The organism is Collinsella aerofaciens, from assembly GCF_041537385.1.
In the GTDB taxonomy this organism is placed as follows: domain Bacteria; phylum Actinomycetota; class Coriobacteriia; order Coriobacteriales; family Coriobacteriaceae; genus Collinsella; species Collinsella aerofaciens_BV.
Genome location: NZ_JBGORS010000004.1, coordinates 1 through 115,343 on the forward strand (window position 1 = coordinate 1; position 115,343 = coordinate 115,343).

The 115,343-nt window shown below is 60.4% G+C and carries 98 protein-coding genes, 1 tRNA gene and 1 riboswitch (1 of these 100 running past the window's edge); of the genes, 44 read left to right on the forward strand and 55 right to left on the reverse strand.

Annotation, left to right across the window (positions count from 1 at the left end):
- Positions 1–253: 253 nt before the first annotated feature.
- The 9 genes from rplT to recJ form a co-directional block, all read right to left on the reverse strand.
- Complete coding sequence (rplT, locus tag ACEG18_RS06525) at positions 254–613, reverse strand: 50S ribosomal protein L20 (RefSeq protein ID WP_006234421.1); 360 nt, start codon at positions 611–613, stop codon at positions 254–256.
- A gap of 45 nt (positions 614–658) precedes the next feature.
- Entirely contained in the window at positions 659–850 is a 192-nt protein-coding gene (rpmI, locus tag ACEG18_RS06530; protein ID WP_006234422.1) for a 50S ribosomal protein L35, read from the reverse strand.
- A gap of 32 nt (positions 851–882) precedes the next feature.
- The gene (gene infC, locus ACEG18_RS06535; RefSeq protein WP_089573296.1) at positions 883–1,452 is read right to left on the reverse strand and encodes a translation initiation factor IF-3; all 570 of its coding nucleotides are present in this window, start codon (positions 1,450–1,452) and stop codon (positions 883–885) included.
- 431 nt (positions 1,453–1,883) lie between these two features.
- Positions 1,884–1,970 (reverse strand) — tRNA-Leu (locus tag ACEG18_RS06540).
- Positions 1,971–2,009: 39 nt separating this feature from the next.
- Positions 2,010–3,443: a transglutaminase-like domain-containing protein gene (locus tag ACEG18_RS06545; RefSeq protein ID WP_372541848.1), complete on the reverse strand. Its 1,434-nt coding sequence runs from the start codon at positions 3,441–3,443 to the stop codon at positions 2,010–2,012.
- Between the two features lie 251 nt (positions 3,444–3,694).
- Entirely contained in the window at positions 3,695–4,561 is an 867-nt protein-coding gene (gene fba / locus ACEG18_RS06550; RefSeq protein ID WP_035137086.1) for a class II fructose-1,6-bisphosphate aldolase, read from the reverse strand.
- A 194-nt stretch (positions 4,562–4,755) separates the two neighbouring features.
- Positions 4,756–5,439, reverse strand: coding sequence for an MBL fold metallo-hydrolase (locus ACEG18_RS06555; RefSeq protein WP_372541850.1), 684 nt, complete (start codon positions 5,437–5,439; stop codon positions 4,756–4,758).
- Between the two features lie 84 nt (positions 5,440–5,523).
- Entirely contained in the window at positions 5,524–7,884 is a 2,361-nt protein-coding gene (locus ACEG18_RS06560) for a RelA/SpoT family protein (RefSeq protein ID WP_089573299.1), read from the reverse strand.
- A 15-nt stretch (positions 7,885–7,899) separates the two neighbouring features.
- On the reverse strand, positions 7,900–11,187 hold the full coding sequence (recJ, locus tag ACEG18_RS06565) for a single-stranded-DNA-specific exonuclease RecJ (protein ID WP_372541852.1): 3,288 nt from the start codon (positions 11,185–11,187) through the stop codon (positions 7,900–7,902).
- 276 nt (positions 11,188–11,463) lie between these two features.
- Here recJ and ACEG18_RS06570 point away from each other — a divergent pair, with 276 nt between their 5' ends.
- Positions 11,464–12,462, forward strand: coding sequence for a bile acid:sodium symporter family protein (locus tag ACEG18_RS06570; protein WP_089573301.1), 999 nt, complete (start codon positions 11,464–11,466; stop codon positions 12,460–12,462).
- Positions 12,463–12,492: 30 nt separating this feature from the next.
- Here ACEG18_RS06570 and ACEG18_RS06575 read toward each other — a convergent pair whose 3' ends face one another.
- Together ACEG18_RS06575 and ACEG18_RS06580 are read right to left on the reverse strand one after the other, a co-directional pair.
- Positions 12,493–13,290, reverse strand: a complete 798-nt coding sequence (locus ACEG18_RS06575) for a DUF4931 domain-containing protein (protein WP_089573302.1) — start codon at positions 13,288–13,290, stop codon at positions 12,493–12,495.
- 3 nt (positions 13,291–13,293) lie between these two features.
- The gene (locus ACEG18_RS06580; protein WP_089573303.1) at positions 13,294–13,971 is read right to left on the reverse strand and encodes a copper homeostasis protein CutC; all 678 of its coding nucleotides are present in this window, start codon (positions 13,969–13,971) and stop codon (positions 13,294–13,296) included.
- A 284-nt stretch (positions 13,972–14,255) separates the two neighbouring features.
- Here ACEG18_RS06580 and ACEG18_RS06585 point away from each other — a divergent pair, with 284 nt between their 5' ends.
- The 3 genes from ACEG18_RS06585 to ACEG18_RS06595 are packed head-to-tail and all read left to right on the forward strand — an operon-like array spanning position 14,256 to position 15,473.
- Complete coding sequence (locus tag ACEG18_RS06585; protein ID WP_187362357.1) at positions 14,256–14,576, forward strand: PadR family transcriptional regulator; 321 nt, start codon at positions 14,256–14,258, stop codon at positions 14,574–14,576.
- Entirely contained in the window at positions 14,563–15,195 is a 633-nt protein-coding gene (locus tag ACEG18_RS06590; protein WP_117655177.1) for a DUF1700 domain-containing protein, read from the forward strand. The genes ACEG18_RS06585 and ACEG18_RS06590 overlap by 14 nt, the downstream gene beginning before the upstream one ends.
- A 14-nt stretch (positions 15,196–15,209) precedes the next feature.
- Positions 15,210–15,473 (forward strand): hypothetical protein, encoded by a 264-nt coding sequence (locus ACEG18_RS06595; RefSeq protein ID WP_089573305.1) that lies wholly within the window; start codon positions 15,210–15,212, stop codon positions 15,471–15,473.
- A gap of 511 nt (positions 15,474–15,984) precedes the next feature.
- Here the strand turns inward: ACEG18_RS06595 and ACEG18_RS06600 are convergent.
- The 6 genes from ACEG18_RS06600 to ACEG18_RS06625 form a co-directional block, all read right to left on the reverse strand.
- On the reverse strand, positions 15,985–16,698 hold the full coding sequence (locus ACEG18_RS06600) for an ABC transporter ATP-binding protein (protein ID WP_006234438.1): 714 nt from the start codon (positions 16,696–16,698) through the stop codon (positions 15,985–15,987).
- Positions 16,699–17,559, reverse strand: coding sequence for an ABC transporter ATP-binding protein (locus ACEG18_RS06605; RefSeq protein WP_372541855.1), 861 nt, complete (start codon positions 17,557–17,559; stop codon positions 16,699–16,701). It lies immediately after the preceding gene.
- Positions 17,549–18,628, reverse strand: a complete 1,080-nt coding sequence (locus tag ACEG18_RS06610) for a branched-chain amino acid ABC transporter permease (protein WP_372541856.1) — start codon at positions 18,626–18,628, stop codon at positions 17,549–17,551. The genes ACEG18_RS06605 and ACEG18_RS06610 overlap by 11 nt, the downstream gene beginning before the upstream one ends.
- 9 nt (positions 18,629–18,637) lie before the next feature.
- Positions 18,638–19,519: a branched-chain amino acid ABC transporter permease gene (locus tag ACEG18_RS06615; protein WP_372541858.1), complete on the reverse strand. Its 882-nt coding sequence runs from the start codon at positions 19,517–19,519 to the stop codon at positions 18,638–18,640.
- Between the two features lie 139 nt (positions 19,520–19,658).
- Positions 19,659–20,846 carry an ABC transporter substrate-binding protein gene (locus tag ACEG18_RS06620; protein WP_372541860.1) on the reverse strand — a complete coding sequence of 396 codons (1,188 nt, stop codon included), beginning with the start codon at positions 20,844–20,846 and terminating at the stop codon, positions 19,659–19,661.
- 271 nt (positions 20,847–21,117) lie between these two features.
- A complete protein-coding gene (locus ACEG18_RS06625; RefSeq protein WP_372541862.1) occupies positions 21,118–22,284 on the reverse strand; it encodes an ABC transporter substrate-binding protein in 1,167 nt (388 codons plus the stop codon).
- Positions 22,285–22,534: 250 nt separating this feature from the next.
- On the opposite strand from ACEG18_RS06625, the gene ACEG18_RS06630 reads away from it, so the two are divergent.
- On the forward strand, positions 22,535–23,878 hold the full coding sequence (locus ACEG18_RS06630) for a homoserine dehydrogenase (protein ID WP_195644399.1): 1,344 nt from the start codon (positions 22,535–22,537) through the stop codon (positions 23,876–23,878).
- A 211-nt stretch (positions 23,879–24,089) separates the two neighbouring features.
- On the opposite strand, the gene ACEG18_RS06635 is transcribed toward ACEG18_RS06630, so the two are convergent.
- Together ACEG18_RS06635 and ACEG18_RS06640 are read right to left on the reverse strand one after the other, a co-directional pair.
- Positions 24,090–25,349: a cation:proton antiporter domain-containing protein gene (locus ACEG18_RS06635; RefSeq protein ID WP_372541864.1), complete on the reverse strand. Its 1,260-nt coding sequence runs from the start codon at positions 25,347–25,349 to the stop codon at positions 24,090–24,092.
- The gene (locus tag ACEG18_RS06640; RefSeq protein WP_372541866.1) at positions 25,298–25,651 is read right to left on the reverse strand and encodes a cation:proton antiporter domain-containing protein; all 354 of its coding nucleotides are present in this window, start codon (positions 25,649–25,651) and stop codon (positions 25,298–25,300) included. The genes ACEG18_RS06635 and ACEG18_RS06640 overlap by 52 nt, the downstream gene beginning before the upstream one ends.
- 184 nt (positions 25,652–25,835) lie before the next feature.
- Here ACEG18_RS06640 and ACEG18_RS06645 point away from each other — a divergent pair, with 184 nt between their 5' ends.
- Together ACEG18_RS06645 and ACEG18_RS06650 are read left to right on the forward strand one after the other, a co-directional pair.
- A complete protein-coding gene (locus ACEG18_RS06645; protein ID WP_372541868.1) occupies positions 25,836–29,582 on the forward strand; it encodes a phosphoribosylformylglycinamidine synthase in 3,747 nt (1,248 codons plus the stop codon).
- Positions 29,583–29,681: 99 nt separating this feature from the next.
- Entirely contained in the window at positions 29,682–30,617 is a 936-nt protein-coding gene (locus ACEG18_RS06650) for a DMT family transporter (RefSeq protein ID WP_372541870.1), read from the forward strand.
- Between the two features lie 99 nt (positions 30,618–30,716).
- On the opposite strand, the gene ACEG18_RS06655 is transcribed toward ACEG18_RS06650, so the two are convergent.
- From ACEG18_RS06655 to ACEG18_RS06670, 4 genes are all read right to left on the reverse strand, one after another.
- Positions 30,717–31,859: a GGDEF domain-containing protein gene (locus ACEG18_RS06655; protein ID WP_372541872.1), complete on the reverse strand. Its 1,143-nt coding sequence runs from the start codon at positions 31,857–31,859 to the stop codon at positions 30,717–30,719.
- Between the two features lie 190 nt (positions 31,860–32,049).
- Positions 32,050–33,072, reverse strand: a complete 1,023-nt coding sequence (locus ACEG18_RS06660) for a 2-keto-3-deoxygluconate permease (protein ID WP_117645720.1) — start codon at positions 33,070–33,072, stop codon at positions 32,050–32,052.
- Between the two features lie 150 nt (positions 33,073–33,222).
- Positions 33,223–33,546 carry an AzlD domain-containing protein gene (locus tag ACEG18_RS06665; RefSeq protein ID WP_372541874.1) on the reverse strand — a complete coding sequence of 108 codons (324 nt, stop codon included), beginning with the start codon at positions 33,544–33,546 and terminating at the stop codon, positions 33,223–33,225.
- Positions 33,536–34,453, reverse strand: a complete 918-nt coding sequence (locus ACEG18_RS06670; protein WP_372541875.1) for an AzlC family ABC transporter permease — start codon at positions 34,451–34,453, stop codon at positions 33,536–33,538. Before ACEG18_RS06670 ends, ACEG18_RS06665 begins: the two co-directional genes overlap by 11 nt.
- On the opposite strand from ACEG18_RS06670, the gene ACEG18_RS06675 reads away from it, so the two are divergent.
- Positions 34,355–35,167, forward strand: coding sequence for an HD domain-containing protein (locus ACEG18_RS06675; protein WP_372541877.1), 813 nt, complete (start codon positions 34,355–34,357; stop codon positions 35,165–35,167). The genes ACEG18_RS06670 and ACEG18_RS06675 overlap by 99 nt on opposite strands.
- Here the strand turns inward: ACEG18_RS06675 and ACEG18_RS06680 are convergent.
- The 3 genes from ACEG18_RS06680 to ACEG18_RS06690 are packed head-to-tail and all read right to left on the reverse strand — an operon-like array spanning position 35,164 to position 38,789.
- Entirely contained in the window at positions 35,164–36,369 is a 1,206-nt protein-coding gene (locus ACEG18_RS06680; protein WP_372541879.1) for an FAD-binding protein, read from the reverse strand. The two genes, ACEG18_RS06675 and ACEG18_RS06680, sit on opposite strands and share 4 nt — an antisense overlap.
- Positions 36,370–37,185, reverse strand: a complete 816-nt coding sequence (locus tag ACEG18_RS06685) for an electron transfer flavoprotein subunit beta/FixA family protein (protein WP_099432744.1) — start codon at positions 37,183–37,185, stop codon at positions 36,370–36,372. It lies immediately after the preceding gene.
- Positions 37,186–37,187: 2 nt separating this feature from the next.
- Positions 37,188–38,789, reverse strand: a complete 1,602-nt coding sequence (locus ACEG18_RS06690; protein WP_372541880.1) for an FAD-binding oxidoreductase — start codon at positions 38,787–38,789, stop codon at positions 37,188–37,190.
- 346 nt (positions 38,790–39,135) lie between these two features.
- Between ACEG18_RS06690 and ACEG18_RS06695 the strand changes: the two genes are divergently transcribed.
- The 9 genes from ACEG18_RS06695 (at position 39,136) to ACEG18_RS06735 (ending at position 48,883) form a co-directional block, all read left to right on the forward strand.
- Complete coding sequence (locus tag ACEG18_RS06695) at positions 39,136–39,432, forward strand: hypothetical protein (protein WP_372541882.1); 297 nt, start codon at positions 39,136–39,138, stop codon at positions 39,430–39,432.
- Positions 39,429–39,938, forward strand: a complete 510-nt coding sequence (locus ACEG18_RS06700; protein ID WP_117582898.1) for a cell division protein FtsQ/DivIB — start codon at positions 39,429–39,431, stop codon at positions 39,936–39,938. Before ACEG18_RS06695 ends, ACEG18_RS06700 begins: the two co-directional genes overlap by 4 nt.
- Before the next feature lie 90 nt (positions 39,939–40,028).
- Positions 40,029–40,628 carry a hypothetical protein gene (locus tag ACEG18_RS06705; RefSeq protein WP_343001316.1) on the forward strand — a complete coding sequence of 200 codons (600 nt, stop codon included), beginning with the start codon at positions 40,029–40,031 and terminating at the stop codon, positions 40,626–40,628.
- Positions 40,629–40,677: 49 nt separating this feature from the next.
- Positions 40,678–40,893 carry a hypothetical protein gene (locus tag ACEG18_RS06710; RefSeq protein WP_372541884.1) on the forward strand — a complete coding sequence of 72 codons (216 nt, stop codon included), beginning with the start codon at positions 40,678–40,680 and terminating at the stop codon, positions 40,891–40,893.
- An 18-nt stretch (positions 40,894–40,911) separates the two neighbouring features.
- Positions 40,912–42,342, forward strand: coding sequence for a hypothetical protein (locus ACEG18_RS06715; protein WP_372541886.1), 1,431 nt, complete (start codon positions 40,912–40,914; stop codon positions 42,340–42,342).
- A 118-nt stretch (positions 42,343–42,460) separates the two neighbouring features.
- Entirely contained in the window at positions 42,461–43,177 is a 717-nt protein-coding gene (locus ACEG18_RS06720; RefSeq protein WP_172622415.1) for a DUF554 domain-containing protein, read from the forward strand.
- An 87-nt stretch (positions 43,178–43,264) separates the two neighbouring features.
- A complete protein-coding gene (locus ACEG18_RS06725) occupies positions 43,265–45,025 on the forward strand; it encodes a TerB N-terminal domain-containing protein (protein ID WP_372541888.1) in 1,761 nt (586 codons plus the stop codon).
- Positions 45,018–46,322, forward strand: a complete 1,305-nt coding sequence (locus tag ACEG18_RS06730; protein WP_372541890.1) for an ATP-binding protein — start codon at positions 45,018–45,020, stop codon at positions 46,320–46,322. The genes ACEG18_RS06725 and ACEG18_RS06730 overlap by 8 nt, the downstream gene beginning before the upstream one ends.
- Positions 46,323–46,438: 116 nt before the next feature.
- Positions 46,439–48,883 (forward strand): DEAD/DEAH box helicase, encoded by a 2,445-nt coding sequence (locus ACEG18_RS06735; protein ID WP_372541891.1) that lies wholly within the window; start codon positions 46,439–46,441, stop codon positions 48,881–48,883.
- Positions 48,884–48,910: 27 nt separating this feature from the next.
- On the opposite strand, the gene ACEG18_RS06740 is transcribed toward ACEG18_RS06735, so the two are convergent.
- The 4 genes from ACEG18_RS06740 to ACEG18_RS06755 all read right to left on the reverse strand — a co-directional run bounded on the left by ACEG18_RS06740 (position 48,911) and on the right by ACEG18_RS06755 (position 53,413).
- Positions 48,911–49,789, reverse strand: coding sequence for a spermidine synthase (locus ACEG18_RS06740; protein ID WP_372541892.1), 879 nt, complete (start codon positions 49,787–49,789; stop codon positions 48,911–48,913).
- The gene (locus ACEG18_RS06745) at positions 49,790–51,697 is read right to left on the reverse strand and encodes an elongator complex protein 3 (RefSeq protein ID WP_372541894.1); all 1,908 of its coding nucleotides are present in this window, start codon (positions 51,695–51,697) and stop codon (positions 49,790–49,792) included.
- Between the two features lie 97 nt (positions 51,698–51,794).
- On the reverse strand, positions 51,795–52,694 hold the full coding sequence (locus tag ACEG18_RS06750) for a DUF4097 family beta strand repeat-containing protein (protein WP_372541896.1): 900 nt from the start codon (positions 52,692–52,694) through the stop codon (positions 51,795–51,797).
- Positions 52,691–53,413 carry a helix-turn-helix domain-containing protein gene (locus tag ACEG18_RS06755; RefSeq protein WP_099431392.1) on the reverse strand — a complete coding sequence of 241 codons (723 nt, stop codon included), beginning with the start codon at positions 53,411–53,413 and terminating at the stop codon, positions 52,691–52,693. The genes ACEG18_RS06750 and ACEG18_RS06755 overlap by 4 nt, the downstream gene beginning before the upstream one ends.
- Before the next feature lie 267 nt (positions 53,414–53,680).
- On the opposite strand from ACEG18_RS06755, the gene ACEG18_RS06760 reads away from it, so the two are divergent.
- The 3 genes from ACEG18_RS06760 (at position 53,681) to ACEG18_RS06770 (ending at position 58,290) form a co-directional block, all read left to right on the forward strand.
- A complete protein-coding gene (locus ACEG18_RS06760; RefSeq protein WP_099431391.1) occupies positions 53,681–54,553 on the forward strand; it encodes a class I SAM-dependent methyltransferase in 873 nt (290 codons plus the stop codon).
- A gap of 116 nt (positions 54,554–54,669) precedes the next feature.
- On the forward strand, positions 54,670–55,509 hold the full coding sequence (trmB, locus tag ACEG18_RS06765; protein ID WP_372541898.1) for a tRNA (guanine(46)-N(7))-methyltransferase TrmB: 840 nt from the start codon (positions 54,670–54,672) through the stop codon (positions 55,507–55,509).
- Positions 55,510–55,608: 99 nt separating this feature from the next.
- On the forward strand, positions 55,609–58,290 hold the full coding sequence (locus ACEG18_RS06770; RefSeq protein WP_372541900.1) for a DEAD/DEAH box helicase: 2,682 nt from the start codon (positions 55,609–55,611) through the stop codon (positions 58,288–58,290).
- A gap of 78 nt (positions 58,291–58,368) precedes the next feature.
- On the opposite strand, the gene ACEG18_RS06775 is transcribed toward ACEG18_RS06770, so the two are convergent.
- The 6 genes from ACEG18_RS06775 to ACEG18_RS06800 all read right to left on the reverse strand — a co-directional run bounded on the left by ACEG18_RS06775 (position 58,369) and on the right by ACEG18_RS06800 (position 64,759).
- Positions 58,369–60,126 (reverse strand): DUF2130 domain-containing protein, encoded by a 1,758-nt coding sequence (locus tag ACEG18_RS06775; RefSeq protein ID WP_372541902.1) that lies wholly within the window; start codon positions 60,124–60,126, stop codon positions 58,369–58,371.
- A gap of 139 nt (positions 60,127–60,265) precedes the next feature.
- Positions 60,266–61,030 (reverse strand): ChbG/HpnK family deacetylase, encoded by a 765-nt coding sequence (locus ACEG18_RS06780; RefSeq protein ID WP_372541904.1) that lies wholly within the window; start codon positions 61,028–61,030, stop codon positions 60,266–60,268.
- A 64-nt stretch (positions 61,031–61,094) separates the two neighbouring features.
- Entirely contained in the window at positions 61,095–61,640 is a 546-nt protein-coding gene (locus ACEG18_RS06785; RefSeq protein ID WP_372541906.1) for a metallophosphoesterase, read from the reverse strand.
- A 66-nt stretch (positions 61,641–61,706) separates the two neighbouring features.
- On the reverse strand, positions 61,707–61,886 hold the full coding sequence (locus ACEG18_RS06790; RefSeq protein ID WP_161194591.1) for a hypothetical protein: 180 nt from the start codon (positions 61,884–61,886) through the stop codon (positions 61,707–61,709).
- 264 nt (positions 61,887–62,150) lie between these two features.
- Complete coding sequence (locus ACEG18_RS06795; RefSeq protein WP_372541908.1) at positions 62,151–63,530, reverse strand: aldehyde dehydrogenase; 1,380 nt, start codon at positions 63,528–63,530, stop codon at positions 62,151–62,153.
- Positions 63,531–63,538: 8 nt separating this feature from the next.
- Positions 63,539–64,759 (reverse strand): iron-containing alcohol dehydrogenase, encoded by a 1,221-nt coding sequence (locus tag ACEG18_RS06800; protein WP_372541910.1) that lies wholly within the window; start codon positions 64,757–64,759, stop codon positions 63,539–63,541.
- A 256-nt stretch (positions 64,760–65,015) separates the two neighbouring features.
- Between ACEG18_RS06800 and ACEG18_RS06805 the strand changes: the two genes are divergently transcribed.
- Positions 65,016–65,576 carry a ferritin family protein gene (locus tag ACEG18_RS06805; RefSeq protein ID WP_022094328.1) on the forward strand — a complete coding sequence of 187 codons (561 nt, stop codon included), beginning with the start codon at positions 65,016–65,018 and terminating at the stop codon, positions 65,574–65,576.
- 72 nt (positions 65,577–65,648) lie between these two features.
- Here the strand turns inward: ACEG18_RS06805 and pdxR are convergent, their stop codons facing one another.
- Positions 65,649–67,064 carry a MocR-like pyridoxine biosynthesis transcription factor PdxR gene (gene pdxR / locus ACEG18_RS06810; protein WP_372541912.1) on the reverse strand — a complete coding sequence of 472 codons (1,416 nt, stop codon included), beginning with the start codon at positions 67,062–67,064 and terminating at the stop codon, positions 65,649–65,651.
- 145 nt (positions 67,065–67,209) lie between these two features.
- Between pdxR and pdxS the strand changes: the two genes are divergently transcribed.
- Both pdxS and pdxT read left to right on the forward strand, forming a co-directional pair.
- A complete protein-coding gene (gene pdxS, locus ACEG18_RS06815; protein ID WP_372541914.1) occupies positions 67,210–68,100 on the forward strand; it encodes a pyridoxal 5'-phosphate synthase lyase subunit PdxS in 891 nt (296 codons plus the stop codon).
- 20 nt (positions 68,101–68,120) lie between these two features.
- On the forward strand, positions 68,121–68,708 hold the full coding sequence (gene pdxT / locus ACEG18_RS06820; protein WP_372541916.1) for a pyridoxal 5'-phosphate synthase glutaminase subunit PdxT: 588 nt from the start codon (positions 68,121–68,123) through the stop codon (positions 68,706–68,708).
- Between the two features lie 393 nt (positions 68,709–69,101).
- Here the strand turns inward: pdxT and ACEG18_RS06825 are convergent, their stop codons facing one another.
- Positions 69,102–70,010 carry a hypothetical protein gene (locus tag ACEG18_RS06825; protein WP_117736459.1) on the reverse strand — a complete coding sequence of 303 codons (909 nt, stop codon included), beginning with the start codon at positions 70,008–70,010 and terminating at the stop codon, positions 69,102–69,104.
- Positions 70,011–70,162: 152 nt separating this feature from the next.
- A complete protein-coding gene (locus ACEG18_RS06830; protein WP_372541918.1) occupies positions 70,163–71,578 on the reverse strand; it encodes an MFS transporter in 1,416 nt (471 codons plus the stop codon).
- A gap of 204 nt (positions 71,579–71,782) precedes the next feature.
- Here ACEG18_RS06830 and ACEG18_RS06835 point away from each other — a divergent pair, with 204 nt between their 5' ends.
- On the forward strand, positions 71,783–72,193 hold the full coding sequence (locus ACEG18_RS06835; protein ID WP_372541919.1) for a peptide deformylase: 411 nt from the start codon (positions 71,783–71,785) through the stop codon (positions 72,191–72,193).
- 75 nt (positions 72,194–72,268) lie between these two features.
- Here ACEG18_RS06835 and ACEG18_RS06840 read toward each other — a convergent pair whose 3' ends face one another.
- Complete coding sequence (locus ACEG18_RS06840) at positions 72,269–73,750, reverse strand: aminotransferase class I/II-fold pyridoxal phosphate-dependent enzyme (protein WP_117757320.1); 1,482 nt, start codon at positions 73,748–73,750, stop codon at positions 72,269–72,271.
- Between the two features lie 202 nt (positions 73,751–73,952).
- Positions 73,953–74,810: a LysR family transcriptional regulator gene (locus ACEG18_RS06845; protein WP_372541921.1), complete on the reverse strand. Its 858-nt coding sequence runs from the start codon at positions 74,808–74,810 to the stop codon at positions 73,953–73,955.
- A gap of 118 nt (positions 74,811–74,928) precedes the next feature.
- On the opposite strand from ACEG18_RS06845, the gene ACEG18_RS06850 reads away from it, so the two are divergent.
- Complete coding sequence (locus ACEG18_RS06850; RefSeq protein WP_161155183.1) at positions 74,929–75,840, forward strand: DMT family transporter; 912 nt, start codon at positions 74,929–74,931, stop codon at positions 75,838–75,840.
- Positions 75,841–75,979: 139 nt separating this feature from the next.
- Positions 75,980–78,226: a KUP/HAK/KT family potassium transporter gene (locus ACEG18_RS06855; RefSeq protein ID WP_118448785.1), complete on the forward strand. Its 2,247-nt coding sequence runs from the start codon at positions 75,980–75,982 to the stop codon at positions 78,224–78,226.
- Between the two features lie 81 nt (positions 78,227–78,307).
- Here the strand turns inward: ACEG18_RS06855 and bsh are convergent, their stop codons facing one another.
- Both bsh and ACEG18_RS06865 read right to left on the reverse strand, forming a co-directional pair.
- On the reverse strand, positions 78,308–79,273 hold the full coding sequence (gene bsh, locus ACEG18_RS06860; protein WP_055250720.1) for a choloylglycine hydrolase: 966 nt from the start codon (positions 79,271–79,273) through the stop codon (positions 78,308–78,310).
- A 131-nt stretch (positions 79,274–79,404) separates the two neighbouring features.
- Positions 79,405–79,824 (reverse strand): peptide deformylase, encoded by a 420-nt coding sequence (locus ACEG18_RS06865; protein ID WP_372541924.1) that lies wholly within the window; start codon positions 79,822–79,824, stop codon positions 79,405–79,407.
- Between the two features lie 193 nt (positions 79,825–80,017).
- Between ACEG18_RS06865 and ACEG18_RS06870 the strand changes: the two genes are divergently transcribed.
- From ACEG18_RS06870 to ACEG18_RS06885, 4 genes are all read left to right on the forward strand, one after another.
- Positions 80,018–81,331 (forward strand): NCS2 family permease, encoded by a 1,314-nt coding sequence (locus tag ACEG18_RS06870; RefSeq protein ID WP_195192972.1) that lies wholly within the window; start codon positions 80,018–80,020, stop codon positions 81,329–81,331.
- A 207-nt stretch (positions 81,332–81,538) separates the two neighbouring features.
- Complete coding sequence (locus ACEG18_RS06875) at positions 81,539–83,311, forward strand: hypothetical protein (protein WP_372541926.1); 1,773 nt, start codon at positions 81,539–81,541, stop codon at positions 83,309–83,311.
- A gap of 271 nt (positions 83,312–83,582) precedes the next feature.
- Positions 83,583–85,373, forward strand: a complete 1,791-nt coding sequence (locus ACEG18_RS06880; protein ID WP_372541927.1) for a hypothetical protein — start codon at positions 83,583–83,585, stop codon at positions 85,371–85,373.
- Between the two features lie 207 nt (positions 85,374–85,580).
- Positions 85,581–86,246 (forward strand): alpha/beta hydrolase, encoded by a 666-nt coding sequence (locus tag ACEG18_RS06885; protein ID WP_372541929.1) that lies wholly within the window; start codon positions 85,581–85,583, stop codon positions 86,244–86,246.
- A gap of 60 nt (positions 86,247–86,306) precedes the next feature.
- Here ACEG18_RS06885 and ACEG18_RS06890 read toward each other — a convergent pair whose 3' ends face one another.
- The 4 genes from ACEG18_RS06890 to ACEG18_RS06905 all read right to left on the reverse strand — a co-directional run bounded on the left by ACEG18_RS06890 (position 86,307) and on the right by ACEG18_RS06905 (position 90,869).
- A complete protein-coding gene (locus ACEG18_RS06890; protein ID WP_372541931.1) occupies positions 86,307–87,641 on the reverse strand; it encodes a uracil-xanthine permease family protein in 1,335 nt (444 codons plus the stop codon).
- Between the two features lie 123 nt (positions 87,642–87,764).
- Positions 87,765–88,898, reverse strand: coding sequence for a 5-methyltetrahydropteroyltriglutamate--homocysteine S-methyltransferase (locus ACEG18_RS06895; protein WP_372541933.1), 1,134 nt, complete (start codon positions 88,896–88,898; stop codon positions 87,765–87,767).
- Between the two features lie 155 nt (positions 88,899–89,053).
- Positions 89,054–89,950, reverse strand: coding sequence for a LysR family transcriptional regulator (locus tag ACEG18_RS06900; protein ID WP_372541934.1), 897 nt, complete (start codon positions 89,948–89,950; stop codon positions 89,054–89,056).
- 10 nt (positions 89,951–89,960) lie between these two features.
- Positions 89,961–90,869 carry an HAD-IIB family hydrolase gene (locus tag ACEG18_RS06905; protein WP_372541935.1) on the reverse strand — a complete coding sequence of 303 codons (909 nt, stop codon included), beginning with the start codon at positions 90,867–90,869 and terminating at the stop codon, positions 89,961–89,963.
- Between the two features lie 159 nt (positions 90,870–91,028).
- Positions 91,029–91,139: riboswitch (TPP riboswitch) on the forward strand.
- Positions 91,140–91,190: 51 nt separating this feature from the next.
- Between ACEG18_RS06905 and thiM the strand changes: the two genes are divergently transcribed.
- The 3 genes from thiM to ACEG18_RS06920 are packed head-to-tail and all read left to right on the forward strand — an operon-like array spanning position 91,191 to position 93,073.
- Positions 91,191–92,030: a hydroxyethylthiazole kinase gene (gene thiM / locus ACEG18_RS06910; protein ID WP_372541937.1), complete on the forward strand. Its 840-nt coding sequence runs from the start codon at positions 91,191–91,193 to the stop codon at positions 92,028–92,030.
- Positions 92,031–92,033: 3 nt separating this feature from the next.
- Complete coding sequence (locus ACEG18_RS06915; RefSeq protein ID WP_372541939.1) at positions 92,034–92,375, forward strand: thiamine-binding protein; 342 nt, start codon at positions 92,034–92,036, stop codon at positions 92,373–92,375.
- Positions 92,372–93,073 (forward strand): thiamine phosphate synthase, encoded by a 702-nt coding sequence (locus ACEG18_RS06920; RefSeq protein ID WP_372541940.1) that lies wholly within the window; start codon positions 92,372–92,374, stop codon positions 93,071–93,073. Before ACEG18_RS06915 ends, ACEG18_RS06920 begins: the two co-directional genes overlap by 4 nt.
- A 94-nt stretch (positions 93,074–93,167) precedes the next feature.
- On the opposite strand, the gene ACEG18_RS06925 is transcribed toward ACEG18_RS06920, so the two are convergent.
- Entirely contained in the window at positions 93,168–94,037 is an 870-nt protein-coding gene (locus ACEG18_RS06925) for a patatin-like phospholipase family protein (RefSeq protein WP_372541942.1), read from the reverse strand.
- 324 nt (positions 94,038–94,361) lie between these two features.
- Here ACEG18_RS06925 and ACEG18_RS06930 point away from each other — a divergent pair, with 324 nt between their 5' ends.
- The 6 genes from ACEG18_RS06930 to ACEG18_RS06955 all read left to right on the forward strand — a co-directional run bounded on the left by ACEG18_RS06930 (position 94,362) and on the right by ACEG18_RS06955 (position 101,741).
- The gene (locus ACEG18_RS06930) at positions 94,362–97,079 is read left to right on the forward strand and encodes a bifunctional diguanylate cyclase/phosphodiesterase (protein WP_372541943.1); all 2,718 of its coding nucleotides are present in this window, start codon (positions 94,362–94,364) and stop codon (positions 97,077–97,079) included.
- Positions 97,080–97,206: 127 nt separating this feature from the next.
- Positions 97,207–98,736, forward strand: a complete 1,530-nt coding sequence (locus ACEG18_RS06935) for a diguanylate cyclase domain-containing protein (protein WP_372541945.1) — start codon at positions 97,207–97,209, stop codon at positions 98,734–98,736.
- A gap of 111 nt (positions 98,737–98,847) precedes the next feature.
- Complete coding sequence (locus tag ACEG18_RS06940; RefSeq protein ID WP_372541947.1) at positions 98,848–99,471, forward strand: flavodoxin family protein; 624 nt, start codon at positions 98,848–98,850, stop codon at positions 99,469–99,471.
- An 11-nt stretch (positions 99,472–99,482) separates the two neighbouring features.
- Positions 99,483–99,824: an arsenate reductase family protein gene (locus ACEG18_RS06945; protein ID WP_372541948.1), complete on the forward strand. Its 342-nt coding sequence runs from the start codon at positions 99,483–99,485 to the stop codon at positions 99,822–99,824.
- Between the two features lie 86 nt (positions 99,825–99,910).
- On the forward strand, positions 99,911–101,041 hold the full coding sequence (locus ACEG18_RS06950; protein WP_372541949.1) for a CobW family GTP-binding protein: 1,131 nt from the start codon (positions 99,911–99,913) through the stop codon (positions 101,039–101,041).
- Between the two features lie 100 nt (positions 101,042–101,141).
- The gene (locus tag ACEG18_RS06955; protein ID WP_372541950.1) at positions 101,142–101,741 is read left to right on the forward strand and encodes a tRNA (cytidine(34)-2'-O)-methyltransferase; all 600 of its coding nucleotides are present in this window, start codon (positions 101,142–101,144) and stop codon (positions 101,739–101,741) included.
- 29 nt (positions 101,742–101,770) lie between these two features.
- Here ACEG18_RS06955 and ACEG18_RS06960 read toward each other — a convergent pair whose 3' ends face one another.
- The 4 genes from ACEG18_RS06960 to ACEG18_RS06975 all read right to left on the reverse strand — a co-directional run bounded on the left by ACEG18_RS06960 (position 101,771) and on the right by ACEG18_RS06975 (position 108,285).
- On the reverse strand, positions 101,771–104,284 hold the full coding sequence (locus ACEG18_RS06960) for an excinuclease ABC subunit UvrA (protein WP_443803740.1): 2,514 nt from the start codon (positions 104,282–104,284) through the stop codon (positions 101,771–101,773).
- Positions 104,277–105,395 carry a DUF8462 domain-containing protein gene (locus ACEG18_RS06965; protein WP_089572898.1) on the reverse strand — a complete coding sequence of 373 codons (1,119 nt, stop codon included), beginning with the start codon at positions 105,393–105,395 and terminating at the stop codon, positions 104,277–104,279. The genes ACEG18_RS06960 and ACEG18_RS06965 overlap by 8 nt, the downstream gene beginning before the upstream one ends.
- A 93-nt stretch (positions 105,396–105,488) precedes the next feature.
- Positions 105,489–107,492 (reverse strand): GTP-binding protein, encoded by a 2,004-nt coding sequence (locus ACEG18_RS06970; RefSeq protein ID WP_372541954.1) that lies wholly within the window; start codon positions 107,490–107,492, stop codon positions 105,489–105,491.
- A gap of 304 nt (positions 107,493–107,796) precedes the next feature.
- Positions 107,797–108,285 (reverse strand): GNAT family N-acetyltransferase, encoded by a 489-nt coding sequence (locus tag ACEG18_RS06975; RefSeq protein ID WP_372541955.1) that lies wholly within the window; start codon positions 108,283–108,285, stop codon positions 107,797–107,799.
- Positions 108,286–108,362: 77 nt separating this feature from the next.
- Here ACEG18_RS06975 and ACEG18_RS06980 point away from each other — a divergent pair, with 77 nt between their 5' ends.
- On the forward strand, positions 108,363–108,659 hold the full coding sequence (locus ACEG18_RS06980) for a hypothetical protein (RefSeq protein ID WP_055310006.1): 297 nt from the start codon (positions 108,363–108,365) through the stop codon (positions 108,657–108,659).
- Between the two features lie 48 nt (positions 108,660–108,707).
- On the opposite strand, the gene ACEG18_RS06985 is transcribed toward ACEG18_RS06980, so the two are convergent.
- A complete protein-coding gene (locus ACEG18_RS06985; RefSeq protein ID WP_372541957.1) occupies positions 108,708–109,412 on the reverse strand; it encodes a class I SAM-dependent methyltransferase in 705 nt (234 codons plus the stop codon).
- A gap of 434 nt (positions 109,413–109,846) precedes the next feature.
- Here ACEG18_RS06985 and ACEG18_RS06990 point away from each other — a divergent pair, with 434 nt between their 5' ends.
- Positions 109,847–110,248, forward strand: a complete 402-nt coding sequence (locus ACEG18_RS06990; protein WP_372541959.1) for a hypothetical protein — start codon at positions 109,847–109,849, stop codon at positions 110,246–110,248.
- A gap of 129 nt (positions 110,249–110,377) precedes the next feature.
- Here the strand turns inward: ACEG18_RS06990 and ACEG18_RS06995 are convergent, their stop codons facing one another.
- Entirely contained in the window at positions 110,378–111,193 is an 816-nt protein-coding gene (locus ACEG18_RS06995; RefSeq protein ID WP_372541960.1) for a putative RNA methyltransferase, read from the reverse strand.
- Between the two features lie 191 nt (positions 111,194–111,384).
- Between ACEG18_RS06995 and ACEG18_RS07000 the strand changes: the two genes are divergently transcribed.
- The gene (locus tag ACEG18_RS07000) at positions 111,385–112,767 is read left to right on the forward strand and encodes an MATE family efflux transporter (RefSeq protein ID WP_372541962.1); all 1,383 of its coding nucleotides are present in this window, start codon (positions 111,385–111,387) and stop codon (positions 112,765–112,767) included.
- Between the two features lie 27 nt (positions 112,768–112,794).
- Here the strand turns inward: ACEG18_RS07000 and ACEG18_RS07005 are convergent, their stop codons facing one another.
- Complete coding sequence (locus tag ACEG18_RS07005; RefSeq protein ID WP_372541963.1) at positions 112,795–113,661, reverse strand: LysR family transcriptional regulator; 867 nt, start codon at positions 113,659–113,661, stop codon at positions 112,795–112,797.
- A 158-nt stretch (positions 113,662–113,819) separates the two neighbouring features.
- On the opposite strand from ACEG18_RS07005, the gene ACEG18_RS07010 reads away from it, so the two are divergent.
- The gene (locus tag ACEG18_RS07010) at positions 113,820–114,722 is read left to right on the forward strand and encodes a DMT family transporter (RefSeq protein ID WP_372541965.1); all 903 of its coding nucleotides are present in this window, start codon (positions 113,820–113,822) and stop codon (positions 114,720–114,722) included.
- 87 nt (positions 114,723–114,809) lie between these two features.
- Positions 114,810–115,343 carry the 5' portion of a uracil-DNA glycosylase gene (locus ACEG18_RS07015; RefSeq protein ID WP_372541967.1) on the forward strand. 192 nt of this gene lie beyond the right edge of the window, so 534 of the gene's 726 nt are visible here — the first part of the coding sequence; the start codon lies at positions 114,810–114,812; its stop codon lies off the right edge, out of view.

Genomic DNA, 115,343 nt, shown 5'->3' on the forward strand with positions numbered 1-115,343 from the left:
CGAAGCCTTGTGGGACGTCAATTCCACTCTTCACAAGTCCTACACAACATATCGCTTTCTATAGCTAATAGAAAGACTGGTGCGGATCTTCCGCACGTATCAGATGATGACCCTTTGGTTCAGGAATATATAGAGATCGGTCACCTGTAAGTGTCTATCTACCCGCGCTTTTAGCAATGTAAACCGCGCTTCAGATAAAAAGAGGGAGCGCCGCGCACAACGCGACACTCCCCTAGCGATTCAAGAGAATCTATTAGGCTTCGAGAGCCTTCTTGGCGATGGTAGCCAGCTCGTTGAAGGACTCGATGTCCTCGTAAGCCATCTGAGCCAGGACCTTGCGGTCGAGCTCGATGCCGGCAACCTTCAGGCCGTGCATGAACTGAGAGTAAGAAATATCGTTCAGGCGAGCAGCAGCGTTGATACGAGTGATCCAGAGAGAACGAATCTCGCGCTTCTTGTTGCGGCGATCACGATACTGATACTGCAGGGAGTGCTGGACCTGCTCTTTAGCATGCTTGTAAGTACGCGAAGCGGCACCGTAGTAACCCTTCGCACGGTGCATAACGGTACGGCGCTTCTTCTTGGCGGCAACAGCGCGCTTAATACGTGCCATGTTCTATCAACTCCTAGATGGTAAAACGAAAACGGGAACGCGAACTTAGGCGAGACGCGACTTGATGACCTTGCGGTCGGCAGCGGCGATCTCGGTCTCCTGACGGAAGCCACGCTTACGCTTGGTGGACTTCTTGCTCAGGATGTGGCTCTTGAAAGCCTTGGCGCGCATAAGCTTGCCGGTACCAGTCTTGCGGAAACGCTTCTTGGTGCCGCTGTGGGACTTCATCTTAGGCATGAAATACTCCTTAATCGGTTACAGAACACTAGTTACTTGCTATCGCTTGCCGCTTTATCCTCATCGAAGGCGCCCTTAATCGGGGCGAGCAGCATAAGCATGTTACGGCCTTCCATCTTAGGCTTGGACTCGACCGTAGCGTAAGGCTTGAGATCCTCGGCGAGACGCTCGAGAACGTTAAGGCCCTGCTCCGGGTGAGCCATCTCACGGCCGCGGAACATGATGGTGATCTTAACGCGTGCGCCCTTCTTGAGGAAGCGCAGAACGTGACCCTTCTTGGTCTCGTAGTCGCCAACGTCGATCTTGGGTCGGAACTTCATTTCCTTGACCTCGACCTTGGACTGGTTCTTACGAGCAGCCTTGGCCTTCATGGCCTGCTGGTACTTGAACTTACCGTAGTCCATGACCTTGCAGACCGGCGGCTCCGCGTTGGGAGCGATCTCGACTAGGTCGAGACCCTGATCGTCGGCGACGCGCTGGGCATCGCGGATGGCGAACAGGCCGAGCTGAGAGCCATCGACGCCAATCAAACGACACGAAGATGCAGTGATCTCGTCGTTGATGCGGGTGTCATCAGACTTAGCTATTTTCCCTACCTCCATTCATAAAAAAATAACCCGGCGCTTCTCAGCAACCAGGTCGTACACATAGACTTCCTCGATTTGAGGAAGGGAATCTAAGTTGTATGACCAGTCAGCTGCTCATTGGCGCCAAAAGGTGGGAACCCTCAGGTTCCTCTTTAGGGCATTGCGGGAACAACGCCTTGCGAATAATAACACGTACAGCACGTTATCACATTACGTACACGAAAAAGGGGCCGCAACCCCCTTGAACGCTCGCTTGCATGAATGGTGCCCGAGGCGAGACTCGAAGGGCCTTCGCTTCGCGAAGTCCCGGGCTTCGGGCGCGTGGCGCCCTCGCCACGCTCCGCTACAAACAGGCCACAGGCCTGTTTGCTTAACGCTCCGCGCGCTCACGCGAGTTCGGCACGAAAAAGGGGGCCTTGACCCCCTTGAACGCTCACTTGCATGTATGGTGCCCGAGGCGAGACTCGAACTCGCACGTTGTTGCCAACGGTGGATTTTGAGTCCACTGCGTCTGCCAATTCCGCCACTCGGGCACGCAATGCGTGAGTTAGTTTATCACAGCTTTCTACCGATTAGTCCGAAAATGGAACTTCGAGCATTTCGATGAGTTCGACCGTGCGGAGCATCTCGCGCCGACGGCATCCGCGACCGTCAACCGAAGCCTCACCCATCTGGTTATCGTAAGGGTCCTCGCGCATGCCGTCGAAAGAGGGCTCAAACTCTGCCTGGAATCGATTGTTGGCCACCATACGCCACGGGTCGAGATTGCCAAAGTAGTGACGGCGGCGCCACTCCTCCCCCATCCTGCGAGCAGAAGATCCAAATGACACGTCGGCGTTGAGCCAACCGGTCTGCGGCGTATAGAACTCTGCCCAGTCGTGCGACCCCACCGAATCGGGCGCAACATACAGGCCGCTCTGCCAACGGGCAGGCACGCCCGCGATACGGCACATGGTGATAAACGTGAGCGCCATAACGCCGCAATCGCCGCGGAGCGAATGCGCGCAGTCATCGGCAATAGATCCCAAAAGCAAGTACGGCGGCTGATAGCGATAGTCGATATGCTGCGTCAGGTAATCATAGATAGCACGGGCGCGATCGAGTGGATCCTCGAGCCCGTCAATGACACAGGCTGTCAGCTGCTGTAGATACGGCGTGAATGCAATGTGCGGACGGTCCTCGGACATATCCTCGGGCAGAGGCGCGTCCATACGCGGGTGAACCGGAAGTGTGCCACCGTAGACATCACAATAAGCAGCATCGATGTGATAACGATAGGTCACCGAAAATAAGTGCTCGCTCGAGGAAGACCACGAGGCGGTACGCGCCGAAGCATTCGCGGGGGCAACAGCACCCTCCGGCGTCATATCGAGAACCTCGATATGAGACTGTTGACGACAGGCGGCGGCAACGGGTAGCCACGCGCGAACAGTCTCTCCATCTAGAGCGCCGGGGACAGACACGGACGCTTTAAGCGTAATGACGCGAGCCAATCCGTTTTGTGACTCCATCTCCTTGAGCATCTCGTTGCGCAGTGCTATTCCGTCCGTAGAATCGGGCCGCATGCCGGGAACCTCTTTGGGATATACGCGAAGCGAATCGAGGAAGTTGTCGAGAACGAACAGTTCGCCATCGATAAAGCGCCAGTCAATACGCTTACGATTAATCAGGTCATCAAACTGCTCTTCGGTAAACTCTGGCCACTCCACGCGAATCATCGCAATAGCCTGGTCGCGCGACACCGAAAAATGAAGCGGCGTCTCGAGCATGCGATACCGCTCGGCACGAACACAAGCAGCCAGCGAAGGCTCGGGGTTCCGCTCCAAAAGGCGATCGCAGGCAGCAACAGCCTGCGTCAAATACCCCGCATCCTTAAGACGAAGAATCTCGGGCGGCAGTCCAACATCGAGATGACGAAAGTCATCACAGCAAACATCAACAGAGCAACCAACAGGACCCTCGTCAATAACCTTCCCATCCGAAGGCAGCACATTAATAACAGCCATACCAAAACTCCAAGTCACTAGAACGCTTGAAGCCCATTGTAGCGAGATAAAAAGAAAGCCCCAACAAGGGAGCCATCAACACCGCTGAACGGTAGTCAAATAAATAATTCAGCCTCGTAACCCTGCGGCGTTAAACGAAGGAAGCCCCGTCCCCCGGAGCTGTTTTCTTGGCGCGACTTCTGGCAAAGCCAGGTGAGCGCAAAGGAAACAGTGTAGGGGGACGGGGCTTCCGGCGGGAAGTTTAGCGACGCTTACGCCTTGTTGACGGAGCCAAACTCCTCCATGAGCTCCTTGGTGCGGGCGACGATGTTGTCGCGACCAGGCTTGAGGAGCTTGCGGGGGTCAAAGCCCTTGCCCTGCTGATCCTTGCCAGCCTCGATGTACTCGCGGACGCCCTTGGCGAAGACGAGCTGCAGGTCGGTGTTGACGTTGATCTTGGAGATGCCCAGGGAGATGGCCTTCTTGATCTGATCCTCGGGGATGCCGGTGCCACCGTGCAGGACGAGGGGCAGGTCGCCGGTCTGGGCCTTGATCTCGCCCAGGCGCTCGAAGGAAAGGCCAGCCCAGTCGGCGGGGTACACGCCATGGATGTTGCCGATGCCGCAGGCGAGGAAGTCGACGCCCAGGTCAGCGATCTGCTTGCACTCAGCAGGATCAGCGAGCTCGCCGCTGGAGGTCACGCCGTCCTCGGTGCCGCCGATGCCGCCGACCTCGGCCTCGATGGACATGCCCTTGGAGTGGGCAAGCTCAACGAGCTCCTTGGTGCGGTCGAGGTTAAGCTGGAAGGTCTCCTCGTGAGAGCCGTCATACATGATGGACGTGAAGCCGGCCTCGATGCACTTAAAGCAGTCCTCGTAAGAACCGTGATCGAGGTGAAGGGCGACGGGAACGGTAACGCCCGTGGCCTCGACGGCAGCCTTGACCATGTCGGCGCAGACCTTGAAACCGCCCATCCACTTAGCGGCACCAGCGGTGCACTGAAGGATCAGCGGAGACTTGGCCTCCTCGGCGGCCTGGAGAATAGCCAGGGTCCACTCGAGGTTGTTGGTGTTGAAGGCACCAAGACCGTACTTGCCGGCCTCGGCCTTCTTGAGCATGTCTGCTGCGTTGACGAGCATAAAAGAAACCTCCTGTAAGGTTGCTCCGATAACGCCTGAGATTTTACCACGGCGCACCCGAGCATAAACGTTCGTTTGTTCACGAATATCGTCCAAACAGACTTTTTTGACCGTTTGCCCTACGGAATCGACCCGTTAGGGAAAAATAGCTTGACGTTTGGGCACTTCTCGTGCTTCAAAAGCCGACTATTAAGCTAAATCTGCATGAAAGGGTTCTGCATGAGCTCGCGTGCCATGGTGGTCGAATCGCCATGGCCGGTTAGGCAAACGGTATCGGGCGGGAGAAGCCGTGCGAGTTTGGAGAGCGAGCGCAGAATTGCCGCCTCGTCTCCTCCAGAAAGATCGGTGCGGCCGTGCCCACCCGGAAACAGGGTGTCGCCCACAAAGGCAATGTTCCCCTGCTCGGTGGCAGCAAACAAGACGATCCCGCCCGGCGTATGCCCTGGCGCCTCGATCACCTGCAGGTAGATATCGCCCACCTCGATAGCATCTCCCTCGGCGAGCAGGCGAGTCGGCTCCCCGGGGTCAGGCGTCTCAATGCCCCACATAGCTCGCTGTTCCTCGATGTTCGCATGCGGCACCGCCACATCCTTAGCACACAGCTCATACTGGCAGCCCTCGCCAACGGTGGTTCGCACGCCTGCAACACCACCAACATGATCGGCATGGCCATGAGTGCATACGGCGCCAAACACGCGTACGCCGGGATGCTCGGCTCGGATATGCTCCATCAAGCGCTCTCCTTCCCATGCGGGGTCGATAATCACGCACTCATTGTCCGAAATAACAGCATAGCTATTGGTCTGAATGGGACCGTTTACGAGCGTCTCGATCTCGACCGATCCCTTGGGAGTTAAATCCAAGGACACAGCACTCATGTCCCTCTCCTCTCTATAGAACTCGAGGCATCAAACGATGCCTCGAGTGTAGCGAATATCGATAATGTGGCACGTTCGTCGTGACTAAACGCGGCGCTTAAGCTGGGCTCCACCCTCACCGGGCATCAGGCGGCGCGCGTCGTAGACCGAGTCAACGCTGCTGATGGAGGCCAGCAGCGGATCCAGACCACTCGCGTCCGAGATCTCGACCATAAAGCGCAGGGTTGCAATACCCTCGCGGTTGGTCGACGTGGCGGCAGAAAGGATATTGCCGCCCGCATCGCCAATGGCAATGGTGACATCCTTGAGAAGGCCCATGCGGTCCAGGCACTCGACCACGATCTCGACCTGGAAGAGGGTGTCGGCAGCGCCGTCCCACTCCACTTCGATCATGCGCTCGGGATGCTCCATAAGACCCTTGACGTTGGGACAGTTGGCGCGATGCACCGAAACGCCACGACCGCGCGTGATGAAGCCGACGATGTCGTCGCCCGTCACGGGGTTGCAGCAATGAGCCAGACGGACCAGTAGGCCGCTGTTGCTCTCGCCCTTGACGATAATGCCGTTACTGGCGCTCTTGCCGCGCTTTTGCGGCTTGCGGTTGGAGCCGCGAGCAGGCTGCTTCACGACCTCGGCGATAGCCTCGGCCTTGGTGAGCTGTTCCTCGGGCTTGGGGTCCAAGATTTGCTCGACCTTATTGCCCACAGCGCGCGGGGCAACCTTGCCGGCGCCGACGGCGGCAAACAGGTCCTCGAGCTGCTTGAAGTTAAACTGCTCCGCCACGGCGTTGAGCGCACGCGTCGAACGCGGCGTAGAAATGCCATAGCCACGCTTACGCAGGTCCTTGGCCAGCATATCGCGACCAGCAGCAGCGTCGTCGTCCTTGGTCGCAGCGGCAAAATAGCGGCGGATCTTTGACTTGGCGGAAGGTGTCTTAACGATCTTGAGCCAATCACGCGACGGCTTGGAACTCTTGTTAGTCAGAATCTCGACACGGTCACCCGTCTTAATCTCGTGCGTGAGCGGAGCCACCGCACCGTTGATTTTGGCGCCGACGCAATGGTTTCCCACCTCGGTGTGAACGGCGTAGGCAAAGTCGAGCGGCGTGGAGCCGGCACGAAGCGCCATGACCTCGCCCTTGGGCGTAAAGACAAAGATCTCCTGATCGAAGAGGTCGACCTTCAGCGAATGCAGGTATTCCTTGGCGTCGGTAATCTCATCAGACGCAGCCCAATCGAGCGAATGTTTGAGCCAGTTAATCTGGTCGTCCAGACGCTGCGCATCGTTGGTCTTGGAGGCAGACGATCCGCCCGACTTCTTATATAGCCAGTGGGCGGCAATGCCGTACTCGGCCTGCTCATGCATCTCGTAGGTTCGAATCTGAATCTCGAGCGGGCGAGCCGTGGGGCCGATGACCGTCGTGTGGAGCGACTGGTAGTTATTGACCTTGGGCATGGCGATATAGTCTTTAAAGCGGCCGGGCATGGGGTGCCACAGCGTGTGCACCGCGCCGAGCGTGGAGTAGCAATCGCGCACCGAATGCGTGATGACGCGCAGTGCCACCAGGTCGTAGATCTCGGAGAATTCCTTGCCCTTGCGCTTCATCTTTTGGTAGATGGACCAATAGTGCTTGGAACGGCCGTTGATCTGGAAGTCTTCCAGGCCAATACGGTTGAGCTCGTCGGTGAGCGTCTTGATGGTCTCGGCCAGATAGCGCTCACGGACCTCGCGCGACTCCGCCACCATGCGTGCGATGCGCTGGTAGGCATCGGGCTCCAGGTAGAAGAAGGACAGGTCCTCGAGCTCCCATTTAATGGAGCTCATGCCCAGACGGTCGGCCAGGGGCGCGTACACGTCCATGGTCTCGCGAGCCTTAAACAGGCGACGGTCCTCACGCAGAGCGGCAAGGGTGCGCATGTTGTGCAGACGATCGGCAAGCTTAACGATAATGACGCGGATGTCCTTGGACATGGCGAGGAACATCTTGCGCAGCGTGAGGGCCTGCTTCTCGTCCATGCTGTCGACTTCGATGTTGGTGAGCTTGGTCACGCCATCGACGAGCTCGGCCACCGTATCGCCAAACAGGCCGGAAACATCGGCAAGCGAGGTCTCGGTATCCTCGACGGTATCGTGCAGCAGCGCGGCGCACACCACGTCACAGTCCATCTTGAGATCGGCCAAAATGATGGCCACCTCGACGGGATGGTTGATGTACATCTCACCCGAGCGGCGCTTTTGGTTGCAGTGCTTCTCGGCAGCAAAGCAATAGGCCTGCTCCACCTTAGAAAAGTCGTCCTCATTCATATATTTGAGGCACAGGCGCTCCAGTTTGTCGTAGCTGTCCGCCATAATCTCGGGCGGCAGCTCATCGGCATGCTTATAGTGCTCCATCTCCGAGAACGGCTGGAGGGTGGAATCATGGGCGGTACGGGCTGCGGCATCCATCGAGGTCCCCTTCCCCTAGGCCCGCGGTACGATCGGGCGGTTAACTTTGGCTAGCATATCAGAAGCGCACGAATCGAGCGCCCAACTCCGGAAAGCCGAGAACTCCATGCGCGAGCGCAAGCCCTCCAAATAGCGAATTGACCTGCTCAATTGCACACGGCCGGGGTTTTCGGCCATCGCGATGCGACGGGTGTCGTCAAACCCCGAAACGCGACAGAAACCAAGCTCTTCGAAGATTCCCAGGCCACTTTCCACCGAGCGCTCGTCGACCGGCGTGCGAGCATCGATGGCAAGGCACATCTGCGCGATGTCGATATCGCTTGCGCAGAATGAATCATCCCCGGTCTTACCGCGGTTGGAGCGCCACATGGTCTGCAACGCACGATAGAGTGTGACGAGTTCGTCGCGCTCGGGTGCGTAGCAGTCGAGCAGGCGCTCGTTGATGCGGGCGTCGCGCGACGAATAGAGCAGGTGGATCACGGCGGGCTGTCCGTCACGACCGGCACGCCCGCTCATCTGGTTGAACTCAATGGCGCCAAACGGCATGTGGTACAGCACGACATGGCGGATATCGGGCAGATTGACACCCTCGCCAAAGGCAGAGGTCGAGACGATGCAGCTGAGGCTTCCGTCTCGGAATGCTTCCTCCACGCGGCGGCGATCGGAGCGCGCAAGCCCCGCGTTATAGAACGCGATATGGGTTGCGCAATCGGGCACACGCTTGCGCAACGTCTTGGCGAGCGCCACGGACTGGTCGCGCGAATTGACGTAAATGACGGTCTTCTCCCCCGTCGCCACGATCGACACCAAACGGTTCTCGCGGCTCGCAAGGTCGCGGTCGTCCTCGAGCTGCAGGTTCTCGCGCACCGTCTCGTCGACCACCGTGCGAGTAATCGGCAGCATGCGGGCAAGCTCGGCCACGACCGGAGCCGTCGCGGTGGCCGTCGCAGCCATAACAACCGGGTCGCCCAGGGCTTTGAGGATATCGGGCATGTCGAGATAGGCGCTGCGGTCGCCGCCCTTGGCAAGGCCGGCGTGGTGCGCCTCATCGATAACGACAAAGCCGATGCGGCCCGAACGCGCGAAGCGGTCACGGTGGATAGATAGGAACTCGGGCGTCGTGAGCACGATACCGGTGCGGCCCGAAGCTAGGCCGGCGAACACATCATCGCGTGCGGCCTCCACGGTCTCGCCGGTCAGCACGCCAACGCCAATGCCAAGCGCTGCCATCGTCGACGAGAGGTGATAGGCCTGGTCGGCAACAAGCGCGCGCAGCGGATAGACAAAGATGCTCGCACGTCCGCGAAGGACAGCCTCGCGCGCAGCATGTACATGGAAGATGAGAGACTTGCCGCGGCCCGTTCCCATAACGGCCAAGACGCTCTGGTGGTCGGCCAAGGCATCGAGCGCCTCAACCTGCGCGCGGTGCGGCTGGTTCGATCCGATAAAGCTATGGATAAGCGAGCGCGTGAGCTCGGTATAGGAAAGCTGGGCGAGCGTCTCGCGCTTACGCGACTCCAGGCGCAGGCCGGAATCCGCCGGCTGCACGCCACGACGAAGCTCGCATGCCGGATCATCGACGCTGGGCAGCGTGGTATCGCGAACCAGAACATCCTTGATCATGAGCTTGGGCTTCACACGCCCCTGCCAATGCTCGGCAACGGCCTCGAACACCAAGTCGACAGCGCTATCGCAGTTGATGAGCTTATCGATTTGCGGCACGCGGAACATAATGGCCGGCACACTCGCGGCGCCATCGGTCGCCACAAAGCGCATGTGCTCGCCGGTTTTGCCCACCACGGCGCGGTCGCACATCGTCACGCCCTCGGCAGCCAGCAGCGGCACCTTGTTGCCCTGGCCAAACGGCTCAAGACGGGAGATCTGCTCGATGGTCTCGATATTCAGCTCGGAAAGGTCGACGGTGGCGGCGACCTCGTCGGTGTCTTCAAAGTCCTCGGCGGAAAGCTCCGATAGCACGGCGGAAAGGCGGCGGCGGAACTCATCGAGCTTGGATGCCTCGATGGTCACACCCACCGCACCGGCATGTCCGCCGCGACGAATCAGCAGGTCGGAACAACGCTCGACGGCGTCAAACAGGTTAACTTTGCCCACCGAGCGACCAGAGCCGCGCGCGATACCGTCCTCGATCGAGAACAGCAGCGCCGGCACGTGATAGCGATTGGTCAAGCGGCTCGCCACGATGCCTTTGACGCCCTCGTGCCAGCCCTCGCCGCCCACGACGATTGCGCGCCCGCCGTCATAAGTCTCCTCGACCTTCGCCATGGCATCGCGCGTGAGCTCCGCCTCGATCTCACGGCGTTGGCGATTGATTTCCTCGAGCTCGGCTGCCAGTGCACTTGCTTCGATAGGATCACGGGCAAGCAGCAGGTCGAGCGCCAGCTTGGGATCAGCCATGCGGCCGGCAGCATTCAGACGAGGGATGAGCGAAAACGACAGGCCGTCGGCCGTAATGGTAGAAAGGTCGGCCTTGGCAAGTGCGGCAAGCGCGATATAGCCGGGACGGGCCGTCACGCGCATCTGCTGGATGCCCTCGGCGACCAGTGCGCGATTCTCGGGCGTGAGCGGCATCATGTCGGACACGGTGCCCAGCGCCGCGACCTCGATCAGCGAACGCCAATACGACGGCTTGCCCAAACGCTCGCCCAGGACCTGCACCAGCTTGAGTGCCACGCCGGCACCGGCAAGCTCGCGCGAGGGGCCCTCGTCCTCGAGCTTGGGGTCGGTCAGGGGCACGCCCTGCGGCACCTGGTCGGAGGGCTCGTGATGGTCCGTGACCACCAAATCGATCCCCAGGCTCTCCAGATAGGAGACTTCTTCCTTGGCGGCAATACCGTTATCGACGGTCACGATCAGCTGAGGGCGAGCGAGCTCGTTAACGCGGTCGAGCGCCGCGCGCGAAAGACCGTAGCCCTCGTCAAAGCGATGCGGAATAAACGGCGTGACATCGGCGCCAAACGTGCGCAGTGCCTCGGTCAACAGGCAGGTCGACGTAATACCGTCAACGTCAAAATCGCCAAAGACCGCAATGTGCTCGTGGTTGCAAATAGCACGCTCGACGCGGTCGGCAACGACCGACATGCCCGGGATAATGAGTGGGTCGGCCCAGTCGCGATCGAGCGAAGGCGTCAAAAACAGCTGACCTTCTTCGATGGATGTAATGCCGTGCGCGACCATAATACGCGCCACCAGCCCGGGAATGCCCAGGCCAGCCGAAAGCTCCTTTTCGAGCTCGGGGTTTTGCTGAGCGACCGCCCAGCGATGCGTCGTCTTAAGCGATGACATAGGCGCCCACCCCCGATAGGGGCAGGTCGCCGCGATACCTCTCACGGTTCATAGCGATGAGTCCTCTGTGTATGCCCGCTTCGGCAGGCAGATCTGTTGAACGGATTTATTATACCGTGCAGAGCAGACGCAAATCGCCGCAGCACGCCGCGGTTTCGGTAAACGATGACGGTAATAGCCTCGAAATATTCGAGCGTTTCTGACGCACGGACGCATGCGAGCGTCTAGCATATCCATTCAAAACGGGTTCACGGGCAAAGGGAGTCACAAGCGCATATGAAGCAATGGGTTGGACTGGGCAAGTTTCTCGCGGGGCACATGCAGGTCATCGTTCCGATTTGCGTGGCACTCGGCGTGCTCTTTCCCCAACAGATTGGCGTACTCAAGCCCATCGTTCCCACCTTGTTTGCCTTTATGACGTTTCAGGGTGCGCTCAGCAACACCTTTCACCAGGTAACCGAGGTGTTCCGCCGTCCGTTGCACCTAGTCTTGGCGCTGCTCGTCTCGGCGGTGCTTATTCCCATCGCGGCGTATGCCATGGGGTCACTCTTCTTTGGCTCCAACCCCAACCTTGTCTGCGGCATTGTGCTCGAATACAGCGTGCCCGTGGCCGTCACCGCTTTTATGTGGATCAGCATGTTCGGCGGCAACGGCCCGCTCGCGCTCACCATCATCCTGACGTCCTCGGTCATCTCACCTGTGACGATTCCGCTTACGCTCAAGCTCCTGCTGGGCGCCACCGTCTCGATCGACGTGCCGAGCATGATGCAGAACATGGCCTTTATGATCGCCATCCCCGCTGTGCTCGGTATTGCCATCAATGAACTCACGCGCGGCTGGGGCCACGAGAAACTCTCTCCCGTGCTCTCGCCCGCCTGCAAGTTCATGATGATGGGCGTCATCGCGTCCAACTCCACCGCTATGAGCGAGTACGTGCTGCACATAAACGCGGTGCGCCTGGAAGTCGCCCTCTTTATTTTGGTCTTCGCCATCAGCGGCTTTGTCGTCGGTTTTCTGGTCGCACGTGCGCTGCATCTGCCATATAGCGAGACGACTACCATGTGCTTTACCTGCGGCATGCGCAACATCTCTTCGGGTGCCGTCATCGCCACGCAGTACTTTCCGGGCGAGGTCGTGTTCCCCGTCATGTGCGGCACGCTGTTTCAGCAGGTGCTGGCCTCGATTATCGGGCATCTCTTTGAGTGCCTAACCTGCGAGGAGCGCACCAAACAGCGCAAGCGGGTCGAAGCCGGCCGCGACGCCATGGCGCGCTAGGCTGTCCGCATTACGCGGGTGTTAGTCTTGCTATACGAGCGTTTCCAGATGCGCACGCAGACGCTCAGCATCGATATCGAGCGTCGTCTCGGCATTGACTTGGGCCAAACGATAGCCGACAAAGTAGGGCGAAACCACCCAACGCGGCAGCGCCTTGGCAATGGTCCGACCGCCCAGGTGATAGAAGAACAAGTTGTACGACTCTGCGCGACCACCGTGGTGCTCGTTTAGGATATAGCGCAGAGCTACCTGGATCGCATCGGCAAAGAGATCCGCCTCGGCTTGGTCTCGTGCGTCATCGCTGGCGGCGATTCCCTGCGGGGCTGAAACGTTGATCTCAAAGAACCCCATGATCGGTTCGGTTGAGATATTGACCGAGATTCTCCCCTGTTGCCAGACATTGATGCCTTCGAAATTGGCAGAAGTCAGCGAAGTGTAGCCGTCTTCCTGCTCCAAACCCACAATCTGCATGTGCGGATGAACGAGACTACCGCCCGAGAGCGGACCCTTGTTCTTGTACATGAGAACGCTGCGATACTGCTGTGAATCGATCATCTGCTGCCAGCAACCCAGGGCAAACCGCATCACATGGTGGAGTTCATCCGGCTCATAGATCACCAGGTCGGCATCGTGATCGGCCGACTCGATCAGCACGGTTTGACGGGTGGCGCGCAGGGTCTTGAACTTATTCTCGAGCCAGATGCAGTCACCATCGCGCCGGATGATATCGGCAAGTTCCTCGGTATCGCAAAAGGGACACGCGGTGCCAGGGCGCCGGTTGTCGTCGGGCTTACCGTTCGCCTGCTGAACGTCAAATACCAGCGCCACGGGTTACGCCTCCAGCGGCACGATCTTGGTGCCATGGAGCTCGGAGACGCTCAATGCCGCCGCCACGGTATCGCGGTTGGCCGTAGAAATGCCGCCGCCGGGAAGGATGGTCAGGCGGTCGCCCGCATACTCGACAAGACGCGACAGGTGCTCCAGGTTGTCCTCGATCGGCGTTCCGGCAGCACCACCATGCGTCAGGATGCGCGTGATGCCGCAGTCGGCGAGTGTGTCAATGGCGTCCAGCTGAGCCTCGGGCGAGAGCTGGTCAAAGGCCATGTGGAAGGTGATATCGATGGCCCCGCGCTTGCACTCCTCGGTCGCGCAGCCCGTAGCCATCACGAGGGCGCCGAGGGTGAGCTCGTCGAGCGCCCAGCCGCCGGCACAGGGCTTGCAGCAGCCAAAGACCAGGCCGTCAACGCCGGCGCTCACGGCAAGACCCAAGTCCATCTCCATCATGCGCAGCTCGTCCTGGTTGTAGTGAAAGTCACCGCCACGCGGGCGAATCATGCACATCACTCGCGCGTCATGCTCGTGAGCATAGCTGACCGTAGTGCTGATAACGCCGGCCGAGGGCGTGGTACCACCGACGGCAAGGTTGTCGCACAACTCGATGCGCTTAGCACCGGCATCGATAGCCGCCGGCACACGCTCAAAGTTCTCGGCACAAAACTCGTACAGCATAGATAGCCCCCAGGAGACATTTCGATTTCCACACGGCATTGTCGCACGTTAAATAGCAACCCGCACGATGGAACAAAACCTTGACAAGGAGTGTCCCAAAGTGCCGGCACATAAGGAACGTCCCCAGGTGCCACCTTGAGCGATGGGTACTCATTTAAGTACGTCCCCAATGAGTACCCGCAGGGGACAGACAGACCGGACTCCCTATACGACAACTGTTGACATCATATACTATGTGTCATATAGTAGGTGTTACACAGTATACTACGAAAGGAGGTGTGCGGATGGAGGCACAGATGAAGCGCGGCTTCCTCGAGGCCTGCGTGCTCGCGGCCGTCTCGGGCGAGGAATCCTACGGCTATCAGATCGTGAAGGACGTGCCCGCGAGTATGGGGCTCACGGAATCCACGCTCTATCCGTTGCTCAAGCGCCTGGAGAAGGCGGGCTGCATCACCGCGCGCTCCGCCGAGCACAACGGGCGGCTGCGGAGGTACTACCGCATCACGGACGCCGGGCGCGAGCGTATCGCCGAGTTCCTCGCCGAATGGCCATCCGTGCAGGAGATCTACCGTTACGTGGAGGGGGCGCACCATGACGCGCGATGAGTTCTTGAACCGGCTGGGCGAGCTTCTGGCCTGCCTGCCGGCAGATCAGGTAAAGGAAACGCAGGAGTTCTACGCGGAGGCCATCGCCGACCGTATGGAGGACGGCATGACGGAGGCCGAGGCTGTGGCCGCCATGGGCACGCCCGGTGAGGTCGCCGAGGCAACGCTCGACGAACTGCCCGCCGTGCCGCGCGCGATCGCGAGGACCAAGCGCAAGAGCACGGCACTTCTATGGGCGCTCGCCATCGTGGGCTCTCCGGTATGGATTCCGCTGCTGCTCGCGTTCGTCGCCGTTGCCGCTGCAGTCTACATCTGTATTTGGGTTCTTGCGCTCTGCGTGTGGATCGTGGCCGCGGCATTCGGGGGCGCGGGCCTGGTAGGGCTCCTGTTCGCCGTGGACGGCATCATTATCGGGCATGTTCCGTACGTTTTGGCCTCGATGGGAATGGGATTCGCTTCCATCGGTGTGGCGCTCCTCACGGGAGCCGGCGCCTGGACGGCGTCCAAGCAGATCGCGCGCCTCTCTGCCCTTTGGGCGAAGAAAGCCGTTTCGCCCTTCTGGAAAGATCGAGGCAATAAGAGCCGCATGGGCGCCGAAGCGGCGCCGCTCACGGCATAGGAAGGAGTGCAAACATGTCCAGCGTAAAAAGGATTTACCTTGCCGTAGCGGGTGGGCTTGTTGCCACGGGGCTCGTCCTGGCTGCTATCGGATTTGTGGCCTCCGGCTTTAACCTCGCTGTGCTCAACACGCAGATCGACCTGCGCGATGACACCATCATTCTGGGTGGTGTTGAAATAGACGACCCGACAGGGCTTCCACTCATCGAGCAGCTTGCCGAGGTCGGCGAGATCCATATTGGATCTGCAACGACTGGTTCGTCTTCTCCTCGCAAATGATCGAGCTCGTAGCAGCCGTCCCCCCCCTTCGGGCGCACCACGACGGGCATGAGCACGCCGCGCTCGGAGCCTTTTTGCGAGACCTTCCGTCACGCTCTTCCTGCGTGGTGAACCGGTCATCGACCGACGAGAGGCTGATGGGAATCTCTCGACTTCGGGCCAATCCCGCTCACCGATCTGGTCTTCCTTCGTGATGCGCACATAAGCGAGCAGACACCGCGCAGTGCTTCAGCGCGGCCGCACTTCCACGTCTATGACGGAGGTGCTCGGCGGCGTCTTGGCAATCCCCTTGTTTGCAGGCGTTAGCGCGTGGGGATCGCCCACTCGGGGGTCGAGGCCGCCGAGGACGGCGGCGAACCTCGCGGTGTCATTCGACATCGCGAGGTTCCCGGACCATGACCACCTGGCCTCGTACCGCGGCATAGCCCCAAGGGTGAGGAGCTTCGGCACGTCGATCAGGGCGCCCGCGCAGCGTCGGCCGGTCCGCCGTTCGGCAGAACGGCGGAAGTCCCTAGCCGCCCAGGTAAGCCTTGCGGACGTTGTCGTCGTGCAGGAGCTCTTGGCCGGTGCCGGTCATGGTAATCTTGCCGGTCTCGAGCACGTAGCCGCGTGTGGCGATGGAAAGAGCCATCTGTGCGTTTTGCTCGACCAGAAGCACCGTGGTGCCGGCCTTATGCAGATCCTCGACAATCTGGAAGATCTGCTCAATCAGAATCGGCGCCAGGCCCATGGAAGGCTCGTCGAGCATGAGCAGCTTGGGGTTACTCATAAGGGCGCGGCCCATAACGAGCATCTGCTGCTCGCCGCCCGAAAGGGTGCCGGCGACCTGGCGACGGCGCTCCTTCAGGCGCGGGAACTGCTCGTAGACGCGCTCAAGGCCCGGAGCCACCGTGGACTTGGGCTGCGTATAGGCGCCCATCTCCAGGTTCTCCTCAACCGTCATCTGCAAAAAGGCGCGACGTCCCTCGGGAACCTGAGCCAGTCCCTTACCAACCAGCTTATCAGCGGGCGTATGGGTAATGTCCTCGCCCATGAACTTGATGGAGCCGGTCTTGGAGCGCAGCAGGCCCGAGACGGTCTTGAGCGTTGTGGACTTGCCAGCGCCGTTCGCGCCGATCAGAGCCACGATCTCGCCCTCGTTAACGTTAAAGGAGATGTCCTTGATGGCGTGGATGGCGCCGTACCAGACGTTGATGTTGTAGACGGAAAGCATCGGCTCTGCCATTTAGTTCTCCCCCTTATCCTGCTTGCCCAGATATGCCTCGATAACGGCATCGTTGTTCTGGATCTCCTCGGCCGTACCCTTGGCGATAACCTGGCCAAAGTTAAGCACGCAGATGCCCTCGCAGATGTTCATAACGAGCGACATATCATGCTCGATAAGCATGATGGCGATGCCGAAGGTGTCGCGGATCTTGACAATGTTCTCCATGAGCTCCGCGGTCTCGGACGGGTTCATGCCGGCGGCAGGCTCGTCGAGCAACAGCAGCTTGGGGTTGGTGGCAAGCGCGCGGACGATCTCCAGACGACGCTGAGCGCCGTAAGGCAGCGAGCCGGCCTGTTCATTTGCCAGGTGCTCCATGTCAAAAATGGACAGCAGCTCCATGGCGCGCTCGTGGGCGGCCTTCTCGTGCTTCCAATACGTCGGCAGGCGCAGCACGCCCTCAAAGCCGGAGTAGCGCTCCTGATTGTGCAGACCGACCTTGACGTTATCCTCCACCGTCATGGTGTTGAACAGGCGAATGTTCTGGAATGTACGGGCAATACCCATGCGGTTGACCTGATAGACCGACTTGCCCGAGGTGTCCTCGCCGTCAAGCAGGATGGTACCATGCGTGGGCTGGTACACCTTGGTGAGCAGGTTGAAGACCGTGGTCTTGCCGGCACCGTTGGGGCCGATGAGACCGGCGATCTCGGTCTTGCCGATGGTTAGGCTAAAGTCGTCGACCGCCTTGAGGCCGCCAAACTCAATGCCCAGGTGGATGCACTCGAGCGCCGGGCGCTGGCCCAGGTCGCGGTCGGGGACAATGGCGCCAGAAGGATACGGGACCATCTTGCCCTTGTTGAACTCAAACTTACTGGGCATCGGCTGCCACCTCCTTCTTGGGAGCAAAGCGATCCTTAATGCGTGCGAAGAACGCCTTGAGCTGCGGGTTGTTGGTAAAGATCATGACCAGGATCAGCACGATGGCGTAGATGAGCATGCGGTAGTCCGAGAACTGACGGAGCAGCTCGGGAAGCACCGTGAGCAACGCCGCCGCGATGACGGAGCCGCGCATATTGCCCAGACCGCCCAGGACCACGAACACCAAGATGAGGATGGACGTATTGAAGTCGAACTTAGTGGCGGAGAGCTGCGAGAAGTTACCGCCGAAGAGGGCTCCGGCAGCACCGGCGAGAGCGGCGGAAACCACGAAGGCGATCATGCGGTACTGGGTGACGGAGATACCCACGGACTCGGCAGCGATCTTGTTGTCGCGCACGGCCATAATGGCACGGCCGGTACGGCTGCGGACCAGGTTGAGTACAATCACGAGCGCGACCATGACCAGGATGGCGCCGGCAAGGAAGGTCGAATAGGTCGACACGCCCGATGCGCCCTGCGCGCCCTTGATGATGGCGGTGCCGTCCTCGAGCAGGTGCAGGTCGTCGATCGTGGAGTTACCCGTGATGTTAAAGATCACATGCAGGCCGCGGGAGTCGACGCCCACGATAAGGCAGGTGACGATCTCTTTGATGATCTCGCCAAAAGCCAAGGTCACGATGGCCAGATAGTCGCCGCTCAGGCGCAGAACCGGGATACCGATCAAGAAGCCCAAGATGGCAGCGGCGATAGCGCCGACCACGATGCTGATGATCAGGCGCACCGGATCGGAGGGAACGGCGCTCTCGAGGGCGACCGCGGTGACGATGCCCGAGTAGGCACCGACACTCATAAAGCCCGCATGGCCCAGCGACAGGTCGCCCGCGATGCCGACGACGAGGTTGAGGGAAATGGCCATGACGATGTAGGCCGTAATGGGAACCAACTGGCCGGCGATCATGCGCGGGATCATATGGTTGGACTGCATAAAGAACACGATGGCGAAGGCCACGATGCACATGGCGTACGTGACAAAGTCGTGGCGCGTCTGCTTATCTTTAAGAAACTTCATAACGCTCACCTACACCTTCTCGGGGACGTACTTGCCCAAGAGGCCGGCAGGCTTGACGAGCAGGACGATGATCAAAACACCAAAGACGATAGAGTTGGCAAGGCTCGTGGAAATGTAAGCCTGCGCCATCGCCTCGATGATGCCGATGAGAATGCCGCCGACAAAGGCGCCGGGGATGGAGCCGATGCCGCCGAAAACGGCAGCGTCGAAGGCCTTGATGCCAGGCATGGCGCCCGTCGTGGGCTGCAACACCGGCGAGTAGGAGCACAGCAGCACGCCGGCGATGGCGGCAAGGGCAGAGCCGATGGCAAACGTCATCGAGATGGTGCGGTTGACGTTGATGCCCATGAGCTGAGCGGCGGCCTTGTCCTCGGACACGGCGCGCATGGCCTTGCCCATCTTGGTCTTACCCGTAAAGAACATCAGACCGGCCATGATAGCCAGGCAGGCGACGATGGTGACGAGCGAGACGGCGCTTACGTTGAACTTGGCCAAGAACTCCGGCACCGGGAAGGTGACGAGCGAAGTGAAGTTCTTGGGCGTGGCGCCCCACAGAAGCTGTGCGGCATTCTGTAGGAAGTAGGACACGCCGATAGCCGTGATCAGAACGGCCAGCGGGCCCGCCTGACGCAGCGGCTTGTATGCCAGACCCTCGATGAGAACACCAAGAACGGTACAGACCACACAAGAGAGAATTACAGATGCCCAGCCCGGGAGGCCGAGATACGACGTGGCGCAGAACGAAACATAGGCACCGACCATGATGACGTCGCCGTGAGCGAAGTTGAGCATCTTGGCGATACCGTAGACCATGGTGTAGCCCAACGCGATGATGGCGTAGACGCTGCCCATGGACAGGCCGTTGACCAGGTATTGGATAAAGACCGTCATGTTCCACATCCCCCTTTCGAATAGGTTTCCAGTTGATGTATGAAACAGGGACGTTACATCGTCCCTAGATACCAAGCAAGCAGGGAAGGCCAAAACCTCCCCTGCTTGGGATCAAAACCGCTCTATGTAAGGCGGCCTATTAGGCCTGTACGTACTTGCCGTCGGTGATGACGTACGCCGTGGGCTCCTTCTGGACCTGGCCCTTATCGTTCCAGGTGAGCTTGCCGGTCAGACCGTCAACAGTAATCTTGAGCATAGCCTTGGGCAGCTTCTCGGCGACCTCGGTCGGGTCGGCGTCGACACCAAGACCGGCCTCCTTGAGGGCCTCGGCCACCGCGTGCACGCCATCGTAGGCGTCGGCGGCAAACTGGTCGGGAGTATCGCCGTACTTATCCTTGTAAGCGTTGACGAAGTCGGCGTTCTTCTCGTCGTCGGCGGAGAACGGGGTCATGAGCAGCAGGCCCTCGGCAAGAGAGGTGTCGAAGCCCTCAACGCCCAAGATGCCGTCCATGCCGTCGCAGCCCATCATCTTGACGTCGTAGCCCATATCCTTGGCGTTCTTGAGCAGGACGGACGCCGGCGTGTAGTAAATCGGCGCAAAGATCATGGTGGCGCCGGCCTGCTTGGCCTTGGTCAGCTGGTTGGTAAAGCTCGTGGCGGAGTCGTCCTTAAAGGTCTCCTCGTCAACAACCTCGAGCTTGGACTCAGCGGCCTGGGCCTTAAAGGAATCCGCGATGCCCGAAGAATAGGCGTCGCCGGAGTTATAGAACAGCACGAACTTCTCGTCCGCATACTTCTGCGCCAGGAACTTGGCAGCGTTGACACCCTGGTTGGGGTCGGTGAAGCAAACCTGGAAGACGCAATCCTTGCCGTCGGTGACGTCCTCGGAGGACGCGGACGGGGTGATCATGAACGTCTTGGGGTCGTTACCACACTCGGCGGCAACGGCAACCGACGCACCCGTGGTGGTCGGGCCGACGAGGGCCTGCATGCCCCAGTCGAGCAGGGTGTTGAAGGCGTTGACGGCCTTCTCGCCATCGGCCTGGTCATCCTCGGCCTTGCTGGCAAGCGGCAGCTCCTTGGTCGAGAAATCCTTGCAGCCAAGCTCGACACCCTGGGTAACGGACTTGCCGTAAGACGCGTTGGCGCCGGTCAGCGGGCCGATGGTGCCAACTTTAAACGAAGCGTCGCTCGAAGCGGAACCGCTGTCGCCGCCGTTGGAGGAGCAACCAGCTAGAATGGACATCGCCCCCAGACCTGCTGCGCTCGCGATAACGCTCCTGCGATTCATAACAGGGTTCAATGACTTACCGGTGAGGCTCGACATGCGGCTCTCCTCTCAAATCTCGTCGGGTTTCGGTTACCCGACAGGCCATCCTTCGCCGTGTTCGGCGTTCGCAAAATACTAGACGCTTTAGTTAAGGAAAGTGGCGATTATTTCAACTTTTCTTTGGATTTGTTCATTTATCCATAATTCTGCGTATTTCTATTACTTTATGCAGTAATGCCACTTTATTGTGTGAAAGTAATGTTTCCGTTCTGTTACAGGCGTCCCTGCCCTGAATAAAACGGCCTCACTGGTCGCGCTTTATGCGCACTTAGGCGGCGATGTACTTGCCGCCCTGGATCACATAGGCTGTGGCGGGCTTTTCGACCTGGCCCTCGTCATTCCACGTCAGCTCGCCTGTCAGGCCCTCGATCTTGATCTTGCGCATGGCCTTGGCAAGGTCGCCGGCAATGTCGGCACCGTCGGCCGAAATGTCAATCCCCGCCCTATCGATAGCCTCGGCGATGGCGTGGACGCAATCGTAAGCGTCGGCGGCAAACTGGTTGGGCGTCTCGTCGTAGGCATCCTTATAGGCCTTGACGAAGTCGGCATTCTTCTCATCGTCGGCAGAGAACGGGGTCATGAGCAGTACGCCCTCGGCAAGAGAGGTATCGAAGCCTTCCACAGAGAGCAGGCCGTCCATGCCGTCGGTACCCATGAGCGTCATGTCGTAGCCCATGTCCTTGGCGTTCTTGAGCAAAACGGACGCCGGCGTGTAGTAGATCGGCGCAAAGATGAGCGTGGCGCCGGCCTCCTTGGCCTTGGTGAGCTGGTTGGTAAAGCTCGTGGAAGAGTCGTCCTTAAAGGTCTCGGTATCGACGATGTCGAGCTTGGACGCCTTGGCCTGCTCGGCAAAAGCGTCGGCAACGCCCGAGCTATACGTATCGCCGGAGTTGTAGAACAGGGCGATCTTGGCATCCGCGTACTTCTCGGCCAAGAACTTCGCGGCGCTGGCGCCCATGGTGGGATCGGTGAAGCAAACCTGGAAAACCGTGGTCTTGTCCTTGGTAACGTCGAGCGACGAGGCCGAAGGCGTGACCATGAGCATATCGTCGGCGATCTCGCCCGAGACGGCGACGGCGGCACCGGTGGTGACGGGGCCGACGAGCGCCTGCATGCCCCAGTCGCACAAGGTATTGAAGGCGTTGATGGCCTTCTCGCCGTCAGCGACGTCATCCTCGGACTTAAGCGAGAGTTTGAGGTCCTTGGTCGAAAAATCCTTGGCGGCGAGCTTGGCACCCTTCTCGGCCGAAACGCCATAGGTTGCCGCGGCGCCGGTCAGAGGGCCGATGACACCGATCTTGAAGGTCTTGCCATCATCGGCGGAGCCGCCGTCCGAGCCGCCCGACGAGCAACCAGCGAGTGCCGCGGTGCTACCGAGCACCGCGGCGCAAGCCAAGAAACTCCTGCGGTTAAGTACGTTGTTGACGCTAAACATGGTGTCCCCCTTTTCGCTGGCCGCGGTGCGGCCGTCTTGCGGTACAGGGCAAACCTTATGGTGCAAACGTTGACAGTTTGTTACGGAAGTTCGTTTGTAGCGAGCGTGTTTCCAATGTTTCCGCAGCGTTTCGGGGGTGGCGTTTTGTGCTGCTCCCGCTGCCAGGCAAGCACGCGCCCGCACTTCACGCTAGAATGCACTCAACCTTTAAGCGGTTAATCCATCCATAAGATGCACGAAGGAGCTATCTATGAGCGAACCCCTGCGCACCGTGAACGTCGGCCTCATCGGTCTGGGAACCGTCGGCGGCGGCGTGGCCCGTCTGATCAAGAGCCACCACGATGAGTACCTGGCCGCCTACGGCATCGACCTTAAGCTGACCCGCGCCTGCGCGCTTGCCTGGGAGCAGGCCGAAGCCGCCGGTATTGAGCGCGAGGCCTTTACGAGCGACTGGCACGACGTCGTCACCGACCCCGCCGTCGATATCGTCGTCGAGCTCATCGGCGGCGAGCACCCCGCGACCGAAATCTTCACCACCGCCTTCGAGAACGGCAAGCACGTCGTCTCTGCCAACAAGGCCCTGCTGGGCCGTCATGTCGAGACGCTCGCCGAGAAGGCGCGTGAGTGCGGCGTGCAGATTAAGTGCGAGGCCAGCTGCGGTGGCGGCATCCCCATCGTCAGCACGCTCGAGCACGACCTGGTGGGTAACAAGATCCTGACCATCGCCGGCATCCTCAACGGCACCACCAACTATATCCTGTCGCGCATGGACGCCGAGGGCGCCGATTACGCTGACGTGCTTGCCGACGCGCAGGCCAAGGGCTATGCCGAGGCCGACCCGTCCGCAGACGTCGACGGCTTCGACGCCGCCAGCAAGACGGCCATCCTCGCCTCCATCGGCTTTGGCACCCGCGTTACCACCGATGATGTGTACCAGCAGGGTATCCGCACCATCGGCGCCGAGGACATCGCCCAGGCCCGCGAGCTCGGCTACACCATTAAGCTGCTCGGCATCGCCCGCAACACCGACGCCGGCGTCGATGTTCGCGTGCATCCCACGCTCATCCCGGCAGACCATATGCTTGCCAAGGTCAACGGTGCCATGAACGCCGTCTACGTGGTAGGCGACGCCGTGGGCGAGACCATGTTCTACGGCGCGGGCGCAGGCTCCTTCCCCACCGCGAGCGCCGTCGTGGGCGATATCCTGTCGCTCTCCGAGCAGATCAGCCGTGGCGTGGCTCCGCTGCCCGAGATTGAGCCCTATGGCCACAACCTCACTTTTAAGCCCATGGACGAGCTCCAGACCAAGTACTATGTGCGTCTGAAGGTCGCCGACCGCGTGGGCGCCCTGTCCGAGACGGTCGACATCTTTGCCAAGCACAACATCTCGATCTCGCTCATCAACCAGGTCGAGGACGGCAAGTCGGGCGTCAGCGATGCCTGCTCGGTCATCTTCCTGACGCACCGCGCGCTCGAGAAGGACGTCCAGGCTGCCGCCGCCGAGCTTGCCAGCGTCGACTGCGTGGCCGAGGTCGCCAACGTCCTGCGTATCGAGGACGTCGAGGCCTGGACCGAAGGCGTTATGGCCAACTAGTCCACTACTTCGAACCTCAACGGAGCTCAACGCAAAAGGCGCGCTGCCTGCATCAACCGCAGGCAGCGCGCCTTGTTCTGTTTGTAAGGGAAACTGCGTCCCATAATTCCGACTCAGAATGGGATGCGCTTTCCGCAACGGGCCTCTCGCGGAAACCACATCCCGTTCCGAGCCTTCAAAGCGGGACGCGGCTTCCCCGAGAGAGTATCGACTACTTACCGTCGTCGTCCTCGGCTTCTTCTCTTGCATAGAGCTCCAGCATGCGGCGGCGGTATTCGCGTACAGCGAGCTTGGCGCGCTCCAGGCGGCGACGCTCGCGCTGGGTCAGCTCGGACGGGTCGACCTCGTCTCCATAGGTCTTATCGGCAAGCAGGTGCGCCGCGTCCACGATGCGGGCATCGATGTGGCCGCTCGCCGCCTCTGCAGAAAGACGCTCGGCAATCGTATCGAGCGTAGGCAGGCCCTCGAATACGCGACCATGGCCATGCGAAGTCAGCAGCTCATGCTCGCGCGCGAGCAAGCTCGCTAGGTCGTGGTGAGCGCGCAGGATGTCGAGCGCATCGGATGGATGCTCGGCAACCTCTGCCACGGCGGCGACCGGTGCGGCATCGACCACGCGGTAGAAGAGCTGCGCGAGCAATGGCATCAAGAACACCGTGATGGCGCCGGCGGCAACCATAACCGACGCGATGTCTTGCGACAGCGCACCCGCGTTGACGGCAACGCTCGTCACGGCAACGATGATCGGCAGCGCCGTGGTGCAGTAGAGCGCCACGGTGATGCGGCCATACGCCGAGACATCGCGCGTCGCAGGACAAATGCTCATAGAGATAAGAATGGGCACGGCACGAATAATCAACAACGCCACGATAAAGCCCGCGAGCAAGCCCGGGCGCGACACCACGGCCGTCAGGTCGATCTTTGCGCCCGATACGGTAAAGAACACCGGAATCAAAAAGCCGTAGGCCAGGCCGTCGAGCTTGGTCTCGAGCGTATGGTTGCCCTCGGGGATGATATAGCGCAGGACAAAGCCGGCGGCAAAAGAACCCAACACGATGTCGAGATCAAAGACGGCCGAGAACGCCACGAGCGTGACCAGGATGAGCACCGTCAGGCGCACGAAGGTCTGCGACGTGGTATCGGCACGTTCCTCGACAAACGCAAAGAAGCGGCTGCCGACGCGCTTGGAGCGGCTTGGAACCACGGCCAGCAACACGCAAACCACCGCAAACAAGCCAAGGATTACGAGCGTTTGGATGCCAGTGCGGGCAGACAGCAACACCGACATAGCAAGCACGGGTCCAAGTTCGCCCCAGGTGCCATACGCGAGAATCGAGTCGCCCACACGCGTGCCAGTGAGCGAGCGCTCACGCATGATGGGCACGAGTGTGCCGAGCGCCGTCGAAGTGAGGGCAAGCGTCACGGCGATACCGTCGAAATGACTGACCGAGAACCACGGGGTAAAGCGCACGGCAAGCCAGGCGATACCAAACGTGACGACCCACTCGCCAAGCCGTAGCGCCCCTCGACGCCCGTGATGCTCTTGGGATCGATCTCAAAGCCGGCAAGCAAGAACAAAAAGGCCAGACCGAGCTCGGACACAAGCGAGACCTCGGTATCTACATGGATGACGCCGAGCATATGAGGTCCCAGCACTGCGCCGAGCACGAGCAAAAAGACCGTCTCGGGAACGGGTTTTCCAGGAATCGCCGAGGCGATGAAGGGGCTTGCAAAGGCCACGAGCGCGATGATGGCGAGCGAAACGAATGCCATGTGATGCCTTTCTCTTGTTTGCGCTTCACTGTAGCACCCTCGCCGTCCTCAACGCGCCGTGAGCTGTCGTATCATAGTGAGGTTTACAAACATGTGGCTCAAGGCGACTGCGAGGCCCGCCCCGCAAACCGACCGCTGCCGCATACCGTACCGTACGCCCAACCGATCAGGAAGGCAGGAACCAATGGTCTCTCGTATCTACGTGGAGAAGAAACCCGGGTTCGACGTCGAGGCTCAGCAGCTCAAGGGCGAGCTGACCGAGATTCTCGGCATCAAGGGCATCGAGGCCCTGAGGATCATCAACCGCTACGACGTCGAGGGCATCGACGAGGAGCTTTTCCGCTCCTGCGTGCCGACCGTCTTTAGCGAGCCCCAGGTCGATGTGACCTACGACGAGCTCCCCGCAAGCGATGGCGCCATCTTTGCCGTCGAATTCCTGCCTGGCCAGTTTGACCAGCGCGCCGACTCCGCCAGCGAGTGCGTGCAGCTCATCAGCCAGGGCGAGCGCCCCGCCGTGCGCTCCGCCAAGGTCTATATGATCTCGGGCGCTCTGGACGAAGCCGCCGTCGAGGCCATCAAGCACTACGTGGTGAACCCCGTCGAGGCGCGCATCGCCTCGCTCGACCTGCCCAAGACACTGTACATGGAGACCCCCGAGCCTGCGCCCGTCGAGGTGCTCGACGGCTTCCGCGAGCTCGACGAGGCCGGCCTTGCCGCCTTTATCTCCGAGCGCGGTCTTGCCATGGACGAGGCGGACATCGCCTTCTGCCAGCAGTACTTCCGCGATGAGGATCGCGACCCCACCATCACCGAGATCCGCGTGATCGACACCTACTGGTCCGATCACTGCCGCCACACCACCTTTGGCACCGTCCTGGACGACGTGACGATCGACGACGCCGTGGTGCAGCAGGCCTTCGACCGCTACATGGAAATGCGCCACGAGCTCGGTCGCGACGCCAAGCCCGTCTGCCTCATGGACATGGGCACCATCGGCGCCAAGTACCTTAAGAAGACCGGCGTCATGACCGATGTCGACGAGTCCGAGGAGATCAACGCCTGCACCGTCAAGGTAAAGGTCGATGTCGATGGCGAGGACCAGGACTGGCTGTTCCTCTTTAAGAACGAGACCCACAACCACCCGACCGAGATCGAGCCCTTCGGCGGTGCCGCTACCTGCGTGGGCGGCGCTATCCGTGACCCGCTCTCGGGCCGCAGCTATGTGTACCAGGCCATGCGCGTCACCGGTGCCGGCGATCCCACCGTCCCGGTTTCCGAGACGCTCGAGGGCAAGCTGCCGCAGCGCAAGCTCGTGACCACTGCCGCCGCCGGCTACTCCAGCTACGGCAACCAGATCGGCCTTGCCACCGGTCAGGTCAACGAGCTCTATCACCCCGGCTACGTGGCCAAGCGTATGGAGGTCGGCGCCGTCGTGGGCGCTACCCCGGCAAACCACGTGCGTCGCGAGTGCCCCGCCCCCACCGACAAGATCATCCTGCTGGGCGGCCGCACCGGCCGTGACGGCATCGGCGGTGCCACCGGCTCCTCCAAGACTCAGAACACCGAGTCCATCGAGACCTCGGGTGCCGAGGTCCAGAAGGGCAACGCCCCGGTCGAGCGCAAACTGCAGCGTCTGTTCCGCCGCGGCGACGCCTGCCGTCTGATCAAGCGCTGCAATGACTTTGGCGCCGGCGGCGTCTCGGTCGCTGTGGGCGAGCTTGCCGACGGCCTGTATGTCGACCTGGACACCGTGACTAAGAAGTATGACGGCCTGGACGGCACCGAGCTCGCTATCTCCGAGTCCCAGGAACGTATGGCCTGCGCCGTCGCCGATGATGACGTCGAGGAGTTCATGGGCTACGCCGCCGAGGAGAACCTGGAGGCGACCGTCATCGCCGAGGTTACCGCCGAGCCGCGCATGCGCATGGCCTGGAACGGCGTCGCCATCGTCGACCTGTCCCGCGAGTTCCTCAACTCCAACGGTGCGCCCAAGCACCAGGTCGCCCACGTGTGCGCCCGTAGCGTGTGGCAGCCCAGCTGGGCCGGCACCACGCTTGCCGAACGCATGACCTCGCTTGTCACCGACCTCAACGTCGCCTCCAACAAGGGCCTTTCCGAGCGCTTCGACTCCACCATCGGCGCCGCGACCGTGCTCATGCCCTTTGGCGGCAAGACGCAGCTCACTCCGAGCTCTGCCATGGTCGCCAAGTTCCCCGTGGACGGCGAGACCACCACGGCGAGCGCTATGGCATGGGGCTTCAACCCCTACCTGATGGAGGCCGACCAGTTTGCCGGTGCCTACCTGTCCGTGGTCGAGTCCATCGCAAAGCTCGTTGCCTGCGGCTTTGAACACAAGCGCGCCTACCTCTCCTTCCAGGAGTACTTCGAGCGCCTGCGTACCGAGGCCGAGCGTTGGGGCAAGCCCATGGCAGCCGTCCTGGGCGCCCTTATGGCCCAGGTCGACCTGGGTGCCGGCGCCATTGGCGGCAAGGACTCCATGAGCGGTTCGTTTGAGGACGAGGCCGGCGAGCTCAACGTTCCGCCGACCCTGATCAGCTTCGCCGTGGCCGTTGGCAAGGCGGCCCGCGCTGTCTCCCCCGAGTTCAAGGGCCTGACGCACCGCGTCGTGCGCATCGCCCCCGCCACCTATGGTCAGGACTACCGCCCGGATGCCCAGCAGCTGCTCGCCGCGTTTGACGCCGTCGAGGCGCTCACCGCTACCGGCGACGCCCTGGCCGTCTCCACGCCCGGCTACGGCTGCGGCGCCGAGAGCCTCTTTAAGATGTGCGTCGGCAACCAGATCGGTATCGAGCTTGCCGAGGATGTGGACGTGGAGAGCCTCTTCACCCCGCTCTACGGCAGCTTTATCGTCGAGCTCGCCGATGACGCCGAACTGCCCGAGGTCGCCGACGGCGTTGTCGTCGAGCCCCTGGGCACCACCGTTGAGGGTTACGTCATCGATACTGGCTCCGAGGTCATCGAGCTCTCCGAGATTCAGGAGGCCTGGGAAAGCGGCATCGAGAGCGTCTTCACCTACCGCAGCGCCGGCAAGACCGCCGAGGTCGAGACCATCGACTTCCGCGCCAAGGACATCCACGTGTACGGCGGCGCCAAGATCGCCCGCCCGCGCGTGATCATCCCCGTGTTCCCCGGCAACAACTGCGAATACGATAGCGCCCGTGCCTTCCGCGCCGCCGGTGCCGAGGCCGACACCTTCGTGATCAACAACCTCACGCCCGAGGCCGTCGCCGAGAGCACCCACGAGCTTGCCCGCCGCATCCGCGAGAGCCAGATCGTCATGATCCCCGGCGGCTTCTCGGGCGGCGACGAGCCCGACGGCTCCGCCAAGTTCATCACGGCGTTCTTCCGCGCTCCCGAGGTCACCGAGGCAGTCCGCGACCTGCTCAAGGCCCGCGACGGCCTGATGCTGGGCATCTGCAACGGCTTCCAAGCCCTGATCAAGCTCGGTCTGGTGCCCTACGGCGACATCGTCGACGCCACGCCTGATGCGCCCACGCTGACCTTTAACACCATCGGTCGTCACCAAAGCCGTCTGGTGCGCACTCGCATCTCGTCCAATCTGTCCCCATGGCTGTCGCAGTGCAGCCTGGACGACCCCTACACCGTCGCCATCAGCCACGGCGAGGGCCGCTTTGTCGCCAATGACGAAGTGCTCGCCCAGCTGATCGCCAACGGCCAGGTCGCCACGCAGTACGTGGGCGAGAACGGCAAGCCCAGCATGGATCTCTCCGTCAACCCCAACGGCTCCGCACTCGCCATCGAGGGCATCACGAGCCCCGACGGCCGCGTCCTGGGCAAGATGGGCCATGCCGAGCGTCGCGGCGACAACCTGTACCGCAACGTGCCCGAGCATGTCCCCGGCGACAAGTTCATGCCGATCTTTGAGAGCGGCGTAGCCTACTTCGCTTAAAGCTTTCCCATCGGGTACAATCCCCTCGGGTAACAACACCCGCCACCGGCACTCCCGGTGGCGGGTTCTTTTTTGCTTCGCGCATATAGGAAGGACATCATGGAAAGCCGCAAGCCGTATCTCGCCACCCTGCCCGGACTCATCCTGGGCTGCCTCGTCTGCTGCGCGCTCTGGGGCTCCGCCTTCCCCTGCATCAAGATTGGCTACGGCCTCTTTGGCATCCCCGCGCACGATAGCGCCTCGCAGCTGCTCTTCGCGGGTCTGCGCTTCACCCTTGCCGGCATGCTGGTCATTGTTGGCATGAGCGTGACCCAGCGCCGTCCGCTCGTTCCGCAAGCGCGCGACATCAAGCCCATCCTCACGTTGTCGCTCTTCCAGACTATCGGCCAGTACTTCTTTTTCTACCTGGGACTCTCGCGCGCCAGCGCCATGTCGAGCTCCATCATCGAGGCCAGCGCCAACTTCCTCGCAATCCTCTTTGCCGCCCTGGCATTTCACACCGAAAAGCTCGATGTGGCCAAGGTGCTCGGCTGTGTGCTGGGCTTTGCCGGTGTCGCGCTCGTCAACCTTTCGGGCGCGGGCGGCACCTTTGGCTTTACGCTCGACGGCGAGGGCTTTATCTTGGCTTCCACGGTTGCGGGCGCCCTGTCGACCTGCCTGATCGGCATCTTCTCGCGCGAGCACAACGGCGTCTTACTTGCCGGGTGGCAGTTCTTGGTCGGCGGCCTGGCCCTCACCGCCATCGGCCTTTTGATGGGTGGCGCGCTCTCCCCCACGGCGATTGCCCCCGCCATCGCGCTCATCATCTACATGGCGCTGCTCTCCGCAGTAGCCTACTCGCTGTGGTCGCGCCTGCTTGCCGTCAACCCCGTCAGCCGCGTCTCGGTCTTTGGCTTTATGAACCCCGTCTTTGGTGTGCTGCTGAGCGCGCTGCTGCTCGGCGAGGGCGCTGGCACGAGCCCCGTTACCGTCATCGTTGCCCTGCTCTTGGTCTGCGGCGGCATCATCATCGTCAACAAACCTAAAAAGGCCTAGCGAGCTCACCTTTTTAGAGAGGTTGTTCGCACACTTTAGCTTATTGGAGCACATCGGCGAGCTGAAGGCCACCACGCACGCAAGCGTGCGCCCCTTTTTCTAGCGTATCTGGACGCCGGCTTTCTTTTTCTCGGCCTTGACGCGGTAGAGCTCCGCGTCGGCAGCACGAAGCAAGTCTTGCCAGGTATCGACGCCATCACCAACCCGTGCGTAGCCGATGGACATCCGCAACAGATACGGAACCTCGACGCGCGCGAGCTCGTCGTTGATTGTCGCGCACAGATGCATGATATCCTGTTCCGCCACTGCCTTTTGGAGCACCACGAACTCATCGCCACCATAACGTGCGATAAAGCCGCCAGACGCCGAGCAGACTTCTTTGAGCGCAGCGGATATGACCTGAAGAGCGCGGTCGCCCTCCACATGCCCATAGCGATCGTTAATCTGCTTAAAGCCGTCGGCGTCCATCATAAGCAGATATACATCTTCGGCCTGATCCACATTTGAGAAGAGCGACAGCATATAGGTCTCAAAACGGTTGCGATTGTTAAGTCCAGTCAACGGGTCGGTCGAGATGAGCTGCTCCTGGTAGATGATGTAGAGCAGCAACATGCTAATCATTATGCCGACACAAAGGCCGGGCACCGAGTATACGACCTGAAAGGTACCGCCCACCAGGGCCGGAATGGCGAAAAATGCCAAGGTTCGATAGATGGCCTTCGTCTGCAGGCTCTCGACCCTGCGAGATTGCACAAACGCATGCAGGGACGTATGTATAACGTAACAGTAGCTGACGATGGGCTGGATCATATAGGCAAAGCCGCGACGATACACGCCCTGCGAATCGATATAGAACAGGGCGTGCGTCCAGTAACTGGTAAACGCCAGCACGACCACCAGAGCCGTAGGCAACGCTACAAGCGCCACCCTATAGCGCGAGGTCAAAAGGCGAGAACCCTGTACCGTCTCGGAATAGATAAACCAAATGAGACACGCGATAGCAAAGAGCGAAAACGAAACCGCGTTGGAAATCCAGTTGGCAGCAATGCCCAACGTGCCGTCCACACCGTCCGAAAGCGTCCAGATCATATCGAATAATATGTACGCGGCAGAGGTGTAGCCAAGCATGCTAAACATTAGCTGCTGGGTGCTCGAGAACAAGGAGCGACGACTTCGCACGGCAAGCCCGATAAGAACAATCATGCATAGCACGAATATCTCAATCTTGAGTGCCTTAACCACTAGCGCCATCCCTTCAATATCCAAGTGGTCAGAATCGCCCAATTCGAATCAGGGCAATAAACACCCCTTTACTCCGCAGGGGTAAAGGGGATAATAGCAGAGCGCCCGAACATCACTGCAAAACAGTTTCTGTTCGGGCGCCCATACGGCGCGAATTGCACACGCCGGCATCATTGATGGGTATCGATTGCTACTCGCCATCGATGTCAGTCGCGACGGCCTCCTCGATGGCCTCGACACCGACAGGCGACAGATCCTCCTTGCCTTGGCAGAACTTCTTGTCGACCCAGCCAGTCAGAATCGGAGCCATGATCGCCGTGATGATAACGGCGGTGGCGATCTGAGCGTACGCGGTGGGCGCAAGCTCGGCGTAGCGCGGTGCGACCTCGGCGAGGGCAACCGGTGTGGTCATAGCCGTGCCAGCAATGGTGGAGCAAGCCACAGCGGCCTTGCCGTTGCCGCCGCACAGACGCTCGAACGCAAAGGTGATGGGACCGACGACAAACAGCGTGACAAGGCCCAGCAAGATGCCGGAAATACCGCCGGTGATAAAGCTCGACAGGCTCATGGACGCACCGAGCTGAAATCCGATGACGGCAATCGCGGGATTGGCACCGGGAACCAGCAGGTTCTTGATAAACGGGAACAGGTTGCCCAGAACCATGCCGATAACGAGTGGCAAGATGGAGCCGATAATGGTGCCAATGGGAATGTTGGCGAGGCCGGAAACACCGAGGATGATCATCGTGACGGCGGGGCCAGCCGTAAAGAACAGGATACCGACGGCGCCCTGCTCGGACTCATCGCCGAACTCGCCCATGATGCCCGTATAGAGCGCCATGTTGCAAAACGTGATGCCGCCGATGATAGACACGGAGCTCAGACCCAGGAAGTTGTCGTTAAAGAAATATGCCACGCCCAGGCCGAGAGCCGCTGCGACGACCAGCTTGGGGATCAGCACGACGATACCGGTCTTGATGGCACCCGGCGTGGACTTAAAGCTGATGCCGGCGCCCACAAACAGCAGGATCGCGGCGACGATGGTATTGGAGCCACCGCGGCAGGCAGCCGTAAAGAAGCCGCCGATCTCAAAAACCTGCGGGCAGAAGGTGTTGAGCAAAAGACCGACGATCATCGGATAGATCATGATGTCGCCCGGGATGCGCGGGACCTTGAATTTCTTTTGCTCGTTGGCGGTCGCTTCCTGTGCCATGAAACCCCCATTTCCGCTGACGGGGTACAAAAGCCCACGTCACGCTTTGCTACAGTAAAGTTTGACCATGGTACCAGAAGAAATAGACCAGCTCGGTGAAAAATTCGACAAGTTGGGATGGAACGAGACTCGGCGCCCGCGACGCCACCCCTATATAAGGCTCAAGACGATATAGAGTACGATGCCCGAGACGCAGCACCACAGCATCGATTTTGTCTTGACCGTCACGACCACGACGCCGGCGGCCGCAATCCAGGGAACCAAGGCAGGCCAGAGCCCCGCGTCGAACGCGCCGGGACTCACCAAGTCGTTGGCGACCAGCGCGGCAAAGGCAGCGGGCGGGATATAGCCCAGGGCCTCGGTAATGCGGGGCGACAGGGTCCGCCCGCGCAAGGCGAACGCCGGCGCGATGCGAAAGAACGCGATAGCAGCCCACGACGACAGCCACAGAACCAAGAACTCGTTAACGGGCATCGCGGGCACCTCTTCCGTCAAATACAGCATCGCACGCCAGCGCAATGGCAATGCCGACCACGACGCTTGCCGGCACGGCAATATTCGTGAGGCCCAAGAACTTGCATACGGCGACGGACACCGCGCCCGAAACCGCCGCGACAACGTTGCCGCGCGACAGCCGCTGCGAAAAGAGTAGACAGATAAAGAGCGACGTGCAGACGAAACTCGCAATGGCGGTGGGAACATCGACAACAGCGCCGACGATGGCGCCCATCGTACACGATACGCCCCATGTTGCGATAAGGATCACATTGAGCACAAAGGACTCGCGCGGGCCCCAATCCTCCCCTTCAACCAACTTGGCAAGCGAGATGACATATGCCTCCTCGGTAAGTGTCGCGGCAACAGCCAGCGTCTGACGCTTCGAGGCACCCGTCAGATGCGGCGCGATCGATGCCGAGTAAAGCGCAAAGCGCGAGGAGATGGCAGCAACGCTCGCGACGATCGATGCTGCAGGCACGCCCGCCAGCCACAGGTTGCAGATCATAAACTGGCCGCTGCCCGTCACAAACGTGCCGCTCAGGGCAAAGACCATCCAGGGCTCCATTCCCGTCTGCCCCATGATCATTCCGCACGGCGCGCCTATTGCAACATAGGTAAGCATCACTGGCCAGACGATTTTAAAGATCCTAAGGACCATGCCACTCCCATTCTGGTAAGTCGTCTGCATCGCGCCTCGCAACGCAGCAGAAATATCAACCGGTGGCAATAAAGTTCGCCTACAATTGCCACCGGATCGAAAGACGCAACTTTTTAGGAAGTCATTATGACAGCTATCGATCGAGACCGGGCGCGCGCGGCCTTCAAAAGCTACACCGATGCCTACGACGCCACCAACCCACGCATCGCGCTCAAAATCGAGCATACGTACCACGTGGCCGAGGCATGCGATGCCGTAGCGCGCGAGCAGGGCTGGTCGTCAGAAGATATTGACTTGGCGTGGCTTTGCGGCCTGCTACACGATATGGGCCGCTTTGAGCAGCTGCGGCGCTGGGACACCTTTAAGGACGCCGAGAGCATGAGCCATGCAACACTGGGCGTCGAGGTCCTCTTTGGCGAGAATCCCGCCGATGCACCCGCCGTAACGAGCATCCGCGACTTTATCGATGACCCGGCAGAAGATGAGCTCATCCGAGCGAGCATTGCCTATCACAGCGATTTCCGTCTACCCGCACAGCTCGACGAGCGCACACGGAGCTTCTGCGATATCGTGCGCGATGGCGACAAGATCGACATTATGCGCACCATCGCCGACAGCACCGTCGACACCATCCTCAAAGTGGATGAGGACACGTTTCTTGCCAGCCACTTCTCGACACCGGCGCTTACCGCCTTTAACGAGCACCGCTGCGTCACGCGCGATGAGCGCGATGAGCCCGCCGACTTCTTGGTGGGGCTTATCTGCTTTATGTTTGAGCTCGTCTATCCGGCAAGCCGCGCGCTGGCGCGCGAGCAGGGCGATATCTACCGCCTGCTCGACGCGCCCTTTGGCATTACGCGGCCCTTTACCGACCCCGCCGCGCATGCAACCTGGAGCCGCCTTAAGGACGAGCTGCGCCGCTGGCTGGCAAGCGCTTAGCACTCGAGCTGAACCAGCAGCTCCTCAACGATCTCAACGGCATCGCCGACGACCTTGTACTGGGCGGCACCAAAGATGGGGGCATCCGGGTCCTCATTGATGGCGACAATGCACTCCGCCCCACCGATGCCGGCGAGATGCTGGATAGCACCCGAGACACCGATGCTCACGAGGAGCTTGGGCGAGACCGATACACCCGTCTGGCCAATTTGGTGGCAATACTCCAGCCAGCCGGCCTCCACCACGGGGCGCGTGCAACCAAGCTCGGCACCCAGGGCATCGGCGAGTTTTCGCATCAGGGGCAGATTCTTCTTGGAGCCGATACCGCGGCCCACCACGACCAGACGCTCGGCGTCGGCAATCGATGCCTGCTGTCCCCACTCCTCGGCGGGAATCGAGATCTCGACACGGGCCTTAACGTCATCCGCAAGCACTACCTGGGCAATCGTGCCGGAGCGGCTATAGTCAAACTCGGGCGCCTTAAAGATGCCGGGGCGCACCGTTGCCATCTGAGGACGGTGGTTGGGGCAGATAATGGTGGCCATCAGGTTGCCGCCAAACGCCGGGCGCGTCTGCTGCAGCAGACCCGTCTCCGTATCCATCGAAAGCACCGTGCAATCGGCCGTAAGGCCCGTCTGCAAGCGCACGGCCACACCGGGCGCCAGCTCGCGACCAAAGGCGGTCGCGCCGTACAGAATGGCCTCGGGCTTGCGCTCGGCCACCAAATCGCAGATCAAGCGGGCGTAGACCTCCGCGTCGTTCTGACGCAGGCGCTCGTCACGACAGACCAGAACTTCGTCCGCACCGGCGCAAATCAGATGCTCCAGGTCCCCGAGTGAGCCCTCGGGGCTCATGCCGACCAGTGCCACCAGACGGCAGCCGCGGGCATCGGCAAGCTCGCGCCCCTTGCCCATGAGCTCGAAGGCCACGGATGCCACGGCGTCGTGCTCGTCAGTTTGCACGAAGATCCAGATGTCTCGATATGCGTCAAGGTCTGCCGCGCCGGCGGCCTCGTCGCGCTCAATCGAGATGGCGTTGACGGGGCAGGCGTCGACGCACCCACCGCACAGGATACAGCCGTCGGTTACGCGGGCACAGCGATTGGGGCGCTCACCCTCCACCACAATGCCGCCCGAGGCGCAGGCGCGAACGCAGCGACCGCAGCCGATACAGGCTTCGCTATCGATAATCAGCCCGCTCATCTATGCCATCCCCTCGATAATCTTGGCAAGTTTTACCGCCTGCTCGGACGCCGTTCCCTCAACGGCCTCGCACGTTTGGTCACGGTCGGGCACAAACGAGCGCACGACCTGCGTCGGTGATCCGGCAAGGCCGCAACGCGAGGGATCGGCGTTTACGTCGGCAGCGCTGGCCACGCGCACGTCTGCATCCTCGGCCGCGCGAATACCGGCAATACTCGGCATGCGCAGCTGGCCAATCTCCTTGGCGGTCGTCATCGCACACGGCATCTCCAGGTACACCGTCTCCTCGCCGGCATCGCAGCCGTGGACGAGCGCCAGCGAGCCACACGTCGTAAATCCCGCGCTCTGCACACAGCTCACGTCGGTCACGCAGGGGATCTCAAAGGCGCCGGCCAGCTCGGGGCCGATCTGGGCCGTATCGCCGTCCACTGCCATCTTGCCGCAGATGAGCAGGTCAAAGTCCTCATCGAGTGCCTCGATGCCGCATTTGAGGGCATAGGTGGTGGCTAGGGTATCGGCACCCGCAAAGGCTCGGTCGGTCAGCAGCAGCGCGTCGTCGGCACCGCGGGCGATGCAGTCGCGCAGCAGCGATTCGGTCGCGGGGATACCCATCGACACCACCGTCACACGCACGTCCATGCCAAAGCCGATAAAGTCGTCCTTCAGCGTTAGCGCACATTCGAGGGCACTTGCATCGAAGGGATTAATGACCGCCTGCTTGCCATCACGCACGATAGTATTGGTCTTGGGGTCCATCTTGACCTCGGTGCTTCCGGGCACCGCCTTGACGCACACCACCATATGGAAATCACTCATCTTCACGCGCCCCCTTTCTGGACGAGTTCATCCAAGAGCTTCTCCGTAAACAGGTTGCCGCGACCCAGCTGACCGGTAGGATCGAGCTGGAGTTTGAGACGCACCGACTCGACCATGGCCTCGTGGCCGTACATCGTCTCCAAGAAGCCCGCCTTGATCTTGCCGACGCCGTGTTCGGCAGAAACGGCACCGCCCATGGCCGTGACCTCGGAAGCCCACTGGGCAAAGAGCTCTCCACCACGACGGTAGTCTTGCGCATCGCGCGGCAGGATGTTCACATGCAGATGGTTGTTCCCGATGTGTCCCCAGGCAGCAGACTCAAGCCCGCTTTCGGCCAGCGTGCGGCGATAGAGGGCAACGACATCGGCAAGGCGTGCATTGGGCACCGACATATCCGATCCCAGCTTGGTAATGGTGGGGTCGGTGCGGCGACGCTCGTCAATGAGCATGTTGACACTCTCGGGGACCGCGTGGCGGAAGAACCGCTGGCACTCGCGATCGACTTCGGTGCGGGCGACCCATGTCGCATCGTCGCGGCCGCCCGCAAGCTCCAGCACCCATCCCAGGTGGTACAGCTCCTCGGTCGCCTGCGCCTCGTCATCGCAGTCGAGCTCCACGTAGACACAGACCTTTGCCTCGTCGTCGAGCGCCGGCAGCGAGGCAAACGCGGTCGACTGCTCGCGCTGGCGGCGAAGGATATCCAAGGCGCCGGCATCGAAATACTCAATAGCGGCGGCATGGGACAGCACGGGGCGCACGGAATCGGTAAAGGACACCGCCTTGTCCTCGCTATCGAAAAAGCAACTCACACCCCATACGACCGAAGGTGCCGCCTGCAGGGCGATCTCGAGCTCGGTAATGACGCCGAGCGTGCCGCACGCACCGATAAAAAGATCGATGGCGTCCATATCGTCCGCAACAAAATAACCCGAGGCATTTTTGGTCTTGGGCATGGTGTAGTCAGGAAGATCAAGCTCGAGTGTATGACCCTCTGCCGTCACAAGCGACAGGTGGCGGCCCTGGGCAAAAGCCTCGCCGCGCTGAAGCTCAAGCAAATCGCCATCAGCCAGCGCGACGTGGAGTCCCGTGATATGCGGGCGCATGGGACCGTAAGCGTAGCTGCGGGCGCCGGAGGCGTTGCATGCCGCCATGCCGCCCAGACAGGCAGATGCCTCGGTGGGATCGGTGGGAAAGAACTGCTCGGGGGACTCTTGGAACTCCTCGTAGGCCTCAAGCGATGCCTGGTCCCAACCAGCGGTCGGCAGTACCTTCTTGCTCAGCTGCTTACGCAGCTCCGAGAGCACAACGCCCGGCTCCACGCGCAGCAGAAATTGGCCTTGTTCATCGCGGCGAAGGCCCAAGTAGCGATTCATACGGGAAGTATTGAGGATATGCCCACCGTGGGGCACGGCACCGGCGGCAAGGCCGGTTCGGGCGCCCTGAACCGTTACCGGGACACGCTCGGCATGGAGCGTTTCCAAAATGGCACGGACCTCGTCTTCCGTTGTCGGAAACGAGATGCTCGATGCTTCGCCCGATGCGCGAGATTCATCGCGGCCATACTCTTCGAACTCGTCGGTGAAGGGTTTGATGGTTGCAGACACGCGAACTCCCCCTTTAGCTAACTACAGTGTTTGCAGGGAGATGTTACCGCATCGTTTCGTCGACGTGTTCGAGACCGTCTCCATAATTGGCGATTTTTACGTTCGTGCAATTCGGCGAGCGGCAAGGTTTCCTCGGCAGACGATGCTTTTGACACATATCGCCCCGCCGTCGCCGATCGCGTAAATGTCGCTCGAAAAAAGTTGAAGTAATTATTACTGCCTTTTACCTGCGGAGATGTCAATCCGTCAAGCATTTGGTCAGAAATTGGTCAAGTAGCGGCTGATACGGTCGGCGTCGACAGCCAAAACCAATGGAAGTTTTGGTCCCAGAAGCAGGGAGGTTCCCATGGCATATTACTGGCCCCAGTACGGCGTCGCCATCGAGGTCGACGACGATCCCTATCTCCTGTCTTTCGACGAAGAGGCGTTCCCCGATACGGCGGTCTACCACGTCACCACCGATGTTATCTGCGACCCCGAGTCGTTCTCGGCGCTCGCCCACCACATCGCGCGTATCCACGACATCGAGCTCCCTCACGACTTTGACGAGCTCATCTACTCGCGCCGCCTGATGCTTCACATGCTCTTTGGAGCGGACCCGTCCACGTTCGCACGTGTCTATACCACCAAGGACGCCGCATGAGTGCGAAGAAGCCGCCCCGTCTCGCAGGACTGGGGCGTCGCAAGAAACTCGTCGTTGTCTGCCTGGCTATCGTCTGCGCCCTCATCGCCGTAGGGCTATACGCCTGGCAGTCGCAGCCCGTGCCCGAAGCGGGCGCCTCAGTCACGACGGCAGAGGGTAAATCGCGACAAGAAATCCAAGATGAGCTCGATGCCATCGTCCGCGACAACATGATGACGATTTCGGTCGCGCCGGTCGCTCAGCTGCAGGAGGACGGCAAGCTGCGCGTCAACGTGCAAAACGTCCAAGACAATAAATTTCCCCAGCGATTCCGCGTCATCCAAAACGACGAGACCATGTACGAATCCGGCGTGGTCGAGACCGGCAAGACAATCGAGACGTGCCCCGCCGGCGACATCAAGGAAGGCGAGGCGTACATCGAGATTCAGGCACTCGATGCCAAGACCCTCGACAGCCACGGCAATCCGACACGTGTCAAGGTACGGGTTGAGCAAACCGAGAACTAGCTTTTTCAGCCGACGCGGCACCGCGCGCAATTCACCAGCATTCGTCCAATCATCGCGGGGACGGCCCGCGGCGAATAGAAAGGAACGACCATGGACATCACCAGGAACATGAACGGAGCCAGAGCGCTCGTCGTGGGCGCAGGGCTCGCGCTCGCGCTCGCAATGGGCGCCGCCCCGACGCCAGCTATGGCAGCCGGGCGCGTTGGAACCACAAAGGTAATGGTCAGGACCGAGATCGACAACGTTGAGTTCAAAGTTCCGACGGTTATTCCCTTCGTCGCCAAGGCCGACGGCACGCTTCAGGGCCCCTCAGAAGACGCGACCACCATCGACAATCATTCGGCCTACGGCATCCATGTCACCAACATGAAGATCGACGCCATGAACACCTGGACCATTGCCGCCGATGCCAAGGCCGGAACCGCGCAGAACTCCATCGACTTTAAGGTCGGCCCCGACGGCGCACTCCAGAACGCCAGCGCCGCAATGCAGGGGACGGGCCTCGATCTTTCCAAGAATGCAGCCTTCGACATGGGCTACCAGGGCATTGCCGGCGGCACGGACAAAATTAAGCTCAAGACAAGTGGAAACGTCGCCCGCGTCACGCGCGACATCTTCCACGTAACCGGCGAAGGCGATCAGGTTGCAACGATCACCTGGACGGTCGAGCCCGGTGCGCACACGGCATAAGGCCGTCGCCCTGGCCGCCGCCGTCAGTATCCTAGCGTTTGGGCCAGCCATGGCCTTTGCCCAGCAAGAACAGGCGCAGGCCGCCACGCAAGTGACGGTCGACCTCTCGGAGCTCGACCGCGGCAACCGCGAGGAACCGTTGGCACAGACAGACGACAGACGATGGCTCTTGGCAGCAGGCGCCACGGCAGCAGGCGCGGGAACCGCCGGCCTCGGTCTGCACATCAAACGCAGCCAGAAACGAAACACGGACAGGCCGCACTAAATTAGCTAAGGAGACCCCATGGCATCGAAGAACCTTTTGCCCGTCGTCGCACTCTGCGGCGCGCTCGCAACCGGAACGCCTGTCGCCGCTTGGGCGACTCCCGTCATGGCAGGCTCCTTACCATCAGCCCTAAGCTCCGCACCAAATCCGTCGAGCGCCATTGTGTGCAAGCGTTTCTCGATCGCACAGGCAGCAATCTCAACCTCGGGATGCCTTCGTCGTAATACGGATGGCTCGATAGTCGTGGATATCAATCGTTCGAACAAGGCAAACGGCTCCCAGGCGGGGTGCGCCGTCTGCACATGGCGCTCGGTTGCGCTCGATGCAGATGGCGATTCATGCAATTTAGAGCTGCGCATCGACATCGCTTCGGTCGATGACTCGGCGAACGGAGCGAAGGTCGCCTTCGACGGTGCGTTATTCGAGAAAGGAGGCGGTATATGTCTGGGCTGCGCCGCCGCGAATGCAGACGACACGCAGCCCACCCTCTCATTCACGGCATCGTTGCGGCTGACCAAAGCCGGCACCGATGCCATCGCGGCGGGAGAAGCATCCCTGCTGCTCTACGCCGTCAGCACCAAAGACACAGACGCTCATTTCGAGAAGCCAGCCGGATCACTCAGCCTTACACGAGGGACAGAGGCAGGCCCTATTGAAGTCGATACCCACGCGCAAAGCAGGCAACGCATTCTTGCCGACCCGGCGCTTCTCGAGATGGAGTGGAACGGATCCGGAGCCGTCGGAATTCTCCCCTCCGCGCTTAACGCCAAGACGCTCCCCTCAAACGACGAACCCATCAACGCAACCATACAAGAAGGGAGCACGGACAAAGAAGCAGGTGCGGGCGACACGCCGTCGCCGACAAACAGCGTCCCAGCTTCTTTCGAAGCACCGAATGAGCCCGCTGCCAATCCAAACGATCCCGAGCTCGCGGACAGTCTGGGGCTTGCTGATCCTCAGGAGATCGATGAAGGTAACTGCTGCGTGCTTGCCGCCCTCGACCACACAGAGGTCATCGACGCCGCGAACATCGAAGTTGCCGCCGCCAATCAGCCCGTCCGCAAGTCGGCCATCATCGCATTTCCCGAATCCATCGAAGTCGTCTTTTTGCCATCGGGCGAGGTCGTGGCCCCAACACTGCTCACCTTGTTGGGCGCCAAGAATACTCGAAACGAAATTAAAAAGGTCACGGTTGTCGACCCTGCAACCACCGCTAAACTGCGTCTATACGCCGTTGCCCCAGACGGAAGCAAGACCTTGGAATTCGATGGCGACACACTTCTAGCCTGGCGACGTCTGGACATTATGCAAGACGTCTCGTATCAGATCGAACTCGAAGGGTTTGATCGTGCCCGCGATGCCAATATCATCGCCGCTGCTATTGAATCCCCACAGCGGCTTATGACACTGCGCTTTGACTACTATCCCTATGTCCCGACAACCACCTGAGGCTTAAATGCTGCGCATCATTCCTAATACCACTTATATAACGTATTAGATGAGTCGCGATGTGCCTCGCATTTCGTTCTGCTACGATTGCCACGTTGGCATCAATACAGGAGGGCTCATGCCGGGCTTGGGAACAATCATCAACGTTGCGCTTTTAGTTGCGGGCGGTCTTTTGGGATTAGCGGGCGGCCGCTTCATTACACCGCGCATCCAAGACACGCTCATGAAAGCATCGGGGCTGTGCGTCCTGTTTATCGGCCTGGGCGGCACCATGCAAAAGATGCTCATCATCGATGGAAAGGCGCTAGCGACCACCGGTACCACCATGCTCATCGTCTCATTTGCGCTCGGTTCGCTCATCGGCGAGGCCATCAACTTGGAGGCCGCCATCGAGAACCTTGGCGAATGGCTCAAGCGCAAGACTGGCAGTGAGGGCGATAACGAGTTCACCAACGCTTTTGTCTCGACTTCACTCACCGTGTGCATCGGCGCCATGGCCATTGTGGGATCGATCCAGGACGGCCTGCTCGGCGACTGGTCAACGCTTGCCCTCAAGGGCGCACTGGACTGCATCATCGTCTGCACCATGACGGCCTCGCTTGGCCGCGGCTGTATCTTCTCCGCCCTGCCCGTCGCCGTGTTCCAGGGGACGATCACGTTGTTTGCCGGCGCGCTCTCCCCCATCATGACCACAGCTGCCCTCAACAGCCTTTCGCTCGTAGGCTCCATGCTCATCTTCTGCGTCGGCGTCAACCTCATCCGTCCTCAGACCTTCCGCACGGCCAATATGCTTCCCTCCGTCGTCATCGCCGTCATCTACGCCCTCCTGTTCTAAATCTATCAACGCAGCGGTATCTCGAACATCTGTTTGATGCTGTGCTATGATATGAGGTCACCGTAGCTGCGTTCGAGAGGAGGAGCGGTGGCCGACCAGGACATCAAGATGCTCATCGAGCGCATTATGGCCGAGGCCCGGACCCATCAGTCCGCCCGCTTCTCAAACGAAATCTACGCAGACGAGCCGATTCTCAAAACCGGCCGACAGATGCAGAATTTCCTCCCCGACCAGTACCGTAAAATGCGCGAGATATCGCGCTGGCAGGATGACCCCAAGGGCGGTGCGGGCCGCTGGCTTTCGGAAGCCGAGCTTTTTTACCGCCAGGGCCTGCTGATGGCCGACTTTGAGGACGACTGTCCCTACAACGGCACCTTTAAGTCGTACTTTCCCACCTACAACGCCATGAGCGACCGGCAGCTGCGCGGCTACTTTACCTGGCGTGCCCAAGTGCGCCGCGGAACCGTCGAGGAAACGTCTACGTCCTTTGCCTTTCTGTATCTCTATGAGCTGATCTGCGGCATTGGCGTAGATAATCCACTCGATGGTTTTAACAAGATCAAGGCTTTTTGGGATGTCTATCGCGCCTTCGAGCCCGGCATCGACCGGTTTGCGCGCGTGTGGCTGCAAGATTACGCCGTGTTCCACGGGCTCGACCCCAAGCTGCTTCGCGACTCTAAAACCGTCATGTTCGATAACGCCCTTATCGAACTGCGGCGCGCGGCACGAGACCTTGTACCGGCACCGGCGCCGTCCGGCCAGACCCCTAAGCGTCGCAAAACCTCCGAGCCCACGCTCCCCCTTCCGCCCGATGAGGTGCGCGAGGAGCGACTCATGGCCGCCATCAACGCCCTCTCCACGTACAACCTAAGTAGCTCGCGGCTCGACCGCAGCCACCACCGCGATCTGCGCCACGTGGCCTGCGCCGTGTATGTCCGCATGGCGCGCTACTATGACACGCACCGAAAGACCGGCATCGTGGCGAGTTTATTTGGGGAGGAGACGGCCATGCCCTACACCATGTTTGCCTCGGCCGTATTCTTTGCGCCCGAGCGCCACGAGGACTGCGAATACCGCCTGGATCCTATCCATATCTACCGTTGCCAAAACGGCTTTTGGGAATGCATGCGTATCCACGGTAGTAGGCAAAAGAGCAGCAAGCTCGGTGAAATGATGCGCGCCTGCGACCAACGCTTGCGCCTGGCGCTGGACCCCGCCCATCCCCTTAAGGAAGAAAAGGTCCCCAAATATCTGGCCAAGATTATCGATGACGAGATTGTGGCATGGCTTTCGTGGGACGCCGCACATCAGCCCGTCAAGATCGATATCGATTTGAGCCAGCTGGGGCACATTCGGAGCGCTGCCGCACAAACGCGCGAAGCGCTTTTGATCGACGAGGAACGCGAGGACGGCGCGTCCGCAGAAGCCGAGGCAGCGGACTCAGGGCAACCGGAAGCCGAGCCCGTAGCCGACGCGACGGTCGAGGCGGTCGCGGCGGCCGCAGGGCAGGACGAGTCCGACGAGCCGACCATATCCACCGAACAGTTTGGTGTCGTGGCACCGCTTCTCGCGCCGACGCCCGCGTTCGCAGCTGCTGCGCCCGCTGACGCCACGAACGAACTCGCGCCCGCCGCAGACGCCTATCTCCGCGCGCTGCTCGAGCACAACGCAGTACAGGCGGAATCGGCGGTAGCGCAATCGGGGCAGAGCGAGGACATGCTCGTCGATACCATCAACGAGGCGCTCTTAGACCTGGTGGGCGACACCGTAATTGAATTTAGCGCGGCAGGGCCGCAGATTATCGAGGACTACGAAGCAGACGTGAGAGGATACCTAGACCATGAGTGATACCGCATCCGCAGCACCTCGCGTGCCCAAGCGCGTCGCTGCCGTCATTCTCAACTCGCTCAAGGGCGGCGTGGTCCCGCGCATCGGCCTTCCTTACATCACCGTAGGGCGCGAGGTCGAGATCCGCGCCCTGCTCACCGATCTGAGTCTCATCGCCGACGGCGGCGCGAGCTTCCGTTTTCTGGTCGGTCGTTACGGCGCCGGCAAGAGCTTTTTGCTCCAGACTATCCGCACGCACGCCATGGGCGAGGGATTCGTCGTCGCTGATGCCGACCTGTCGCCCGAGCGCCGCCTGCAGGGCGGTCAGGGACAGGGCCTTGCCACCTACCGCGAGCTCATCCGCAATTTATCGACCAAGACGCGCCCCGAGGGCGGTGCGCTCAACCTTATTCTGGATCGCTGGGTCGCCTCGTGTGCCGACGTCGACGAGTCGGTCGTCAATGCCCAACTGGCCCCGCTCGAGGAGATGGTCCACGGCTTCGACTTCACCCGCATGCTCCGCCGCTATCGCATGGCCGCATCCGGAGGCGACGAAGAGGCCATGAGCCGCGTGACCAAATGGATTCGCGGCGAATACCGCACCAAGAGCGAGGCACGCGCCGAGCTGGGCTCCTCGACCATCATCAGCGATGACGACTGGTACGACTACGTTAAGCTCATTGCGCGCTTTTTGGTCTGCAGCGGCTACAAGGGCATGCTGGTGCTCATCGACGAACTCGTGAATCTGTATAAGATTCCCAACGCCATCACGCGCCAATACAACTACGAGAAGATCCTGACCATGTACAACGACACGCTCCAGGGCAAGGCGCAGTACCTGGGCATGATCATGGGCGGCACGCCAACCTCCATCGAAGACCGCCGCCGCGGCGTGTTCTCCTACGAGGCCCTGCGCAGCCGACTCGCTCAGGGCCGCTTTGCGCGCGAAGACCTTAAGGACATGCTCGCGCCCATCATCCGTCTGCAGCCACTCACCTATGAGGAGTTGCTGGTCTTGATTGAAAAACTCATGCAAATTCACGCCGGCTACTTTGGCCGGACGCCCACGCTTACCGAAAACGACTTGGTGGACTTTCTCAAGATTGAGTTTGGCCGCGTGGGAGCCGACACGCATCTGACGCCGCGTGAGGTTATCCGTGACTTTATCGAGCTGCTCGATATCCTGTGTCAGAACCCCGGTGCAAATGTGGCCGAGCTGCTGCAAAGCGTCGGCGGCGACGCGCTGGCGCCGGCAGCCGCAACAGGCGACACCGGCACCGCAGGCGACGACCGCAACTTCGCCGAGTTCACCATCTAACCTACCAAAAAGGGACAGGTTTATTTTGGCAGGTTTTATCTGGGCAAACGTTGAAGCAGTAATGTAGCAAGCCACTGCCCGCCGCGTTGAGAAATTCGTTGTTGAAAGGAGGCCCCGTGAACGCCTTTGACCGCTACGCCCCGTTTATCCAAGACTTCATCTACTCCCACGATTGGGAGAGCTTGCGCTCTATCCAGGTTGCGGCGGCAGATGCCATCTTTAACACGCAGGACAATGTGCTCCTGACGGCATCCACGGCTTCTGGCAAAACCGAGGCAGCCTTCTTTCCCATCCTGACCGAGTTTTGGGAGAACCCGCCCGCAAGCGTGGGCGCCCTCTACATTGGTCCCCTCAAGGCGCTCATCAACGACCAATTCGTCCGCCTCAACGACCTGTGCGAAGAAGCCGATATCCCCGTCTGGCACTGGCATGGCGATGTCTCGCAATCACACAAGGCCAAACTCATCAAAAAGCCGAGCGGTATCCTACAGATTACGCCCGAATCGCTCGAGGCGCTCCTGATTCATAAGCACATGGCGATCCCTCGTATGTTTTGTGACCTGCGCTATGTAGTTATCGACGAAGTCCATTCGCTCATGCGCGGCGACCGCGGCGGGCAGACGCTCTGTCTTATCGAGCGCCTCTCGCGCATGGCAGGCGTGCAGCCCCGCCGCATCGGTCTGTCGGCAACCATCGGCGACCCCGAGCGCACGGGCACCTTTCTCTCGCAGGGAACGGGGCGCGACTGCGTTATCCCCCGTTTTGAGGAACCGCGCCGCGTGTGGCGCATCTCCATGGAGCACTTCTACAACTCGGGCCCCCAGGCTCAGCAACGAGGATTCGTAGGCAAAGGTCCACAAGAAGCCGAGGTGCTTGCTTGCGAGCGTATTGAGATAGCGGCGCCCGCGGCGCTGCCCGCATCCGGACAAGACATGCGCCACAGCGGACAGCTTACACAGGAAGAACGCCGTCAACGTCGCGAGCAGGCGCGGGGCAAGGCCGCTCCCAAAGTCCGTCGCACTTCCTCGGCCCCCGAGGGCGAAGTCGACATCCCACGAGCGACCGAGCAGGCACTTCTCAACCCCACCGACACGGCACCTGACAACGCCGACCCCGGTATGGGCTATATCTTTGAGCATACGCGCGGCCGCAAGTGCCTGGTCTTTGCCAACTCGCGCGAGGAGGCAGAGGCCGTGTGCTCCATGCTGCGCAGCTACTGCGAAAGCCGGCACGAGCCCGACCGCTTTCTCATCCATCACGGCAACCTTTCGGCATCGCTGCGCGAGACGGCCGAGGAACTCATGCGCGATGAGGAGCAGGCGCAGACAACCGTCACCACCTCTACGTTGGAGCTCGGTATCGATATCGGCCGCTTGGAACGTGCCTTTCAGATCGATGCACCGTTTACCGTCAGCTCCTTTTTGCAGCGCATGGGGCGCACAGGCCGTCGCGACCTTCCGCCCGAGATGTGGTTTGTCATGCGCGAGGAAGAACCCGAGCCGCGCACGATGATGCCCGAAACCATTCCCTGGAAGCTCCTGCAGGGTATCGCGCTCGTACAACTCTATCGCGAGGAAAAGTGGGTCGAGCCACCCGAGCTCGATCGTCTCCCCTACAGCCTGCTCTATCACCAGACTATGTCGACCCTCGCCAGCACCGGCGAGCTCACGCCGGCCGAACTTGCCCAGCGCGTGCTCACGCTCAGCTATTTCCACCGTGTCTCGGCAGACGATTACCGTGTGCTGCTACGTCACCTCATTAAGATCGACCATATCCAGGTCACCGAAGGTGGCGGGCTCATCGTGGGTCTCGCGGGCGAGCGCATCATCAACAACTTTAAGTTCTACGCCGTGTTTCAAGAAAACGAGGAGTTTACCGTCCGGAGCGAATCGGCCGAGCTGGGCACGATCGTTAATCCGCCCCCGCCCGGTGAGCGCATCGCCATCGCCGGCCATTGCTGGATTGTCGAGGAAGTGGACTGGAAGCGCCACACTGTCTTTGCCACGCAGGTCAAGGGCCGGGTGCCGGCCTACTTTGGCGACTGCCCCGGCGACATTAACACGCATGTGCTCGAGCGCATGCGCCAAGCGCTCACTGAGCACGCAGCATATCCGTACCTTATGGGTAACGCACGGGCTCGCTTGGCGCAGGCTCGTCATACCGCCGAGATTTCGGGCGCGGGAACTAAGCCGCTCATCAATCTGGGTGGCGACACCTGGGTGCTCTTCCCCTGGTTGGGCAGCTACGCCTTCCTAGCACTCGAGCGCATGCTTAAAATCAAATGCGCCGCTGAGCTGGGCCTTCGCGGACTCGACCCGTCACGCCCGTACTTTATGCAGTTTAAGATGAAGGCCGACGAGGAGACGTTCTTTGAGGTGCTCGCCGCCGAGGCCGAAAAGGACTTCGATCCCATCGAGCTCGTCTATCCTGGCGAGGTGCCTTACTTTGACCGCTACGACGAGTTTGTTCCCGAAGAGCTCGTGCGCAAGGGCTTTGCCGAAGGCGTGCTCGACATAGAGGGCATGAAGCAGCGCGTTCACGGCTGGCGCGACCACGCCTAAGACCAGTCTTTTTTGGGACGGGGAGACTTACTTGTCGTGAAGGACGGTGCCGAGGAAGTCGGTGTCGAAGGGCACGGCTTCGGCAAAGGCGTAGTCGCCGTCGCTGGCGATGAGCAGGTAGTTTTCCTCGCCGCTGAACTTCGCATCGCCACATGGGACCACCCAGGCGTGGACGAATACCTCGAGTGCCGTGGCAGCGCAGTCGCGAAGGAACGTCACATCGCTCCCCTCGTTTGCGCTCACGACATTGGCCACGTAGATACCCCCGGGGTTCAGGCTGCCCCGCACCAGGCGCAGCGCCTCAACGGTCGCCAGCTCGCGCACGGGCTCGGCACCGCCAAAGCAATCGCTCACGACCACGTCGTAGCGACGATGGCCCACGCTCGTCACACCCAGATACGAGCGAGCCTCAGCGGTAATCACCCGCAGGCGATCGCCCACCGCGCGCTCCAGTTCATCCAGATAGAACCAACGGCGCGCCAAGCGCGTTATCTCTCCGTCATACTCGATGACGTCCATGCGCAGGCCCTCGTGCGACATCAGCGCAAACTTGGGATAGGCAAACCCGCCGCCGCCCAGCATGAGCATACGGTCGATACCATGCCCGTAAGCATCACGCATTGCGTCCTCGGCCTCAAACACATCGTCAAATGCACGATAGTACGCAAAGACGGGCTCCGCCCAACGATCGCCAACATAGCTCGCGCTTTGGTAGACGCCGCCCTGTACGAGCACGCGGACCTCGTCACCGCTCTCGTCGTGCACACGCTTCACACGTGCCAACCCGTTGCGGGTCCTCGCGACCTGCAGACAGGCAGCACGAACAGCGACAGCGGCCGCACCAAGCGCCGCGGCTCCCAGAGCAACGCCGGCAACGACGCCGGCAGAAACACTCGGCTTGTTCATCTAGAGCTCCTTTTGCAGATAAAGGCCATGGTCATAAAATCCAAGATGGCGATAGTACTCGCGCGTACCGATCGCGCTGATCACGTTGATGTACGTATAGCCAGCGTCCCGAGCTATCTGGCACGCACGCTCCACGAGCAAACGTCCCAATCCATGGTGCTGCGCTGCCTGGCCCTGATCGCCCACGCGCGCCGCCATGCCATACACGTGCACCTCACGAATCATCGCCTCGTCCGGCATCGTCGGCAGCTCGTCCGCATGTGCGGCAACAAAAGCGCGATCGGGCAGCGACAACCGCAAAAAGCCCGCGATCTTGCCCCGCGGCGTCACCCACTGCAAAAAGCGCTCGTAAGTCACCGGCGTCTCGTACGCTACTTCCTCATCAAGAGATAGCTCATCCAAGTCGGCACCCGCCGTGCTAATCTCGCGATAGCGGATTTCACGCACCGTCGCACCGTCACCCCGAGCAGCCAGGCGGTTCTCGACGAGCTGACGCAGGTTGGGCTTCTTGTTGCCCACCATGATGTCATCGGAACTAAAGTCGCGAATCATGCGGCTGATGCGGCAGAACGCCGGCGTCACCACGATGTCATCGGCCAGCACATCGAGCAGTTCTTCCTCGGTATAGGGGCGCCACTCGCCGCGCTCGTAGCAGCCCACCAGGCGCGAGCCCTCGATGAGCGCACACGGGTAGACCTTGACCTCGTCGGGCATAAAGGTCCCTTCGGTCATAAAGCGCTCGTAGTCGCGCTTGTCCCCCTCGGGTGTGGCGCCCAGCAAGTTGAGCATAAAATGAGCGTGGATCTTAAAGCCAAATAGGCGCGCGAGCGAAAACGCCCGCTCGATCTGTGTCACCGAAATGCGGCGCTCGTTGATATCGAGTAGATGCTGGTCAAGGCTTTGGATGCCCATCTGTATCTTGGTGCAGCCCAGGCGGCGGATGAGCGTGAGCGCCTGCGGCGTTACGGCATCGGGGCGCGTCTCGATAACGAGTCCCACCACGCGATGCTTCGCCGTCTCGTTAATGCGCTGCTGACGCTCGAGCTCCTCCATCGTTGCCGTCTGCCACTCGGTGACCTCGCCCCACGGCGTACCGGGGCCGTACAGACGACGCACCGCACGGTTATAGCCGCCCACGGCAGCATCCACACGCCCCTGCTCGTCGGCAACGCCGCTCGCAAGCTCAACCTCATCGGTCGCAATACCGGCAGCGCGATAGCGCTCGCGGCGCTCTGCTACCACAGGCGGCAGGGCATCGGCAGGAGCGTCATCGAGCAGACGCCCCGCCTCGGCACGGCTGATGCCCGGACGCGCCAACATGGGGTTGGCCGCCACGCCCGCCACCGCATCATCATTGAGCGCACGGAAGAGCTCCGACGTAAACCATGCCTGATACCCTTGCGGATAGTCGCTCCAGGTACCGCCGAGCACGATGAGCTCAATCTTATCAGTCGCATGTCCCATCTGCGAAAGCGCCGTCAAACGGGCGCTCACCTGCAGATACGGGTCGAAGCAGTTTTGCTCCGCACGGGCGCACGCGGGCTCGGCATGCAGATAGCTTTTGGGCATGCGCAGGTCGTTAGGACAAAACAGGCAATCGCCCGAGCACGGCCAGGGCTTGGTGATGACGGTAATGGTCGCCACGCCCGAGGCCGTTCGGCGCGGTTTCATGCGCAGCACCTGCAGCAGCTGACGCTCCAGCTCGGCATCGACATTCCATGCCGCCCAACGAGCCGGCTCCTCACGTTTAACCCGCTGGTAGAACGGCAGCAGTCGGCGCTTGGCCAGGTCTCGTTTGTCGGCACCCTCGCGGCGCGCCTCGGCATGTATCAGTTTGACGAGGGTCTTGTCGTCCACGGCCTCGCCACGACGCAGGACCTCGAGTATGTTCAAGATAATCTGTTCCATGTCCCCATTGTAAAGGCAAAGGCGCCGGAGCCAACCTCAGCCCCGACGCCTCCATCAAAGAGCACGCCTATATGCAGCGGTCTCCGAAAACCGCATGTCACTCCGAATCAAACGACATGTCGCCCGAACCGACCTTAAAACGATACGTGGCAGACTTATCACCGTTGTCGAATTCAAGATTCAATATGGTCTCGCCATCGTAGCCAAGCGGAAGGAAATCGCTCTCGAAGTCACCGCTGCCCACGGTAAGGCTCGCCTTAAAGCCCGTAGAGTTCGGAACCGTTATCTCCACATCGCCCGAGTCCACGCTTACGTCCATCGACTTCGCGGGGGCCTGGTGGAGCTCGAACGTCGCATCGCCCGAACCTACCTTGGCATTCAGGGCGTCGGTTACAGTGCCCGCAAACTCAACGTCTCCCGAGTCCAACGTCAGGTTGAGGTCATGGCACGCAATGTCCGTGACCGTCAGGTCTCCCGATTCTACATTCGCTGTAATGCCCACCATGTTATCGGCAACTTCGCGCGGCAGTTCGACGGTTACCGTGCGGTCAATGGCGCGCTCGTCATCGCAATCGAACTGGCGAAGCTTGAGCGTAGAACCCTTAACCTCGGCCAGATTCTGGGTTGCCGCATCGTAAGCAGCTACTCCTTTTGCGACGCGGCCACTCTCGATGACACGTACCGGCCCGTCGGAAACGCATTTGATCTCAACCGTACCCGACGTCACATCCAAGTCAAGGGATGTGAACGCGTCGGCATCAAACGTTTCCTTCGAAAGCTGTTGAGGCCGAGCGGAATAGTTACCGCTATTCAAGGAATCGTCCTCGTCAAACGCATCGCCCATACCAGACAAGCCGGATACAACATCGTCGAAATCCCACGGTCCATCAAAATGAATCAAAGTCCACGAAGTGCCGAAGACAAGTCCGATGATAAGCACAAACGCTCCGATGCCGACACCCAAGCGCCTCTTAGACTCATGCGAGAGCTTCATCATTCACCACCTTCTTTGGCACTCGGCTCAGCGGTGGCCGCGGCAGCCATGTCAGCGTCAACCGCAGTGGAAACGTCCTCCCCCTTAGTCCTAGCGACCGCCGGCGCCGGACCAACCTGAATATCCCCGCGCGCCCAATCGCCATCGAGCGCACGTGCCACCCAGTGATAGATGGGGATCGTAAAGAAAATCAGCGCGGCAAAGGGGCCGGCGCCAAACGAGAACATCAGCAAAAAGAACAGCAGCCAGCACACGGCCCAATACGGGAACGACTGGAACGGGCCCTTCACCGGAGTCGAGCCAACTGCGCCGCCACTCGTCACCTGCGCCGTAGCGGCATTGGCGGCTTGTGCACTCCAGCTTGCCGCTTGCGCCGCCTTGGCGGCGGCATCACTCGCCTGCGTTGCCGCCTCGGTAGCACGTGCCGCCGCCTCATGGGTACGGGCGCGCTCCGCTGCCTCGGCCTCGCGCTGACGGGCGCGGTCCTCGTTCTCAAACTCGATATCGTCCTCGATCTCATCGCTCGGATTGAGGAGCTCGTCCAGGCTCACGCCATAGAGTTTTGCGAGCGAGATCAGGTTCTCGGTATCGGGCGAGCTCTCCGCGCGCTCCCATTTACTGACCGCCTGGCGCGACAGTCCCAGCTTTCGTGCAAGCCCTTCTTGGCTAAAACCCTTGCTGCGACGAAGGTCGGCGAGCCGCTGCGCAGTTTCTACATTCATGGTTCCTCCTATATGATGCCAGCCGTGCCGCCGGACCGTTTTTGTTCTTAAGGCGCCTTGCACAGTTAAAAATCTATCCGCCACCGCCAAAAGCATGCCACCTATTCTAGTGAGATTTTTGACAACCGGCGGTTGCGGGCACATATGAGCTGCGGAAATGTGTCCAAACAAAGCAATGACCCGCAGCTCGGTTGTCCCCGTTGCAGCGTTAACGGTAGTATGGTCGTACTGTTTATTCCGCACCGCCAACGGAGGGAGTCCCGCGCCGTGAACCGCGATTTCGCCTCATCGCTCATCCAGCTCAACAATACGTTCTATCGCGAGCACTCCGCCTCCTTTTCCGATACACGCCAGGCTCCGTGGCCCGGCTGGGTGCGCACTATGGACATCGCACTCGGGCAGCTCGATGTAGCCACGATAGAGCATCCCGTCCGCGTCTTCGATCTTGCCTGCGGCAATATGCGATTCGAGAACTTTGCCGCCGGCGGCACGCTGGCTGCCAAGGGCGTCGACGGCGCGAGCCCCTCGGCAGATGCCAACTGCCCATTTGAGTTCTATGGTGTCGACTCGTGCCAGGACCTGGCCATAGATGCGCGCGGCCACGCCCTGCGCATCCCCAACCTGCACTTCCAGGAGCTCGATGTGCTCGATGCCCTCATGAAGCTCAACCCCGCCGAGACACCCGACGTGCTTTTCGACGCCCCGCTCGCCGACATCTCGGTCTGCTTTGGCTTTATGCACCACGTGCCGTCGTGCGAGTACCGCGTACGCGTGCTCGACGCCCTGGTGCGTCAGACGCGCCCGGGCGGCATCATCGCCATCAGCTTTTGGGAGTTTATGAACGACGAGCGCATGGCGCGCAAGGCCGTTCGAGCCGAAGCCCGCGCCGAGCTCACCCCGCCGTTTGAGGGTTACGATTCCGCGCAGTTTGAAGCCGGCGACCACCTCATTGGCTGGCAAAACGACCGCCACGCCTACCGCTATTGTCATCACTTTGACGATCAACAGATCACCGACCTGGTGCGCGGCGTCCGAACGTTCTACAAGAGCGGCGAGGTCCCCGTGCGCGAGCTTGAGCGCTTCCATGCCGACGGTCGCAGCGGCGATCTCAACCGCTATGTGATCCTCAAGCGCCTGTAGGAACCTGCGGTTCGTTTTGAGCGGCGCTGCCGCAAAAGACCACATTGCGTCCACCCTTTCCAACGCATCGCCGAAACGTGCAGCTATGCGTTCCGCACTTATGACTAAGGAGCCTCATGGGAGCCGTTCACGTTCGCACGCCTAAGAACTTTGTGCTCGAGGAGCGCCTGGAGCGCTACGCCGATGCCATCGAGACGAGCCCCGAGAGCTATGCCGGACATTGGCGTGAAGCATGTACGCCGGCTGGTGGCAAGCCCTTCGAGCATCTTCACCTGGATCTTGGCTGCGGCAAGGGAACATACCTTGTAGAGCGCGCGGCCCACGAGCCAAACACCCTCTTTATCGGCATGGACCAGGAGCCCATCTGCATCGCCTATGCCGCCCAGAAGATTTGCGAGCAGGAGCTGTCCAACGCACTCGTCCTGCCCCGAGGTGCCGCATCGCTGCCGCAGCTGTTTGCCGCAGGCGAGCTCGATGCCATCTCCATCAACTTTCCCACGCCGCAGCCCAAGGCCAAGTACGCCAAAAAACGACTCGTCCATGTCGACCATCTGATGCTCTATCGCCCGCTCTTTGCAGCCGGCGCCACCGTCACACTGCGATCCGACAGTAAGCCATTGCGCGACTACGCCCTGGGGCAGTTTGCCGCGGCCGGCTACGACACGCTTTGGGTAAGCGACGACGTCCGCCGCGACCATCCCGAGCATCCCGAGACCGAGTACGAGCGCCGCACGCGCGAGATGGGTGCCGTCGTCTATGGCATTTGCGCCACACCCGGCACGCAGCCCAGCGATGAACAGCTCGCGGCGGGCCGAGCGCAGGAGCAAAGCCTTGCGTGCTACCTGCCCGAAAACCTCGATGAGCTCGCCTATGTACCCCTGGGCATGGAAGAGGCCGTTGAGAACTTTAAAAACCGCGCCCGCAAGGGCAAAAAGCGCCTGCCTCAGGAACGCTAGTACCGCGCGCCCATTTCCTGCATTTTCTTGCCTGCGAACGCATCGATGCGACGCTACGCCATAATAGTTGGCGGACAAACGGCGAGAGAAAGCAGCCACATGGCACAGACCACGACAGATACCGCCGCCAGCACCGTCTCCGGCGCCGGCGCCGCCAGCTCATTCTCGGGCGGCACGGGAACCGAAGCCGAGTTCGGCTCGCTCGGCGCGCTCTCCCCCACCTGGTGGGAGCCCGAGGACGGCAGCGAGCCCGAACCATGGCTCACGCCCGATCAGGCCTTTGAGCGCTTCTTTGAATGGACGAGCGATCGCGGCATTGAGCTGTGGGATCACCAAGAAGAGGCTCTCATGGACCTGGCCGCCGGAGATCACGTCATTTTGGGCACGCCGACCGGATCGGGTAAATCGCTCGTCGCGCTGGGCATGCTCTTTATGGGCATGGCACAGGGCAAGCGCTGTTATTACACGGCCCCTATCAAGGCCCTGGTCAGCGAAAAGTTCTTCGACCTTGTGCAGGTGCTCGGCCGAGATAACGTCGGTATGATCACCGGCGACACGCATATCAACACCAAGGCGCCCGTCATCTGCTGCACGGCAGAGATCCTTGCCAACGACGCACTGCGCGAGGGCGAAGATGCCGATGTCGGCTGCGTGGCCATGGACGAGTTCCACTACTTTGCCGACCCCGACCGCGGCTGGGCCTGGCAGGTGCCGCTGCTCACCCTGCCTCACACGCAATTCATGCTCATGAGCGCCACGCTCGGCGATGTCACCGCGATCGCCGCCTCGCTCGAGGAACACACCGGCGCTACCTGCGACTTGGTCGTCGATGCCCCGCGTCCCGTTCCGCTGAGCTACGACTATGTGACGACCTCCCTCGAGGGCACGGTCGAGCTCGCCATGCGCCGCGGCGAGGCCCCGCTCTATATCGTGCACTTTAGCCAGGACGCCGCACTTGCGACGGCGCAATCCCTCGCCAATTTTGGCATCGCCAGCAAGGAGCAGCGCGAGGCCATTAAGGAAGCCGCCAAGGGCACGAGCTTCTCCACGGCCTTTGGCAAGATTCTCAAGCGCTTGCTCGGATGCGGCGTCGGCGTGCACCATGCTGGCATGTTGCCGCGCTATCGCCTGCTGGTCGAGCGTTTGGCGCAGCAGGGTCTGCTGCCCGTCATCTGCGGTACCGATACGCTCGGCGTCGGCATCAACGTACCCATCCACACCGTGGTGCTCACCGCGCTCACCAAGTTTGACGGCTACAAGATGCGTCGTCTGCGCGCCCGCGAGTTCCATCAGATTGCCGGTCGCGCCGGCCGCTCGGGCTTCGATACCGAGGGCATGGTCATCGCCGAGGCACCCGAGCACGAGATCGAGAACGCCAAGCTCATGGCCAAGGCGGGCGACGACCCCAAAAAACTCCGCAAGATTAAAAAGAAGAAGGCCCCCGAAGGCTTTGTCACCTGGAACAAGCAGACCTTTGAACGCCTGATCGAGACGCAGCCCGAAACGCTCAAGCCGCGCCTTCGCATCACACACTCCATGGTGATTAGCGTAGTCGAGCAGGGCGGCGACGCTCGCACCCGCGTGCACGACCTCATCGAGACAAGCCTGCAAACGCCCGAGGAAAAGGCAAAGCTCGAGGTTCGTGCCGACGAGATCTTCGCCACGCTCATCGACTCCGGCGTCGTCGTGCGCACCGAGGTGCCGCCCGCGCCCGATGCTCCGGCTGACACCGTGCCGGGCATCGACTACGCGCTGACGGTCGACCTGCCCGAGGACTTTGCGCTCGACCAGCCGCTCTCGCCGTTTTTGCTTGCCGCGCTGGAGCTGCTCGACCCCGAGAGTGAGACCTATACCATGGACCTCATCTCGATGGTCGAGGCTACGCTCGAGGACCCCAAGCAGGTATTGCGCGCACAGGAGCGCGCCGCGCGCGACCGCGCGATGGCCGAAATGAAGGCTGACGGCGTCGAATATGAGAAACGCCTGGAGCGCATCCAGGATGTCACCTACGAAAAGCCGCTCGAGGACTTGCTCGATGCCGCCTTCGACAAGTACTGCCAGGAAGTGCCCTGGGCCAACGACTACCAGCTCTCGCCCAAGAGCGTCCTGCGCGACATGCTGGAGAGCGCGAGCGACTTTAAGGGCTATATCCAAAAGCTCGGCATCGCCCGCTCCGAGGGCATTCTGCTGCGCTACTTAGCCGAGGCCTACCGTTCTCTCGACCGCACCGTGCCCATCGAAAAGCGCGACGAGCGCCTGCGCGACATTATCTCGTGGTTGGGCTTTGTGGTGCGCTCGGTGGACTCGAGCCTGGTGGACGAGTGGGAGAACGCCGGCAACCCGGCAGCCCTCGATGCCGCGCCGCCACAAGGCATCGACGAGGTCGTGGCGGACCGCCGCGGCTGCACGCTGCTGGTGCGCAACGCGCTCTTCCGCCGCGTGACCCTTGCCGCTCGCGAGCACGTTCGCGACCTGGGCGAGCTCGACGACGACTGGGGCATGAGCGAGATCCGCTGGCAAAAGGCGCTCGATGCCTACCACGAGCAGCACGAGGAAATTCTCACCGATGGAGATGCCCGCAGTGCCGCGATGTTTTCCATCGATGAGTCCGATGAGAAGACCGCACACGTGTGGCACGTGCACCAGATCTTTGCCGACGAGGATGGCGACCACGACTTTGGCATCATGGGCGATGTCGATCTGGACGCCACGCAAGACGGCGGCGAGGTCATCTTCAAAAACTACCGCGTCGGCTTTATCGAGGACCTGCTCGAGGACTAGCCGAACATACTGGAACGAAACAAACGGGGCCGTTGGCAATATCGCCAGCGGCCCCGTTTTTGCACTATATGCTATGCCTTATTCGGCATCCTCAACCTCATACGAATCCGCCTCGGCTGGCTCATCGCCTGTCTCGGACGTTGCCTCGCGCGCTTCGTCAAACGCTGCTTTCATGGTCTTGTTGCCCCACGTGAGCTTGCGAATGGTAAGCTCATCGGCCTTGTTGTGGGCCAGGCGCAGATTCTCGGTGCTGCGGCGCAAATCGTCCTTGGTCTTCTCGAGCTGCTTGATGGCGGCATCGATTTCCTTGATTGCCGACTCGAATTGCTTACTCGCCAGGTTGTAGTTGCGCGAGAAGCCGTCCTTGAACTTCTCCATCTTGGCCTCGAAGTTCGTGACGTCGATATTCTGCTGTTTGTACTCCGCCAGCTCCTGCTTATAGTGCAGCGAACCCATGGCGGCGTTGCGCAGCAGCGTAATCATGGGAATGAAAAACTGTGGGCGAATCACGTACATCTTCTCGTAGCGGTAGCTCACGTCCACGATTCCCGCGTTGTAAAGCTCGCTCTCGGGCTCGAGCAGTGTGCAGAGTACCGCGTACTCACAGCCCTTTTGGCGGCGATCGTGATCGAGTTTCTTAAAGAAGTCCTCGTTTTTGTGTTTGGTCGCAGTCTCGTCGTTCTCATTTTTCATCTCGAACATGATCGAGATGATCTCGTTGCCGCTCGCGTCGCACTCGCGGAAGATAAAGTCGCCCTTGGTGCCCTCGGACGCATCGTTGTCTTTCTCGAAGTACGCATTAGGAAACGCGGTCATACGCAAACGATTGAACTCAGTCTCGCAGTGCTGCTCGAGCGACTCGCCCACCATCTTGGTGGACAGGCGAACCTTCATGTCCTTAAGGCGCTCAATCTCTTCATCCTTGTAGCGAATTAGGTCATCGCTCGCGCGCTTGGCCTGCGCAAGCTCAAGCTCATGTGCCGCCTTGGCCTGTTCCTCGCGAGAATCGCGCACTGCCAGCTCACTCGTCAGCTTGGCACGTGCCTCATCGCGCTCTCGCTCCGCCGCGGCGACCGCCTCTGATAGGTTCATTTTGGCCGTCAGCTCCTGTTCGCGCAGCCGTGCGCGTAGGCCCTCGGCCTCCTGCTCAGACTGAGCCTTTGCGGCAGAAAACTTCTCCTGCACCTTCGCGCGGTAGTCTGTGAGTATGCGTTCGGCCTCGCTACGAGCGGCATCGAGTTCACGCCGCGACTCTGCCGCGGCAGCGGCAAGCGCCATCTCCTGGGCCTTGTCCGCCGCAGCAAGCTTGGCCTGCAGCTCGGCAATCTGGGCATCACGTGCAGCTACATCGTTTTGAGCAGCATTGCGCGCCGCCGACTCGGCAAGCTTGGCTTCGTCATCCTTGCGCCCCAGCTGCGCACGCAAGTTGTCGATTTCGCGCTGGAGCTCGGCGTTCTCCTTTTGAGCGTCGGCACGGGCCTCAACCGCCGCGCGCTGGCTTGCACTCTCGCGCTCTGCGGCAGCGCCCTCGAGCTTGGCACGCAATTCGGCAAGCTCGGCATCACGCTTGGCAACCTCTTGTGCCAGCTCCTGAGCCGCGGCGTTTTTCTGCTCGGCAAGTTGAGCGCTACGCTGAGACTCCACCTCCTGCAGGGCGGCCGTCGAACGAGAGCGCTCAAGCTCCAACGCCTGCTCCCCCTCACGCTGGACGGCCTTTACACGCTCATCAAGATCGCGCGAGAACTCGGCATCGCGCACCTGCTTGACGATATCCGCATAACCGGACGCATCGACCTTAAAAACTTCGCCGCAATGCGGGCACTTGATCTCGTTCATAGCAGCTCCTCGATGGACGCAAATTTCAACCTTCTACACTCTACCGCGCCACGCGGACAAAAAAGGCGCCGCAGCCATAATGGCAACGGCGCCAGATCCACCGCGAGGGTGCCTATCCCCTTTGTGGTGGCTTGGGTCCTTACAGGTCGCGGTAGTCGATCAGGCGAAGATCGGATTGAGACTCAAGCCAAGCGCGAAGCTCGGGGTCGATCAGCGCATCGACTTCCTTGGTGCGATCGGTCGTAAGCGAGCTGTTCTCCAAGATAAAACGATCGAGATAGCCCGGATGGCACACAAAGACGACCGTCTCGCCGTCCGCCATCTCGCGAATCGTCCGCATAATCGAGTCCTTGGGTTCGTAGCCCGGCTCCATCGAGTGCATCACCATGCGCAGGTCGGTGGCGCCGCATCGCACAACCGCCGTGGGGTCGAAGCTCGCCTTCTGTTCCTTAAGGCCCAGTTCCTGAGCAACCGCCGAGATCGCTCGGTTAAGGTTTTTGCTCATGACGGCATGGGCCTCAAAGTAATCGGGTTCGCGGCCCACAATCTCTACAAAGCGGTCATGCTGCGCGCGGATCTCGATGCAGGCCTCATCAAAGTCGATCAGTTCTTCGCCGCGCTTAAAATGCTCGCGGAAGGTACGGCTACTATGGAACTCACCGCTCTCGTTGAGCATACTCGGAATGAGCTCCGGGTCGGCACACGGCTTGCCCAGGCACACGTTGGTATGCTGGCCCACCGCAATGCCGGCGTCCGCCACGAGCGACCAGCCACGCTCGGCCTCGGGCATATTGGGCATCAAGCCCGCCGAGCGCACCAGACCCTCATTGATGCTGCGGGCAATCCCCAGGTTAACGGCATACGAATAACCGATATCGTCGGCACGAATGATCAATTGCTTCATAGCGACTCCAATCTATGCAAGGACCACCACAAAGGTGCCTGTCCCCTTTGTGGTGGTTTGAGGGCTACAGTCCAAAGAAGCCGAGAATCTGGTCGCGGCTAACGGGCTTGTAGTTGTTGGCATCGAGGCCAACGTCGTAGCGAAAGATAGGGCGCTCGCGATCGCGATTGCGCGCGTTGGTGCGGTCTCCCCTACTGTGAATGTGCCCGTGCAGCATGATGGCGCCGCGCGCCTTGCCATTCCAGCTGAGCATGGGGTAATGGCTCATTACCAGGCGATGGCCCTTAGCGTAACCGGGGGCGACCTCCAGATAATCGCGCACCTCATCCCAAATGTGCGGCGCGTCCGGATCTCCCCAATCGCCATCATGGTTACCACGGATGAGCGTCACGTTCTGGCATTCGATGCGCTCGCGCAGGCGCACTGCCTCCGCCATGGGCAAACGATACGTAAAGTCTCCCAGGATATAGAGGCGGTCGTCCACAGCCACGCACTCATTGATGGCATCGATGACCTTGCGGTTCATCTCCTCGACCGAATCAAACGGTCGATCCATGTCGTGCAAGATATTCGTATCGCCCAGGTGCAGGTCGGCGGTAAACCACATCATCGTCTCTGTCCTCATTTCGCAACGCGTATAAGACCTGTTTAGTATACAGACGCGGCGATGAGACAGTCACCCAAAGAGCCCGCCGAACAGACCTCGGCGACGCTTGTCCTGCTTTTTCGAAGCGTCATCCTGAGCCTTCTTGCCCTGTCGCTTTTTACGATCTTGTTCCAGCTCATCGTCATCGAGCAGTAAATCCCACTCAAACGGATCATCCGTCAAATCGAACAGGTCATCGTCATCAAACATGATTGCCTCCCTTACCGATTAGCGAGCATCCACAACATAGTTGAGAAGTCTACGGGCCCGTGCGGACACAAATTCATCCTGTCTGCGTCTTTCAATCGTTTGCCGCAACGCTTGCGCGACGGAACGCTTGCAGATAAGATAGGAACACGGATGGCACCCGTGGCAGCGGGTCTTGCCAACTCCGATACACGTTTTCATCGTGAGAAGTGGCCGTCTTCGCTTACGCGGGGACGGCCACTTTGTTTATCCCTATGTCATCTGATTCTAATGCACAAACATGCGCACGAACTTGTGCTTCCAGCTTGCGTAAGGGGCATAGCGGAACGGCACGTCCAGCCACGTTGCCTTGTTCACGATGCTCTTCTTGTGGCTAAACGTATCGAAGCTCTCGCGTCCATGGTACTGTCCCATACCGCTCGCCCCCATGCCGCCAAAGCCCATATGGCTCGTGGCCAAATGCATAATGGTGTCATTAACACAGCCACCACCAAAGGGCACGTAACGCACAAAGCGCTGCTGAACCTCACGGTCCTGGCTAAAGATATACAGGGCCAGCGGCGTCGGACGATCCGTAATAAACGTCTCGGCCTCGTCTAGGCTCTCAAACGTCAGCACCGGCAAGATGGGGCCGAAAATCTCCTCCTGCATCACGGCGTCATCGGGGGACACGCCGTCCAAAATCGTCGGCTCGATCTTGAGCGAAGCCTCGCGCGCGGCGCCTCCAAGCACAACCTTATCGGGATCGATCAGCCCGCGCACGCGCGCAAAATGCTTGGCGTTGACGATATGCCCGTAATCCTCGTTATCGAGCGGATGTTCACCAAACATACGGCGAGCCTCTTCCTTGATGAGGCCCAGCAGCTCGTCGTGCACGCGCGTATCGACCAGCAGGTAGTCGGGCGCCACGCAGGTCTGCCCCACGTTGAGCCATTTACCAAAGGCGATACGGCGTGCCGCGACCTTCAAGTTAGCCGTCGCATCCACGATGCAGGGACTCTTTCCGCCCAGCTCAAGCGTCACGGGTGTGAGGTTTTTACTTGCACGCTCCATGACGAGCTTGCCGACCGGAACGCTACCGGTAAAGAAGATCTTGCCCCAGCACTCATCGAGCAACGCTTCGTTTTCGGCACGCCCGCCTTCGACGACCGTCACCAAGCGCGGATCAAATGCCTCTTCACAGATTTGCTTGAGCACCGCGCTCGATGCCGGAGCATAGGCACTCGGCTTGATAACCACGGTGTTACCCGCGGCGAGCGCGCCGGCGAGCGGCTCGAGCGTCAGTAAAAACGGGTAGTTCCACGGAGCCATGATGAGCGTGACGCCATAGGGCACGGCTTGCGTTTTGCACACGCTCACGGCGTTAGCGAGGTCGCACGGACGCAGGCGCGGACGACTCCATCGCGCCACATGAGCGATCTGATGACGAATCTCGGAAAGCGACGTGCCGATCTCGCACATATAGGCCTCGTCATGCGACTTTCCCAAATCGGTCTTGAGCGCATGGGCAATATCGGCCTCGTGGGCCCGCACCGCATCGCGTAAACTCACGAGCGCACGACGTCGAGCATCGACATCAAACGTGGCGTGCGTCTTAAAGTAGGCGCGTTGATCGCCGACGATGCGCGCAATTTCCTCGGTGTTCATGGACCCTCCTAGTTCTCGTCCTCAAACATACCACCTGCAACAACTTCGTACATATGCTCGAGCTCCAGGCGGTCCATCAAAAGCGGAACGGGGTACAGCGGATTGGCCTCGGCATCGGCATGTGCCGCCATTTTGGGAATGTCGGAGCGGCGAATGCCCGTCACATATTCGGGAATGCCCAAGGCGGCGTTCATGCGGTCGACCCAATCGATAAATGCCTCGGCAGCCAGGCTATCCTGCGCGTTAGCCGGCGCAATGCCCGCCATGCGAGCAAGATCGGCAAGCTTGGGGGCGGCGGCGTCACCATAAGCGCGAAGCATGTGCGGCAGGATGATCGCGTTGGCCAAACCGTGCGGAATTCCGTATCGGCCGCCCAGACTGTGCGCGATGGCATGCACATATCCAACATAGGAGCGCGTAAAGGCAACACCCGCCTTATACGCCGCCGAAAGCATATTGCGACGCGCACGCATGTTGTCGCCATGCTCATAGGCCTCGAGCAAATTGTCGTGGATGAGCTGCACCGCCTGTCGCGCCATCTTGCGCGTATAGGGCGTAGTGCTTCGCCCGATAAAGGCCTCGACGGCATGCGTCAGGGCGTCCATGCCCGTCTGCCCCGTAATGGAGGCGGGCAGACCGCGCGTAAACTCGGGGTCGTGCACCGCAAAGCGCGGGATGAGCACAAAGTCGTTGATGGGGTACTTGTAGTGCGTCTCGTCGTCGGTAATTACCGCTGCAAGCGTGACCTCGCTTCCCGTGCCCGCCGTGGTGGGAACGGCGATGAGCAGCGGCAGGCGACGATGAATGCGCAGCAGGCCGCGCATCTTGTTGATGGGCTTGTTTGGCTGCGCGATGCGTGCTCCCACGCCCTTGGCGCAGTCCATGGCCGAGCCGCCGCCAAAACCGATAATGGCCTGGCAGGCGCCCTCTCGATACAGGGACGCCGCTTCCTCCACGTTTGAGACCGTGGGGTTCGCTGATGTTTTGGCATAGACCGCAGCGCCAATTCCCTTGGACGCGAGCGCTGTCTCGAGCGGTACCGTGAGCCCCAGACGGGCGATGCCGGGATCCGTCACGATAAGAACATGCTGTATTGAACGCGCCTGAAGCACTGCGAGCACATCCTCGGCGTGCTCTAAAATGCGTGGCTCGGTATAGGGCAGCACCGGCAATGCGATGCGAAAAACCGTTTGATACGTTCGGCACCAGGCACGACGGGCTAGATGCATAAAGGAAGCTCCCTCATTTGTTGATGGGTCAACATTTGCTCGACCGATTGTACTCATCGGCGTCCGCATATGGCTTGCCAATCGTTAATCAATCAACATCTTCACATGCTTAAATTGTTTTATTAAAAATCATTCCTAATAGGCTTCACTTTTGGTTGCATTTATGGATAATAGAACCCGTCAAGACGCACGTCCGGAGAGGGCCCTTACGGGACCGGACAAGCGCCCCATCGCCATCGATCGAAAGGATCGAATCATGAAGTTTGTTTGCCCCGTTTGCGGTTATGTGGAAGAGTTCGACGGCGACCAGCTGCCCGAGGACTTCAAGTGCCCCCAGTGCGGCGTTCCCGGTTCTCGTTTCCTGAAGCAGGAGGAAGGTCAGCTCGAGTGGGCTGCCGAGCACGTCGTGGGCGTCGCCAAGATGGAGGGCGTCTCCGAGGACATCGTTGCCGACCTGCGCGCCAACTTTGAGGGCGAGTGCTCTGAGGTCGGTATGTACCTGGCCATGGCTCGCGTCGCTCATCGCGAGGGCTATCCCGAGATCGGCCTGTACTGGGAGAAGGCTGCCCACGAGGAGGCCGAGCACGCCGCCAAGTTCGCTGAGCTCCTGGGCGAGGTCGTGACCGACTCCACCAAGAAGAACCTCGAAATGCGCGTTGAGGCCGAGAATGGCGCCACCGCCGGCAAGACCGATCTTGCCAAGCGCGCCAAGGCCGCCGGCCTCGATGCCATCCACGACACCGTGCACGAGATGGCTCGCGACGAGGCTCGCCACGGCAAGGCTTTCGCCGGTCTGCTCAAGCGCTACTTTGGCTAAGCCAACCGCCTGAGACATAACCTCTAGCTCGATGAGGCCCGAACCGTATTGGTTCGGGCCTTTTTCGTGGGCTTATTGCAGCTGTTCCTGAAGGACGATGAGCGAATGAGGGCTCAGGTCGTCGTATTGTATGAGGACGCGAGATGGAGCGTTCTTAGTCGATGCCCGATCACCCGTCCACAGGCAATCGGCGATGTTGACATAGGAAATACGAGCGTCAGCGAGAGCCTTCGCGAAACTCTCCCCCGCCTTGTCCTCGGCCAGGGCAACAGTGCAGTAAAGGCCGGCGTCCGCGTACTCGATCGAGACTTCCCCTGCCGGAAATACCTTCCGCACAAGCGCCATCAGGCCATCGCGTGTCTCGCGAGCGCGAACGCGGACCCGGTTTACATGGCGCTCGTAATCGCCTGATTCCAGTAAACGAGCCAAAGCGACCTGGTCAACAGAACTCACCGACGAGGCGTAAAAACCAAGGTTGCGCCTAAACCGTTCCATCAGCTCATCGGGCAACACCATGTACGCCAAACGCAACGCCGATGAAAGGCTCTTCGAAAACGTGTTGGTATAGATGACCGATTGAGCGGCATCGATCGACGCGAGCGCGGGAATCGGCTTGCCGGCAAGGCGAAACTCACAATCAAAGTCGTCTTCGATGAGATACCGACCTGGCCGCTCGGCGGCCCAGCTCAGCAACGCATAGCGACGTGCAATGCTCGTCACAAGACCGGTCGGATACTGATGAGACGGCATCAGGTGAAGGACATCGGTCCCGGTTTTCTGCAGCGCGCTCAAGTCCACGCCCTCAGCATCCAACGGGACATGCCGCACTTCGCAACCCATGGCCTGATAGATGCGCGTCAAGCGCAAATAGCCTGGATCCTCGACGGCATACACCTTGTCCGCGCCAAGCAACTGAACCAACATGGTATCGAGCAGCTGGGCGCCCGCACCGATAACAATGTTGTTGGGGTCGACATTCATACCCCTCGTCCCGCGTAGATGGTGCGCAATCGCACGTCGCAGCCGAACGGTGCCCTGCGCCGGCGCGGGCGAAAAGATTTCACGTTCGTCTTCGGACGTCAGTGTCGCCCGTAGCGCGCTTTGCCAAAGCCGCGCCGCCTCCAAAGCGGAAGGAGAAAGCGCATCGAATCGCTCGACCTGTCCGTTGACATCATGCGCGCTGGGGCCCACGGAGGCGGCATCTCGGTCGATGTCCTCCGCAGCCGAAGCCAAAACCGGCGCATCCGGAAGTTCGCACGCGTAGTAGCCGCGCCGCGGCTTTGAGCAAATATAACCCTCGGCAAGCAACTGGCTATATGCATTCTCGATGGTAATGACACTAATTCCCAGATGACTGGCAAAGGCGCGCTTAGACGGCAGATGTTCCCCCGCCGCAATGTGTCCAGCTACGATATCATCTCGAATTTGCTGGTAAACATACTCATAGAGCGATGCTTCGCCGCGTTTTTCCAAATTGTAGTCAAGCACGAGCCTATCACCTGATCTTATAAAGTCATTCAGTCTGGTATTACTCTGACCTTGTTATTATCTCGAAAACTGAGTATTTCGCCATACCCAGCTCCCCGATAGGATGTTCCGTCAAGCAATGCACATGCCAACCAAGGGAGCAACCATGGCAGAACAGACCAGCAAGGCCGATCGCATCAAACTCAACCGCGAGCTCGCGCAGATGCTCAAGGGCGGCGTTATCATGGACGTCACCACGCCCGAGCAGGCACGCATCGCCGAGCAGACGGGCGCCTGCGCCGTCATGGCTCTCGAGCGCATCCCGGCCGACATCCGCGCCGCCGGCGGCGTGTCGCGCATGAGCGACCCCAAGATAATCAAGGGCATTCAAGAGGCCGTCTCCATCCCCGTCATGGCCAAGTGCCGCATCGGCCACATCGTCGAGGCGCAGGTCCTTCAAGCCATCGAGATCGACTACATCGATGAGTCCGAGGTTCTCTCCCCCGCCGACGATGTCTACCACATCGACAAAACCCAGTTTGACGTCCCGTTTGTCTGCGGTGCCCGCGACCTGGGCGAGGCGCTGCGCCGCGTCGCCGAGGGCGCCACGATGATCCGCACCAAGGGCGAGCCGGGCACGGGCGACGTGGTCCAGGCCGTGCGCCACATGCGCAAGATCCAAAAGCAGATCCGCGACGTTGTGGCTCTGCACGACGACGAGCTCTTTGAGGCGGCCAAGCAGCTGCAGGTTCCGGTCGAGCTGGTGCGCGAAGTCCACGCTACGGGCAAGCTTCCCGTCGTTAACTTTGCTGCCGGCGGCGTAGCAACCCCCGCCGATGCCGCGCTGATGATGCAGCTGGGCGCCGAGGGCGTTTTTGTCGGCTCGGGCATCTTTAAGAGCGGCGACCCCGCCAAGCGCGCAGCCGCCATCGTTAAGGCCGTGGCCAACTTCACCGACGCCAAACTCATCGCTGAGCTTTCGGAGGACCTGGGCGAGGCTATGGTGGGCATCAACGCCGACGAGATCGAGATCATTATGGAGGAGCGCGGGCGCTAGTCCGACAGAAAGGATCGCACATGAGCGATTACGCAGACCAGACGGTCGCCGTGCTGGCGGTCCAAGGCGCTTTTGCCGAGCACGAGGCGAGGCTGTCCGAGCTGGGCGCACGTTGTATTGAGCTGAGGCAGGCGGCTGATTTGAAGCAGAACTTTGACCGTCTGGTACTTCCCGGCGGCGAGTCTACCGTTCAAGGGAAGTTGCTTGCCGAGCTTGGCATGCTCGACGGGCTTCGAAGCCGCATCGCTGAAGGCATGCCCGTCCTGGGCACCTGCGCCGGCCTGATTCTGCTGGCTCACGACCTTGCCGCCCATGACGATAAGGGCACGCCGCGATTGGCAACCATGGATGTACTTGTCGAGCGCAATGCCTATGGCAGACAGCTCGGCAGTTTTCGCACCAAGGGACAGGTAGACGGCATCGACGGTGAAGTGCCGCTGACGTTTATCCGCGCGCCCCGCATCGTCGAAGTGCACGGCGACACTGAGGCCCTAGCCGAAGTCGACGGTCGCATCGTCGCCGCCCGCCAAGGCAACCAGCTCGGCGTCACCTTCCACCCCGAGCTCGACGAAGACACCCGCCTCCACGAACTGTTCCTGCAAATGTAGGTAGAACAAAAACGAGAGTGGATAATCTCCCACTTTGAGCTTGAATGCAGGCTCAAACCGGGAGATTATCCACTCTCATCCTATGTAGTCGTTGGGGACGTTCTTAAACGACTAGTCAAACAAGAACGTCCCCAACGACCATATTGCGATAGACGACCACGTTTGCCCAGATAAAACCGACCAAATAAACCTGTCCCCTTTTGGTAGGTTTGGATCAAGGCAACGCCGATGCCTTGGTACCGACAGCGAAAACCCGCCAGAGCGAGCAAGGTGCCTTGAAACGAGGCGGCATTGATCTTTTGATCATGCCGCCGAAGTTGAAAGGCAGATTGCCGCTCTGGCGGGTTTGCAGCGTCGAGCAGTTACGGCGTTTGGTAAAACGCCGTAACTCAACTAGAAGCGGTTGCCGCGGAAGCCGCCGCCGTTGCGGCCGCCGCGATCGCCACCGCGACCGCCACGGTCGTTACCACGGTTGCCGCCGAAGCCGCCACGGTTGCCGCCGCGGTCACCATAACCACCACGGTTGCCACCAAAGCCGCCGCGACCGCCACGGTCGCCGCCGCGATCACCAAAGCCGCCACGGCCGCCACGATCGCCACCGCGACCGCCGCGGTCACCGCCACGGCCACCGCGATCGCCAAAGCCGCCGCGACCGCCACGGTCGCCGCCACGGCCACCGCGCTCGTCACGGCCGCCGCGAGGACCGCGGTCCTCGTCCAGGCCCATGGCGACGAGCGGAGCAATAACCTTATCGAGAGCGGCCATCAGCTCGGTGGCCTCCTCGTAAGAAAGCTCGGGCAGGAGCTTCTCCTTCTTATTGGCAAGCTCGACCAGGCCCTCAGCAGCATCCTCGGCAGCGAAGACGACGATCTTGCGCATATCGCCCTCGGCGTCGTCGATGCGGCCGACCAGGTCGGCAGCCTCGGCCTCGGCCATCAGGCCATCGAGCTCACGAAGGCGCATGCCCAGCAGGTCGGACATTTCCTTCTGCTCCATCTTGGGCTTGAGGTCAAGAAGCTTGATGGCGCGCTCGATGTTCGCCATGCGCTCGGCCTTGGCCTCCTCCTCCTTGGAAATAGCAAAGCGACGGCTGCGCAGCAGGCGGGCGGCCTTCTGCATCTTGTCCATCAGCTCTTCGTCATCGTAATCAGCGGCGGCCTCGACAACCTCGGCCTCCTCGGCGGAAACCTCGTCAGCAGCCTCAACCTCAGCAGCTTCGGTCTCCACGGTCTCGACTGCCTCGACCTCGGCAGCCATGGTCTCGTTCTCGGTCTCGTTCATGATCTCTTCGTTCTCAGACATGAGACTCCTTCTTGGCCCTCTCGGGCATCATCGCCCCATTCGCGGGGCCCGTCGCGCACTCTTTGCGCTTTATACATTCATGCCTCTCGGCAAAACGTCCATTAGTTTATGGTGTCGCCATCCAATCTAGCTGCAGAATCTATGTGCACACATTAATGCGACATGTGCGACTCGCGGCGAGCGTACACCAGCGACACCGCGAACCCGACAACGGCAATCACGGCCGCCACGCGCACGGCGGCTGCAAATCCTATCGTCTGGGCAACGTCCGACGCAACGCCCGCGGCGCCAGCAGCCACCGCAGAACTCGAAAGCAGGCCGATAAACAGCGACGGACCAAACGACGCGGCAATCATGTTCCACGTGTTAAGCAATGCCGTTCCGTGAGGATGCTCAGCGGCGGGAAGCGTCTCCAAACCGGCGGTCTGCGAGGGGCTCAGTACCAAACCGACGCCGGCATACACCACAACGGTCAGCAGCACGACAACGCCGCTGTTCATGCTTGCCGCGGTCATCGAGATTGCCATCTGCCCCACAGCGATCAGGGCAAAGCCGACCGGCAGCAGCGGCCACGCACCACGGGCATCCATCACGCGTCCGCCCACAATCGAGGTCACGGCGCTGCAGGCGATCGCCGGCAAAATGAGCAAACCCGCGACAAGTGCGGTCATGCCGTATGCGCCCTCAAAATAGAGCGGCAACAAAACGCTCATCGAGAACGTCGTCATCATCGACACCACCACAAGCAGGCATGCAGGCCAAAAACGAACGCTCGCCATGGGACGCACGTTAAGCACCGGATGCTCGAGCTTGAGCTGACGAACCGCAAACAGGCCGAGTAGCACAACGGCGGCGAAAAGCGTCACGATACCGGCAATCAGATTGGTCGAGAACTCGCCTACGGAATACACAAATGCCGTAATGCCGGCAGCGAGCAAAACAACCGACAGAATATCAAGCGTGAAGTTCGAGCGCTTTCCGACATTCCGAACGAGCCTTGCGCCCGCAGCGGCGACCACGACACCGCCCACCAGTGGCACTACGAACACTGCCCTCCAGCCAAACAAGGTGCACATAAGACCACTGATCACGGGTCCAAACGCCGGCCCCAGCGTAATGCAGGCACCGCCCAGGCTCAGATACAGACCGAGCTTCTCGCGCGGAGCGCAAGATAGCACTACATTCATCATGAGCGGGAACAAGATGCCCGATCCCGCAGCCTGCAAAATACGACTTGGCAGCAAAACGGCAAACGACGGGGCGACCAGGCACAGGACTTCGCCGGCGACCATGCATCCGCATGCGAAAAACAGCAGCTTGCGCGTCGAGAAACGACCGGACAGATAGGCCATGATGGCCGTAAAGATCGATGTCACGATCATGTAGCCCGAAACTAGCCACTGCGCCGTGGTGGCACTCACCGAAAAGGCCGCCATGATATCGTGCAGTGCCACGTTAATGATGTTCTCGTTAAACGCGGCAACAAAGGCTGCAATATACATTACGACGAGAAACGCCGAAGTGGCCGATGGCGTTGCTTGAACTTGTTGCTGAGATTTGCTCCCCATGCATTTCCTTCCTCTTGGAACAACAGTCACATCGCCCCAGAGGAACAGTCCAGGGCGAGCATGAGCCCTAGACTTACGTCAGACGCCGCACGCGACGGATCCGACAACATGGTCCAACGTTGAAAGATTGTAACGCTGACGCGCAGCTTTCCTTCCGCGCTATTATTAAAAGTCCACGAAAGCACGAGACATGAGGAGCCCACCATGATTAAGCCCATCATGAAATCCGAGTTCTTTTTGCGCCTGCCTTCCGAAGACGCGGAACCCGACGATGCCGCGACCGGGCAGGACCTCCTGGATACGCTCCATGAGCATGAGCACGAGTGCGTGGGCCTTGCCGCCAACATGATTGGCGTGCGCAAACGCATCATCTGCGTAAAGGACGGCAACAGGACGCTGCTGATGTACAACCCTCAAATTCTTGAGCAGGTCAATTCCTATCAGACGAGCGAAGGATGCCTCTCGCTTTCCGGCGAGCGCCCCTGTACTCGCTATCGCCGCATTAAGGTTGAGTATTTGGACGAGAATTTCGTCCACCGCATCAAAAACTTCTCGGGCTACACCGCCGAGATCATCCAACACGAAATCGACCACTGTTGCGGAATCGTTATTTAGTTCCGCCGATTCAAGAAAGCTCCCTGCAGCAAAACAACTGCAGGGAGCTTTTCATAGTGCGGAACTTCTATCCCACTAGCTCTGGCGGTAATGGTCGAAGAAGTCGGCGAGATCTTCGAGGGACTCCTTGAGCACTTCCATGCGCGGCAGGTACACGATACGGAAGTGGTCGGGCTCAGCCCAGTTGAAGCCGCCGCCGCGCGTGATCAGGATCTTCTTCTCGTGCAGCAGGTCAAGGGCGAACTGCTCGTCGTCGGTGATGTTGAACTTCTTCACATCCATCTTGGGGAAGATATAGAACGCCGCACGCGGCTTGACCACCGAGATGCCGTCGATCTTGTTGAGCGCCTCATACACAAAGTTGCGCTGCTCGTAGACACGACCGCCGGGGCGGATGTAGTCGTTGACGGACTGATGGCCGCCGAGCGCCGTCTGGACGATCGACTGAGCCGGCACGTTGGAGCACAGGCGCATGTTCGAGAGCATGTTGATGCCCATAATAAAGTCGCTCATGCAGCGCTGGTTGCCCGAAAGCACCATCCAGCCAATACGATAGCCCGCGATCATGTGCGACTTGGACAGACCGCTAAAGGTGACGCAGGGCAGATCGGGAGCGAGCGAGGCAATCGAGACGTGCTCGTAGCCGTCCATGCACAGGCGGTCGTAGATCTCATCAGCAAAGATCATCAGCTGATGCCTGCGTGCAACCTCGACGATGCCCTCGAGCACCTCGCGCGGGTAGACCGAGCCCGTGGGGTTGTTGGGGTTAATGATAACGAGGGCTTTGGTCGCGCTCGTGATCTTGGACTCCATATCCTCCAGGTCGGGATACCAATCCGCCTGCTCATCGCACAGATAGTGCACAGGATGACCGCCGGCAAGGGTTGCGCACGCCGTCCAGAGCGGATAGTCGGGGCTGGGGATCAGAATCTCGTCGCCATTGTCGAGCAGCGCGTTCATCGAAAGCTGAATGAGCTCGGACACGCCGTTGCCCGTGTAGATATGCTCCATCTGAACGTTGGGCAAGCCCTTGATCTGCGAATACTGCATGATCGCCTTGCGCGCGGAGAACAGGCCCCGCGAGTTGGAATAGCCTTCGCAGTCGGGCAGCTGCTGGCGCATGTCCTTGATGACCTCATCGGGCGTGCGGAAACCGAAGGGCGCCGGGTTGCCGATATTGAGTTTGAGGATGCGCTCGCCCTCGTCCTCCATACGGGCGGCCTCGTCGACGACGGGACCGCGCACGTCATACAGGACGTTATCGAGCTTGGTGGATTTAGAAAAAGTACGCATGGTGGTGCTCCTTGCAATTTGAGCTGAGGGATGGGGTTCGGGCTTGGAATCGTTGCGGGGTGATGATGCCTCGCCTTGATCGGCGTCGCCGGCAAGCAGCCAGGTAACATCGACCTCCAAAATACGGGCGAGCAGCTCAGCCACATCGCGCCGCGGAATCGTCTTGCCGCTCACATATTGGCTCATCTGACTCTTGCCGAGTTTTTTGCCGAGCATCTCCGATGCGCGGATCACGTCCGACTGGCGAACGTCGCGATCGGACATAGCCTGTCGCAGACGATCGCTAAACGTCTCTTGGGCCACTAGAACCTCCTTGCTGGCAAAGTTCAATTTATACAACACGAATTGAACCTGAGTTCAATTTAGGCAGCAGTATAGCGCGGCACCTCATTTGAAAGTTCAATTTCAAAAATAAAATGAGCCAAACCTCGAGATTTACCCCAAAGCGACAACGGTGTGCGCTCATTTAGAGGTATTCAAGGAATCGAGCGGCGGCAAGCGAAACATCGGCCGTTCGATATATGGCGTTGATCTGCCGATGGGGATGCCCCTCGAGCGAACGCACGGCAACATCGAACTGACAACGACGCAAGATGAGCGCCGGAAGAATGCTCACGCCCAGGCCATCCTCGACCATAGCCATAATCGCATAGTCATCCCAAGTCGACAGTTTTGAGCGCACCGCCAGCCCCGCCCGACGGAATAGCGGCGTAATCTCATCATCGGTACCCCGTTCCAGCAGAATAAACTGCTCTCTTGCCAAATCGGTAAGAGAGACGAACTCCGCCGTGGCAAGCAACGAATCTGTCGGCACCACCGCCATCAGCTCATCACACGCTAAAGACCGTGATGCCATGCCGTTTTCTCGGGGCTCACGCGGGATAAAGCCCAGGTCGCAGCGCCCCTCCGCCACCCATTGTTCAATCTCTGAGTAATCGCCCATCAGCAACTCATAATCGACGTCCGGGTGATCGGCGCGAAAACGCGCTATGACCGGTGGCAGCACGTGGGTCGCCACACTCGAAAACGTACCAATGCAGATCTTGCCGCGCATGAGCCCACGCATCTCGTCCACATGTCGCTGCAGGCGGCCAAACTCCTCGCAGAGCGCCTCAACCGCCGGCATGATCTGCCGCCCATCGGCAGAAAGCACCACACCCTCGCGGCTGCGGTCGAGCACCTTAAAACCCCAATCGGTCTCAAGGTCGCCCACCATGCGGCTCACGCCCGACTGCGAATAGCTCAGCCGCTCGGCGGCGCGCGTAAAACTGCCGGCCCGCACGGTCTCGAGCAGAACCTGCATCTTTTGAATATTCGTTTCCACGGCACCCCTCCACCTTTACATGAGTTTTTGTCATGTTATCCATGCATTATATTCGCTTTTCTTCTAAAGCCAGTTCACCCATAGTGAACATGTTCGGATATAGAGGGGATGTCAGCACATGAACAACGGATTGTTTACGTACTTAGCAGCATTGCTATTGTTTGGCTCCAACGGCATCATCGCCGCTGCCATCGCGCTGCCGAGCTCCGATATCGTACTGTTGCGCACGTTTTTGGGCGCTCTCACCCTTGCCGCCATCCTCTTCATAACCAAGCGCCATAACCTGCAGGCTCCGTCTCGCCCCCGCGAGGCCGCAGCGCTCATCGTCTCGGGCGCCGCGCTGGGCGCCAGCTGGATTTTCCTGTTCCGCGCCTATCAGACGATCGGCGTTGGTATCTCCTCGCTGTTGTATTACTGTGGCCCCATCATCGTTATGGCCCTCTCACCGCTCATTTTTGGCGAAAAGCTGACCGGCGGCAAAATCGCCGGCTTTGTCGCCGTTGCTTGTGGTGCTTTTCTCATTGCAGCGCAAGGTCTAGGCGGCAATATGCCCATTGCGGGCATCGTCTGTGGAATCGCCTCGGCCTTCTGCTATGCATTGATGGTCATCGCCAGCAAGGGTGCGCCGCACATCGAGGGCCTCGAGAACTCCGCACTCCAAGTGAGCGCCGCCTTTGTGACCGCACTGGCCCTCACGCTCATCACGCAGGGCGCTCCCTCGTTCCTGTCCGCCGGCGTCGCCGCCAGCATTGATTGGCGCGCCGTCGCTATGCTCGGCGTCGTCAACACCGGCATTGGTTGCCTGCTCTACTTTAGCGCCGTCGCCAAGCTGCCCGTCCAGACCGTCGCCGTCGTTGGCTACCTCGAGCCGCTTTCGGCGGTCGTGTTCTCGGCCGCCCTTTTGGGTGAAGCCATAACACCGGTCCGCCTGATGGGCGCCGCGCTTATCATCGGCGGCGCGCTCTTTTGCGAACTCGCCGGCAAACGCGCAAACGCCAAGGCTGGCATCGCCCAGACAGCACGTGCTTAAAAGCCCCTGCTTTGAAATGCTACCTGCGTAGATAAATAATCCCCAGCTGAGGATTATTGTCTAGAATAACCAGATGTGCCAAACTGCTCTTGTATGTATAAAGACGGCATAAAGTTTTTTGTCCTAGACAGATAACCGGATGTCTAAGGGAGTCCTCGTGGCACACAACAAACTGGAGGCAAACCTCCAAGACCAGCGCGGGCAAGGCGGGCACGGAGCCATCCCCCTCTCCGCTGGCATGCTGCTCGTAACGCTCGGCGTCGTCTATGGCGACATCGGCACGAGCCCCATGTACACCATGAAATCAATCGTCGCCAACAACGGCGGCATCGGTACCGTCAGCGAGGACATGATCCTGGGCGCGCTTTCGCTCGTCATCTGGACCATGACGCTCGTGACCACGGTCAAGTACGTGGTAATCGCCATGAAGGCCGACAACCACAACGAAGGCGGCATCTTCGCCCTGTTCAGCCTCGTACGCAAGGTGGCACCATGGCTGATTCTGCCCGCCATGATCGGCGGCGCGGCGCTGCTCGCCGACGGCATCCTCACCCCCGCCGTCACGGTCACCACAGCCATCGAGGGTCTGCGCACCATCGAATGGGGCCATGCGCTGCTGGGCGACGGACAGACCAACGTCATCATCATCACCATCATCATTATCTGCGGCCTATTTGCCATGCAGCGCGCCGGCACCTCGTCAATCGGCAAGCTCTTCGGCCCGCTCATGACGCTGTGGTTCCTGTTCCTGGCAGGCGCCGGTCTGTTCAACATGCTCGGCAACCTATCCATCTTGCGCGCGCTCAACCCCATCCGCGGCATTATGTTCCTGTTCTCGCCCATCAACCATTCGGGCATTATGGTGCTCGGCTTTGTCTTCCTGTCGACAACCGGTGCCGAGGCACTCTACTCGGACATGGGCCACGTGGGCAAGGCAAACATCTATGCATCCTGGCCATTTGTTAAGGCGGCCCTTATCCTCAACTATCTGGGTCAGGGAGCTTGGCTACTCGCCAATAACTCCAACCCCCAGATGCTCGCGATGGATATCGTCAACCCGTTCTATATGATGCTCCCCGAGCCCCTACGCCCCTTTGCCATCGTGCTTTCGGCCGTGGCGGCCATCATCGCCTCACAGGCGCTCATCACCGGCTCGTTCTCGCTGGTATCCGAGGCAACGCGCCTCAACCTTATGCCGCACCTGCGCATCCACTACCCCAGCGACACCAAGGGCCAGCTCTATATTCCGCTCGTCAATAACATCATGTGGGTCGGCTGCATCTTCATCGTGCTGCTGTTCCAAAACTCCGAGCGCATGGAGAGTGCCTACGGCCTCGCCATTACCGTGACCATGCTTATGACCACCACGCTTTTGACGAGCTATATCGCCGGCATTCTCAAGCACAAGCTGGGCGCCTGCGTCTTCGCCCTGCTCTTCGGCGCCATTGAGCTGTGCTTTTTCGCCTCGTGCCTCACCATGTTCTTTGACGGCGGCTATGTGATGATCTTCTTGGCCGCACTGCTGTTTGGCCTTATGTATGTGTGGCGTCGCGGCACCGCCATCGAGCGCACGCAGACGATTCTGCTGCCCGTCTCCAAGTACATCGACCAGCTCAATCGCCTGCGCAATGACGAGACCTATCCCGTGCTCGCCGACAATCTGGTATTTCTCACCAACAGCCCCGACCCGCTCACACTCGACCGCGACGTGCTCTATTCCATCCTGGACAAGCACCCCAAGCGCGCCAAGGCATATTGGTTCATCAACGTGCACGTTACCGACGAACCCTATACGCACGAGTATTCCGTCGAGACCTTTGGCACGGACTTTTTGTTCCGCGTGCGCCTGGACCTGGGCTTTAAGGTCAACCAGCGCGTCAACGCCTATCTGCGTCAGATCGTCGGCGACTTGATGGCATCGGGCGAGCTGCCGCCGCAACATCACACCTACTCCATCTACGAGACGCGCGGCAACGTAGGTGACTTCCGCTTTTGCATGCTGCGCAAGATGCTTGCCCCCGAAACGGACATCAACCGCAATGACCACCGCGTGATGGCCATCAAGTACGCCGTCCGCCGCGCCTGCGGAAGCCCGGCACGCTGGTACGGTCTCGAGAACTCGGCCATCATCATTGAGTACGTACCGCTCTTTGCCCGCATGCGCCCGGCCGTCAAACTTGTGCGCACCCAGGTGCCGCTCGAGGTTCAGATCGAAGAGGCCGAGGAAATGGAGGTCGACATCTTCTCGGACGACTTGGTCAACGGCAACGAGGCCGGCAAGAGCATGAACGTCGATCCCACCGAGCTGCTCGAGAGCGTCGCCGATACGCCCGAACAGCAACTCGACGGACTCGAGAGCACCCAGTTCAACGACGCCAACTTCTAACACGCCACCAGCCATTGACGACAACGGCCTCGCATCTCATAAGAGGTGCGAGGCCGTTTTATGTCGCAACGGACCAGTGAGCTACGAACGGCGCGGCTCGGGAACCACGAGCCTATCGGGGCTCGCGCCCTCGGCATCCATCAGGCTCACGTAGCGAATCGACGGATCCCCATACATCGCGTAGTAATAATTGCCCGTGCGCGCGCTAAAGCATCCGGTGTAGATAGTCTTCTCGAACTTGCCATCGCCCATCCTGGACGCACCCTCGATCATCACCACGCCCTCGAGCGAGCGGAACATGCGAACGACGTTTTCGGTCTCGCTCTCCTTTTGCGGGTAATTGGCATTGAGGTACGCCGCCTTTACAAAACGGCTCGGCGAATAGCAATCGCCCGGAATGCCGCGCATGCCGGCACCGGCTCCATAGGGCTTAAGCTCGGCGCCACGCCATGTCGCCGTCTGCGGAAAATCGCTTGTGGCGGTGATATAGGTGCGCAGGTTTTCCATGTGCCACGGGAAGGTCGGCTGGTTGGCAAGGGTGTCGACCGGATCGTCGTATACATGCAGGCCGTCAGCCATCATCTCGACCACGATGCTGCGCTGGCTGTCGCCGATAATCCAATGGAGCAGCGACACGCCCAGCCCCTCTCCGGCAGATTTGGCGACAATCACCGTGTCGCGCAGCGCGGCCTCGACCTCATCGACCGTCGAGAACGTCGCTGCCACCCACAGGGGAAACTCATAGGCCGCGATATTGGTCTTGCCATCAACCGGGCCCTCAGCATACTCGGCATAGCCGGGAAAGTTGAGTCCCGCCACGGCGAGGCCCGCATCGTTGCCGCAATCGAAGAACATAGGGTAGTTCTTGTAATCGATGCACATACCGATCACCGCGTGTGCCGCTGTCGTGTCGTCGATAAACGAATACGGAATGTGAAACCCGCGCGGCATCACGCGAACCTGTTGGCCGTAGTCAAAGCTCCAGTCGAGGTTGCGGCCCAGATACATGTTGCCGGAATTATCGGTAAATCGAATGCTCGTACACATAGCGCCTCCTAGCTTTACGTTCTTGCTAAGTTCATTGTCACCAAACAAAAAGGCGCTAAACACAAAAGCCCGGACATGACAACAATGTCACGCCCGGACCAAAAACGACGAAGTGCGGTGCTGTGGTCGCCCTAGACAAGCTTGCCAAGACAGTGATCGATCATATGCTGGATCATCTGCGCCTCGAAGCCCACAAAGTCCTGCTTGCGCTCGCGCATCTTGTCGTCGACGATCTGGTCAAAGGCAACCTTGCACTTGATATAGCGCGTGGACTTGGTGACCTCCTCGTGCGTCAGGCAGCTCTCCTCCATCTTGCTGGCGCCCAGGCCAAACACCAGACGGGGGTTGTAGAGCACGTGGGGCTCGCCGGCGTCGTCCAGGTAGACGCAGACCTTCTTGGTAACGCCAATCTGGTTAGCGGCAAGGCAGCCGGCATCGTCGAGCGACTTGATGGTATCGATCAGGTCCTGAGCAACCGACTCGTCCTCGACGGTCGCAACCTCGCAACGCTGGGACAGGATAGCCTCGTCGTGGCAAAGCTCTTTAATCATACGTTCCTCCATAGGGGTCGTTGTAACCGCTTAAGTATACGGTACCCACACATTTTCATGCGATAAATACCGTCCGTCTGTTACAAAGCGCCGAACATCAACATGCGAGGAACAGCAAGGTTGTAAAGACGATATAGTAAGTGAGTTCGTGTCAATCGGCCTAAACTCGGGGCCGAACAAGGAAAGGGTATGCATGGACGAACTTTTTCACGTCAGTGAGCGCAAGTCCACAATCGGGACCGAACTTCGCGCTGGACTGACAACATTCCTGGCGATGGCCTACATCATCGCCGTCAACCCCGCAGTGCTCTCGGGCGCCGGCATTGATGCGGGAGCGCTCGCCTGCGCCACCTGCCTGGGCGCCGGCATCATGACCATCTGCATGGGCATCTTCGCCAACCGCCCGCTCGCCTGCGCGTCGGGTCTGGGCATCAACGCCATGATCGCGGGCATCGCCACCACCATGTGCGGCGGCGACTGGCACGTGGCCATGAGCGTTATCTTCCTCGAGGGTATCGTCATCTTGCTGCTCGTCCTGTGCGGCCTGCGCGAGGCCATCATGGACGCCATCCCCGTGGTCCTGCGCCACGCCATCTCGGTGGGTCTGGGCCTGTTTATCGCCATGATCGGCCTGTGCGACGCCGGCATCATCACCGCTGGCGCCGGTACGCTCGTCGGCCTGGGCGACATCGCCTCCCCCACCTTTATCGTCGGCATCATCTCCATCGTCGTGACGGTTGCCCTGGCTTCCCGCAACGTGCCGGGCTCGCTGCTCATCGGCATCATCGTCGCCGTTATCGCCGGTATCCCGCTGGGCGTCACCCACGCCCCCGAGGGCCTCATCGCACCGCTCGACTTCTCGACCTTTGGCGCCCCGTTTGCCAGCACCGCCGACGGCAACATGGCCATCGTGAAGGTTCTGACCGACCCGATGCTGCTCGTCGTTGCCTTCTCGCTGCTCATGAGCGACTTCTTTGACACCATGGGCACCGCGATGGCCGTCGCCAAGCAGGGAGAGTTCCTGACCGAGGACGGCAATGTCGAGGACATCCGTCCCATCCTGGTCGTCGACTCCGTGGCCGCTGCTGCCGGTGGCTTTATGGGCGTCTCCTCCATCACCACCTTCGTTGAGTCCACCTCTGGCGCTGCCGACGGTGGCCGCACGGGCCTCACCTCCGTCACCACCGGCGTGCTGTTCATTCTCGCCGCGTTCTTCTCCCCCATCGTCACCATCGTTTCCAGCGCCGCCACCTGCGGTGCTCTGGTCTACGTCGGTTACCTCATGATGAGCGAGGCCTCCGAGATCGACTGGTCCGACGTGTCGCAGGGTTTCCCGGCGTTCATGATTGTCGCCGGCGTGCCCTTCACTTACTCCATCTCTGCCGGCATTGGCCTGGGCTTTATCGCCTACGTGATCGTCGCGCTCTTTAAGGGCGAGGCCTCCAAGATCAAGCCGCTCATGTGGATCGCAGCCCTTGCCTTCCTCGTCTACTTCTTTGTAGCGTAGGCGCAAGATTCGCAATACCAAACAGCAAAGCGCGGAGTCGCATCGAGCGGCTCCGCGCTTTGCTTTTAAAGCCAGGCACCACACGGACGCGCGATGTATTGCTTCGCAAGTTTTGGACGTTTTGCTCTCCAAACGGCACTACCGACGGCTACATCCTGCAGATATGCTGGATATAACCGCATAGGCCCTATGAGGATGGGAGTAACCATGGCCGTCTTGTTCACGACCCCCAAGCGCAATGACAAAACCTCTGGAGCCCATTTTGTCGAGCCCGACCTGCGCCGTTGCACGCTGCTCGCACACGGCAGCTGGCGCCGCGTGACGCGCCGCATCGTTGTAGGCGCCGTATGCGCGCTTACGGTAAGCTCGCTGCTCATGCCGAGCATCTCGCTCGCAGCCGAGTGGGTGGACGTTGGCGGCGTCCGCCACGAAGCGGCCGCGGGCCCCACGGGAGACGCCGCCGGTACCTGGTCATGGGATGGCGCCGATGACATGAAGCTCAACGGCTATAACGGCGGCGCGATCGAGGCAGCGGGCAAGCTCAACGTGAGCTACGAGGGCAACAACACCGTCACTAACGACGACGGCCGCGGCATCAAGGTTAAGGATGGCGCGAACGAGAACGCCGAGCTTAATATTCAGGGCGACGCGTCCAGCACGCTCAACGTGACATCTTCTCGTGACGCCATCACTTCCGTCGGCAACATCAACATCGACGGCGCTGGCACTGTCAACGCCACGAGCACCGAGCACGATGCCATCGATGCCGGGGGCGATGTCACCATCAAGGGCTCGGGAAACGTTAACGCCACGGGCGATTCGGATGGCATCAGGGCCGACGGCAACATCACGATCGACAACAGCGGAACCGTCACCGCCAAGGCCACCGAGGATCAGGGTATCGATGCTAACGAGAACCTCATCATAAAGGGCGGCGGCAAGGCAGAGGCAAGCTCTATCGAGGACAATGCGATTTGGGCCGACGGCAGTATCGAGATCTCGGGTGGCAGCCAGGTCAAGGCAAGCTCCAAGGAAGACGCCGCCATCGACGGTAAAAACAGCCTCACGGTCACGAACGCTTCCCTCAACGCAGGTGGCGTTGGGTATGGCATCTATGTCTACAAGGGCATCACGCTCGATGGCGCGACCGTGACGGTCCGCGCAAGCTCAGATGGCGGGGAAGTCAGCGCACTCTTCACCGATGAGGACGACATCGTCATCAAGAACGGCTCGACTGTGGATGCGCTCGCAGAAGGCAGGTTCTCGGTTGCAATCTCCACCAGTAATTTCTACTCCGGCGAAGCGGGTGGCCATATCTACATCAGCGACTCCGTTGTCAAGGCCATAGCCCGCTATGCCGAGACCGGCGGCGACGGCCCCGACCACTACAGTGGAGACCAAAACGACGAAATCATCCCTGAGTCCGAGGGCCTGAACATCGGCATCTTCGCGCAGACCAGCGAGGGCATCACGCCCGCGACCATCTCGATCGTCCGTAGCAGGGTCACGGCCGAGGGAGACACGGCGGCAATCTTCGCCCTTGCCATGAGCGCGGACGGCAAGGCGATCGGCACCATCGAAATCGAAGGAGCCACCATCCAGACGCCTGAAGGCGGCAAGGTCATTGACTATCGCAACAAGGAAGAACTCAGCGACGGCATCGTCTACGAGGCGGGTCAAACCATCGGCACGGGCGACGCCGTGATCGACTCCCCCTACAACGAAGCAGTCGCCAAGCACACGTTCATCGCGCCTCCCGAGGAGACCAAACCCGAGGAAAAGCCCGGCGAGACCAAGCCGGGTTCCAAGTCCGAGGGCACGAAGACGATCAAGACCGTTGCAGTTGCAGCCACGGGAGCCAAGACCGCCGGCAAACTCGCGGCAACCGGCGACGCCTCGAGCGCAGCCATCATAGCGACCGCCCTTGTAGGAACGGCCGCTATCGTCACAGGCGCCCTGGCGAGTCGCAAACGCTCGTAAACACTTTTTCGCACAGGACGGGTGGATCGCGGCTCTTGCCTTCCCCGTCTACTTCTTCGTAGCGTAAGGGCAAGGCTGCAAAAGCTGAACAATAAAGCGCGGAGTCGCCATGCGGCCCCGCGCTTTTCTTTTAGCGTCGGTCCCTGCGCCGGCGTGCGGCCTATTTCTCCCCCATTTTGGCCATTTTGCCCTCCAAACGGCACTACCGCCGGCAACATCCAGCAGATACGCTGAATCTAGCCGTATAGGCCCTATGAGAACGGGAGCAACCATGGCAGCCTTGTTCACGACCCCCAAACGCAATGACACTACCGCCGGAACCCATGTTGCCGAACCCGACGTTCGCCGTCGCATAGGACTCACGCACGGCAGCTGGCGCCGCGTGACGCGCCGCATCGTCGTAGGCGCCGTGTGCGCGCTCACGGTGAGCTCGCTGCTCATGCCGAGCGTCTCGCTCGCGGCGGAATGGGTCAAGGTCGGCGAAACCAAATACAACGCCGGCACTGCGGCGGGCGACGAGACCGGCACCTGGTCGTGGGACGGCGCCGACGACTTGAAGCTCAACAACTATAACGGCGGCGAGATCCAGGCCGCAGGCAAGCTCAACGTGAATTACTCGGGAAACAACATCGTCACTGCCGACTGGATCGAAGGCATCAAGGCTTCTCATGGCAATAATGAGAACGCCGAGCTCAATATCCAAGGCGACGCGGGCAGCACGCTCAGCGTGACATCTACTGAGGACGCTATCCTCTCCACGGGTAATATCAACATCGACGGAGCCGGATCCGTCAACGCCACGAGCGCTGGGTTTGATGCCATCGACGCCGAGGGCGATCTCGCTATCAAAGGTTCGGGCAACGTCAACGCCACGGGCGTATCGGATGGCATCAGGGCAAACGGCAATATCACGATTGACGACAGCGGGGCCGTCACCGCCAGGGCTACCAAGGACAAGGGTATCGGAACCGACAAGAACCTCACCATCAAGGGTGGCGGCACAGTCGAGGCAAGCTCAGCCGATGGTGAGGCCATTTGGAGCGGCGGCAACATCAATATCTCGGACGGCAGCCAGGTCAAGGCGAGCTCCGAGAAAGACGCCGCCGTCGAGGCCAAGGGCAGCCTCGCAACCACAAACGCCTCCCTCAACGCAAACGGTGTTGAATATGGCGTCTATGCCCACAAGGGCATCACACTCGATCATGCAAACGTGACAGTCCGCACAAGTAAAGGCAGATACGGTGGCGCCATTGCCCTCTTCACCTACCAAGACGATATCGTCGTCAAGAACGGCTCCACCGTGGACGCGTTTGCGGAAGGCGAGGTTTCGGCTGCATTCTCCACCAGAAACGATCGACCCAACGAGGAGGGTGGCCACATCTACATCAGCGACTCCGTTGTCAAGGCCATAGCCCGCTATGTCGAGAACGGCGACGGCCCCATCCCCTACAGCGAAAACCAAGATGGTGAGACGAGCCCCGAGCCCCAAGGCGAGAACATCGGCATCATCGCCCAGACCAGCGAGGGCGTCACACCCGCAGTCATCTCGATCATCCGCAGCAAGGTAACGGCCGAAGGAGATACAGCGGCAATCTTTGCCCGTGCCATGAGCGCTGACGGCAAGACAATCGGCACCATCAAGATTGAGAACGCCGCCATCCAGACGCCCGAAGGCGGCAAGGTCATTGACTATCGCAAGCTCCGTGACGGCATCTACGAGGCAGGCCAAGCCATCGGCACGGGCGACGCTGTGATCGACTCCCCCTATAACGAAGCTGTCGCCAAGAGCATGGTCATCGCACCTCCCGAGGTAGCCAAGCCGGAAGACCCCAAGCCCGACGAGACCAAGCCCGCAGAAAGCAAGCCCGCGGAGTCCAAGCAGAACCCCAAGCCTGAGGGCTCAAAGCCGACCAAGGCCGTTGCGGCTTCAATCACGAAAGCCAAGACTACCGGCGTGCTCGCGGCAATCGGCGACACCTCGGGTGCGGCCATCGTGGCAACCATCCTTGCGGGAACAGCCGCTATCGCCGCAGGCACCATGGCGAGCCGCAAGCGCTCTTAGACGCCTCTGCGCACATGGCAGCTCCCGCGAAGGCCCCGAGTCCCAGCACCGTTTAACAACGCCACCGCCGAGCTCCCCTCCGGCGGTGGCGTTTTCCATATGCGTCCGCAGGGTATGCACGAGATTGTCTTTGGTCTAGCCCAATCTGCATGAGCCGGCGTGCGACAATGGGGGCCGTCGATATCACAACGCCGAGAGAAGCCCGTCATGGAAGCGCATCAAAAGCAGATAACCGTTCATGCACAGCATGCCGAAAGCGCACCAGTCATCTATCTTCCCGTGGTCATGGGCGACGGCACGGAGGTTTATGAACGCTGCCGAGAGCTCAACTGCCCGCCCTTCACGCTTGTCGGCATTGGCAGCCTCAACTGGAATCGCGAGCTGAGCCCCTGGGGATGCGACGGAACCGTGCGCGATGCCGAGCCCTTTGGCGGTCAGGCATCCGGATTTCTCGATGAGCTGTTGAACTGGATAATCCCAGAGGCCGAGTCGTCGCTTCCTCAGCCGCCCACCTGGCGCGGCATTGCCGGCTACTCGCTCGCGGGCCTCTTCGCGCTCTGGTCCCTCTGGCAAACCGACGCCTTTAGCCGCGCCGCAAGCGCATCGGGGTCGTTGTGGTTTCCCGACTTTGTCGATCGCGCCAGCACGACCCCTTTTGCCGGCAACCCGCAGGCCGTCTATCTGTCACTCGGCAAAAAGGAAACCAAGACGCCCAACCGCATGATGCGGCACGTACTTGACGACACGCGCGCAATGGAAACGTTGCTCGTTGAGCGCGGCATCCTCACAACACTGGAACTCAACCCCGGCAACCACTTTGCCCAAACCGACCTGCGCATGGCGCGTGGCATCCACTGGGTTCTTGCGCACTAAGAAGCCGGCCATGCGCATCGGACGCATGGCCGGCTTTTTTAACTGAGTTGGACACAGCTGCTATTCGGCAGACCCTTCGAGTTCCGAGACATCAAACTCAAAGTCATTACCCGGCAGAATCGCATTGAGCACGATACCCACCAGCGAACCCACGGCAAGACCCGAAAGCGAAATCGTCACGCCGCCCAGCTCCAACACGATGGCGCCGGCGGTGCTGTACGCGATGCCGAGCGAAAGCACGAGCACAAGAGCGGCCACCAGCACGTTGCGGTTGTTCTGGAAATCGACCTGGTTCTCAATGAGGTTGCGCACGCCTACGGCACTGATCATGCCGTAGAGTACGAGCGACACGCCGCCGATAACGCATGGCGGCATGGCGGCGATCACGGCAGCGAACTTGGGGCAGAAGGAAAGCACGATGGCGCAGCACGCGGCAATGCGAATCACGCGCGGGTCGAACACGCGCGTCAGAGCGAGCACGCCGGTGTTCTCGCCATACGTGGTGTTGGCCGGAGCGCCAAAGAGCGAAGCCAGGATCGTGGCGAGACCATCGCCGAGCAGCGTGCGATGCAGGCCGGGATCGGCAATGTAGTTACGCTCGCAGGTGGAGCCAATAGCGGAGATATCACCGATATGCTCGATCATGGTTGCAAAGGCCAACGGCATGATGGTGATGATGGCGGTCGTGGCAAGGCCGCTATCGAACTGCGGCCCAAAGAGTGCAAACACGGTGTTGTCCCACACGATGGGAAGACCGACCCACGGCGCGGCGGCAACGCCCGAAAAATCAACCTCACCCAACGCGGCGGCAACGGCATAGCTCACCACGACGCCCAGCAGGATCGGCACGATCTTAACCATGCCGCGACCCCAAATGTTGCAGATCACGATAACGGCAACGGCAATAACAGCCACAAGCCAGTTGGTCTGGCAGTTGGCAATAGCGGAGCTCGCCAGAATCAGGCCGATGGAAATGACGATGGGGCCGGTCACCACCGGCGGGAAGAAGCGCATGACGCGCTTGGCGCCAAATGCGCGGAACAGCGCTGCCAGCACCGGATAGAGCAGGCCGGCGCAGGCAACGCCCAGACAAGCGTAGGGCAAAAGCTCGGCCTCGCCGTTGGGCGCAATGGCGGCATAACCCGCGATAAAGGCAAACGACGAGCCCAGGAACGCGGGCACCTTACCGCGCGATAGAAAGTGGAACAGCAGTGTGCCGATGCCAGCGAACAGAAGCGTCGTCGAAACGGAAAGGCCGGTGAGCACGGGCACGAGCACCGTGGCTCCGAACATCGCAAACATGTGTTGCAAACCCAACACGAACATGCGCGGGCGGCCGAGCGGCGATGCATCGTAGATGGCATCGGTGACGGCGGGCGTCGAGGATTGGGACATGGAAGTCCTTTCACGATGGAAGGGCGATCAGGCATATCGGATAACCTGCCCGAACGATACGATCCGAACCATTGTACGCGATACGCAATGCCTCGCACGCGCCGCCACCTGCAAACGGTATCGTTACTTCCAAACGCGCTCGGCAATGCGCTTGACCAGAGCGATCTTTGCCCATTGCTCATCCTCGGTCAGCTTGTTGCCAATCTCGCAGCTGGCAAAGCCGCACTGGGGCGACAGGTACAGGTTCTCGAGCGGCACGTACTTTGCGGCTTCGCGGATGCGCTCGACGATGGCGTCCTCGTTCTCGAGCTCTGCCGCCTTGGTGGTTACCAAGCCCAGCACGACCTTCTTGCCGGGAGCGACGTACTTGAGCGGCTCAAAGCCGCCGGCGCGCGGCGTGTCGAACTCCAGATAGAACGCATCGACATTCTCATGTGCGAACAGGTACGGCGCGATGGGATCGTAGCCGCCCTCAAAGGCATAGGTGGAGTGGTAGTTGCCGCGGCACACGTGCGTGTTGACAACCAGATCGTCGGGCTTGCCCTCGATGGCGGCGTTGTTGAGCGCCACGCCCAGCTCGCTTACCTTTTGCAGGTCGACCGGGCTCATGCCGGTTTTGGCGACAAAATCGGTATCGCAGTAGATGCCCCAGGTGCAGTCATCAAACTGGATGTTGCGGCAGCCTGCTGCGTACAGGTCGGCGATCACTGTGCGATAAGCGGCTGCAATGGCGTCGGCAAGTTCCTCATCGGTCTTATAGACAGCGCGCAGGCTCTCCTGCTGCCCATCGCAGCGATCGAGCGTGACCTCAGAGAACGTCTGGATAGGCGCCGGGATGGTCTGGCGTGCAACGTGGGCTTCGCCCTCAAGTGCCTTGACAAACTTAAAGTGCTCGACGAAGGGGTGGCTCTCGCCGCTAATGGGACCGGTTACCACGGCGGTGTCGGCGGTGGTCTCCTCATCGTGGAACATATAGCCCGTACGCGAGGTGCGACGCTCGACGCCGTTCAGCCCCCACATAAAATCGAGGTGCCAGTAGCTGCGGCGAAACTCGCCATCGGTGATGACCTGCAGGCCGGCGGCCTTCTGCTTTGCCACCAAATCGCGAATGGCATCGTCCTCGACAGCCTTAAGCCCCTCGGCATCAAGCGTGCCTGCCGCATAGGCAGCGCGGGCATCCTTTACGGCCTGCGGACGAAGAAAACTGCCGACGATATCGGCGCGAAACGGCGCGTTCAGCGTGGTTAAAGCACTCATAGATATCTCCCTTTGCATTGGTTGCTTTACTGGGACAGAGTATGAGCGCTCATATGGCCATCGTAAAATATACGTTTACAACAGTTTGATATAGATGATTCCTATATCAGTCTGGACTGCCATAAAGAAATTTGACCCGCGCGGAGCACAGCAGCCTAGATATGCTGACGAATCGCGTCGATATAGGCCTGCCCGTAGCGCGTGAGTGTTGTGTTCTTGCGTGTGATAATACCGATCTCCATGTACTCGTCCACATCGAGCGGAATCGAGATGATGCCGGGACCGTTGAGCTCGTGACTGATCACGCCTGAGCATACCGTGTAGCCGTTGAGGCCCATGGCCAGGTTGAACAACGTCGCACGGTCGCGCACGCGGATATTCTTGCGGCGTTCAAAGGTCGAGGTCAGTTCCTCGGAATAATAAAACGAGTTGTAGCTGCCCTGCTCGTAGGATAAAAACGGATAGTCCTCGAGATCTTCGAGCGTCACGCTGGCGTGGTCCGCCAGTGGATGGTCGGCGCATACAAAGACATGCGGCGTGGCGCAGAAAAGCCCCTCGAATACGAGCTCGTTGGCCGCCAGCATGCGCTCGATAACCTCGCGGTTATGCTCGGATAAGTACAGGATGCCCAGTTCGCTTTTCATATGCGCGACGTCCTCGATAATCTCGTGGGTTTGCTCCTCGCGCAGGGTAAAGTCGTAACGCGCGGCATCGAACTCGCGGATCACGTCAACAAACGCGTTAACGGCAAAGGAATAATGCTGGCAACTCACGCTAAAGTGCGGCACCTGCTCGGATGCGCCCTTGTACTTGCCCTCGAGCAGGTCGGCCTGGTCGAGCACCTGACGCGCATAGCCCAAGAAGGTCTCGCCTTCCTCGGACACAACGACGCCCTTGTTAGTGCGCTCAAAGATGTGCACACCCATCTCGTTTTCGAGATCGCGAATCGACGCGGTAATCGAAGGCTGCGACACAAAGAGCCGGCGCGAGGCCTCGGTGATGCTGCCACATTCGGCAACCTTTACAACATATCTGAGCTGCTGAAGCTTCATAGCCTTCTCCCTAGACGTTCGTGACGCCAAAACCCGCCGCGTCCATTTGGCGCATAAACGACGGCATCTCCCCCGTCGCGGCGCAGGCGGCAATCTGATGTAGAGCCCCGGCGACCGCATCATCTGCCGCAGCGCCAATATGCCAGCGCGCGGCAGCCGTGACGGCCTCGTTGGCATTGGCGACTGCAACGGAGTTGGGAACGGCATCGATCATGGGCAGATCGTTATCGGAATCGCCGAATACGGCCACCTCGTCGGGCGTCAGGCCCAAAGCGCGCGCTAGCTCTAACGCAGCGCAGCCCTTGTCCCAATCAGCAGGAAGGATGTCAAACAGGCGCACTCGGTTGTTGGGAAACACAAGCGAGAGTTCCGGCACCCCAGCGGCAACGCGCTCGCGTAGCTCCGCGAGCTCCTCACGCGAACGGGCACTCCAGATATTCGACTTAAACACCGGCGCGTCATCGACGACGGGACGGCACGGGGCCTCTTCGCCTTTGAGCCACGCGGTGCCGCCCGACTCCATAGCGCGACGAACGCGCTCGGGGTCACTCGTCACGCAATAGGAATCGTTGCCCCAAAAGTCATCGCCCAGGCTGTAGACTTTTAGAAATGTATCGTCGGTCTCTTGCTCCAGGTAGTCGGCCAAACGCATCAGAGCATCGTTGTCGATTGCGCGCGAGGTGACTACTTCGCCGTCGACAAACATCACCTGGCCGTTACAGAACGCACCAGTCGAAAAACACTCGGAACGGTTTTTGAACATCCAGCCCATCGCGGACGGCTGACGACCCGAAACCGGGCCAAAGTGCAGACCCGCCGCTTGCATGGCATGAATACCCTCAATGGCGTAGTCGCTGGCGCCATCATGCCCGGCTGGAATCAGCGTATCGTCCATATCGGTCAGCACAAGTTTGATCATAGAGTCCCCCGTCATTTTCACCGTATCCATTGTAACGACCTGTCAATAAGGGACAGGCATATTTGGCAGGTTTTATCTGGGAAAATGCAACGCCCCTGTTGCCATCTGCCAAAATAAACCTGTCCCTTTTTGGCAGGTGCGCTAGTATAGGGAACAACAGATTCGATGCGGGAGTGCCGGCGGTGCAAACCACAAGGCTGAGAGGGCATGGGGCCCAATCCTTTGAACCTGTCAGTTAATGCTGGCGTAGGGAGCATGCCGCCTTTACAGGGGCGCTGTCTATGCACAGCGCCCCTTTTCTATGCCAAGGAGGCATGTGCAGTGATTGATTCGGAACAGCTTAAGCAAAATGTGGTCAAGGCCGTGGAGGAGATTCGCGCCACCAATCCGATGGCCGGCTCCATCACCAACACGGTGACGATCGACTTTGTCGCCAACGCGCAGCTCGCCGTGGGCGGTTCGGCCGCCATGGTCTATCTGCCCGACGAGGGCGAGGCGCTCGTTGCCGGCGGCGGCGCCATCTATCTCAACATGGGCACGCTCTTCCCCATCTACGAACAGACGATTCCCCGCGCGGCCAAGGCGGCACACGACGCCGGCAAGCCCTGGGTGCTCGATCCGGTGGGTCTGGGCATCGGTAGCCTGCGCACCCAGCTGGTAAACGAGCTCAAACAGTACAAGCCCGCCATCGTGCGCGGCAATGCCTCCGAGATCATCGCGCTCGCCGGCCTGTGGGGTCTTGAGGGCGAGGCAGCCGATCTGAGCCGCGTGCGCGGTGTCGATACCACCGACACGGTCGACGCCGCCCGCGGCGCCGCCGTGGCGCTCGCCCGCTACACCGGCGGCGCCGTAGTGGTCTCGGGCGAAGTCGACCTGATTACCGACGGCACGACCGTGGCCAAGTCCCACGGCGGCAGCCCGCTCATGTCCAAGATCACCGGCTGCGGTTGCTCACAGGGCGGCGTGCTGGCCGTGTACGCCTGTGCCGCCGACCCGTTTACGGCAGCCATCTGCGGCACCGCCGTCTACAACGTGGCCGGCACGCGTGCCGCCGCCGTCGCCGATGCCCCGGCAAGCTTTAAGGTCGCCTTTATCGACGAGCTCTATCGCGCAACCGCCCAAGACATCGCCGATAACCAACTCGAGCTCGAGGAGGCATAAGCCATGTCCGAACCCGCAACCAATGCCGGCATGAACACGCTCGTCGCCGTAGCCATCGCCCCATGCGGCACCGGCGACGAGCTGTCCGCCGAGGTCGCCGAGGTCGTGCGCGTCATTCGCGAGAGCGGCCTTCCCAACCGCACCACCTCGATGTTCACCGAGATCGAGGGCGACTGGGACGAGGTCATGCAGGTCGTGCGCGACGCGACCTTTGTGTTGGCGAGCAAGGGCATCCGCACCGAAGTCGTGCTCAAAGCCGATATTCGACCCGGATTTACCGACACCATGACCGGCAAGCTCGAGCGCATGGAAGCACAGATCAAGAAGCAGGAGGAAACACGATGAGCATCCGCGACAACCTTGACATCTCGGCCTATCTGGTACTCGGCCCCGAAAATACGCTCGGTCGCCCCGTGGGCGATGTAGTGGCCCAGGCACTCGACGCAGGCTTTACCTGCATCCAGGTGCGCTCCAAGGTGGCAAATGCCCGCGAGATCATCGCGCTGACGGGCGACGCCGCGCAGGCCATCGCACGCGCCGGCAAGACCGGTCAGGTCGCCTTGCTGATCGACGACCGCCTTGACTGCGTGCTCGCCGCGCGCGAGCAGGGCATTGCGGTCGACGGCGTGCACGTGGGCCAGAGCGATATTCCCGTCGAGGTCTGTCGCAAGCTGCTAGGCCCCGATGCCATCGTGGGCCTTTCCGCCCGCTGCGAGGAGATGCTCGAGTACGTCAAAACCGCCGACATGAGCCTGGTCGACTACCTGGGCATCGGCCCGCTCCACGAGACCGAGACCAAGCGCGACTGCGGACGCGCGGCCGACGGCTCTATCATCACCAAGAGCTTTGAGGACCTGGCCGCACTCCACGCGGCAAGCCCCGTGCCCATCGTGGTGGGTGGCGGCGTCAAGACGGCCGACCTGCCGCAGCTCAAGACCACCGGCGTCGACGGCTTTTTCGTGGTGAGCGCCGTCTGCAGTGCCGACGACCCCCACGCCGCCGCCAAGGAGCTCGTCGACACCTGGCAGCAGGCAGAGGCATAGGCCGAGCAGCTGATTCGCAGCCTCATATCTTCAGCAACGGAAAGCGCATCCCAGTTTGGACCTCCATTCCGGGATGCGCTTTCCGCCGCAGCCCCTACTCCGCCAGATACGCTTCCAGCGCGGGCAGCGTCGCCTCCGCGTCGCGACGGCCGATCTGATAGATGCGCTCGAGCTCATCCGGTTCGCGGCACAGCGACGGCACCTTCACTGATTCACTCGGCCGCACCACAAAGATCTCGCCGGCAGCCTCGCGACGTGCCAGGTCATCGAGCGTGGCATTGTAGACCTCATGCCGATGCTCAAGCGCTGCGACAAACTCCGGGTAGTGACGGAACACGCGCCGCAGCATGGGCATCACGCTGTTGGGCTGCTTTACAAAGCCCGCCGGCTGCGTCAGCACCACCACGTTGCGGTCATACCCCTGCGCAAACAGCCAAGCACTGGGAATGGAATCGGCCACGCCGCCATCCAGATATTTATGCCCGTCAATAACGACAGGACGCGTTGCCACGGGAATAGCAGACGACGCCCGGATCCACTCGATATCGCGCTCGTCACCATACGGCAAATCGTGATAGACCGCCTCGCCCGTCTCGATATCGGTACACACGCACGTAAACCGCATGGGGCAGGCGCGATATGTCTCCAGGTCGATGGGATCGCGCTCGATGGGCACCTCGTGATAGGCAAAATCGGCATTGAACATGTCTCCGGTTCGCAACCAGCTCGTCACGCTCGCATAGCGCTTATCGGCACAATAGGCTTTGTTGTAGCGAATGGCGCGGCCGATCTGCCGCGATTTAAAGTTGTAGCCAAACGCCGCGCCCGCCGAAACGCCCACCATATGGTCGCAGGTCAAACCGTGTTCCATCCAAACGTCGAGCACGCCCGCCGTATACATACCGCGGTAGCCGCCTCCCTCGAGCGCAAGCCCCACCGTGCGCGTCGTATTCGGCTGTGCCATGCGACCATCTCCGTTCCTGCGTTTTAAAACGGGACAAGTATACCCGTCAACATATATCGTCTCAGTCGCATTTTCATCGAACATCGCATCGTCGCGTTACCGTTTGGCGAAAAATATCCGCCTACAGCATGTGCACCCCTATATAATTTTGTACTGTTGTTTATACTACTCAGCAGTTATCAACAGCGAACATTAGCCGGCGAAGTAGCCCAACAACGCAACAAAGCGGGAGCCTGGATACACGCAAAGTGTTGAGCAGCAACGCGTGTGCACAACGAGCTCGCCCGACGCAATCCGCCCCGACCTCAGAAAGCCGCTTACAACATGGACACCGTCAGTAATTACACCGAAACGCTCGAAAAGACCGTCCGTGACCTTCTCGAGCGGCAGGAGGATCTGATCAGGACCGCCTTTACCGACCAGCTTACCGGACTTGGCAACCGCGGCGGCTTTGCCCGTTCCCTCGAAGAGCTCTGGGAGCAGGACATCCCCGTTACCATGGCGTTCATCGATATCGACAATCTCAAGCACTGCAACGACGTCTTTGGGCATGACGAGGGCAACCGCTATATCTTGCAGGTAAGCCTCTATTTCAAGCTGTATATGAAAGTGGACGAGGCGGCGTTTCGCATAGGCGGCGACGAGTTTGCCATCCTATCTACGATTGCGACCGAGGACGACCTCGCCGAACGTCTGAAACACTGCCGAACGATCCTGCTCAAAAACAACGATTCCGAGATGCCCCACTCGTTTAGCTACGGAGTGGCACACGCCGACCCCGCCCTGGGCGAAGCCTCCAATCGTATGACACTCGATGCCGACCATCGCATGTACGACTACAAGCTACGCCATGCCATACACCTTGATCGACGCAATATCACACAAGTCCACGCCGACGACTTCGAAATAAGCGACCGCGTTTTCGATGCCTTTTCGATGCTCAACGAAGGCCGTTATTGCTTTATCGAGAACTTGGACAAGCATCGCACCCTTTGGTCACAAGGCGCCTTGCGCGATCTCGGTCTTCCTTCCGAGCATATAGACAACTGCCACGATTACTGGAAAACGCGTGTCCATCCCGATGACCTTGAGGCCTATACCAACGATATCGACCAAATCTACAACGGCTCCAAACACCGCCGCGTCATGCAGTACCGTATGCGCAATGCCGCGGGCGACTACGTCCTTTGCCGCGCTCGCGGGTTTCGTATCGACGGCGACGGAAATACCCCCTCGCTCTATGTCGGCGAGCTCGTCAACCACTCGCTTGCCGAAACCGTCGACGCCGCTACGGGCCTCGGAACGCAGCGTATGCTGATCAACGCTATCGATGCCTGCCGTCGCGACCGTTGCGAGACGGGGCTTATAGCGGTCCGCGTTCGCGGCACGGCAAAGCTCAACGAGCTCTATGGGGCCGAGGCTGTCGACAACATGCTTGCCGAATACGCAGGCCGCATGTTGTCGATCACCCGCGGCAGGAGTCGCGTCTTCCGCTCACGAAACGCCCAGTTCGTCGTGCTCAGTAACGATTTGGGCCACGAGGCATTCGAGCAACTGACCCATCATCTTAAAGAAGCCGTTTTCGCTCCTGTTCGAATCGCGGACGACACCATTACCCCCGTCTGTCTTGTCGTCCCGGCCTTTTACGAGCACTTAATCAATCAAGCGACCGCTGTTTTAGGCGAACTCGACCGTCGTCTTCGCGCCGCCGGCGGGCTTGTCCCCAACGACAGCCTCCCCATACCCGAGATTGAGCGCAAAAGCGCCGTCGCCGAACGCATCGATACGCTCACGGGCCTCTATCGACCCAGTGAGTTTATGCGGCGCGCTAACGCATTTCTCGAGGCAAGGCGCGACGGCACCTGGTGCATCGCCACCGTCGACATGGGGCACATGCGGCTGTTCAACGAATGGCACGGACAGGCCGAGGGCGACCGCATGCTCGCCGATGTGGGCACGGTTCTCAAGGACATCGAGAATGCCGACATGGGCGTCGCAGGGTACTGGGGCCAAGATGACTTTTGCGTACTCATCCCCTTTAAGCACATCACCGTCCATCAAATCTACAGCCGCGTTCGCGAGGCAGTAGCCAGGCATGATGACGGCGTAGGTTTCTGGCCGTCCATGGGCGTTTACCCCATCGACTCCAATGAGGAAATCACCATCGATGCGCAGGCAAAGGCCATGTTTACCAATCGGCGCGCGGAAACCGACTTTAAGGATCGCATCGCCGTCTTTCGCCCCGAGGAATACAAGCGCGAGGTGGCGTTTCACCGCACCCTCACCGAGTTCCAGTATGCACTCTCAAACGACCGCATCACCTACTACCTGCAGCCCCAGGTTGATATGGAAACCGGCGAGATCATTGGCGCCGAGGCGCTCACGCGCTGGATTGACAAAGATGGATCATTGATTCCACCTGCGTCCTTTATCCCCGCACTCGAGGAAAGCGGCTTTGTGGTGACGCTCGACAAGTACATTTGGCAGGGTGTCGCCTCGTGGCTGCGCGGGCGCATCGATCGAGGACTTCGCGTGGTTCCAGTCTCGCTTAATGTGTCGCGCGTGGATATCCTTGCCTGCGACGTTGCCGAACATATGGGGGCGCTCGCCGCCCAATACAACCTACCGCCCGAGCTCATGCGTATCGAGATCACCGAGACGGCTTATACGGGGGAGTCCGAGGCCGTGGACAAACTGACAGCCGACCTGCACACCCGCGGCTTCTCGACCTATATGGACGATTTTGGCACCGGCCAGTCCACGCTCGCGATGCTCAAGAACGTCAACGTCGACGTCATCAAGCTCGACCGCACCTTTGTGCCCACCGACCGCGATCAAGGCCGCAGCGCGCAGATCGTGTCATCGATGCTCGAGATGGCGCAGTCGCTCCATCTGCCCGTCGTGGTCGAAGGCGTCGAGACAAATGAGCAGGCGAACATGCTACGACAGATGGGCGCCCGCTACGCTCAGGGCTTCCTCTACTACCGCCCCATGCCGGCGAAGGATTTTGAGGCATTGTTCGATGGTGGCAAAAACAACTGATACGCTCGCGCGCAAAACACCACCGTCTAGGGGAGCATTTGTCCCCATTGGCTAACTCATATCCCCAATTCAAACCGAATTGGGGATATGATACGGAGCATCCTGTCACCCAAGGAGGTTATCCATCATGAACGAGTCGTATCGCCTGGGCGAGCAATCAATCATTGCCCATCTTCAGCGACTCGCGAACGGGGCCTCAACCGCCGAGCTCGATGTCGCGGCGCTGCCCACGGAGTTGCGCGCCGTCGGCGAGCAACTGCAGAAAACGCTCGCCGTCTTGCAACAAGAACGCCAGCTGCTTGAGCGCAGCGCCTATATCGATTCGCTCACCAATCTTGGCAACCGTGGTGGACTCGACCACCATGTCGATCAGCTCTGGCTCAAAGGCACTCCCTTCACCTGCGCCTATATTGACATCGATCACCTTAAGCACTGCAACGATAAGTTTGGCCACGCCGAAGGCAACCGCTACATTCTGGGCATCTGCCGCGCGCTCACCGAGGCAATGGAGCACGATGAAATGCTGTTCCGTATCGGTGGAGACGAATTTGTACTCGTGTCCCCCACGACAGGCGAAGCCGAGCTCGAGCAGCGCTTGGAGCGGACACGCACCGATCTTGTCGAGGCAACATCGGACGGCAAGGCGCCCATGATCGCCAGTTTTAGTTTTGGTTGCTCGCATGTCGACCCGCTTGCAGGCGATACGCGTCGCCAGATGACGATGGATGCCGATCGCAAAATGTATCGCTACAAGCTCATGCACCGCGTGCAGCAACCGAAAGAAGACAACGCGCCGATGCGGCCGATTGCCGATCAACTTCCCTGCAACGACCGCGTGTTCCAGGCGATCTCCATGAGCTCCGAGACACGCTATCCGTTTATCCTCAACCTCGATACCGGCGAATCGCAATGGTCGGTTAATGCCGTACGCGATTTTGGCCTGCCCTCCCAGCACCCTTACAACTCGCTCGACATGTGGCTTGCCCGCGTTCACCCCGAGGACCGCGACAACGTACGCGCCGAGCTCGACATGGTGATAAACGGCACGTGGCACTTCCACTACATGCAGTACCGCGTTATGGATGCTACCGGAGCGTACGCGCTTTGCGACTGCACGGGCTACCGCTTGGACGGCACCGATACCGAGCCTAACATGTACGTGGGCATTATCATCAACCGAAGCCTGGCAGATACGACCGACTCGGTAACGGGCCTGGGCGATGTCCACGCCCTGGTCAGCGCCATTGGCGAAATGCGCCGCGTGGCGCGCGAGGCAGGCTTTATTGCCATTAAGGTTGACGATATCGCCGAGGTCAACGCCCGCTTTGGCTTTGATGCGGGCGACCGCGTGCTCGCCGAAAGCGCAGCCTGCCTCATGGATTGTTCGCGCGGCAAGGGTCGCCTGTTCCGCTCAACGGGGCCAACGTTCGTGGCACTCTTCGATGAGCTCGGCCCCGAGGCAATCGACGAGATCGCAAGCGACATCGAACGGTTCCTGGGCTCTCCCGTGCTCATCGGCTCGCTTGAATATCAGCCGCCCATTCGTGTGGCGACGCTTCATCTGGACAGCGTCGACCGACAGCCCGTTTCCATTTTGAACGAGCTCAAAGCGCTGCTTAAAGAGGCAGTACAGGTACCGGGCACCAAGCTGGACTAGCGTCGTGGGGCGCGACGTGAAACACAAGCCGTTTCGCATCGCGCCCCACGCCATCCGCCCTCTCGTGCGATAATCCTCCGCAGAAGTCACCGACAGCAGAGGGAGTTTGTGATGAAGGTTCTTTTAGTCAACGGTAGCCCCAAGGCAAACGGAAATACCGCTCGCGCGCTCGCCGAAGTCGCCGAGCAGCTTAAAGCCGAGGGTATCGATAGCGAGGTATTCCAACTGGGTGCCAAGCCCATTCGCGACTGCATTGGCTGTGGCCAGTGCGGCAAGCTCGATTGCCGCTGTACCTTTGACGACGACGTGGTGAACGAGCTGATCGCTGCCGCCGAGCAGGCAGATGGCTTTGTCTTTGGCTCCCCCGTCTACTATGCGCATCCCAGCGGACGCATCCTTTCGGCCCTCGATCGAGCCTTCTATGCAGGCGGCCATGCCTTTGAGCACAAACCCGGCGCCGCGGTCGCGGTCGCCCGTCGCGGCGGCACGTCGACCACGTTCGATGTGCTCAACAAGTACTTCACCATTAAGCAAATGCCCGTGGTTGCTTCCACATACTGGAACAACGTGTTTGGCCGCGTGCCCGGCGACGCCGATGGGGATGCCGAGGGCCTTGCCACCATGCGAAACATCGGCAAAAACATGGCTTGGCTCCTGCGCTGCATCGAGGCAGGACGCGCCGCCGGTATCAACGCGCCCGAGGCCGATCGCGCAACGACCAACTTCATCAGGTAGAACGGCGGAGCATGAATATCCAGATTTTTGGCACCAAGAAGTCCTTCGATACCAAGAAAGCACAGCGCTTCTTTAAGGAGCGCCGCATTAAGGTGCAGTTTATTGACCTTAAGGAAAAGGAGATGAGCAAAGGCGAGCTCACGAGCGTGATGCAGGCGGTCGGCGGCATCGACAAGCTGCTCAACCCCAAGGCCAAGGACGAGGAGACCCTCGCGCTCATCCAGCACCTCACCCCTAGCCAGCGCTTCGACAAGTTACTCGAAAACCAGCAGGTTCTAGCCGAGCCCATCGTGCGCAACGGCAAAAAGGCCACCGTCAGTTATTGCCCCGATGTATGGGGAGCCTGGGAGTAGCCTGTGTTATTTGCCGGCGCGTGGGTATAAGAGCAGGCGTTTGGCATAAGATTCAACTGTAAGCCATGTCTAACAAAGGAGGGCATATGCCCAACAAACCCGTGAAGATCATCATGCTTACCGGATACCTCGGTGCCGGCAAGACCACGCTGCTCAACCACATCCTCGCTAACGACGGCGGCATCCGCGCCGCCGTGATCGTCAACGATATCGGCGAGATCAACGTCGACGCCAGCCTCATCGCCGACGGCGGCCTTTCCGAGACCGACGACCTCATCCCGCTCACCAACGGCTGCATCTGTTGCACGCTTTCGGACGACCTTGCCAACCAGCTGCAGGGCATCGCCGATTCGGGCAAGTTCGACTACATCATCATCGAGGCATCGGGCATTTGCGAGCCCATCCCCATCGCCTACACCATCTCGAGCTTCTGCGACGAGGCCAAGGTGGGCGGCGAGCCCAAGCTCGCACTCGATAACATCGTGGCCGTGGTCGACTGCGCCCGCATGTATGACGAGTTCAACGGCGGCCGCGACCTGCTGGCCGAGGATATCGACGAGGACGACATCGAGAGCCTGCTCATCCAGCAGATTGAATTCTGCTCCACGCTCATCCTCAACAAGACCGATACCGTGAGCCCTGAGCAGATCGCCGAGCTCAAGGCCATCGTGCGCAGCCTGCAGAAGGACGCCGTGATCGTCGAGGCTCAAAACGGCGAGGTTCCCATGGAGGAGCTGCTCGACACCGACCGCTTCGACTTTATGCGCGCCTACAACTCCGCCGCTTGGATCGAGGCCATGGAGCATCCCGAGGAGCACGAGGACCCCGAGGTGCTCGAGTACGACATCGAGACCTTTGTGTACTCGCGCCGCAAGCCGTTTGACCTGCAGAAGTTCACCGATTTTGTTGAGCAGGAGTGGCCCGACGAGGTCATTCGCGTCAAGGGTCCGCTGTGGCAGACCGGCGATCCGGACATGTGCTACATGTTCGAGCAGGCCGGCCACCAGATGCGTCTGATGGAGAACGGCCTGTTCGTTGACTCCGCGCCCGAGGGCGAGAAGCAGAAGATCATCGACGAGAACCCCGAGATCATGCAAATTTGGGACGACGAGACGGGCGACCGCATGACGAGCCTGTGCATCATCGGCCGTCACATGGACAAGGATGCGCTCGTCGCCTCCCTCGATGCCTGCCTGACTGACTGGCACCGCGCCTAGGTTTATCCAAGCGGGCATTTTTCCGCTACGTAACCGTCAAACCACCACGAAGGTGCCTGTCCCCTTCGTGGTGGTTTTTCGTTCTGAGCCAAGGAGATTCATGTTCAACATTGTGCTGTATGCGCCCGAGATTCCAGCCAATACGGGCAATATCGGCCGCACCTGCGTGGTTACCGGCGCCCGCCTGCATCTGGTCGAGCCGCTGGGCTTTTCGCTCGACGACAAGACGGTACGTCGCGCCGGCCTGGGCTACTGGCAAAACTTGGACGTGACGTCCTATGCCGGCTGGGAGGATTTCCTTGCGCGCAACGGCCTCTCCCCTGCCGACGAGCGCCTGCATCTGCTGACCAAAAAGGCACGCCGCACCTATGCGCAAAGCACCTACCGCGACGGCGACTACTTGGTCTTTGGCAGCGAGAGCTCGGGCATTCCCGAGCCACTGCTTGCCGCGGCGCCCGAGCGCTGCGAGCGCATCCCCATGCTGCGCGATTGTGATTCGCTCGAAAACGCCGACGCCTGGGAGGCCCATGAGGAGTCGCTCGGGCACACCGAGGACAGCCACGAGGCCATCCTTCAACAGGATATCTGCGGCAACTTCGTCAACCCGGACGACTACCGCATCAGCGCACTCAACCTCTCCAACAGCGCCGCCATCGTCCTCTATGAGGCTCTGCGCCAAACAGGCTTTCCGGGAATGTGACAAAGGAACTGTCCCTTTGTCACATTCGGTTATAGGTAGCGGCCGGTGATGCTTGCGGGGCAGGCCACGATGTCGCCCGGCGTGCCGGCGCAGACGATTTGCCCGCCCGCGTCACCGCCGCCCGGGCCCATGTCGATCACATAGTCGGCGTTGCGGATAAGGTCGAGGTCGTGTTCGATCACGACAACTGTGGCGCCCTTGGCGACGAGGCCGTCGAACACACTCAGCAGCACCTGAACATCGAGCGGGTGCAGGCCAATTGTGGGTTCGTCGAACACGAATACGGCATCATCCTGCACGCGGCCCATCTCACTCGCGAGCTTAAGACGCTGCGCCTCGCCGCCCGAGAGCGCCGGCGTGGGCTCGCCGAGCGTGAGATAACCCAAGCCCAGGTCGTGCAGGGTCTGTAAGCGCGCCTGAACTTTCTTGAGCCCCACCGTAGCGTCGAGGGCCTCGTCCACACTCATGTCCATGAGCCGCGGCAACGTAAGCAGGCTCCCGTCCTTGCCCTCGCGATGGATATGCGAGGCCGCGTCTGCATAGCGTGAGCCGCGACATGACGGGCAGACGATCTCGACATCGGGCAAAAACTGCACGTCGAGCGATACCGAACCCGTGCCATCGCACGTAGGGCAGCGCAAGGCGCCGGTGTTGTAGCTAAAGGCGCCCGCCTTGTATCCCGCCGCCTTAGCCTCGGGCGTGCGGGCGAAGGCGCGACGCAGCTCATCATGGATGTCGGCATAAGTTGCCACCGTCGAGCGCACGTTGGCGCCGATAGGCGTAGCATCAATCAGATTTGCACGGGCAATGCCCTCGGCGTCGATCCAGCGCACATGGCTTGGCAGGCGCTCGCCAGTTGCCTGAGCCTTGAGCGCCGGGATGAGCGTCTCGAGCACCAACGTCGTCTTACCCGAACCCGAAACGCCCGTCACCGCGACCAAGCGACCGCGCGGGATATCGACTTCGAGCGGTTTGACGGTATGGATGGCATCGGTCGCCATGCGGATATGGCCCCGGTCGAACATTTCGTCGTCAGCCACCTGCGGCCGCAAGCGCTTGGGCTCCGAGCGCAAAAACGGGGCGATGCGGCTGTCCTGCGATTGCTCGACCTCATCCACCGTACCGGCGGCGATCACATTGCCGCCGCCTGCTCCGGCAACGGGGCCCATCTCGACCAGATAGTCGGCTTCCGCCAGTACGCGCGTGTCGTGGTCGACAACGACCACGGTGTTGCCGTCATCCACCAAATCGCGCATCACGCCTACCAGGCCGTCGACATTGGCAGGATGCAAGCCAATCGAGGGCTCGTCCAGCACATAGAGCACGCCCGTCGATCGGTTACGCACCACGCGGGCGAGCTGCACGCGCTGACGCTCGCCCGTGGAGAGCGTGGCACCGGCGCGGTCGAGTGAAAGGTAATCGAGGCCCAGATCGACCAGTCGACGGGCCGTGCTCAAAAACGAATCGCAGATATCCGTCGCCATGGGCTGCATCTCGGCCGGCAAGGATGCGGGCACCCCGCGCACCCACTCAATCGCCTCACCCAGCGTCATAGCCGCGGCCTGCGCCAGATTGATACCGCGCACCTGGGGATGGCGTGCGGCCTCGGAGAGACGCGTGCCGCCACAGTCACGGCATGGCCCCTCGCGCAAAAAGCGCGCCACGCGCTTGAGGCCCTTGTCGTCCTTAACCTTGGCGAGCGCATTCTCGACGGTATAGACAGCGTTGTAATAGGTAAAATCGAGCGGCGTGGCGCCCTCGCCGTTTTTGGGAACGTAGAGAATGTGCTTTTTAACCGCCGGACCGTGGAACACGATGTCGCGCTCTTGAGGCGTGAGCTGGTTAAACGGCACGTCGGTGCGCACGCCCATCTCGCCGGCTACCTGCTTCATCAGATCCCACATGAGCGTACCCCAGGGAAGCACCGCGCCTTCGTTGATGGTCTTTGACTCGTCGGGCACCAGGCTCGCTTCGTCCACCTCGCGCATGACACCGGTGCCGCCGCAGGTAGGGCACGCACCGCCGCTGTTAAAGGCAAGGTCCTCGGCACTCGGCGCGTAGAACTCGCGGCCGCATGCGGGGCACGTGAGCGACAGGCCCGCAGCCACGTTAAGGCTCGGCTCCACACGCGCCCCGCAATGTGGGCACACGTGATGGGCACAGCGGCTAAAGAGCAAACGCAGACTGTTGTTGAGCTCGGTCATGGTACCAAAGGTCGAGCGCACGCCTGGCACACTGGGACGCTGATGCAACGCGAGTGCCGCCGGTACGTGCAATACCTCGTCCACCTGGGCGTGCTCGGCCTGCGTCAGGCGACGTCGAGTATAGGTGCTGAGCGCCTCCAGGTAACGGCGCGAGCCCTCGGCATAAAGAACTCCCAGCGCCAGCGAGCTCTTGCCCGAGCCCGACACGCCGGCAATGCCCACGAGCCTCCCCAGCGGAATATCGATATCGATGTCCTTGAGATTGTGGACACGTGCACCGCGCACCTCGATAGCCTGCGGGCTCATCTTCTGTTCCGTCACCTTTATCACCCTACTCATGCCATAAAACGCGGTCGCGGATATACTCGCCCAGCATGGGCACGGTAAACCGCACAAGGCCGTATCCGGCGGCCTCGATGACGCGCTCGCGAATCAGGCTTGCGCGATATTTACTCGCCCAGCTCTGGGTACGGTCGCAGCGCTCAATGATATCCGCCGTGCGCGTCGGCTTGTCCTCGTCAACCGCCATAGCCTCGATAAAGAGGCGCTGAGGGCTGCGCAGACCGTAATACAGAGGTGCGTCAACCGCTTCGTAGAACTCGGAGACGGCATCCGCATGGCCATTCTCGACATCGCGCCTTTCGATGACCTGCGAGCCACGCCGGACAGCAGACCGCCACATGTAATAGCCCACCAGCTGAACCATATAGGGATGCCCCATGCTCTTGCGCGCCGCAAGGTCCGCCGTCTCCGCGTCAACGTAAAGACCAGCGTCTTTGACCGTCTGGATATACGAATCGCGCACTTTGGGCAAAGATATTGCCCCCAACGTACGCTGCTGGGCACGCCGCAAAAACGTCACGCTCGGCTCTTCGAGCAGATCGTCAACCATACTGGGCAAGCCGGCGAACGCCAGCGCAAGACCGCGCTGGTCGCTATCGGGCAAGCCCGTGGCATCCTGGTCTCCGAGCACCTGCTGATAGAGGACGGCAAGAGCCGCCAGTTCCTCGATAGACACCGATTGTGCCTCGTCAATCGCAAACAAGACGCCCTTGCCCGGACCGAGCTTCTTGAGACGCTCGTTGACCAGCCCTCGCAATGTCTCGCCTTTTGCCCGCGCCGCCTCGACCGACATCCGGCCAAACGACGGCCCAAACTCCATTGACGTCACAACGGGTTTATTCGAGCGAAGCGCGTCGGCCAAGCGGTCGCACAAACCAAGCGAAGCGGAATCGGAGACAACCGCCCATCCGCGCTCGCTGGCTAGACGTTGCAGCTCCCGCAGGAGAACCGTTTTGCCACAGCCGCGGTTTCCCGTAATGAGCATGAGCCTGCCCGGCGCTCCGGCGCCGTTGTCGAGCCCTTCCTCAAAATCTTCGATGACCGACTCGCGACCGATGAGTATCGGAGGCCGCTTACCAGCTGTGGGCTTAAAGGGATTTGGATTCATATCGGCCTCCTCGGATTGGCAAACCCTGGTAACAGTTATACCAACTTATACTGAGTTATACCAATAGCATGTGACAAAGGGGCTGTCCCTTTGTCACATGTGGCCGAAAAACTCGGCGTCTGCCGCTCGCCAGGGACGGAAGGTGGCGGGATCGATCTTTACGTGCGCTGCGGCGGGCACGTCATACCATTTGACCGTGTAGCCGGCGCCATGAGAGCAAAAGACCGAGTCGGGTGTGTTGGGCAGATCAGCCTCGGGCTCATAGGCGGCCATCTCGATTACGCGCTCGGCATCATGACAGGACGCGTACCCGGCGAACTCAAGGTACAGATGTCCGCGACCGCTCGTGTAGGCAGCCACCTCCAGCGCATAATCCTGCACCTCGGATGCCGGCACGCGACCCACAAGCTTCGCCCGGTCTCCCGCCATCGTCGGCGGCTCGTACTCGGCACCCATGCGCGTGGCATCCGAGAGCGCCCGGCCCACGCACTCCCCCGGCACCTCGAGCTCAAAGTGGTACCACGGCTCCAGCAGCACGGCTGCGCCGGCCTCACGCGCCTGCATGAGTCCTTGGCGAATCGCACGGTACGTGGCCTGACGAAAATCACCGCCCTCGGTGTGTTTGGCATGCGCACGGCCGCCCGTGAGCGTAATGCGCACATCGGTGATGGGCGAGCCGGTCAGCACGCCCAGGTGATCGCGCTCCATGGCGTTGGTGAGTGCCAAACGCTGCCAGTTAAGATCGAGCTCGTCGGTCGAGGTCACGGTGCCAAACTGCACGCCCGAACCTGCTGGCAACGGCTCCAGGCGCAGATGTACCTCGGCATAGTGGCGCAGCGGCTCAAAGTGGCCCACGCCCTCGACCGGCTGCGAGATCGTCTCCTTATAGAGAATGCCGCCGGGCTCAAACCCAACCGTAAGATCAAAGCGATCAGCCAACACCCGCTGCACGACCTCGAGTTGCACGGCGCCCATCAGCTGCAAATGAATCTGCTCAAGATGCGTATTCCAGCTTACGCCGAGCATGGGATCTTCGTCCGCCAGCTCAGTCAGTGCTTTGAACACCGCGTGGACATCGTGTTCGCCCGGAAGCACCGTATAGGTGAGGACCGGCGCAATGACGGGCGCATCGCCTGCGGGCTCCGCGCCCAAGGCGTCCCCCGGGCGAACGTGCGCAAGACCCGTCACGGCACAAATACCGCCAGCAGCAACTTCTTGGGCAAGCTCATACTTCTCGCCGTTATAGATGCGTACTTGATCGACCTTCTGCTCCCATGCCTCGGCACCGGAACGTCCGTCAATCATCTGCTTGGCGTGCAGCGTGCCGCCGGTCACTTTAACCCAAGCCAAACGCTCGCCGCGATCCCCGCGGCTGACACGATAGACGCGCGCGGCAAACTCCGGGAGCCACGCCTGCTCACGCATCAGCGCGCATATGCCATCCAGCAGCTCGTCAACGCCTTGGTCCTTGAGCGCCGAGCCAGCAAAGCAGGGAAAGAGCTTGCGCTCGGCAACCATGCGCGACAGCGTTGCGACAGAAAGCTCACCCGCTTCAAGAAACTCCTCGAGCGCCGCCTCGTCCAACGCGGCAGCGTCCTCCTGAACGGCACCGCCCGCCAGCAGTTCGCTGGCATCCAGGCAGCCTTCGGAAAGACGCTGCCCAAGCTGTCCCAGCAAAACATCACGGCCGGGATTCTCCAAATCGATCTTGTTGATATAGATAAACGTCGGGATGTCATAGCGCGCAAGCAGGCGCCACAGGGTTTCGGTGTGCCCCTGCACGCCATCGTTGGCGCCCACAACCAAAATCGCATAGTCGAGCGCGCGCAGCGTGCGCTCCGCCTCGGCAGAAAAATCGACATGCCCTGGTGCATCCACGAGCATGACGTGGGTATCGCCGTGGTCGAGCACGGCCTGCGACGAGAAGATCGTAATGCCGCGCTCGCGCTCGATCGCGTTCGTATCCAGATGCGAATCGCCATCGTCCACGCGACCGCGCTTGCGAATGCGACCCGCGTTGAACAGCATGGCCTCGGCCAGCGTGGTCTTGCCGGCATCGACATGCGCCAAGATTCCAACGACCGCTTGCTTCGACATGGCTCTCCTCTTATTGCAAGCCCATCGCACGCGGCAATGGGCATCCTCGTTCCACACTGGATGATACAATTTACGGGCCGGCGGGCGAAGCGGGCCCTATTCCCCGACCGAGCTCATCGCCCCGCGTTGCCGCGCGGCGATTTTCGTAGGTTCGCGCCTTGCGAAAGCCGGCACCTCCCCTTTTTGTCTGCCCGGACTCATCTGGGGCAGTAACAACGCGAGCCTCACAACGACGCGTTTTACCAAAAATGACCCCACCCGGGGCCATTTCATTTAGATGGAGTGTTGGCATGCGCCTGGGCGCTTATGCCTCGCGCAGCCAGTCAAACGCAATGCGCGGTGTGCCGTCCGACACATGCACGACGCCGACACGCTCGAACCCCGCCTTGGCGATGGCGCCCTGCATAGGCAGGTTGTCTTGGTGTGTGTCGATACGCAGATGGCCGATGCGTTCCTTGGCAAAGGCAAACATCGCAGCCGCGATACCGTGCGCGGTGCCGTCGGACGCCACACGGTGCAGCACGGCGTACGGAGTGTCGCTGCGCCATTGCCCGTCCTCAATTACGTCATAGCACTCGTCCGGGCCCGGTAAAAAGGCAAACGTCGCCACCACGCGACCGTCGACTTCGCACACATAGCTGCCACCAGCGGCAATATCGGCAGCCAGTTGCTCGGCAGAAGGCGTGCCCTCGGGCCACTGCGTGGCGTTGCCATGCGCGCGCATAAAGGCGCGGGCCGTGTCATAGATAGCCATGACGGCGGGAATGTCGGTATCGAGGGTTTTTCTGATCATCACGCGGCGACCTCACGTTTATTGGTATCACTTTGATTGAGCAATGATACCAGCGTTTGGAGAGGGGCGCGAAGCGGATGGGAAGCAAGAAGCGAGCCGCCTGGTCAAAGGCCAAAAGCGAGTTTTTGGGCGCTGCCACCGGCGGCGATATGAGCGACCTGTTTGCGCGCGAGGACGAGCGCCGCGACGCCCTGGACGCCGAGCGCGACGAGGCGTGGCGCTACAAGTCGTGCGAACGCAAAAACCGTTACGACACACGCGCCGAGGCCGAGGCAGTTATGGCCGACTGCGAAAACCGCGGGCGGCGCGGCCTTGCCTGCTACAAATGCGAATACTGCGGCGGCTGGCATCTGACGTCGCACCCCTGGAAATAGGCCCTGCATCGGCACGGCGCCGGCGAAGCGCCGGCCATCGCACGCAAGCTACGGGCGCGGCGGCACCAAAACATCGTAGCGAACGGCCTTGCCCGCAAGCTGATAGCTCGGCTTAACGCCGGCAAGCAGCGGCCCCTTCACCGGACGCTTGATAACGACCTTGCGCGGCCGCACCGCAAGCGCCGCTTCGACCAGCGTCTCCTCATCGGCACACGGCTGTTCCAGATGATGCAAGAGTTGGAACTTCTTTTTCACCGCCGCGCTCTTGGTGCGCTCGGGAAACATGGGGTCCAGATATACCACGTCAGGAGCGGTGAGCTCGCCCCGCCCGATCAGCTCAGCTGTATGGCGAAGGCCGGCAATGCTGTCCTCGCCCGCATGCAAGCGCATGTGCGACACGGTAGCCGCAAGCGCCGAATCATCTGCCGCACGATCCAAGGCATCCTTGAGGAGCGCCGCGATCACGCAATCCTGTTCATACAGATCGACGGTAAAGCCCGCGGCAGCCAGCAGCAGCGAGTCCTCGCCAAAGCCTGCCGTGGCATCAATCGCCCATGGTTGCTCGATGCCTTTTGTGCGCGCAGCCTTCACCAGTAGCTCTTGCTGCAAACGGCCCTGCTTGAGCCGTGGAAGCATGCGGCCAAAATCGGCTCGTAACTCCATCGAGCCATCGGTGAGCGTGAGGCCCTCGGGTGTCCTGGTTAACTCGAGCCCTGCCGCCCGAGCAACAGAAAAGGGATCGACGACGCCCATGGACACTCCTTAGCAAACAAAACGAATACATGGGCGCCATTCATGTCGGCACCCAACCGTCCGTTATTGTCCCACATGCGACATGGTCCACAGCATCCCAATGCAAAGCACCGCCATCAATCCCGTGCACACGGCAGCGATCACAGAATCACCCATGCGCCTTCCCAACGACCGCGGTTCACGCACTTGCTCTGGTCCGTACATCATGGCTCCTCCTTAGACTCACTTCTTATCACGGCCTCATCATCGCAGCGCCGCACATGAGCTGCCATCGATTTGACTTACGTCCAGCTTTCCTTTTTGAAAGGTTGAACCGTGCAGGCAAGAGACGCTTTCAGGCGCATGCATCACCGCGTTGAACTACAATGTGCTTCACCATATGTGCAGCACATAGGGTGCGCCAGGTTGGCGTACTCGTATCGAAAGGACCAGCCATGAGCTTCACTCGCAAGACTCTCAAAATCCTTGCCCTGATTTATTTTGTTCTGGGCATCGCCAGTCTCGTCATTGGAATCGCCGGCATCGCGACCGGCAAGTTCGAGTCCACCTACGGATCGAACGCCATGCTCGCCGCGGCCGTGCTTGTCGCCAAGGGCGTCGTCGATCTTGCCGCAGGTGTTGCGGGCATCAAGGGTGCCAACAAGCCTTCGCAAGTGGATGGCGCGTTTAAGCTCGGTATTGTTGCCGCAATCGCCACGATTGCGCAGGCCGTGCTCACGCTTCCCGCGTTTGGCGGCGACGCCATCAACTTTGGCGCCTTTGTCATCGTGGTGTACGACCTGTTCTTTGTTCAGCAGGCACATGACGTTAAGGCCGAGAACAAGGACCGCCTGTAGGCACCTGTCCCCCGCAGCTCCCTGCAATCAAGCAACCAACAAGGGCCGATCGCGCATCTCTGCGGTCGGCCCTTTACGTTTGCCCAGATAACACCTGCCAAAATAAACCTGTCCCTTTTTGGTAGGTTGTTAGCTGTGGCGGTACTCGGCGATGATGAAGTCGATGTCGGTTTGAAGAGTGTCCAGGTTTGCCAGGCGCTCTTTATCGGCAGGGCGCGTACGGTAGTAGTACGGCGTCATTTGGAACACCGCCTCGATGTCAGCCTGGGTCTGGAGCGTAATGTTCGCAGACACCCGCAGCGTTGAGACCAACTCGAGTTCGGTGGTCTTCGGCAGCTTCTCGTCATTGAGATATGGCGTGTCGTAGAGCACCTCTTTGAGGCCAAACAGATGCCGAGCACCCGGCACCACGGTGTAGAGCGAACCCTCTGGCGCCAGCACGCGGGCAAACTCACGCTCGTTAAAAGGAGCGAAGAGCTCGGTCACCATATCAAAGGCGCCATCAGCCACGGGGATATCTTTCATGTTGGCCACGAAGTACGTCGCATCGCCGCGCTTGGCGGCAAGGCGCACCATCTCCTTGCCCAGGTCGAAACCGTAAGCATCCACGCCCGGCACCGCACCCATGGCGCTGGTGTAGTAGCCCTCGCCACAGCAAATGTCGAGCAAGGTCATGGGGCCGTTCGTAGACGCGGCACGTTCAGACATCCGCTCGCGCACCAGCTCGACCATCGCATCGCGCAACGGCGCATAGTATCCGCGGTTCAGAAAGTCACGACGGCTGCGCGCCTGCGACTTGGGATCGCCCATGGAGTCGCCGCTCTTGGACGAGCGCAGCAGATACAGATAGCCCTCGCGCGCACGGTCAAATCGGTGTCCGCCCGCGCATGCAGCACCGCGTTCGTCGTCCACCAACGGTTCATGGCAAACGGGACACAACAACATGGCAACTCCTTAGCGCGAACAACACAACGTCCACCATTGTCGCACGCCTTCCCCACCTAGTCATAGAAGAGACAAGGAGTGTCCCCAGCTGCCGACAGAAAAGGAACGTCCCTAAGTGCCGGCTGGCTGCATTAGGAGTATCATCGTCTGCGCAAATAAGCACGAAAGAGCATATTAGAGATTGAGAGCGTATGGCAGACACCGCATCTAAGCACATTGACATGACCACCGGCTCGCTGTGGCGCAATATTCCCCTGTTCGCCTTCCCCGTAGCCGCCACGAGCATCTTGGAGCAGCTGTCGAACCTCATCGCCACCGTCATCATCGGTAACTTCTCGGGCGACCAGGGAACCCTCGCCATGGCAGCGGTCGGCTCCAACGTTCCGCTTACCAGTCTTATGCTCAACCTGTTTATCGGCATGTCGCTTGGCTCCAACGTGGTCATCGCCAACGCTATCGGCCGCAACGATCAGAACATGGTCAACCGCGCCGTACACACCTCGATTCTCATGGCGCTTGTGGGCTTTGTCGTCATCGCGCTGGGCGAGATCTTTGCCGAGCCCATGCTCGCCGCGCTCAACGTTCCCGCCGAAACCATGCCGCTCGCCTCGCTCTACCTGCGCGTCTTTTTGCTCAGCATGCCCTCGATCTTGCTCTATAACTTTGAGGCCGCGATCTTCCGCTCCGTCGGCATCACCCGCATGCCGCTGCAGGCGCTCGCCGTGTCCACCGTCCTCAACATTGGCCTGGACCTCATCTTTGTCCCCGTGCTCCACTGGGGCGTCGCGGGCGTCGCCATCGCCACCGCCATCGCCTACACCGTCAGCGCCGCTACGCTCTTTATCCGTCTGCTCAAGACCGACTCCGTCGTCCGCGTCACTCCACGCGACTTAGGCTTAGACCCCGTCGCCCTCAGGCGCATCGTCAAGATTGGCCTGCCCGCCGGTATCCAAAGCGCCGTCTTTGCCGTCGCCAATATCATCATCCAGTCCGCCATCAACAGTTTGGGCACCGAGGTCATGGCGGCATCCAGCGCTGCCATGAGCCTGGAGTACGTGTGCTACAACCTGCTCAACAGCTTTAGCCAGGCCTGCACCACCTTTGTGGGGCAAAACCACGGCGCTCGCCAGATCGACCGCTGCACCAAGACGCTCAAGGTCTGCCTGGTCGAAGGCGGCATCGTTGCGCTCACCACCATCGTCATCATCGTCGGTCTGGGGCGCGAGATCCTGGCGCTCTTTAACAGCGATCCCAACATCGTCTCGATCGGCTATATCCGCGTGTGTTCGATCTTCCCGGCGTACGCCTTTAGCATGTTCTACGAAAACATGTCCGGTTACCTGCGCGGCTTTGGCATCTCGCTTATGCCCGCCCTCATCACCATGATCTGCGTCTGCGGCATTCGCTTCTATTGGGTATTCTGCGTGTTCCCGCACTTCCGCACCTTTGCGAACATCATGATGGTCTACCCCATCAGCTTGGGCACCACAGCGTTCTTTATGGTCGTGGCGGTACTACTCTGCCACCCGGCACGCACCTATCGCGCCGCCCAAGTCAAAGCGACAGCCCGCTAAACACCGCGTTCAACGTCACGCCAGTCATTAATTGACAATATGCGAGCTCATATAGTCGATAAAGCGCCTCGTGGCGACAGGCATGGTGTCCCAGCTGCGCCAGGCTGCCACCACGTCGCGCGAGGGGGCGTGCACGATGGGACGCACGCGAATATCGGCCCGCATGCCCTCAACGGTACGACGGTAGAGCATGCTCACGCCTAACCCCTCCTCCACCATCGCCATAATGGTGTAGTCGTCGGTGACCTCACTCGTCACGTGCGGCGACAGCCCATGCGCGGCAAACGCATCGAGCACCAGGCTCTGCTCGCCCTCGTCCAGCAGCACAAACGGCTCGGACGCTAGGTCGGCGAGCGTTACCTTTTCCTTTGCCGCCAGCGGATGCGCGGCCGGCAACAGCGCAACCAACTCGTCGTGATAGACCACGCGCTTCTCGAGCCCGGCGGTAAATCCGCGCGCCGTAAAGCAAAAGTCAACCACGCCGTCGTGCACCCACTGGGCGTTGCGCGTGTAATCGCCCTGCTTGAGGGTAAAGTGCACGCCCGGATGCAGAGCCCCAAAGTCGCGGATCACACGCGGCAGTACGGTACGACTCACGTTGGTAAACGTCGCGATACGAATATCAGTCGAGGAAAGCCCCATCAGCTCCTGGCGCTTGCCCTCAAGCTCGGCCTCGGCAGTTACGATTTGGCGCAGATACGGCAGGTACTGCTTGCCGTCGCGCGTAAGCGAGACACCTTGCTTACCGCGCTCGATAAGCGTGGTGCCCAGCTCGCGCTCGAGCGCCTTGACGGCCTGGCTCACCGCGCTTTGCGTATAGCCCAGCTCGTCGGCCGCGCCCTTCAGGCTGCCGCGATCGACCACCATACATACAATCTGATACCGCGATGCCATCGTGCCTCCACATCAATGCAGCCGTAAAACGTTTTGCCAGGGCTTTTTCTGCCAGCATTAGTATTTCTTAATCATACTGAAGATACATTCGCTTTACTACATCCACATCTGGGAGCAGAATCCTTTTTGCGAAACCGTTCTGTAACAAAAGGAGTCCCATGGATCGCAAAAAAGCAATCGCGCTCTCATTTTCCGTTCCCGTCGCATGGGGCTTTTCGTACCCCCTCATGAAGATTGGCATGGACAGCATGAACGCCACGAGCATCGTCGCGCTACGCTGCATCATCGCCTTTGCGGCCTGCCTGCTGCTCTTCCACAAGCGCGCTTTCCGCATCAACCGCGACCTCATGGTTCGCGCCGCCATCATCGGCGCCATCATGGCAACCGAGCTCACCTGCATGTGCCTGGGCTCTAGCCTCACCTCCGCCTCCACCGCCGGCTTTTTGCAGAGCCTGACGGTCGTGATCGTGCCGTTTGCCAACGCCGCCCTGCTGCGTCGCGCCCCCGAGCGCAAGGTACTCATCGGCACCGCCATCGTCACCTGCGGTATGCTGCTGCTCTCGGGTGCCGACTTTACCAGCCTGAATCCCGGCGCGATCATCATGTTGCTCTCGGCCTTTGTCTATGCCAGCCACATTATCGTAGCCAAACGCTTTGTCGAAGAAGTCGACCCACTGGCCTTGGGTGTTTGGCAGCTGGGCTTTGGCGGCCTGTTCTCGGGCATCGCCGCGTGCACCTTTGGCGGCTTCACGCTTCCCAGCACGCCCAACGAGATCGTCGTGGTCGTCGCGCTCGCACTCATCTGCTCTGCCTACGGCTTTATCACCCAGACGCTCGTGCAGCCCCACGTGCCTGCCGAGACCACCGGCTTTGCCTTCTCGCTCGAGCCGGTCTGCTCCGCCGTCTTCTCGTTCTTCCTGGTCGGCGAGGTCCTGAGCCCCATCGCTTTCTTTGGCGCCGCCCTCATCCTCACCGGCGTCATGGTGGCAACTGTCGAGCTTCCACGCCTCCGTGCACATGGACAGGCTCACATGGCAGGAGCGCCCGAACGCGTCTCGTAGACCCCGCTCCTTATGCAGCCGCGGCAAAAAGGTCTCCAGACGCCTTTACAATAGATGCCGACAGAGCATCTGCCATAAAGGAGCCCCATGGACACCGCAACCCGCGACCGCAACATAGCAACTTGGTTGGGCGATGCGCCGCAGCCGGTACGTGACACTACGAACCAGCTGCTCGAGCGCATCGCCCTTTTGCGTGCCGAGCAAACCATCTACCCGGCACAAGACGACATCCTCAATGCCCTCGCCTACACGCCAGCCGACCAGGTCAAGGTTGTCATCTTGGGTCAAGACCCCTATCACGGACCCAACCAGGCAATGGGGCTGTCGTTCTCGGTCCCCGCGACGCAAACCAAGTTGCCGCCGAGCCTGCGCAACATCTATAAGGAACTCAAAGCCGATCTGGGTTGCCCCATTCCCGCCACGGGAGACCTAACCCCATGGGCACAACAGGGCGTCCTGCTCCTCAACACCACGCTCACCGTGCGCGAGCATGCCGCCAACTCGCACGCCAAACTGGGCTGGAGCACGCTCACCGACTATGTTATCGAACGCTGCTGCCAGCTGCCCCAGCCGGTAGTCTTTTTGGCATGGGGCCGCTTTGCCCAGCAGATGGTCGAAGGC

Coding starts and splice junctions, on each gene's coding strand:
- ACEG18_RS06705 (WP_343001316.1), top strand. CDS start 40,029: ATGGACATCACCAGGAACATGAACGGAGCCAGAGCGCTCGTCGTGGGC.
- ACEG18_RS06620 (WP_372541860.1), bottom strand. CDS start 20,846: ATGTCGAGCCTCACCGGTAAGTCATTGAACCCTGTTATGAATCGCAGG.
- ACEG18_RS06990 (WP_372541959.1), top strand. CDS start 109,847: ATGAGCTTCACTCGCAAGACTCTCAAAATCCTTGCCCTGATTTATTTT.
- ACEG18_RS06880 (WP_372541927.1), top strand. CDS start 83,583: ATGGCAGCCTTGTTCACGACCCCCAAACGCAATGACACTACCGCCGGA.
- ACEG18_RS06930 (WP_372541943.1), top strand. CDS start 94,362: ATGGACACCGTCAGTAATTACACCGAAACGCTCGAAAAGACCGTCCGT.
- ACEG18_RS06720 (WP_172622415.1), top strand. CDS start 42,461: ATGCCGGGCTTGGGAACAATCATCAACGTTGCGCTTTTAGTTGCGGGC.
- ACEG18_RS06795 (WP_372541908.1), bottom strand. CDS start 63,530: ATGAACACCGAGGAAATTGCGCGCATCGTCGGCGATCAACGCGCCTAC.
- ACEG18_RS06730 (WP_372541890.1), top strand. CDS start 45,018: ATGAGTGATACCGCATCCGCAGCACCTCGCGTGCCCAAGCGCGTCGCT.
- ACEG18_RS06755 (WP_099431392.1), bottom strand. CDS start 53,413: ATGAATGTAGAAACTGCGCAGCGGCTCGCCGACCTTCGTCGCAGCAAG.
- ACEG18_RS06870 (WP_195192972.1), top strand. CDS start 80,018: ATGGACGAACTTTTTCACGTCAGTGAGCGCAAGTCCACAATCGGGACC.
- ACEG18_RS06630 (WP_195644399.1), top strand. CDS start 22,535: ATGAGCGAACCCCTGCGCACCGTGAACGTCGGCCTCATCGGTCTGGGA.
- ACEG18_RS06965 (WP_089572898.1), bottom strand. CDS start 105,395: ATGAATCCAAATCCCTTTAAGCCCACAGCTGGTAAGCGGCCTCCGATA.
- ACEG18_RS06865 (WP_372541924.1), bottom strand. CDS start 79,824: ATGATTAAAGAGCTTTGCCACGACGAGGCTATCCTGTCCCAGCGTTGC.
- ACEG18_RS06830 (WP_372541918.1), bottom strand. CDS start 71,578: ATGGGGAGCAAATCTCAGCAACAAGTTCAAGCAACGCCATCGGCCACT.
- ACEG18_RS06560 (WP_089573299.1), bottom strand. CDS start 7,884: ATGGATGCCGCAGCCCGTACCGCCCATGATTCCACCCTCCAGCCGTTC.
- ACEG18_RS07000 (WP_372541962.1), top strand. CDS start 111,385: ATGGCAGACACCGCATCTAAGCACATTGACATGACCACCGGCTCGCTG.
- ACEG18_RS06780 (WP_372541904.1), bottom strand. CDS start 61,030: ATGAAGCAATTGATCATTCGTGCCGACGATATCGGTTATTCGTATGCC.
- infC (WP_089573296.1), bottom strand. CDS start 1,452: ATGGAGGTAGGGAAAATAGCTAAGTCTGATGACACCCGCATCAACGAC.
- ACEG18_RS06995 (WP_372541960.1), bottom strand. CDS start 111,193: ATGTTGTTGTGTCCCGTTTGCCATGAACCGTTGGTGGACGACGAACGC.
- rplT (WP_006234421.1), bottom strand. CDS start 613: ATGGCACGTATTAAGCGCGCTGTTGCCGCCAAGAAGAAGCGCCGTACC.
- ACEG18_RS07005 (WP_372541963.1), bottom strand. CDS start 113,661: ATGGCATCGCGGTATCAGATTGTATGTATGGTGGTCGATCGCGGCAGC.
- fba (WP_035137086.1), bottom strand. CDS start 4,561: ATGCTCGTCAACGCAGCAGACATGCTCAAGAAGGCCGAGGCCGGCAAG.
- ACEG18_RS06680 (WP_372541879.1), bottom strand. CDS start 36,369: ATGAGCGGGCTGATTATCGATAGCGAAGCCTGTATCGGCTGCGGTCGC.
- ACEG18_RS06985 (WP_372541957.1), bottom strand. CDS start 109,412: ATGGGCGTCGTCGATCCCTTTTCTGTTGCTCGGGCGGCAGGGCTCGAG.
- ACEG18_RS06570 (WP_089573301.1), top strand. CDS start 11,464: ATGAAGCAATGGGTTGGACTGGGCAAGTTTCTCGCGGGGCACATGCAG.
- ACEG18_RS06710 (WP_372541884.1), top strand. CDS start 40,678: ATGGCCTTTGCCCAGCAAGAACAGGCGCAGGCCGCCACGCAAGTGACG.
- ACEG18_RS06950 (WP_372541949.1), top strand. CDS start 99,911: ATGCCCAACAAACCCGTGAAGATCATCATGCTTACCGGATACCTCGGT.
- ACEG18_RS06590 (WP_117655177.1), top strand. CDS start 14,563: ATGACGCGCGATGAGTTCTTGAACCGGCTGGGCGAGCTTCTGGCCTGC.
- ACEG18_RS06670 (WP_372541875.1), bottom strand. CDS start 34,453: ATGCTCGATTTTGAGCGCGATGCGTGGGTTGGTGGCGTCGTAGGCATC.
- ACEG18_RS06805 (WP_022094328.1), top strand. CDS start 65,016: ATGAAGTTTGTTTGCCCCGTTTGCGGTTATGTGGAAGAGTTCGACGGC.
- ACEG18_RS06675 (WP_372541877.1), top strand. CDS start 34,355: ATGACAGCTATCGATCGAGACCGGGCGCGCGCGGCCTTCAAAAGCTAC.
- ACEG18_RS06915 (WP_372541939.1), top strand. CDS start 92,034: ATGTCCGAACCCGCAACCAATGCCGGCATGAACACGCTCGTCGCCGTA.
- ACEG18_RS06600 (WP_006234438.1), bottom strand. CDS start 16,698: ATGGCAGAGCCGATGCTTTCCGTCTACAACATCAACGTCTGGTACGGC.
- pdxS (WP_372541914.1), top strand. CDS start 67,210: ATGGCAGAACAGACCAGCAAGGCCGATCGCATCAAACTCAACCGCGAG.
- ACEG18_RS06750 (WP_372541896.1), bottom strand. CDS start 52,694: ATGATGAAGCTCTCGCATGAGTCTAAGAGGCGCTTGGGTGTCGGCATC.
- ACEG18_RS06800 (WP_372541910.1), bottom strand. CDS start 64,759: ATGCATCTAGCCCGTCGTGCCTGGTGCCGAACGTATCAAACGGTTTTT.
- ACEG18_RS06935 (WP_372541945.1), top strand. CDS start 97,207: ATGAACGAGTCGTATCGCCTGGGCGAGCAATCAATCATTGCCCATCTT.
- rpmI (WP_006234422.1), bottom strand. CDS start 850: ATGCCTAAGATGAAGTCCCACAGCGGCACCAAGAAGCGTTTCCGCAAG.
- ACEG18_RS06665 (WP_372541874.1), bottom strand. CDS start 33,546: ATGCCCGTTAACGAGTTCTTGGTTCTGTGGCTGTCGTCGTGGGCTGCT.
- trmB (WP_372541898.1), top strand. CDS start 54,670: ATGGGAGCCGTTCACGTTCGCACGCCTAAGAACTTTGTGCTCGAGGAG.
- ACEG18_RS06970 (WP_372541954.1), bottom strand. CDS start 107,492: ATGTCGAAGCAAGCGGTCGTTGGAATCTTGGCGCATGTCGATGCCGGC.
- ACEG18_RS06890 (WP_372541931.1), bottom strand. CDS start 87,641: ATGTCCCAATCCTCGACGCCCGCCGTCACCGATGCCATCTACGATGCA.
- ACEG18_RS06900 (WP_372541934.1), bottom strand. CDS start 89,950: ATGAAGCTTCAGCAGCTCAGATATGTTGTAAAGGTTGCCGAATGTGGC.
- ACEG18_RS06595 (WP_089573305.1), top strand. CDS start 15,210: ATGTCCAGCGTAAAAAGGATTTACCTTGCCGTAGCGGGTGGGCTTGTT.
- ACEG18_RS06615 (WP_372541858.1), bottom strand. CDS start 19,519: ATGACGGTCTTTATCCAATACCTGGTCAACGGCCTGTCCATGGGCAGC.
- bsh (WP_055250720.1), bottom strand. CDS start 79,273: ATGTGTACGAGCATTCGATTTACCGATAATTCCGGCAACATGTATCTG.
- pdxT (WP_372541916.1), top strand. CDS start 68,121: ATGAGCGATTACGCAGACCAGACGGTCGCCGTGCTGGCGGTCCAAGGC.
- recJ (WP_372541852.1), bottom strand. CDS start 11,187: ATGTCATCGCTTAAGACGACGCATCGCTGGGCGGTCGCTCAGCAAAAC.
- ACEG18_RS06925 (WP_372541942.1), bottom strand. CDS start 94,037: ATGGCACAGCCGAATACGACGCGCACGGTGGGGCTTGCGCTCGAGGGA.
- ACEG18_RS06580 (WP_089573303.1), bottom strand. CDS start 13,971: ATGCTGTACGAGTTTTGTGCCGAGAACTTTGAGCGTGTGCCGGCGGCT.
- ACEG18_RS06640 (WP_372541866.1), bottom strand. CDS start 25,651: ATGGCATTCGTTTCGCTCGCCATCATCGCGCTCGTGGCCTTTGCAAGC.
- ACEG18_RS06650 (WP_372541870.1), top strand. CDS start 29,682: ATGGAAAGCCGCAAGCCGTATCTCGCCACCCTGCCCGGACTCATCCTG.
- ACEG18_RS06975 (WP_372541955.1), bottom strand. CDS start 108,285: ATGATCAGAAAAACCCTCGATACCGACATTCCCGCCGTCATGGCTATC.
- ACEG18_RS06960 (WP_443803740.1), bottom strand. CDS start 104,284: ATGAGTAGGGTGATAAAGGTGACGGAACAGAAGATGAGCCCGCAGGCT.
- ACEG18_RS06545 (WP_372541848.1), bottom strand. CDS start 3,443: ATGGCTGTTATTAATGTGCTGCCTTCGGATGGGAAGGTTATTGACGAG.
- ACEG18_RS07010 (WP_372541965.1), top strand. CDS start 113,820: ATGGATCGCAAAAAAGCAATCGCGCTCTCATTTTCCGTTCCCGTCGCA.
- ACEG18_RS06555 (WP_372541850.1), bottom strand. CDS start 5,439: ATGAGTGCTGTGTCCTTGGATTTAACTCCCAAGGGATCGGTCGAGATC.
- ACEG18_RS06775 (WP_372541902.1), bottom strand. CDS start 60,126: ATGAACGAGATCAAGTGCCCGCATTGCGGCGAAGTTTTTAAGGTCGAT.
- ACEG18_RS06660 (WP_117645720.1), bottom strand. CDS start 33,072: ATGGCACAGGAAGCGACCGCCAACGAGCAAAAGAAATTCAAGGTCCCG.
- ACEG18_RS06585 (WP_187362357.1), top strand. CDS start 14,256: ATGGAGGCACAGATGAAGCGCGGCTTCCTCGAGGCCTGCGTGCTCGCG.
- ACEG18_RS06785 (WP_372541906.1), bottom strand. CDS start 61,640: ATGATGTGGTTTACCGCCGACCTGCACCTGGGCGATACGAATATCTTG.
- ACEG18_RS06610 (WP_372541856.1), bottom strand. CDS start 18,628: ATGAAGTTTCTTAAAGATAAGCAGACGCGCCACGACTTTGTCACGTAC.
- ACEG18_RS06905 (WP_372541935.1), bottom strand. CDS start 90,869: ATGATCAAACTTGTGCTGACCGATATGGACGATACGCTGATTCCAGCC.
- ACEG18_RS06885 (WP_372541929.1), top strand. CDS start 85,581: ATGGAAGCGCATCAAAAGCAGATAACCGTTCATGCACAGCATGCCGAA.
- ACEG18_RS06685 (WP_099432744.1), bottom strand. CDS start 37,185: ATGAGTGATTTCCATATGGTGGTGTGCGTCAAGGCGGTGCCCGGAAGC.
- ACEG18_RS06840 (WP_117757320.1), bottom strand. CDS start 73,750: ATGTCCGATCGCGACGTTCGCCAGTCGGACGTGATCCGCGCATCGGAG.
- ACEG18_RS06700 (WP_117582898.1), top strand. CDS start 39,429: ATGAGTGCGAAGAAGCCGCCCCGTCTCGCAGGACTGGGGCGTCGCAAG.
- ACEG18_RS06945 (WP_372541948.1), top strand. CDS start 99,483: ATGAATATCCAGATTTTTGGCACCAAGAAGTCCTTCGATACCAAGAAA.
- ACEG18_RS06980 (WP_055310006.1), top strand. CDS start 108,363: ATGGGAAGCAAGAAGCGAGCCGCCTGGTCAAAGGCCAAAAGCGAGTTT.
- ACEG18_RS06850 (WP_161155183.1), top strand. CDS start 74,929: ATGAACAACGGATTGTTTACGTACTTAGCAGCATTGCTATTGTTTGGC.
- ACEG18_RS06745 (WP_372541894.1), bottom strand. CDS start 51,697: ATGGAACAGATTATCTTGAACATACTCGAGGTCCTGCGTCGTGGCGAG.
- ACEG18_RS06895 (WP_372541933.1), bottom strand. CDS start 88,898: ATGAGTGCTTTAACCACGCTGAACGCGCCGTTTCGCGCCGATATCGTC.
- ACEG18_RS06715 (WP_372541886.1), top strand. CDS start 40,912: ATGGCATCGAAGAACCTTTTGCCCGTCGTCGCACTCTGCGGCGCGCTC.
- ACEG18_RS06770 (WP_372541900.1), top strand. CDS start 55,609: ATGGCACAGACCACGACAGATACCGCCGCCAGCACCGTCTCCGGCGCC.
- ACEG18_RS06645 (WP_372541868.1), top strand. CDS start 25,836: ATGGTCTCTCGTATCTACGTGGAGAAGAAACCCGGGTTCGACGTCGAG.
- ACEG18_RS06695 (WP_372541882.1), top strand. CDS start 39,136: ATGGCATATTACTGGCCCCAGTACGGCGTCGCCATCGAGGTCGACGAC.
- ACEG18_RS06625 (WP_372541862.1), bottom strand. CDS start 22,284: ATGTTTAGCGTCAACAACGTACTTAACCGCAGGAGTTTCTTGGCTTGC.
- ACEG18_RS06790 (WP_161194591.1), bottom strand. CDS start 61,886: ATGTTTGATGACGATGACCTGTTCGATTTGACGGATGATCCGTTTGAG.
- ACEG18_RS06825 (WP_117736459.1), bottom strand. CDS start 70,010: ATGTCTGAGAACGAAGAGATCATGAACGAGACCGAGAACGAGACCATG.
- ACEG18_RS06940 (WP_372541947.1), top strand. CDS start 98,848: ATGAAGGTTCTTTTAGTCAACGGTAGCCCCAAGGCAAACGGAAATACC.
- ACEG18_RS06740 (WP_372541892.1), bottom strand. CDS start 49,789: ATGAACAAGCCGAGTGTTTCTGCCGGCGTCGTTGCCGGCGTTGCTCTG.
- ACEG18_RS06920 (WP_372541940.1), top strand. CDS start 92,372: ATGAGCATCCGCGACAACCTTGACATCTCGGCCTATCTGGTACTCGGC.
- ACEG18_RS06835 (WP_372541919.1), top strand. CDS start 71,783: ATGATTAAGCCCATCATGAAATCCGAGTTCTTTTTGCGCCTGCCTTCC.
- ACEG18_RS06855 (WP_118448785.1), top strand. CDS start 75,980: ATGTCTAAGGGAGTCCTCGTGGCACACAACAAACTGGAGGCAAACCTC.
- ACEG18_RS06605 (WP_372541855.1), bottom strand. CDS start 17,559: ATGCCCAGTAAGTTTGAGTTCAACAAGGGCAAGATGGTCCCGTATCCT.
- ACEG18_RS06875 (WP_372541926.1), top strand. CDS start 81,539: ATGGCCGTCTTGTTCACGACCCCCAAGCGCAATGACAAAACCTCTGGA.
- ACEG18_RS06955 (WP_372541950.1), top strand. CDS start 101,142: ATGTTCAACATTGTGCTGTATGCGCCCGAGATTCCAGCCAATACGGGC.